The sequence below is a fragment of the Citrobacter sp. wls706 genome, from assembly GCF_005281305.1.
Taxonomy (GTDB): Bacteria; Pseudomonadota; Gammaproteobacteria; order Enterobacterales; family Enterobacteriaceae; genus Citrobacter; species Citrobacter werkmanii.
The window spans coordinates 391237-506579 of the sequence record NZ_SZXG01000037.1 but is presented as its reverse complement, the minus strand read 5'-3'; the positions used below and the strand labels follow the sequence as shown (position 1 = coordinate 506579).

Here is a 115343-nt window from a genome sequence, read left to right as displayed (position 1 = left end):
CACCGGCATGTAATAACGTAAACCGGGTATCTGAATTGTCAATTTCCGTAAATGACATTAACAAAGTCACGCGGAAAGTCAGATGCCTGCCCGTTATGCATTTGCTATAGTAGGGCACTTTTTTTAATTTCATCACGGACGTCGTAGTTCAGACCATGAAGACCACTTTTTCCGCTCGTTTCGTGCAGCGTATGGCGCTCACCGCGGCTCTCTGCGCAGCTACTCTCTCTGCTGCACATGCCGATGACCTGAATATTAAAACCATGATCCCCGGCGTTCCGCAGATCGATGCGGAGTCGTATATCCTGATTGATTACAATTCAGGTAAAGTTCTGGCAGAACAGAATGCTGACACTCGCCGCGACCCCGCCAGCCTGACCAAAATGATGACCAGCTACGTCATCGGCCAGGCGATGAAAGCCGGGAAGTTCAAAGAAACCGATCTGGTCACCGTCGGCAATGACGCATGGGCTACGGGTAACCCGGTCTTTAAAGGTTCATCGCTGATGTTCCTCAAGCCAGGCATGCAGGTTCCTGTCTCTCAGTTGATCCGTGGTATTAACCTGCAGTCCGGGAACGACGCATGTGTGGCGATGGCTGACTTCGCTGCCGGTAGCCAGGACGCTTTCGTCGGCCTGATGAACAGCTATGTGAACGCGCTGGGTCTGAAAAACACCCACTTCCAGACCGTTCATGGTCTTGATGCTGACGGTCAGTACAGTTCAGCCCGCGATATGGCGATGATTGGTCAGGCGCTGATTCGCGATGTGCCTAATGAATACTCTATCTATAAAGAAAAAGAGTTCACCTTTAACGGCATTCGTCAGTTAAACCGTAACGGTCTGCTGTGGGATAACAGCCTGAATGTCGACGGTATCAAAACCGGTCACACCGATAAAGCTGGCTATAACCTTGTTGCATCCGCAACCGAAGGCCAGATGCGTCTGATCTCCGCCGTAATGGGTGGCCGCACCTATAAAGGTCGCGAAACCGAAAGCAAAAAACTGCTGACCTGGGGCTTCCGTTTCTTCGAAACCGTCAACCCGCTGAAAGTGGGTAAAGAATTTGCCTCAGAACCCGCCTGGTTTGGTAACACCGATCGCGCATCGTTAGGTGTCGATAAGGATGTCTACCTGACCATTCCTCGCGGCCGTATGAAAGATCTGAAAGCAAGTTATGTGCTGAACACCACTGAACTGCACGCGCCGCTGCAGAAAAACCAGGTTGTCGGTACTATCAACTTCCAGCTTGATGGCAAAACCATCGAGCAGCGCCCACTGGTCGTGCTGCAGGAAATCCCGGAAGGCAACTTCTTTGGGAAAATCATTGATTACATTAAATTAATGTTCCACCACTGGTTTGGCTAAAAATCGAACACTTGAAAGTGTGATTTACGTCCCCATATACTAGGTATCCAGATAACTCCCACGCGCTGTGGGAGTTATTATTTTTTGATGTAACGCCGGAGCTGACATGAAAACCAAACTTAACGAACTGCTTGAATTCCCTACTCCATTTACTTACAAAGTAATGGGGCAGGCGTTGCCTGAGCTGGTTGATCAGGTGGTTGAAGTGGTACAGCGCCATGCGCCAGGTGATTACTCTCCGACGGTAAAACCGAGCAGCAAAGGCAACTACCACTCGGTCTCTATCACCATCACTGCTACACACATTGAGCAGGTTGAAACGCTGTACGAAGAATTAGGTAATATCGATATCGTACGCATGGTGCTGTAAAACCTGTCGGTTACCCGCTGCATCCCCGCTCGGGTAACCTCTTCCTCCTGTGATATACTTTTCCCCTCTTTAACATTCTCTACTCTGTGTGAGTATCTACGGAGATGCCGTTTTGTATCAGGATAAAATTCTGGTCCGCCAGCTCGGTCTTCAACCTTACGAGCCAGTCTCTCTGGCCATGCACGAATTTACCGATACCCGCGATGAAAACAGTCATGATGAAATCTGGCTGGTAGAGCATTATCCTGTCTTTACTCAGGGTCAGGCAGGTAAAGCCGAGCACGTACTGATGCCGGGAGATATTCCGGTGATTCAGAGCGATCGTGGTGGTCAGGTGACCTACCACGGACCGGGCCAACAGGTCATGTATGTGCTGTTGAACCTGAAACGCCGCAAACTGGGTGTTCGCGAGCTGGTTACGCTGCTGGAGCAAACTGTCGTCAATACCCTTGCGGAAATTGGCATCGACGCCCACCCGCGAGCCGACGCGCCTGGCGTTTATGTCGGTGAGAAGAAAATCTGCTCATTAGGGTTACGTATTCGTAAGGGATGTTCATTTCACGGCTTAGCGCTCAACGTGGATATGGACCTGTCGCCTTTCCTGCGTATCAATCCTTGTGGTTATGCCGGAATGGAGATGGCAAAAGTATCGCAATGGGATAGCGCGGCCACCACTGAGAGCATTCGCCCACGCCTGCTGGCCAACATTCTGGCGCTGTTGGGTAACCCACCGCACGAATACGTTGCGGACTAAAAATGCGGTCATACTTTGCCACGGCATATGTTGTGGCAAATGGCACAAAACAACAACTATTTTACATTTTGCCAGCCTGTCAGGCTGCTTTCTGGCCCGTTTCAATGATATACTGCGTATCACTAATTCAAAAATAGTTGATAAATGCAACATTCCCTTGAATTGAAACGCTTTCCTTCGTAATTCGCAACTGGAACACGCAAGCTATGAGTAAACCCATTGTGATGGAACGCGGTGTTAAATACCGCGATGCCGATAAGATGGCTCTTATCCCGGTTAAAAATGTGGCAACAGAGCGTGAAGCCCTGCTGCGTAAACCGGAATGGATGAAAATAAAACTGCCAGCGGACTCCACTCGCATCCAGGGCATCAAAGCGGCAATGCGCAAAAACGGCCTGCACTCTGTCTGCGAAGAAGCTTCCTGCCCTAACCTGGCTGAATGTTTCAATCACGGAACCGCAACCTTTATGATCCTCGGCGCAATCTGTACACGCCGTTGCCCATTCTGTGACGTTGCCCATGGCCGTCCGGTTGCGCCTGATGCCAACGAGCCGTTGAAACTGGCTCAGACGATTGCGGACATGGCGCTGCGCTATGTCGTCATTACCTCCGTTGACCGTGACGATCTACGTGACGGCGGCGCTCAGCACTTTGCTGACTGCATCACCGCTATTCGCGAGAAAAGTCCGTCGATTAAGATCGAAACTCTGGTGCCTGACTTCCGTGGTCGTATGGATCGCGCGCTGGATATTCTCACGGCCACACCGCCGGACGTATTTAACCACAACCTCGAAAACGTACCGCGTATTTACCGTAACGTACGTCCGGGAGCTGACTACAACTGGTCGCTGAAGCTTCTGGCGCGTTTCAAAGAAGCGCACCCGGAGATCCCGACTAAATCGGGTCTGATGGTAGGTCTGGGTGAAACCAATGCCGAAATCATTGAAGTCATGCGCGATCTGCGCAGCCATGGCGTGACCATGCTGACGCTGGGGCAGTATTTACAGCCGAGCCGCCATCACCTGCCAGTGCAACGCTACGTCAGCCCGGATGAGTTCGACGAGATGAAAGCCGAAGCCATGGCGATGGGCTTTACCCATGCAGCCTGCGGCCCATTCGTTCGTTCTTCATACCACGCTGACATGCAGGCCAAAGGGCTGGAAGTGAAGTAATCGTGTAATACTCACTTACATTTCAGCAATAAAAAAACCGGCAAATTGCCGGTTTTTTTCATACAGAGCACACAGTAAGAGCATCATGCTCCTGACATTACTCTTTATGAGAGAGCTTTTCCGCCTGAACGCTACCATCAGCCTCTTTTCTGGCATCGGCATTATCGTCGTTCATCGCTTTCTTAAAGCCCTTAATTGCCGTTCCCAGGTCTCCACCCAGTGTACGTAACTTCTTGGTACCAAACAGCAGAACGACCAGTGCGGCAACCACCAGCAGTTTGGTAATACTAATCTCACCCATAGATACCTTCTTAACTTAAACCAGGCTGCATAAAGCGCCATATTAACCTGAGAATATTAACGGCCTTTCGACGCGCGCACACAATAGCAATCTGTAACAAGGTGAATCAAGCCTTGTTTAAAAAAACGTCATAATAATTGCGGTGGCGCAAAGCGTCGGTTACTTAATACCGGAAGTTGGGCCCTGACCTGCTTCACCCGCTCTGCTGAAACCTCGGCCATAATCAGCGCCGGCGTTTCTGCCGCGGCGGCAATGGTCACGCCAAAGGGATCGATGACCCGGCTTTGACCAATGTTCTTATTACCACATTCTCCTGCCGCAATAACATAGCAAGTGGCATCCAGGGCTCTTGCCGCCAACAATGTTGCCCAGTGATGCTCTTTTAGTGCTCCCCGCACCCATGCGGCAGGTAAAGCGAGTATGTCTGCCCCCTGCAGAGCGTGCGCTAACGCCAGCTCAGGGAAACGCAGGTCATAGCAGGTCATCAACCCTACCTTTAATCCGTCTACGTCCAGCAGCGGCGCTATGGCGTCTCCAGCATCGACATTCCGCGACTCCTGAATCGCGAACGCGTCGTAAAGATGCAATTTTGCATAATGGGCAACCACCCGGCCTCCCCGTAACGCCACCAACATGTTAAATGCCCGGCCTGGCACAGAAGGAACATGAATCGTCAGGATTGTCGTCATCTCATTTTGCGCGCTTTCCTGGAGTAAACGTGTCAGGAACCCACCCTCCAGCAATTGTGCTGACTTTACTGACAGGTCAGGGTCAATATCGTTACGGGCCAGCAACGCCTCCGGTAATACCAACAACGATACTCCCTCTCCTGCGGCCTGAGACATCAATGATGCACAGGTTTCTGCATTCCTTTCCCACGAAGGTCCCACGGCAAACTGCCCTGCTGCAACGAACATATTCCCTCCAGAAAAGTTTGTCAGGCTCGCCAACAACGATTATTCAGCGTTACACTCACCCTATATACAATCAAATAGCAGGATTTAGCAGTGTTACAACTTCTTTTAGCGGTTTTTATCGGTGGTGGTACAGGTAGCGTAGCAAGATGGATGTTGAGCATGCGCTTCAACCCACTGCATCAGGCTATTCCATTCGGTACACTGGCGGCAAACTTACTTGGCGCGTTTATCATTGGTATGGGTCTGGCGTGGTTTAATCGTATGACAAACATCGATCCAATGTGGAAGGTTCTGATTACTACCGGCTTTTGCGGCGGGCTGACAACGTTCTCCACCTTCTCGGCAGAGGTCGTATTTTTACTTCAGGAAGGACGCTTTGGCTGGGCTATGGTGAATGTGCTGGTTAATCTACTGGGATCATTTGCGATGACCGCTCTGGCATTCTGGCTGGTTTCTGCCTCTCCCGCACATTAGAGCGAAAAAAACCCGCAATTAAGCGGGTTTTGAATGCTTGCTGTCGTATGCTTACAGAGCGATTACGTTTGCAGCAGAAGGGCCTTTGGCACCGTTAGTGATTTCGAACTCTACGCGCTGACCTTCAGCCAGAGTTTTAAAACCATTGGTCTGGATTGCAGAGAAGTGTACGAACACGTCTTTGCTGCCATCTTCCGGAGTAATGAAACCGAATCCTTTGGACTCATTAAACCACTTAACGTTACCTTTAATCTTAGACATCAAAATTACCTTTACATGAAAAATAGACACAAATGCTGTGTCGGGTATCAGTACAACAATTGTGGTGCGCTTTGTCCAGTCGAACTTTATCAAAAAGTGATAAATGTCGCGTTATTTTTCAGTGAGAGTTGCCATCTATCTGTTTTTTAATGATTTTTAATACCTGACTGACACTACAGGCAGCCTATCAAAACTGGAAGCGTAACCACGCAAAGTAGACGTTACCATTGTTATAGGTTCCTGGAATGTAGGTCATCTGGAACGTTGCCGGACCATAACCAATTGACGCCAGCGGTAACAGCACCGGCACGGGTATGTAGTTCCAGTTATCGCGCGCGGTAAAGCCAGCAGTAAAGCCAAGGCCGGTATGGAAGTTTTCATCAGGCAGCGGACGCCATGTTTTCTCCCAGCCGTAGCCGCCAATCGGTTCCCATTTATTGTAGGAATCCTTAAAGGCCATAATATAAAGCCCGTGCCAGTTTCCTTTATCATCCCAGCGGGATTGGCCAAATCCTGCCCCCCAAGGTCGCTCGTTGTAGCGATCCGTTTTTTCTTTATCGTAAGCAAAACGGGCATGCCAGGTAATAGCCGGTACATACAGATCATAATGTTCCGGCTGCTGCCAGGTTTCACTGACATTATCTTTAAACGTGGCAAACCAGCCTTTATCTTCAGCAGCCCCCTGGGGAATGAAAGCTAACTGAATAAAAAGAAATGAAAAAATGAGAAAATATCGTTTAGCGACAATCACAACTTAATTACCATCCTGGGAGTTATTAGCAATTGTAGCAAACTCAACCTTAATGTTAACTTAACAAAAATGCGCAAGTAAAAAATCAGAATATTCTTTGGATAATGCTTATAAGATGATTCCCCTCTATTTACTGGGCTTTATTACAGGAATAAGTTTCTCTTAATTGCTATTAAATTGTTCTTTTCAAACGTGACAAGCAAATAAAGAAACAACAATTTAACATTTTAATATCAAAATACACACAACAGCAATGCGTTTCACAGTTTTTGCCGGGGAGATTCTTTTTTAAACCACGATGTTGAAAAAACAGTCTGGCCATCGGTTGAATCCGTATTTTTATTGATTTCAATCAGCAATAGTTATCGGTTTATTAGGCACATTCTGTCACCACTTTTTACTTTTTTTAGTTTTTTTACTTTCTGGGCAGCAATGCGACAGGGGAAACAATGTTGACATTTATTGAACTCCTTATTGGGGTTGTGGTTATTGTGGGTGTGGCGCGCTACATCATCAAAGGTTATTCCGCCACCGGCGTACTGTTTGTTGGCGGTCTGGTTTTGCTGATTATCAGTGCGGTGATGGGACATAAAGTTCTGCCTTCCAGCGCAGCAACGACGGGCTATACTGCTACAGACATTGTTGAATACATTAAAATTTTGCTGATGAGCCGCGGTGGCGATCTCGGCATGATGATTATGATGCTGTGTGGTTTTGCCGCCTACATGACGCATATTGGCGCGAACGATATGGTCGTTAAGCTGGCCTCCAAACCGCTGCAATATATCAACTCACCTTATCTGTTGATGATTGCCGCCTATTTTGTCGCCTGTCTGATGTCGCTGGCAGTCTCGTCAGCTACCGGCCTGGGCGTATTGCTGATGGCAACGCTGTTCCCGGTTATGGTAAACGTTGGGATCAGCCGTGGAGCCGCGGCGGCCATATGTGCCTCCCCCGCTGCAATCATTCTTTCACCGACGTCCGGTGATGTGGTGCTGGCGGCAAAAGCCGCAGAAATGCCGTTGATTGATTTCGCGTTTAAAACCACGCTGCCAATCTCCATTGCCGCCATCATTGCTATGGCGATCGCACACTTTTTCTGGCAGCGCTACCTGGATAAAAAAGAGAACATTTCTCACGAAATGTTAGACGTGGCAGAAATCACCACTACCGCGCCGTCTTTTTACGCCATCCTGCCGTTTACACCGATCGTAGGCGTCCTGATTTTTGATGGTAAATGGGGTCCACAGCTGCACATCATTACGATTCTGGTACTGTGCATGCTCATCGCCGCCGTTCTGGAATTTATTCGTGGATTCAACACTCAAAAGGTGTTTTCAGGTCTGGAAGTCGCTTACCGTGGCATGGCGGATGCCTTTGCTAACGTAGTTATGCTGCTTGTTGCAGCGGGTGTTTTTGCCCAGGGGTTGAGCACCATCGGCTTTATTCAGAGTCTGATCTCTATCGCCACCTCGTTTGGCTCAGCAAGCATTATTCTGATGATGGTGCTGGTGATCCTGACGATGCTGGCGGCAATGACTACAGGCTCCGGTAACGCCCCGTTCTATGCTTTCGTTGAGATGATCCCTAAGCTGGCACATTCTTCCGGCATTAACCCGGCTTATCTTGTTATCCCGATGCTTCAGGCTTCTAACCTTGGGCGCACAATTTCCCCGGTCTCCGGCGTGGTTGTGGCTGTCGCAGGGATGGCGAAGATTTCTCCGTTCGAAGTGGTGAAACGTACCTCGGTTCCGGTACTGGTCGGACTGCTGGTGGTGATTATCTCCACCGAAGTGATGGTACCAGGCTCTTCTTCAGCCGTTGTTGGCGGCTGACTTTCAGCGAAATGTAGGCCGGATAAGGCATTTACGCCGCATCCGGCATTTCAACCCCGTTGCCGGATGGCGATGCTAAAGCATCTTATCCGGCCTACTTAAGAAATCAGCATTTAGCCGCCGTGATAAATACGCTGCGGCCTGCCTACCTTCCCGTGAATAATCTCCGCGATAATCAAATGGCGGCTGGCACAGTACTCCAGATAGCGTCTGGAGGTCGTACGACTGATGGTGAGCGCCTGGGCGATCGTTTCCGCAGTATGATGTACCGTCGGATCGGCAAATAGCTTCAGCACCGCATTCAGCGTTAACGCATCAATCCCGGTCGGCAAATCGCCTTTCGGCTCGCCGCGCGCGTAGGCGTTAAACATTTCATCAATCTGCTTTTGACTGGCGCTGTCATTGCCTGCCAGCATGCGTCTGCGCTGTTGATACCGCGTAAGCGTCTGCCCCAATCGCTCGTAAGCGATAGGTTTGACCAGATAATCAAACGCGCCGCTGCGCACGGCCTCGGAGACCGTTTCCATATCGCTGGCCGCCGTGGTAAAGACCACACCGCCCGGATAGCGCGCCTGGGTCAACTCATGCAACAAAGTAATACCCTTACCGTCCGGTAAGTAGTTATCAAGAAGAATCAAACCGGGCTTAAAACGCTCAATCATCATTCTTGCCTGCGCAAGATTACCCGCCAGCCATATCTGGCTGAAGCCGGGTATATGGCGGATATATTCAGCATGCATTTCCGCCAGTAGCGTTTCATCCTCAACGATCAGTAGCGTTAATGGTTCCGTCATTATTTTTTTTCACTTTCGGAAGAAATAAAGAAAATAAGGTGCCGCAAGGGGAGTTATCTTCGAGCGTAATCACCCCGTTACAGCGCCTCACATAACTTGCAATCAGATACAAACCGATGCCATGTTCGCCTGGTTCATCGGTACGGGTGCTTACACCCTGTTCAAATATTTTTTCACGCAATGCTTCCGGCACACCGCATCCCTGATCGGCAACTTCGATGACCACATCATCCCCTTCGTCGCTCAAATAGAGTTCGACGACTTTGTTGCCTTGCTGGGTGCGTAAACTCGCTTCAAATGCATTATCAAGCAGATTGCCAACAATTGCTGCAAACTCTGTGCTATCCAGCCCTTCAGGTAGTTGGTGCAGTTGGCTGCCAGGAACAATGGTCATCGTAAGACCCAGTTCCCGTGCACGTTGTACCTTGCCAAATAACAGACCCGCCACCTGACGATCGGCAAAGGCGCCGCGCAGGCTGTCAATCAGTTGCTGCTGTGCCTGCGACTCTCCCTGAACCATAGCCAGCACCCGGTCATACTCTTTCATTTGCAGCAGGCCATTGATGGTCGACATCCAGTTCAGGTGCTCATGACGCAGCGTTCTCAGGCTCTCAACATACTGTTTGATTTGCGTTAATTGCGCATTAAGGGTAGCAATTTCATCTTTACTACGAAAACTGATAATAGCGCCGAGCAGTTCGTCACCGGAGCGAATCGCCTCACGGTTGGCGATAACGCTCAACCCATTAAAATTAACCATCGCATCCTGGCGTTGTTCCGCAATCTGCTGGGTGAAAAAGTCCGCTGGCTGAACGACTTCATTTACCGGTTTTCCCAGCCACTTTCTGCCCGGCGATGACAGCCCCAGCATTTTCCTCGCACTGCGGTTTATCGCAGTGATATATCCGTCAGGATCCACGGCAATCAACCCTTCATACACCGAGCTGAACAGCGCTTCCTGCTGACGCACCACCCGCGCGATTTGTTTAGGCTCCATCCCCAACATCTGCCGACGAATATGGGCAGCAAAAAACCAGGAGAGCAGCATAAGTACCAACAACAGCAGGATAAATACCCCAGCCATTGGCAGTAAGAAATCCGATCGCCAGCTGTCAATTTTACTGATCAGATAGCCAATTGAGACCACGCCAATGATTTTGCCATCGTCATCAAAGATAGGAGTTTTGGCGCGCATTGCCATCCCAATAGATCCTTTACCGGTAATAAAGTAGCTCTCACCTTTTTCCAGCGCGCCAGGCTTGGTGAACTGCATCGGGTAACCAATTTTTTCCGGGTTCGGATGATAAAGACGAATGGAGTGCGTATCTCCAATAACGACATAGTCGAAATCAGTCCCACTCTGTAGTTTGTCGGCAATAGTCGCCAGGCGCTTGTAATCACGATGCTTCACCGCCGCGATGATGCTGTCATTAGAGGCGATGATTTTCGCCTGGTTCATTGCCATATCACGGACGTGTGTCGTCAGATAATCTTCAAAACTGGCGGTAAAGTATTGTGCTAACGCTGCGATAATAAGAACAGAAACGACCAGAATGAGCAGAAAGATGCGTAACGGAAACGCCAGACTGCGAAAAAAAGGAAACCGTGTTTTATTTTTCTGCTCTGCCATAATTTTTCCTCACCGACGTTCCCGAAACTTATTTTCTATTGTAGTTGTAATAAAAATGTTTTATTTAAAAGTCACGGTATAAAACAGGATCGTTGCAGATTCCCCACCTTAAATCAATTAAACAAATTAAAACCGCGCGCTATTTCCGAGTTAAATTAATTAAAAAACTTAAAACCATAAAACACATTAAAACCTTCTAACTTATTGTGAAATAAATCAAAAATTACCTCCAAAATACTCCTTACGATGTATGCAGCAGGGAAAAAAAGAAATACTCCGTAATAAAAAACCATTCCCTTCAATTGCAAACAAAACGTTATCAGGTTGCTAATCAGAGCAACAAAAACAGAAACCCAGTAACAAATATAGCATCGGGGCTCTATTTACTATGTTCGGTAATAATATATTCACGCAAGTTAAACGCTCAGAAAATAAAAAGATGGCGGCTATCGCGCAATTTCTGAAAGAGAACGATCTGAGCGTTGATACCACCGTCGAAGTATTTATCACCGTCACCCGTGACGATCGCCTGATTGCCTGTGGCGGTATCGCCGGAAATATCATTAAGTGCGTCGCGATTTGTGAGTCCGTGCGCGGTGAAGGCCTGGCGCTGACGCTGGCGACAGAACTCATCAACCTCGCCTATGAGCGCCACTGTACGCACCTCTTCATCTATACCAAAACCGAGTACGAATCGCTGTTTAAACAGTGTGGCTTTTCCACGCTCACCAGCGTGCCCGGCATTATGGTATTGATGGAAAACAGCACCACACGGCTGAAACGCTACGCCGAATCGCTGGCAAAACAGCGTCATGAAGGGAAAAAAATTGGCTGTATCGTCATGAACGCCAACCCCTTCACCAACGGTCATCGTTTTCTGATCCAACAGGCGGCCGCGCAATGTGACTGGCTGCATCTGTTTTTGGTGAAAGAAGATACCTCGCGTTTTCCGTATGAAGACCGACTGGATCTGGTACTCAAAGGGACAAAAGACATTCCGCGTTTAACCGTGCATCGCGGTTCGGAATACATCATTTCCCGCGCCACGTTCCCGTGCTACTTCATCAAAGAGCAGAGCGTTATTAACCACTGCTACACCGAAATAGACCTGAAAATCTTCCGCCAGTACCTGGCCCCGGCTCTCGGCGTTACGCACCGTTTCGTGGGTACCGAGCCGTATTGCACCGTCACCTCCCAGTATAACAACGATATGCGTTACTGGCTGGAGACCCCAACGCTTCCCGCCCCACCGATTGAACTGGTGGAAATTGAGCGGCTGTGCTTCCAGGAGATGCCGATTTCCGCCTCCTGGGTGCGCAAGCTGCTGGTTAAAAAAGATCTCACGGCTATCGCATCCCTGGTTCCTGACGCCACGCTGCGCTATCTGCAAAGCATGGTTGAACGAGCCTCATCGGGTGCGGCAGTCCGCCAAAATACCCCCGCATTAGCAACAGGTGAAAAATGAAAATAAACCAGGCAGCCGTCGCAGGCACACTCGAGTCCGGTGATGTGATGATCCGCATCGCCCCACTCGATTCGCAGGATATTGACCTGCAGGTTAACAGTAGCGTCGAAAAGCAGTTCGGTGATGCCATTCGGGCCACCATTCTGGACGTACTGTCCCGCTACAACGTACGCGGCGTGCAATTAAATGTTGATGATAAAGGCGCACTGGACTGCATTTTACGTGCGCGACTGGAAGCACTACTGGCCCGCGCTGGCGGTATTCCGGCACTGCCATGGGAGGATTGCCAGTGATTGCCGAATCTTTACAACAACGTAAAACCCGTACCCGCCGTAGCATGTTGTTCGTACCGGGCGCCAATGCCGCCATGGTCAGCAACTCGTTTATCTACCCGGCTGATGCGCTGATGTTCGACCTGGAAGACTCCGTCGCGCTGCGTGAAAAAGATACCGCTCGCCGCATGGTGTACCACGCGCTGCAGCATCCGCTGTATCACGACGTTGAAACCATCGTGCGCGTGAACGCCCTCGACTCCGAATGGGGCATCAACGACCTCGAAGCCGTTGTGCGCGGCGGCGCTGACATCGTGCGTTTACCGAAAACCGATACCGCACAGGATGTCATCGACATTGAAAACGAAATCCTGCGCATCGAAAACGCCTGCGGTCGCGAACCCGGCAGCACCGGCCTGTTAGCCGCCATCGAGTCGCCGTTAGGCATTACCCGCGCGGTAGAAATCGCCCACGCTTCAGAACGCCTGATCGGCATTGCACTGGGTGCAGAAGATTATGTGCGTAACCTGCGTACTGAACGTTCCCCGGAAGGCACTGAACTGCTGTTTGCCCGCTGCTCTATTTTGCAGGCTGCGCGCTCTGCCGGTATTCAGGCGTTCGATACCGTCTATTCCGATGCCAACAACGAAGCAGGTTTCCTGCACGAAGCCTCACACATCAAGCAGTTGGGTTTTGACGGCAAGTCGCTGATCAACCCTCGCCAGATTGAACTTCTGCATAACCTCTATGCCCCGACGAGCAAAGAGCTGGCTCACGCCCGTCTGGTGGTGGAAGCCGCTGAAGCTGCCGCCCGCGAAGGTCGTGGCGTGGTTTCCCTGAACGGCAAGATGGTCGACAGCCCGGTTATCGAGCGCGCCCTTCTGGTTATCTCCCGGGCAGAACTTTCCGGCATTCGCGAAGAATAAGGCAAAAAAATGACGCAGAAAATCGAACAGTCTCAACGCCAGGATCGCGTGGCGACCTGGAGCCGTCATGCAGAAAGCGAGCTTTCCGCTTATCAGAGCACCGCAAAAGCAGAATTGCAGGCGCAAAAACCGCGCGACAAAAAGCTGTGCGCTAATCTGGAAGACGCTATTCGTCGTTCAGGTTTACAGGATGGTATGACCATCTCTTTCCACCACGCATTTCGCGGTGGCGATCTGACAATTAACCTGGTGATGGACGCCATCGCCAGCATGGGCTTTAAAAATCTGACGCTGGCCTCAAGCTCCCTGAGCGACTGCCACGCGCCGCTGGTTGAGCACATCCGTCAGGGCGTGGTCAGCCGAATTTATACCTCCGGGCTGCGTGGCCCGCTGGCAGAAGAGATTTCTCGTGGTCTGCTGGCTGAGCCAGTGCAAATCCACTCCCACGGCGGTCGTGTACACCTGGTGCAAAGTGGCGAGCTCAACATTGATGTCGCATTCCTCGGCGTACCGTCCTGCGACCAGTTTGGTAACGCTAACGGTTATACCGGTAAAGCGTGCTGCGGTTCACTGGGCTATGCCCGCGTCGATGCCGAAAACGCCAGACAGGTTGTCCTGCTGACAGAACAGCTGCTGACCTATCCGCATAACCCGGCCAGCATTACCCAGGATCAAGTGGATCTGATCGTGCAGATCGACCAGGTCGGCGATGCGGACAAAATTGGTGCGGACGCGACCCGTATGACCACCAATCCGCGTGAATTGTTGATCGCCCGCAGCGCGGCAGACGTCATTGCTAACTCCGGTTACTTCAATGAAGGCTTCTCATTGCAGACAGGAACCGGCGGCGCGTCTCTGGCCGTTACCCGTTTCCTGGAAGACAAAATGCGTAGCCGTGACATCCATGCCGATTTCGCGCTGGGCGGCATCACCGCCACCATCGTTGATCTGCATGAAAAAGGCTTAATCCGCAAACTGCTGGATGTACAAAGCTTCGACAGTGCCGCCGCGAAATCTCTGGCCCGCAATCCAAATCACATTGAGATCAGCGCTAATCAGTACGCTAACTGGGGCTCGAAAGGCGCATCCGTTGACCGTCTGGACGTTGTGGTACTGAGCGCATTAGAAGTAGACACCAGCTTCAACGTTAACGTACTGACCGGCTCCGACGGCGTACTGCGTGGCGCTTCCGGTGGTCACTGCGATACGGCTGTGGCCGCAGCGCTTTCTATCATCGTCGCACCGCTGGTTCGTGGACGCATCCCGACATTGGTAGATAACGTGCTGACCTGCGTAACCCCAGGTTCCAGTGTTGACATTCTGGTTACCGACCACGGTATCGCCGTCAACCCTGCTCGCCCTGAACTGGCGGAACGCCTGCAAGAAGCTGGCATGAAAGTGGTGTCGATTGAATGGCTGCGCGAACGTGCCCAGCAGCTAACCGGTCAACCGCGCGCCATCGAATTTACCGATCGCGTAATTGCCGTTGTGCGCTACCGCGATGGTTCGGTAATTGACGTTGTGCATCAGGTGAAGGAATAAACCATGCACCTGCTCCCTGAACACGCCACTTGCCACGCGGTTTCCATCCCCGAGCTGCTCGCCAGCCGCGATGAGAGACAAGCAAGGCAGCATGCCTGGCTCACGCGTCATCACGCGCCACTGGTCTCGTTTACCGTGGTCGCGCCAGGTCCGATTAAAGACAGCGAATTAACCCGTCGCATCTTTAATCACGGCGTCACCGCCCTGCTCGCGCTGGCGGAAAAATCCGCCTGGATTGTCAGGGAGCAAACTGCGCTGGTCTCTGCCAGCGGACCGGAAGGCCTGCTGGCCATTGAGGCTCCGGCCCGAGACCTCAAGCTCGCCACTATCGGACTTGAGCATTCACATCCGCTGGGACGGTTATGGGACATCGACGTCCTGAACCCTGAAGGGGAAATTCTGTCCCGGCGTCATTTCGCGCTCCCTGCCCGCCGCTGTCTGCTGTGCGAGCAAAGCGCTGCCGAATGCGCGCGGGGTAAAACTCACGCGCTTTCCGACTTACTCATTCAGATGGAGGCACTGCTGCATGATGCCGATTCCCGCAACATCAACTCATAACGCAGTCCTTCCTCTGGATCTGCCTGACGCTTACGCCACGCTGGCGTGGCGCGCCATGCTGACGGAAGTCAACCTGTCGCCCAAACCGGGTCTGGTGGATCGTATTAATAACGGCGCGCATAAAGATATGGCGCTGGAAGATTTTTATCGCAGTGCTGAAGCGATTCAGACATGGCTACCGCGTTTTATCGAATACGGCGCATTTAGCGCACAGCAGTCGCCGGAAGATGTCCTGCAAGGACTGCGTCCTCTGGGCATGGCCTGCGAAGCCGATATGTTTCGCGCCACTGCCGGAGTGAACACCCATAAAGGCAGCATCTTCTCGCTGGGATTACTGTGCGCCGCCATTGGCCGCCTGCTCCAGCTCCGCCTGAGCGTTACCGCTGAAACCCTTTGCTGTACGGCAGCAACATTTTGCCGTGGCCTGACCGAGCGCGAACTGCGCCAGAACAACCAACAACTCACGGCCGGCCAACGTCTTTATCAGCAACTGGGATTAACCGGCGCCCGCGGCGAAGCCGAAGCAGGATATCCCCTCGTTATTCAGCATGCTCTGCCGCACTACCGTGCGCTGCTGGCTGAGGGCCGCGATCCTGAACTGGCGTTACTCGATACGTTACTGCTGCTGATGTCTATCAACGGCGACACCAACGTGGCTTCCCGTGGTGGCGCAGAAGGTTTGCGCTGGTTACAGCAGCAGGCCTCCACGTTGTTGCAACAAGGCGGGATTCGTACCCCTGCCGATCTCGAATACCTACGCCAGTTCGACCAACAGTGCATTGAACGCAACCTCAGTCCTGGAGGCTGCGCCGATCTGCTGATCGTCACATGGTTCTTAGCTCAGATTTCACAAGTTCATCATTATCACAATTAAAGATCCTTTCCGGAGAATCACACACATGTCTTTAGCAAAAGATAAAATTTGGAAGTTACTGGCCCCATTGGTAGTCATGGGCGTCATGTTTCTTATCCCCGTCCCTGATGGCATGCCCCCACAGGCATGGCACTATTTTGCCGTGTTCGTGGCCATGATTGTCGGGATGATTCTGGAGCCAATTCCGGCAACGGCAATCAGCTTTATCGCCGTGACGATCTGCGTTATCGGCAGTAACTATCTGCTGTTTGACGCTTCCGAGCTGGCCGACCCGGCATTCAAAGCGGGTAAGCAAGCGCTGAAATGGGGTCTGGCGGGCTTCTCCAGCACCACCGTGTGGCTGGTGTTTGGCGCGTTTATTTTCGCACTGGGTTATGAAGTTACCGGCCTGGGTCGTCGTATCGCGCTGTTCATGGTGAAATTCATGGGTAAACGTACCCTGACGCTGGGCTATGCGATTGTTATTATCGACATCCTGCTGGCGCCGTTTACACCGTCCAACACCGCGCGTACCGGTGGTACCGTATTCCCGGTTATCAAAAACCTGCCGCCGTTGTTTAAATCATTCCCGAACGATCCTTCCGCGCGCCGTATCGGCGGATATCTGATGTGGATGATGGTCATCAGTACCAGCCTGAGCTCCTCTATGTTCGTGACCGGCGCGGCGCCGAACGTACTGGGTCTGGAATTCGTCAACAAAATTGCTGGCATTCAAATCAGTTGGCTGCAATGGTTCCTCAGCTTCCTGCCGGTCGGTATTATTTTGCTGATCGTTGCGCCGTGGCTGTCCTACGTTCTGTACAAACCAGAAGTCACTCACAGTGCTGAAGTTGCCGCATGGGCCGGTGAAGAACTGAAAACCATGGGTAAACTGACGCGTAAAGAGCTGACCCTGATCGGTCTGGTTCTGCTCAGCCTGGGTCTGTGGGTCTTCGGGGGTAAACTGATTGATGCCACCGCGGTGGGTCTGCTGGCCGTTTCCCTGATGCTGGCGCTGCACGTTGTACCGTGGAAAGATATTACCCGCTATAACAGCGCATGGAACACCCTGGTTAACCTCGCCACGCTGGTTGTTATGGCAAATGGTTTAACCCGTTCAGGCTTCATCGACTGGTTCGCTAATACCATGAGCACGCACCTGGAAGGTTTCTCGCCTAACGCGACCGTGATCGTGCTGGTGCTGGTGTTCTACTTTGCTCACTACCTGTTTGCCAGCCTTTCCGCACACACCGCCACCATGCTGCCGGTTATTCTGGCGGTCGGTAAAGGTATCCCAGGCGTTCCAATGGAACATCTGTGTATCCTGCTGGTGCTGTCCATCGGTATCATGGGCTGCCTGACTCCGTATGCAACAGGCCCTGGCGTTATCATCTACGGTTGTGGTTATGTGAAGTCCAAAGACTACTGGCGTCTGGGAGCTATCTTCGGCGTTATCTACATCGCTATGCTTCTGCTGGTCGGTTGGCCGATTCTGGCAATGTGGAGCTAATCATTCCTGCTCACGCCTGATGAAAATGATGCCAGTCAGCTAAACCTGACTGGCATTTTTTATGATTAAATAGATGATATTCAGAATTTATATAAGTATCCGAAATCATCATGACATCAACATGGCGTTATTCTTCTTTACTGGCAGCGCTTCTGCTGCCAGTTTCTGCGGCTCAGGCCGATGAACTTCAGGCAAAACAGTACGCTGATTTTGACCGCTACGTGCTGGCCCTTTCCTGGCAAACCGGTTTCTGTCAAAGCCAACACGAGCGTAATCGTCAGGAGCCTGACGAATGTCGTCTGCAAAAAGAGAGCGCGGACAAAGCGGATTTCCTGACCGTTCATGGCCTGTGGCCCAGCCTGCCAAAATCGATCGCCGCTCGCGGAGTAGATAACCGCCGCCGGATGCGTTTTGGCTGCGCAACGCGTCCCATTCCTAACCTGCCTGAAGCGCGTGCCAGCCGTAAATGCGCAGCACCTGAAACCGGCCTGTCACTCGAGAGTGCGGCGAAACTGAGCGCGGTGATGCCCGGGGCTGGCGGAACATCCTGCCTGGAACGCTACGAGTATGCCAAACACGGCGCCTGTTTTGGTTTTGATCCCGACGTATACTTTGGCACGATGGTGCGGCTGAATAATGAGGTTAAGAACAGTGAAGCGGGCAAGTTCCTCGCGGATAACTACGGTAAAACCGTCAGCCGCAACGCATTTGACGCCGCCATCGCCAAAAGCTGGGGCAAAGAGAACGTCAAAGCCGTGAAGCTAAGCTGCCACGGCAATCCGGCTTATCTCACAGAGATCCAGCTATCCCTGAAAGCCGACACCATCAACCAACCGCTATCTGCGCAGTCATTCTTACCGCAGCCGCATCCGGGTAACTGCGGTAAACAGTTTATTATCGACAAGGCAGGATATTGAAAATAGCGACCGACGCCGCAGCCTGGCGTCGGTCTGCATGGTTAGCGTTTTGCTCGGGCGTCCGGGCGAACTAAATCAAAGCGATGTGTTTCACTGATCGAATAATACGCCGTTGGCCCACCAGCACGCAGTACCGGTTTCGCTTTCGCCGTCTGATAGATGCCGTCTTCCAGGAGCGTTTCGTCTATGTGAATGCCTACCACTTCCCCCAATACCAGCCAGGTATCAACCGGTGAGCCATCAGCGGTAGTCAGTTGCAGGCTTTGCGATAAGCGGCACTCAAAATTAACCGGGCTTTGCGCCACGCGCGGCACGCCGACAATCCGGCTGTCGGCTTTACTCAGCCCAGCGGCAAAAAACTCGTCCTCACCGTGCGGCAAACTGGCAGACGTTTCATTCATCGCGCCAGCCAGTTCAAGGGTGGTCAGGTTCCAGACAAACTCACCGGTTTCGACAATATTCTGCACGCTATCTTTCCAGCCGCTGCTGGCAAAACCAATAATCGGCGGATGGTAGTTAAAGCAGTTAAAGAAACTGTACGGCGCCAGATTATGTCGCCCGTTGCTATCACGCGACGCAATCCAACCAATGGGGCGCGGTCCAATGATGGCATTTAGCGGGTCGTGCGGTAAGCCGTGCCCCTGTGATGGTTGATAGAAATACATAGCCTTCTCTGGTGTCGTTAACGTCAGCTAAGCACGAATTATGCTTCGCTCATCTCCCTGGAAAAAGAGGATCAGCGTAGAACAATCCGTTAAAGATTACGACTGAATAAAGTTAAGCAGATCGCCATTGATCTGCTGTTTATGGGTGGTGCAAATGCCGTGAGAACCACCGGCATACACCTTCAACTGCGCGTCCGGCAATATTTCTGCCGCGACCTTGCCGCAGGTTTCAAACGGGACAATCTGATCGTCATCGCCGTGGATCACCAGCGTCGGGATGGTCATTTTTTCGAGGTCGCCACGCAGGTCTGTTTCTGAAAACGCATGAATGCAGTCGTACAACGCTTTGATAGACCCTTGTAAGCCCTGTTCAACAAAACTTTCCCGGACAGCTTTCGACTCTTTCGCGCCCGGACGGTTATAACCATAGAATGCCGCGGTCAGTTCATAGAAGAAGGCGGCGCGATCGTTCACTACCCCTTCCCGGATGCCATCAAACACCTCTTTCGGCACGCCATTCGGGTTAAAGTCGGTCTTGATCATGATGGGCGTCACCGCGCCAATTAACACCGCTTTTGCCACCCGCTGCGTCCCATGGCGACCAATGTAACGCGCCACTTCCCCCCCGCCGGTAGAGTGCCCAACGTGCACGGCATCTTTAAGATTGAGATGCGCGGTAAGTTCAGCCAGATCGTCAGCATACTGATCCATATTGTGGCCATCCCACGGTTGGGCCGAGCGGCCATGTCCGCGCCTGTCATGGGCGATCACACGAAATCCTTTCGACCCAAGAAACAGCATCTGATCCTCAAACGCATCTGCCGTCAGCGGCCAACCATGGCTGAACACGATGGGCTGTCCACTTCCCCAGTCTTTAAAATGCAAATAGCTGCCGTCTTTTAAGGTAAGTTTGTCGTACTGGCTCATGAGATCTCCTGTAGCGGAACACTGAGTTGTATTGACGCACCCGCAACGAGCGCTTAAAAAGCATAATGCAAATTGGAGAACGATCACGTTTTTCGGCTAAAATCACAGCATACGCGACAATATTGATGATTTACCTGAATGTGAACTAAATCACTTCAAACATAGGGTAAGTCTCAGTATCATCATAAAAGCTAAACCCTTGCCGCCTGACGGTGAGGGTTTTCTTTTGGGATTATTTACCTGCGCACCCGCAGTATCGACGACATGGAGTAATAAATGTCCAGACCAACTATCATCATTAACGACCTCGATGCGGAACGCATTGACCGCCTGTTGGAGCAACCTGCGTTTGCTGGTTTACCGATTGCCGACGCCCTGAACGCTGAACTGGATCGCGCGCAAATGTGTTCTCCAGAAACCATGCCGCACGATGTCGTGACCATGAACAGCCGCGTGAAATTCCGCAATCTGAGTGATGGCGAAGTCCGTGTGCGTACCCTGGTGTATCCGGCCAACATGACTGACAGCAGCACGCAGCTTTCCGTCATGGCGCCTGTTGGCGCGGCACTTCTGGGTCTTCGCGTTGGCGACACCATTCACTGGGAACTGCCGGGCGGTACCTCAACACACCTCGAAGTCATCGAACTTGAGTACCAACCAGAAGCTGCGGGCGACTACCTGCGCTAACTCTGTCTTATCAAAGCTATTCGCTTTATCTTGCAGGGGATGCATCTGCATCCTCTTTCCGGTTACTCCTCATCTCCCTACCCTCGCGTTATTTCCTGTTCGCAAAACATAAATCTGTGCCGTGACTGACAGAATCATTTTTAATACTATGCTGTTATGTGTTCATGTAATGACAAGGAGAATGTTTATGTACAACACAATCATAATGCCTGTTGATGTATTCGAAATGGAACTGAGTGACAAGGCTATTCGCCATGCAGAATTCCTGGCACAGGAAAACGGCGTTATCCATCTGCTGCATGTGCTGCCAGGCTCAGCGAGCTTAAGCCTGCACCGCTTTGCGGCAGACGTTCGTCGTTTTGAAGAGCATCTGCAGCACGAAGCGGAAACGCGTCTGCAAACAATGGTCGGTCACTTCAGCATCGATCCCTCCCGCATTAAACAACACGTGCGCTTTGGCAGCGTCCGTGACGTGGTCAACGAGTTGGGTGAAGAGTTGAATGCAGATGTGGTGGTCATTGGGTCGCGTAACCCGTCCATCAGTACCCACCTGCTCGGATCAAATGCCTCCAGCGTTGTCCGCCATGCTACTCTGCCGGTATTGGTTGTTCGTTAATAACGTCTGATTTGCTGTAAAAACCCCCTGCCAGGTTAACATCTGACAGGGGGTTTTTATTACCGTGCAATCAATACAAATGACCGATATTCACGATGGTGCTGACCGTATCGCCAAAGAATGTCAGACGACTGAGGATTACGCCAACAAACAGCAGAACAAACAACGCTTTTGCCCGACGTTCGCCCTGACGACTCAACACAAAGGCCAGCGCCAGACAAACCAGGCTCGCCAGATAAAGCGGCGAGGTCAGCCAGGCATGCGCGGTCATCTGCATAATGGTCCCGCCGCTTAACCAGATAATTGGGGCTGCGATCATGACCGCCATACAAACAACAATTCCCTGGCGTAATGCGGCAATGGCAGGTGCGAGATTAAGCAGCGGAATCGCCGCACAACCCATAACCCACACGGTGATGAAGAACAGCAGCATCGTCAGACCGTTGGCGATCGCCACCATCGCCGGTGCGGCATAGGTCATACCCTGTACCGCCACCAGCGCAATCCCAAGGACAGACGCCAGAACAGCCGGAACCTTGTGCCCTTTTGCCAGGAACGTCACGCCCACCGCCGCGCCATATAAGGTTGCGCCAAGAATTTCACGGCTTAGCCAGGCGTGCTGCAGGTTTATCAGGGCGTTGTAGGCACGGTCCGGATGCGCAAGGTGCAGGATCGCTGCCACGGACGCAGCCGACAGAACCAGACCGGTAACCAGCCAGTACAAGCGTTTGCTTTCCAGTTTTCCTTGCAGCTTGCGTAGCGTCAAAATCAGCGTGATCCCAACCGACATCTGACTCAGTACGGTAAAAATGACCAGAGGAAGTTCATACTTTTCCATTACTTGACCTCCGGCTGCTTCGGTTGACGCGCCAGGATAAAACGCGTGCCCGGATTAAGCTGCGGCATGCGTGGGAACCCCGGCGGATACTGGACGGCATTGTTGGGTATCGGGTCGGCATCCAGATCGATTAGCGTCAGCGCCCCCACCGGACAAGCATTTACACATGCCGGTTGCATACCAACGTCAAGGCGTTCGTAGCACATGCTGCATTTTTCCGCCTTTTTCGTCTCTTCATTGAAACGCGGCGCTCCGTATGGGCAATTACGGATACAGTTTTTGCATCCAATACAACGTTCCGGGTTATGCACCACAACACCATCCTCACGTTTGGTGTAAGCCTCGACCGGGCAAGCCGCCAGGCAGGCTGGGTTTTCACAGTGATTGCAAGCCAGCGAGTAGAACGCCCGCTCTTCATGCGGATAAATTTCTTTATCCAGCGGATAGACGTAGCGCCAGAAACGTTCAGGCTCCAACTGGTTAAAACTCTTACACGCCATCGCGCAGCCACGGCAACCGATGCATTTATCGCTATTGACTAAAAACGCGCGTCTCATGCCGCTGCTCCTTTACTTACCAAAATGATATCCGCAAACTGACTGTGGATCGCCGCACCCGGTGCACCGGTTTTCATCAGCCCCATATCGGCCGGGGTATCCGCCACCACGTTTTGTACGTTGTATTTCCGTTTCGGAAACCACGCCTCGTACATCACCAGGAAATCTTCCGGAACGTTAGCGGTCACCTTCGCACGCAGTTCTACTTCACCTACGGTGTTAAACACTTTCACCAGGTCGTTTTCGGCAATGCCTCTTTTTTCTGCAGAAATCGGATGCATATAGACAAACGGCTCCGGATAGAAGACCTGCATCCAGTCAAGGTTGATAAATTGGGAATGGATACCGAACTGCACATGCGGTGTAAACAGGTGGAATGGCAGTGTACTTTTCGCCTCCGATTTATATTCCGGCAGCGCCGTATGGCCATTTTTCTCACATAGCTCAGATTTGAATTCAAACTTTCCAGAGGGGGTTTTAAATTTACGGTCATACCAGGCCGCAGAGCTCGGCAAAATGGCTTTTTTCGGGCCATCCAGCAAATCATCCCAGGAGGAGATGCCAAACATTTTGCCCATCCCGTCGTTAAATTCCTGATCCAGCCAGCGCTTATGATCGAACTCCTGCGGGAATGTACAAGAACCTGGCTCCAACTTATTTATCGTCCGGGAGAGTAAAACGGCAATCTCCAGATCGCATTTCGCCTCATACATCGGCTTAATGGCCGGTTGGTTGATAGAGAGCCAGTAATGCCAGTAGGAGGCATCAACATTCCACTCTTCAAAGGCCGTAGTGACCGGTAAGACGATATCGGCGTGCTGGACGGTTTCATTAAAGAACTGATCGGCGCACACCACCATTTCCAGTTTTTCAAACGCCTTTTCCATCTTGCTGCGATCAAAATCCTGAGCAAATGGGTTCTTACAGGCAACCCAAAGCATACGAACAGGCGGTTCGTTGGCTTCCAGAATTCCTTTGGCGGTCTGGTTGATATTAAGAGAACGATCGGAATATTGCGCCACTGCCCCAGCAGAACCGAACTCACTGGTTGTACCCGCTGCTCCAGGCATACCGATGGAGCCTACCGGTGGCTTTTGCAGCATGGCATTGTAGTTAAAGCCCCAGGTATGCAGATGCCCATAACGAGCGCCGCCGCCTTCAATACCGATATTACCCGTCATGGCGACGAAAGCATCAATGGCACGAACATTCGCGCCACCATTAACATGGCGCTGCATGCCATAACCAATCCACACGGTAGCAGGATTAACCGCCGTAAATTCTTCCGCCAATTGACGAATGACATCCGCAGACAAACCACAGATTTCAGCCGCCCACTCAACGGTCACACTGTTGCGCAGATAGGCTTCGAATTCCGGGTAACCATGAGAATAGTTGTTGACGAAATCCTGGTCCACCAGGCCTTTATCCACCAAATGACGTGCCATACCCAGCGCCAGCGCACCATCAGAACCTGGACGAACGCGTAAATAAAGATCGGCTTTTGCGGCGGTCTGCGTTAACAGCGGATCGATAACGACCACTTTCGCCCCTTTCTCCCGCGCCTGGTAGATATACTTCATGGTGTGCATTGAGCACCATGCCGGATTAGCACCCCAGATGATGATGTATTTTGCTTTCACAAAATCTTCCGGGTCGTTACACCACATATCGCCCATATCGTAGTTCTGGGCATCGATACCGGCAGGCCAACAAGGCGTTCCGGCAAAACGGGTGGTGTAACCCAGCGAAGACATCATCCCTTCAACCGCATAGTTCAATACCCCGAATTTGCCGGAATATTTGGTCATCGCCAGGCCCAGCATTGAACCATCTTTCTTTTTGATCTCCAGCATCTTGGTCGCAATGCGCTGCATTGCTTCGTCCCAGGAAATACGACGCCAGTTACCGCTACCGCGAACATCCTGAACCATTGGATATTTAATGCGATCCGGGCTGTATACCCGACGCGGGTAGCTCAACCCTTTAACACAGGGTGCTCCATGCGTAAACGTTGACTCAGGCGCGCCTTCCACAAAGGTGATGACCTCGTCCTTCACCCATGTTTTCAGGCTACAGGTGTCATAGCAGTTACGCGGACAGGCGTTGCGATAAATTTTGTAGGTTTTCGGGTTAAAAGGAATGGGCGGTTGCGCTAATGCGCAACGTGAAGTCAGCAGTCCCCCTGGTAGGGCAGCCACCGTGCCAAGGGCAATCAACCCTTTCAAAAATGAACGTCTGTTCAGAACTCCCGGTTCATTGCTCATATGATACTCTCGTGTTTAATTCATCAAGCCAAGAAGACAATTTTCCCGCTACGGTTCTCAACGTGGCGGCCTGTGCATTTATCTTTATTTTTTCTATAAAATCGGGAACCCAAACCACTATATACTCATTTACATATCGAGTGAGGACAGTCTGATATTCTGCTGATGCCCGGGCGTTTACCGATAATAAAACGGCCAACTCCAACACATATGAAATATGATCATCAGGAATATTATTCACATGATTTATAGATAGGCCGATATTTGCCATGAATTCCCGAATACTCAGGGTTGATTGACCCATAACAAGAGCATCTTCTTCGAGATAAACTGAAGCAAACGGTGCGGCCTTGAGCGCCTGCGGCCCGATAAAGAGTGCATTGAAGTCATACTCCGCTTGCAGCCACTCGTGCTCTGTCAACGTCGAGGCATTTGTATCCAGCGCGGAATAAGCTTTTTTCAGCGTATTACTATCAGAAGAAATAAAAAAATCACGCAACAATAACCCTGTCGATTCAAAGATCGTCAGGGTTTCATATATTTCACCCATGAATTAACCAACCATTTATTCACACAAGAAATGAAAACATAGTGCAGGTTAATATAATAAAGAAAATGCCTATTCTTTTTTTGGTGAAACTAATGATCAGGCTAATTAAATGAATATTTAATGCAGTTTATTGTTTCAAGAATTGACAATCTGAAAGCGCGGAAATAAAAAACCGCCAGCGGATGACTGGCGGTTTTGGCATGCAGGTGAGTCTTACTTTTTTATGCTACTGTTGTGCGAATCAGATAATCAAAAGAGCTTAACGAGAAAAAAAAACCCGCCAGCGGATGACTGGCGGTTTTGGCATGCAGGTGAGTCTTACTTTTTTATGCTACTGTTGTGCGAATCAGATAATCAAAAGAGCTTAACGAGGCTTTCGCGCCTTCGCCTGTCGCGATGATGATCTGCTTATACGGTACGGTTGTGCAGTCACCCGCAGCGAAAACACCTTTCACGCTGGTTTCGCACTTCGCATCGATGATAATTTCACCCATGCGGTTGCGTTCAACTGCGCCTTCCAGCCAGTTGGTGTTCGGCAGCAGACCAATCTGTACAAAGATACCTGCCAGCTCCACACTGTGAATATCTCCGCTTACGCGGTCACGATACTCAAGACCAGTCACTTTGCTGCCATCGCCTTTTACTTCTGTCGTTTGCGCATTCAAAATGATGTCGACATTTTTCAGACTGCGTAGTTTATTCTGCAGTACCTGATCGGCCTTCATTTCAGGAGCAAACTCCAGCAGCGTCACATGTTCAACGATGCCCGCCAGGTCGATAGCGGCTTCAACACCGGAGTTACCGCCGCCAATCACCGCCACACGCTTGCCTTTAAACAGCGGGCCATCACAGTGCGGGCAATAGGTTACGCCTTTAGTGCGATACTGATCTTCACCCGGAACGTTCATGTTGCGCCACTTCGCGCCGGTCGCGATGATAATGCTGCGCGCTTTCAGCACCGCGCCGGATGCTGTTTCAATCTGATGCAGACCACCTTCCTGCGCCGCAGGAATCAATTTGCTGGCGCTTTGGCTATCGATAACATCAACATCATAGTCATCGACGTGTGCTTTCAGCGCGCCCGCCAGTTTCTGGCCTTCGGTTTTTGGCACCGAGATATAGTTTTCAATATCAACGGTATCCAGGACCTGACCGCCAAAACGTTCGCCCATCAGACCGGTGCGGATACCTTTACGTGCAGAGTACACCGCAGCAGCAGCTCCCGCAGGACCGGAACCAACAATCAGTACGTCATAGGCATCACGCGTGTTCAACTCTTCAGCCGCACGTTTCTCTGCGCCGGTATCCACTTTCGCCACGATCTCAGTCAGCGTCATGCGGCCCTGGCCGAACTCTTTACCGTTCATAAATACCGCCGGAACGCCCATCACGTTGCGATCGGTGATTTCGTTCTGGAAAGTACCGCCATCAATCGCCGTATGCTTGATGCGTGGGTTCAGTACCGACATCAGGTTCAGCGCCTGCACCACGTCCGGACAGTTATGGCAGGAGAGTGAATAATAGGTTTCAAACTCAAAATCGCCGTCGAGATCGCGGATCTGCTCCAGCAAAGCCTGCGCCTCTTTTGACGGATGACCGCCCGTCCACAACAGCGCGAGCACCAGCGAGGTAAACTCATGGCCCAGCGGAGAACCCGCAAAGCGCGGCCCCTGATGAGAGCCAGGATTAGTAATCAGGAACGATGGCTTACGTACCGGCAGAGTATTGTCTTCTTTAAAGGTGACTTTCTCTGACAGTTCAGCAATTTCAGTCAGCAGTTCCTTGATTTCTGCCGATTTAGCGCTGTCATCCAGCGTAGCAATCAGCTCAACAGGTTTGGTCAGTTTCTCAAGGTAAGCCCTGAGCTGGGTTTTCATATTTGTGTCGAGCATTCTTCTTCCCTCTCTGAAAACATCATCATGCAAGCGGCCTCGTTCAGACAGTCTGAATACGTTTGCATCATGGTGTTGGAATAAAACGGGCACGACGCACCCGCTTAAGGATTAATTCGCAAGAATTTCGCGTTACAGGCAGGCGGCAAGCTTATGAATCCCCGGGAGCTTACATAAGTAAGTGACCGGGGTGATTAAGCGTAGCCAACGCACCTGTAGCGCGAAAGGCGTAGCGAATTTTAGATTTTACCAACCAGGTCTAAAGATGGAGCCAGAGTCGCTTCACCTTCTTTCCATTTAGCCGGGCAAACTTCGCCTGGGTGGGATGCAACATACTGTGCGGCTTTAATTTTGCGCAGCAGGTCAGAAGCATCACGACCGATACCTTCAGCGGTAACTTCGATTGCCTGGATGATACCCTGCGGGTCAACAACAAAGGTTGCGCGGTCAGCAAGACCTTCATCTTCACGCATGTTGTCGAAGTTACGGGTCAGGGCGCCAGTCGGGTCGCCGATCATCGCATATTTGATTTTTGCGATGGTGTCAGAGCTGCTGTGCCATGCTTTGTGCGTAAAGTGGGTATCGGTAGAAACAGAGTAAACGTCTACGCCCAGTTTCTGCAGTTCTTCATAATGGTCTGCAACGTCGCCCAGTTCGGTCGGGCAAACGAAGGTGAAGTCAGCCGGGTAGAAGAAGAAGACGCTCCAGCGACCTTCGGTATCTTTCTCGGTTACTTCGATGAACTCACCGTTTTTGAACGCCTGGTTTTTGAAAGGTTTAATTTTGGTATTAATCAAAGACATCTGTACTTCCTCCGTGTTTTCGTTGAGAGATAAGTTAACGAAAATCTCTTCAAAGGGCTAATGCGTTTCCTTTATCAAATCAATAAGCGTTAACTAACAACTTACTCAATCGAACCTAAAAGACAAAAGTAAAAAAGGCCCCCTATGCAGGGAGCCTCATTACCCGAGCTACCCGCAGGTAACGTCAGTACCAGCAGAGCTGGCTATGTGTTGCGCTCTACATTACCTTAACAAAGGTCGTAACAGCGATTGGGATTACATCACCCAACTAAAGAAAGGGCAATCGACAGACTGTCGATCTTACCTATGGCTGTGATAGGTTTTGCAATTCAGTCCCCTTTCCTTCTGATTTTATAAGGAAAATCAATGTTTAAACGTACCTTACTCTTATCCTTGCTTCCCGCTATTGTCCATGCCGAAGAGCTACCGCCCCCTGTTAAAGCCATTGAGAAACAGGGTATTACCATCGTGAAGCCCTTCGACGCGCCAGGTGGAATGAAAGGTTATCTTGGTAAATACCAGGATATGGGAGTAACCATTTATGTCACTCCTGACGGCAAACATGCCATCTCCGGTTATATGTATAACGAAAAAGGAGAAAATCTTAGTAATACGCTGATAGAAAAAGAGATCTATGCCCCAGCAGGGCGCGAGATGTGGCAGCGAATGGAAAAAGCCTCGTGGATTCTGGATGGAAATAAAGAGGCTCCGGTAATTGTCTACGTGTTCGCCGATCCCTTCTGCCCTTATTGCAAGCAGTTTTGGCAGCAGGCGCGTCCGTGGGTCGATTCCGGTAAAGTTCAGCTGCGTACGCTGTTAGTGGGCGTAATCAAACCCGAAAGCCCGGCAACAGCTGTCGCAATCTTGTCGGCAAAAGATCCGGCCAAAACCTGGCATGACTATGAAGCTTCTGGCGGCAAAATGAAGCTGGAAATTCCGGCCTCTCTCCCGCCCGAGCAGATGAAGATACTCAATATCAACCAAAAGTTGATGGATGATTTGGGCGCAAACGTGACGCCAGCCATCTACTACATGAGTAAAGACAATACGTTACAACAGGAAGTCGGGTTACCCGATAAGGAAAAATTAAACATTATCATGGGAAATAAATAAAGGTAACAAAATGAGTGATTGTTATCGTTCTCATCTCAATCACTCATCATCACTGATTTTTTTACTCGTAAAAAATAATCTTGTTGTGCTATTTTAGCTTCAGTACATCATACTTTAAGTATTCAAACATAAACTCATAGAATAATTTTACTTATAACATTCTTAATGCAAATTACACCTGACAGAACTTTACAGGAAGATAACGATGGCTAATCTCTATGACCTCAAAAAATTTGACCTGAATCTACTGGTCATTTTTGAATGTATATACCAACATTTAAGTATAAGCAAAGCTGCCGAAACATTGTATATCACGCCATCAGCGGTTAGCCAGTCATTACAACGACTACGCACACAGTTTAACGACCCCCTGTTTATTCGATCCGGTAAAGGCATTACGCCTACGGTGACGGGGGTCAATCTTCATCATCATCTTGAGCAAAATCTGAATATGCTGGAGCAAACCATTAATATTATGCATGACTCCAGTCTGAAAAAAAAATTCATTATCTACAGTCCGCAAATCACCACCACACTGGGGGTAACGGAATTAATCAATGCCCTAAGAAAAAATCCAGATATCGAAGTTGAACACCACGATATATTAATGTCAGCAGAAACCGCAGAGAATATACTAGCGTATCGGAAGGCAGATATGGTGATAACTACGGTTCCCGTGCATAACCGCTCTATTGTATGTAACTTATTTAAAAAGATTGAATGCACTTTGGTATGCAGTGGTAGTCATCCAAGAATGTCTGCACATAGCACGCTCGAAGAAATCATGCGGGAGCAATTTACATTGCTTAGCACAACGCAACCCGGTATCCACGAGCAACAGTTTGTAACGAATGATCTTTTTCCAGAACGTAAAATTGGTTTTAGCAGTGACTCACTGACTTCCATTACTAATATTATTGCCAGCACAGATCTTATTGGCATCATTCCTACAATCATTTATGAGCAAAATGCCGCTGCACTTAACCTGAAAGAAATCAGCATTAATTTTAAATTACCACCGGTTAAACTTTTTTTAATGTACAATCGTTCCTCGCTTAACAACCAGTCTTTTGCTGATTATATTAAAAGGATTAGCCCATAAAATTAAAAAAAGCCTTCATGACAAATCTGTTATATGTATAACTTAACAAACAGTCATTTAAATCATGAATACATTAAAACATTGCATCTTTGAGAAATTGGCATATCTTATTGCAAGCATTTATTATATCTGTAAATAATAAAATCTGGATATGGACTTGATATGTCTGTTTATAAAATACCACTGAATCAAAACGTTCTCGAAGCCGCGCAGGAACGTATTGCCTGGACGCTTGAGGCTCTGCCACGTATTTGCGTTTCTTTCTCTGGAGGGAAAGATTCAGGGTTGATGTTACATCTGACAGCCATAAGCGCCCGCCAGACGGGTAAAAAATTCGACGTGTTATTTATCGACTGGGAAGCCCAGTTTTCCTGCACTATCGACTATGTACAGGCACTTCGCGAACGTTATTCCGATGTCATCGAACGCTTTTATTGGGTCGCGTTACCTCTGACCACACAAAACTCACTTTCACAATATCAACCTGAATGGCAGTGTTGGGAACCGGGAACGCCGTGGGTTCGCCAGCCTCCGGAAGATGCCATAACCGATCCTGATTATTTCTCTTTTTACCAGCCCGGCATGACGTTTGAACAATTTGTTCGCGAGTTCGCTGATTGGTATTCAGATAAACGACCAGCCGCGATGATGGTCGGCATTCGCGCGGACGAGTCCTATAATCGCTTTGTGGCCATAGCTAATTCGCGCAAGCAACGTTTTGCCGATGACAAGCCGTGGACGACTGCTGCGCCTGGTGGACACACCTGGTATATTTACCCGCTATATGACTGGAAAACAGCCGATATCTGGACATGGTTTGCACAGTCAAAATTGCCGTGTAACCCCCTGTATAATCTGATGTACCAGGCCGGGGTCCCGACAAGATATATGCGTATATGCGAACCCTTTGGACCTGAACAACGCCAGGGGCTGTGGCTGTACCATGTTATTGAGCCTCAGCGATGGGCGGCTATGTGCGCCCGCGTCAGCGGTGTTAAAAGCGGAGGTATTTACGCCGGTCATGACAACCATTTTTATGGCCATAGGAAAATACTCAAGCCTGAACATTTAAGCTGGCAAGAGTACGCCATGCTGCTATTGAATAGCATGCCAGAACAGACCGCAGAGCATTACCGCAACAAAATCGCCGTCTATATACAGTGGTATAAGAAAAAAGGTATGGACAATATCCCGGAAAGTCAGGAAAGTGATATTGGTTCCAGGGATATCCCCTCATGGAGAAGGATCTGCAAAGTACTCCTGAATAATGATTACTGGTGTCGAGCACTTTCGTTCAGTCCCACAAAAACGAAAAACTACCAGCGATACACTGAACGAATGAAAACCAAACGCCAGGAATGGGGGATCTTATGCAGCAACGACTAACTCAGGAACTCACGGACTTTCTTTCTGCGCTGTCTGAAGAAGAGCGTATTGAAGCGATCAATGAATTCCGGAAAGCTATCCATAGCGTCAGCCCTTTTCGTGAAGAGCCGGTAGACTGCGTGCTATGGGTTAAAAGCGACCATATTTATCCCAACGACTACAACCCGAACAATGTTGCTCCGCCAGAGAAAAAATTGCTGCTGAAATCTATTGAAGCGGATGGCTTCACGCAGCCGATTGTCGTCGTTGAATCATTCAGGGAAGAATATGAGATAGTAGACGGTTTTCATCGCCATGAATTAGGTAAAAATAAAGCATCGCTAAAACCGCGCTTAAAAGGCTATCTGCCCGTCACCTGCCTGCAACGCAATCGTCATGAGCGTATGGCGGCGACAATCCGCCACAACCGCGCTCGCGGACGCCACCAAATCCACGCCATGTCGGAAATCGTACGTGAATTATCGCAACTGGGCTGGAGTGAAGAAAAAATCGCTAAAGAACTCGGCATGGATAACGACGAAGTATTGCGACTGAAACAAATCAACGGCCTGCAGGAATTATTTGCCGACCGTCGGTTTTCCAAAGCCTGGACAGTGAAATAATTACAGCGAAACCAGACGCTCTGCGGCTGCTAACAGCGTCGATTCTTGCTTGGCAAAACATAGGCGGATCAGCTTATGCGGGAAAGGATCGGCGCAGAACACCGACAGCGGTATCGCCGCAACGCCCACTTCTTTAGTTAACCACTGACAAAACTCAACGTCATTAAGCGTTGAGACCGCACTGTAATCGACCAGCAGAAAGTACGTCCCCTCACACGGCAGAATTTCCAGTCGACTGTCGCGTAACGCATTCACCAGTACATCACGCTTTTTCTGATAAAACGTGGGCAGCTCGCGGTAGTGTATTGGGTCCTCCCGCAGCATATCCGCCAGCGCCAGCTGAGCCGGCGTGTTGACTGAGAACGTCAGGTACTGATGGATTTTGCGTAGCTCGGCGCTAATGGCGGCGGGTGCAACGCAATAGCCAACTTTCCAGCCGGTCATATGATACGTTTTACCGAATGATGAAACGGCAACAGCGCGTTCCCGTAGCTGCGGATGAGCCAGCACGCTCGCATGTCCATGAGCGGCAAAGCAGATATGCTCATAAACTTCGTCGCTGATAACAAAAATCTCACGCTCTTTAATCGCCTGCCATAACGCATCAAAATCAGTGCGCTGCCAGACGGTCGCAGATGGGTTATGCGGTGTATTGAGGATCACTAACCGGGTACGCTCGCTGAGTAACGTGGCAAATTCCTGCCAGTCCACACGAAATAACGGCGGTTGCAGCGCAATACGTTTCACCACGCCGCCGGATAACGCCACCGCAGGCGCATAGCTGTCGTAGCTCGGATCAAAACAGATCACTTCATCACCAGGCCGCACCAGCGCCGTAATAGCTGCATACAATGCTTCTGTGGCCCCAGCCGTGACGCTGATCTCACTTGTCGCGTCGGGCTTATAGCCGTACAACTCCGCTGTTTTATCGGCAATGGCTTCGCGCAGCGGCTGCACGCCCGTCATCGGCGCATACTGGTTAGCGCCATGCGCAACATGATATGCCAGACGTTCCTGCAAGAAGTGTGGACCGTCAAAATCAGGAAATCCCTGCGAGAGGTTAATGGCCTGATGCTGCTGCGCCAGCGCGCTCATCTGCGTGAAGATTGTGGTGCCCAGATTAGGCAGTTTACTTTGCACAATCAGCGGGTTATTACTCATTATTGTTATCCCAGCGAGTGATGTTGTTGTTGAAGCCACTATAGCACGATGCTAGTATTTGGCAATCAAGACGTTCAGACGTCTATATAAATATAACCTGCCAGGACAGGACAGCCAAAAGGACAACACAACATGAGTAATACCGAGATTCGCGTCGTCACCGGCCCGGCCAACTATTTTTCCCATCCCGGCAGTTTGTCGAGACTCAACGATTTTTTCACAACCGACCAACTCTCACGCGCTGTCTGGGTTTACGGTGAGCGCGCCATCGATGCGGCCCGCCCTTATCTGCCAGAGGCTTTTCATCTTGCCGAGGCTAAGCGCCTACTGTTTACGGGACATTGCAGCGAAACCGATGTTGCTCAACTGGCAAAAGAATCGGGAGATGATCGCAGCATCGTGATTGGCGTGGGCGGCGGTACACTGCTCGATACGGCTAAAGCGCTGGCTCGCCGTCTTGATTTACCTTTCGTGGCGATCCCGACCATTGCCGCCACCTGCGCGGCCTGGACGCCGCTTTCCGTCTGGTACAACGATGCCGGTCAGGCGCTGCATTTCGAAATATTCGACGATGCCAATTTTTTGGTGCTGGTTGAGCCACGAATCATACTCAACGCGCCTGAAGAGTATTTACTGGCCGGTATTGGCGATACGCTGGCGAAATGGTATGAGGCAGTGGTGCTGGCTCCCCAGCCAGAAACGTTACCTTTGACCGTACGTCTGGGCATCAACGGCGCGCTGGCCATCCGCGACGTCCTGCTGGAAAGCAGCGAGCAGGCACTGGCAGATAAGCAGCGTGGTGAACTAACCCAGGCGTTTTGCGACGTGGTGGATGCGATTATAGCCGGCGGCGGCATGGTTGGTGGTCTGGGCGAGCGCTACACCCGTGTGGCGGCGGCACATTCGGTCCATAACGGTCTGACCGTCCTCCCGCAAACGGAGAAGTTTCTCCATGGCACCAAAGTGGCGTATGGCATTCTGGTGCAGAGCGCATTACTTGGGCAAGATGATGTTCTGGCGCAACTTGTCACCGCTTATCAGCGGTTCAATCTCCCCACCAGGCTGGCCCAGTTAGACGTGGATATCGCAAATCGCGCTGAGATCGATAAGGTGATTGCGCATACCCTGCGCCCGGTGGAATCTATTCATGCGCTGCCGGTAACGTTAACGCCAGATACCCTGCGCGCAGCATTTGAGAAAGTAGAATCGTTGACGGTGTGACTATCGTACAGGTTGCCTGATGACGGCTTCGCCTTATCAGGTCAACGACGACTAATTATAACGGCAAATGCTCACAATAATTCGAGGAGTTGTAGGCCGGATAAGCGTCAGCGCATCCGGCAAAAAATTAACAGCACTTCGCGCCGCCTTTCCCCCCATAGCGCGCATCCTGCCGCTCGCGGAAAAACTCTTCGTAGGTCATTGGCGTCTGATCCGGATGCGTGACGCGCATATGCTCAACATAGTTGTCATAATCCGGCACACCGATCATCAAGCGGGCGGTTTGCCCTAAATACTTCCCGGCTTTAGCGAGTGTTTCAAACATAGTGATTCCCTGGCGTACAAATGCCCTCCCCGCTCAGGAAAGGGCTTGTTGGTGAAGAGAATATTAGTGCGCGCCTTTAGCCTGCGCCACGATCTCTTCGACATTCTCCGGCATCGGTTCGTACGGCGTTTCTTTCGACGTCGGTTTGTCCTCTTTCAGTGCTGCCAGCGCAGTTTTAATCGAGAACAGACCCAGCACCACGACGACCACCATGAAGAAGATGGTAAGACCCGCATCCAGACGGTTGTTAAACACCAGTTGCGTCAGTTGCGACTGGGTGTACTGCGCCGGAATATTACCGCTGTCGATCATCGCCTGGAACTTGTTGGCGATAGCCAGGAAGCCAATTTTCGCATCCGGGCTAAACGCTTTCTGCCAGCCCGCAGTCAGAGTACAAATCAGCAGCCAGGCCGTTGGCACCAGCGCTACCCATGCGTAGCGCTGACGTTTCATCTTGAACAGCACCACCGCACAGAGCATCAATGCCATACCGGCCAGCATCTGGTTGGCGATACCAAACAGCGGCCACAGGGTGTTGATACCGCCCAGCGGATCCACCACGCCCTGGTGTAAGAAGTAACCCCAGGCCAGTACGCACAGCGCTGTAGCCAGCAGGTTCGCAGGCAGTGAATCGGTACGTTTCAGGCTCGGTGATACCACGCCCAACAGATCCTGCAGCATAAAGCGTGCGGCGCGTGTACCGGCGTCAACCGCCGTCAGAATAAACAGGGCTTCAAATAGAATGGCGAAGTGATACCAGAACGCCACATCCATCATGCCGCCCAGCGCACCATGCAGAATATACGCCATCCCAACGGCCAGCGTCGGCGCACCGCCTGCGCGGGAAATGATGGATTGTTCGCCGACTTCATTGGCGATTTGATGCAAGGTGTCTGGGGTAATAGCAAAGCCCCAACTGCTGACCACCTGCGCCGCAGAAGCAACGACATCCGCCGTACCCGCCGGAGCCAACACCGCCATCGGGCTGTTCATCGCGAAGTACACGCCCGGATCGATGATGCACGCGGAAACCAGCGCCATAATGGCGACAAAGGATTCCATTAACATTCCGCCATAGCCGATAAAACAGGCCTGCCCTTCGTTCGCCAGCATCTTCGGCGTGGTACCGGAAGAGATCAGCGCGTGGAAGCCAGATACCGCACCACAGGCAATGGTAATAAACAGGAACGGGAACAGGTTACCGGTCCAGACCGGGCCAGTACCGTCAACAAACTTGGTCAGCGCAGGCATGGTCAGCGTCGGACGCATGATCAGAATACCCACCGCCAGACCAACAATGGTGCCGATCTTCAGGAAGGTAGAGAGATAATCACGCGGGGCCAGCAACAGCCATACTGGCAGCACGGCAGCGACAAAGCCGTAACCCACCAGCATCCACGTCAGTTGTACGCCGGTAAAGTCAAAATACGGTGCCCAGGTCGGACTTTCGGCCACCCAACCGCCGGAAATAATGGCAAACACCAGGAATACCAGACCGATGACCGACACTTCGCCAATGCGGCCCGGACGCAAATAACGCAGGTAGATCCCCATAAAGATCGCCAGCGGAATGGTAAACGCGACGGTGTAGGTTCCCCACGGGCTGTGGGTCAGCGCTTTCACGACGATCATCGCCAGTACCGCGAGGATAATCACCATGATCATAAAACAGGCTACCAGCGCAATAACGCCCGCCGTTGGGCCCATTTCTTCTTTCACCAGTTCGCCAAGGGAACGACCATCGCGACGGGTAGAAACAAACAGTACCATGAAGTCCTGCACTGCCCCCGCAAGTACCACCCCGGCAAGCAGCCAGATCATCCCCGGCAAATAACCCATTTGTGCCGCCAGCACCGGTCCGACTAACGGACCCGCCCCGGCAATCGCCGCAAAATGGTGACCGAACAGCACTTTTTTATCGGTAGGAACATAATCCAGACCGTCGTTATGGCGCACGGCTGGCGTCATACGCGTTGGGTCCAGCGCCAGCACATTTTTCGCAATGTACAGGCCATAGAAACGGTAAGCGATAAGGTAGACACAGACCGACGCCACGACTATCCACAACGCGTTGATCTGTTCACCACGGTTTAATGCGATATAGCCGAGGGCAAATGCTCCCATAACGGAGAGCACTGTCCAGACGAGGTACTTCCCTGATTTATTCATATTGATTATCCGTTGTCCAGGTCAGAGAGATGTTACATTTTGTTTCTATAACATCTTTTCTGAATTTAACAACATGACAACCATGCAAACCCGAAGTATCACTGAATTTTTACATTGCAGTGTTAACTAGATCACTTCATTTACCTGTTAACCCTGCAATTTCATTTTACTTTGCCGGGCGACTTCACCCCATCACCGCAGTACCTAATCGGCAGGTACAACAGCGCCGTCCTTGCTCATCAAAGATAACGATTTCCCAGCTTTGGTTCTGCCGTCCAAGATGCAGTGGCTGGCAAACACCGCGCACTTTGCCCTGTGAAACCGCCCGATGGTGCGTGGCGTTCAGTTCTGTACCGACCACACACTGCCCGTCGCGGGTCATCAGATAACCCGCCATTGAACCCAACGTTTCGGCCAGTGCCGCCGACGCGCCGCCGTGCAGCAAACCAAACGGCTGATGCGTGCGGGTATCAACCGGCATTTCGGCCTCCAGCACATCATCGCCCAGCCGGGTATAAAGGATGCCTAAGTGCGCGACCATGGTGTTGCGGCTGGTGGCATTTAATTCGTCCAGCGTGAGATGGCGTTTCCAGATCATCATCATGCTCCCAGCGTTGAGCCGCCATCCACCACGATATCCTGTAGCGTAATGTGGCTGGCAAGGTCGGAGGCGAGGAATAAAATGGTGTTGGCGATCTCCTGTGGACGGGCGATTTTCCCCAACGGGATACCAAGCTTAAACTGCTCGCCAAACCCGCGAATACGCTGCTGTTCCGCGTCATCACTGACCCATAACGTGCGCTGCATGTCAGTATCGGTCGAGCCTGGCGAAACCACATTACAGCGCACACCGCTGCCCGCCAGTTCCAGCCCGACGGCGAGCGCCAGGCTTTTTAGCGCAGCTTTTGACGCTCCATAAGCGCTCATGCCGATACGCGGCGTGTGCGCCGCATCCGACGCCACGGTCACGATCGCCCCGCCCTGCTGACGACGAAACTGCGCCATCGTCTGCTGAAACAGATTGAACGCGCCGCCAACGTTAACGGCAAACGTCTGCTGCCACTCTTCAACGCTCAGAGCGTCAGTGGCCCCCATGCGCAGAATACCGGCGGCATTGACCAACACATCCAGCCGCTCGCACGCTTTAAGGACGCGCTGGCACACCTCAGCCACCTGCCCGGCATCGGCCACATCCAGCACTTCGGTCGCAAACGGATAGTTATCCTGAGGAAATTCGCGATCAAAGCCAGTCACCTGCGCGCCTGCTTTCACAAATGCCAGTGCCGTAGTGTAACCAATGCCTTTTCCCGCGCCGGTTACCCAGACGGTTTTCCCTGCAAACTCAAATCCGGCCATCAGTTCACCTCGCGGGAGAGCAGCTTCCACCAGGCGTCTATGGTCGGATTTTTCGCCAGCATCACGAAATCAATATCGCCATGAACTTTACGCCAGCGTGCCGCCAGCGCCATCATGCGCACGGAATCCAGCCCGTAGTCGATCAGGTTTTCGTCATCCATTGGCTCCTCGGACTCATCAAGCAGCGGCAAAATGATGCTACGCAGCGCCTCTTTACTCGCCGGAACCGGCGTCGGCAAAAGCTCCTGGGTCATTACCACCCGACCGGAGCGTCCCGCCACGTATTTCAGCGACATCAGGTGTTCATCGCGACTAAAATCCGCCAGCGCATCGGCGACCATAAACGGCTTGATATCGCGCATAAAAGCGTCCGTCGCAGTGGTCATGCAGCCAATATGAGCATACACACCGGTAATAATCAGTTGATTACGTCCGGTTTCCTTGAGCATCTGCTCCAGCGGAGAGCGATGAAATGCGCTATAACGCCATTTCACCAGAATAGTATCCGCTTCATCCGGCGCCAGCGCCTCAACGATCTTTTGTTGTTCCGGGGAACGCGTCAGGCCCGGTCCCCACATATCATTCAGCAGAGCGCGATCTTCATCACTCTGTTCTTTCGGCTGAGCGGTGTAATACACCGGAATGTTATGCTCTTTGCAGTACTGGCGCAGCGCGGCGATGTTCGCGATGACCTGCTCCATCATCGGGCAGTTATCGCCCCAAAAGCCGATAAAATAATCCTGCATGTCGTGGATCAGCAGCGCAGCGCGTTCAGGGTCAAATGCCCAGTCGACTTTGTTCACCGGAACATCGAGCGCCGTTGGTAGCGCATAAGCCTGCAGTTTAGGAATTGCCATTTCTATTTCTCCTTCAGGCCAGTGAACGTGATGCCAGCCACTGACGTAATTGTTTTTTATCCACTTTACCGACCGGGGTCAGCGGGAGTGACTCAACGCACTCCACGCGGTCAGGTAATTTGAATTCCGCCACGCCCTGGTCGCGCAGGAAACGGCGCACCTGCACCGCGCGCAGCGGCTCTTTCACCACCAGCCAGGCACAGCTTTTCTCGCCCATCAGTTCGTCATCCATACTGACCAGGGCCGCATGGATCACCAATGGGTGGCGTAACAGCAGATTTTCAATTTCTTCTGCTGCGATCTTCTCGCCACCCCGGTTGATTTGATCCTTTTCACGTCCTTGTACGGTGATATAGCCATCCTGATCGATAGCGATCAGATCGCCGGAGCAGTAAAAACCGTTGGCGTCAAAAGCGCTGGCGTTGTGCTCCGGGCTTTTGAAATAACCGCGGAAAGTGTACGGACCACGCGTCATCAGACGTCCGGTCTCTCCCTGGGCTAAGGGGTTGCCGTCAGCGTCTGCAACCCAGACTTCATCATCCGGACACATCGGACGGCCCTGGGTGTTGATGATGCGCTCAGGGCTGTCGTCCAGACGGGTGTAGTTCACCAGCCCTTCCGCCATGCCAAAGACCTGCTGCAACTGGCAGCCAATCTCCGCTGGAATACGCGCCGCAAGCGAGGCAGAAAGGCGTGCCCCACCAACTTGCAGCAGCGTCAGCGAAGCCAATTGCGCATTACTCCCCCACTCCGCAATCGCCTGCAGCCACAGACTCACCGCCGGCGGCACCAGCGCCGTGACGTTAACCTGATGCTGTTCAATCAGTGGGAAACACAGGGTTGCGCTCGGGTCAGCCGCGAGAACCACCGTGCCGCCAGCCAGGAACACGCCCAGCGCGCCAGGCGAACTCATGGCGTAGTTATGCGCCGCCGGGATCGCGCACAGATAGCGCGTTTCCCCGGTAAAGCGGCAGATCTCATTACTGCGTCGCACGCTGTAGTAGTAATCGTTATGAGTACGAGGAATAAGCTTTGGCGTGCCGGTGGTACCGCCGGAAAGCTGGAAGTACGCCACTTCATCAGCAGGCGATGGCGTCGCGGTAAAATCAGCCGTAGGCTGGTCTATCGCCTTTTGCAGGTTATGTTCGCCTTCATCATTGCGCAGTTGCACCACGCGCACTGAATTGTGTTCAGCCACAAAGGCATTGAGAAAATCTTCCCCGCTAAACAGCGCATGCTGGCGATCAGCAATCAGCAGCGCCGGTTCAATCTGTTTGGCATAGGCGTTGAGTTCGTTACGCTGATGGCTGAACAGGGCCAGCACCGGAGCGACACCCAGCTTGAGTAACGCAAAGAAGGTGATGTACAGCTCAGCCACATTGCCCAGTTGTACCAATGCGGTTTCGCCGGGTTTGATTCCCTGACGACGCAGGCTGCAGGCAAGATTGTCAGCGGCCTGATTCAGCTGGCGATAGCTCAAATGGCGTTCACCATCAATAATCGCCGTATGGTCGCTGTCGGCATGACGGGTCAGAATGTCGGTCAGCGGCAAATCCTGCCAGTAACCTTTTTCACGATAGCGGCGGGCAAACTCCTCCGGCCAACGGGTGAAAGGAATACTCATCATGACTCCTTAATGCAGTCCAAAAACATTCAGCATGGTGGAAAGCTTGGCTCCCGTTTCACGCCATTCCGCAACCGGAGAAGACGCAGGCACAATTCCGGCGCCAGCAAAGAAACGAACCTGATTACGCAGCAGCTTCGCGCAGCGGATCGTCACCACCCATTCGCCGTTGCCTTCGGCATCACACCAGCCGACAATGCCGCCGAACAGTTCGCGATCGAACGGCTCCAGCTCGGCGATCAGCTTGCGCGCAACCTGATGCGGGAAACCGCTCAGCGCAGGCGTCGGATGCAACAGGCACGCCAACGTCAGCGCGTTTTCCTCTGCGTTGGCTTTACCTTCAAACGGCGTACCGAGATGCCAGAGCGTCGGCGTAGTAACCAGTTGCGGAGAGGAAGGCAGTTGCAGTTCACTGCTGCGATCGCGCAATACCGTTTTCATCGCCTGCGTCACCAGATCGTGCTCATGGCGGTCCTTCTCAGATGCCAGCAGGCGGATCCCTGCTTCGCGATCCAGCACATCATCAGGCTGACGACGCGCCGAACCGGCCAGCGGCAGAGAACTGAAACGATCGCCCTCTTTGCGTAACAGCAGTTCCGGGCTGGCGCCAATCAATACGCCACCGTCTTCAATAGGGACATGGAAGTTGTAACTCGCCGGATTTTGCGCCACCAGGCGTTCAAGTAACGCCCCACTGTCAATATTGGCATCGGTGGTGATATCGATCAGGCGTGACAACACCACTTTGTCGACTTCCGGGGTTGCCGTCAGCGCCGCCGCCCGGGCAACCATCTCTTCAAAAAAGTCCTGTTCCGGAATCGATTTACGCTCAACCACGTTTAATGACTGATGCCGGTTAAAGTAACGTGATGATTGCTGCTTTGCCGTGCGAGAGAAGCTCTGCCACGATTGGGGAATAAACAGCGATGATGGCTGGCGGGTATCGAAAGGAATCGCCCCTACCATGATGGGGTTCGCGATGCCCTGCGATTTGGCATCAGCAAACAGTGCGTGCATTTTGTGTTGGAAAGGGCTGTCTGGCGAATCGCCATCAATTGCCGGTTCCGCATAGCGGGTGAAGCATCCTGACGTCGTAAAACTACGATACGGCGACATAAAGAAAAAACTGTCGGGAGCGAGCGTCGGCATAGTCTGCGTTTTTTCCTCGGCCAGTGACATATCCATATCATCCTCCAAAAATGATAAAGGCTCTAATAATGATTATCATTTATATTTTCGGTCGCTAACCTAAAAGCAAAGCGGCTGTATGTCAACTCTTGTGGCAGCACAATGTGCGACTTTGGCTTGCATCCTTGCTCGCTAACAATGAAAATGAGAAGCATTAACTATACTGATAACAGGAAGCTGATTCGTGAGTCTCCCCTCTTTTTGTCGCACCGTGCTTTTACTGACTGGTGTGTTTATTTCAGGAGTTTCTTTAGGTCACGCCGCCGACTGGCCGCGTCAGATCACCGACAGCCGTGGCACGCATACGCTGGAGCATAAGCCGCAGCGCATTGTCTCCACCAGCGTAACCCTCACCGGCTCGCTGCTGGCGATTGATGCCCCTGTCATCGCCAGCGGCGCCACCACGCCGAACAACCGCATTGGCGATGCGCAGGGCTTTTTACGTCAATGGAGCGACGTGGCCAGGGAACGCAAACTCAGCCGTCTGTACATCGGCGAACCGAGCGCTGAGGCCGTAGCGGCACAAATGCCGGATCTGATTCTAATCAGCGCTACCGGCGGCGACTCCGCCCTCGCGCTATACGATCAGCTTTCCACCATCGCACCCACACTTATCATCAACTACGACGACAAAAGCTGGCAGTCGCTGCTGACGCAACTGGGTGAAATTACCGGTCAGGAACAACAGGCAGCGGCACGTATTGCCGAATTTGATAAGCAACTGCAAGCGGTTAAGCAACGTATCACCCTGCCACCACAGCCGGTCAGCGCGCTGGTGTATACCGCCGCGGCGCACAGTGCCAATCTTTGGACGCCTGAGTCGGCGCAGGGCAAGCTGATGGAACAGTTAGGTTTCACGCTGGCCCCGTTGCCTGCTGGTTTGCACACCAGCCAGAGTCAGGGCAAACGCCACGATATCATCCAGCTTGGCGGTGAAAATCTGGCGGCAGGCCTGAACGGCGAAGCGCTGTTCCTGTTTGCTGGCGACAGCAAAGATGCCGACGCCATTTATGCCAATCCGCTTCTGGCGCATCTGCCAGCCGTGCAAAATAAACGTGTTTACGCCCTGGGCACGGAAACCTTCCGTCTCGACTACTACAGCGCGACGCAGCTGTTGCAACGTCTGTCGGCTCTCTTTTAAAAGCCAGCGCCGGATGCGGCTAACGCCCTATCCGGCCTGCAAACCGTAAAGCATAACGCCATCAGGCATTCACTGGCATTTGCCGGAATCGACGTAGTTCCCCCAGCAACAGCAGCAGTAGCAGACCAACAATCACCAGCCCAAATCCACTCACGCTTGCCGAGGCGACGGGCGTCATCATCGCCCCCAAACCGCCTAACAGCGCCGCGCCAATCGCATCCCCGGTGACGTTCTGCGCCGTCCACAAACCGTTAATTCGCCCGAGCATCGCTTCTGGCGTTTGCGTCTGTAACAGGGTGTACTGCAACAAAGAACTAACCGCACTTAACCAACCGAACAGCGCCAGGCAGACTACCCCAAGCTCCCAGACCGGCATCAAGCCAAACAGGCCGATAGCCAGGAACGAAGCCACGGTAGAACCCAGCATGATCAGTCCCGGACGAACGCTGTGCGCTAGCTGTCCGCTGGTCAATGCCCCCACCGCCGCGCCAAGAGGAATAGCCGCATACAGCAAACCTATTTGCGCGCTCGACATCTGCCAGTTAATCGCCAGCGCCGGATACAGCACGCGCACGGCGCTCGCCATGGTCAACAAGCCCCCGAGCAACGCAATGCCGCCAATCAGCGGACTGGCGAGCAAAAAGCGAAATGCTGCCAGCAGCGATTTCAGCGGATGCTCGCGCGGCTGCGGCGGTGGAGGTAACGCGGGAAGGCTCAATAGAGGCAGTAAGGTTATGAACGTGCCTGCCGCCGCCAGCCCGTAGTTCCAGGCCACGCCGCCGGTCGCCAGCAGCACTCCGCCAAGCATCGGCGAAATGACCGAACCCAAACGCACCGTCAGCATGGTAATCGCCCCGGCCTGCATCAGGTTTTCCCGCCCGACCAACGCCGGCGTTGCTGCCAGCAAAGCTGTCACGCCCAGCGAGGCAAAGAAACCGTCCCATAAACCAAGCAGATAAATCGCCAGTAACGACGGTTCGGGCAGCAGCGCATTCAGACACAAACCAATAAAGCCGATGCCACAGGTTCCACGCGCCAACAGGATCACTTTTTTACGCTCATAGCGGTCGGCCAGTACGCCGCCAACCATCAGGCCAATAAACATCGCGCTGCCGGTCAACGTCACCGACAAACCGACTTGCCAGGTCGATTGGGTCATCATCTGGATCTGTACCGGAACCGCCACACCGAGCAGCCCCAAAGAGACAATGGAAATAAAACGAGCGAGGAAGACGGCGCGAAATGCAGGGTGGGTCTTTAACAGGCTGAGATTAAGCAGCCAGGATTGTCGATTCATTACAGAGCCTTACCAGGTACTTTTTCAATATCCATTCGATGGCTGCACATGCTAACATATCCAAATAAGATCGATAACGATAATTACTATCATTATCAGGGAAGTTGATATGTCATGCTCTGTTTCCGCGACACGCGCCTTCGCCGTGCCCGGACTATTGTTATTACTTGTTCTCACCACGGTATTAAGTCTGGTTATTGGCGCAAAATCGCTACCTGCCTCCGTGGTGCTGGACGCACTCTCCGGCAGTTGCCAAAGCGCGGATTGCACCATCGTGCTGGACGCGCGACTGCCACGCACGCTGGCAGGACTGCTCGCCGGCGGCGCGTTGGGTCTGGCGGGCGCATTAATGCAAACGCTCACGCGTAACCCGCTCGCCGATCCGGGGATCCTTGGCGTTAACTCTGGCGCCAGCTTCGCCATCGTGCTGGGCGCGTCGCTGTTCGGTTTCTCTTCGCCACAGGAACAATTGCTGATGGCTTTTGCCGGGGCGCTGGCCGCCTCGCTGATTGTGGCGTTTACCGGTAGCCAGGGCGGTGGGCAACTCAGCCCGGTACGACTGACGCTGGCGGGCGTTGCGCTGGGTGCAGTGCTCGAGGGGCTATCCACCGGCATCGCCCTACTCAACCCGGACGTCTACGATCAGTTGCGTTTCTGGCAGGCCGGTTCCCTGGATATCCGCAGCCTGCAGACGCTGAAGGTAGTACTGTTGCCGGTACTGATTGCCGCGGCTGTCGCATTGTTCCTCAGCCGTGCCCTGAATAGCCTGAGTCTCGGCAGTGACACCGCAACCGCGCTTGGCAGTAAAGTCGCTCGTACGCAGTTTATCGGCCTGCTGGCGATCACTGTCCTGTGCGGCAGCGCGACCGCGATTGTTGGTCCTATCGCCTTTATCGGCCTGATGATGCCGCATATGGCGCGCTGGCTGGTAGGCGCCGATCACCGCTGGTCATTGCCCGTCACTCTGCTGGCAACCCCCTCTCTACTGTTAATTGCCGATATTATCGGTCGTGTGATTGTCCCCGGTGAGCTGCGTGTTTCGGTGGTCAGCGCGTTTATCGGCGCGCCGGTGCTTATCTTTTTGGTACGCCGTAAATCGCGCGGGGGTGGCGCATGATGCATCGCTCACGTCGCCTGATCATCAGCAGCATGCTGCTGGTTGTAGGTTGTCTCGTCGTTGGATTGTGGAGCCTGCGTAGCGGGGTCGTTACGCTGGAAACTCAGCAAATTATTGCCGCTCTGTTCGGCGATGCGCCGCGCAGTATTACGCTGGTGGTAACCGAATGGCGTTTGCCACGCGTGCTCATGGCGCTATTGATTGGCGCGGCACTGGGCGTGAGCGGCGCAATATTTCAGTCGCTGATGCGCAACCCGTTGGGCAGCCCGGATGTGATGGGTTTCAATACCGGTGCCTGGAGCGGTGTACTGGTGGCAATGGTGCTGTTCGGCCAGCATCTCACCGCTATCGCACTGGCGGCTATGCTGGGTGGGATCCTGACTTCACTGGTAGTCTGGGCGCTCGCCTGGCGTAATGGTATCGACACCTTCCGGCTAATTATTATTGGTATTGGCATACGCGCTATGCTGGTGGCGTTCAACACCTGGCTGCTACTGAAAGCATCATTAGAAACCGCGTTAACAGCCGGACTGTGGAACGCCGGATCGCTCAATGGCCTGACCTGGGCCAAGACCTGGCCTTCTGCCCCGCTGATTATTGTGATGCTGGTGTGCGCCACACTGCTGGTGCGCCGGATGCGTTTACTGGAAATGGGTGATGACAGCGCCTGTGCGCTTGGCGTCAGCGTTGAGCGTTCGCGTCTGATGATGATGCTGGTCGCCGTGGTACTGACCGCCGCCGCCACCGCGCTGGCAGGTCCAATTTCCTTTATTGCTCTCGTCGCCCCGCATATTGCGCGTCGACTTAGCGGCACATCCCGCTGGGGATTAACCCTGTCAGCGCTGTGCGGCGCATTGCTGCTGCTGATGGCGGATTTATGCGCCCAACAGCTGTTTATGCCTTATCAGCTTCCGGTGGGCGTTGTCACCGTAAGCCTCGGCGGTGTTTATCTTATCGTCTTGTTAATTCAGGAGTCCCGCAAAAAATGATCGAATCAGTTGCCCGTTTGCGCGGCGACCAGTTAACACTGGGTTATGGCAAGTTTACCGTAGCGGAAAACCTCAATGTGTCGATTCCCGACGGTCACTTTACTGCGATCATTGGGCCAAACGGCTGCGGGAAATCAACGCTACTACGTACACTGAGTCGTCTGATGGCACCCGCACACGGCAAGGTTTGGCTCGACGGTGAGCATATTCAGCACTATGCCAGCAAAGAGGTCGCTCGCAGAATAGGTTTGCTGGCGCAAAACGCCACCACGCCGGGCGATATTACCGTACAGGAGCTGGTTGCTCGCGGGCGTTACCCACATCAGCCGCTGTTTACCCGCTGGCGGCAAGAAGATGAAATCGCGGTAAACACAGCGATGCAGGCCACAGGGATCACGCATCTGGCGGCGCAAAGTGTAGATACTCTTTCCGGCGGGCAACGTCAGCGCGCATGGATTGCAATGGTACTGGCGCAGGAAACATCGATTATGTTGCTCGATGAACCCACCACCTGGCTGGATATCAGCCATCAGATTGATCTGCTGGAGCTGCTCAGTGAACTCAACCGGGAGAAGGGTTACACGCTGGCTGCCGTTCTGCACGACCTCAATCAGGCCTGTCGCTACGCCACGCATCTGATTGCGCTTCGTGACGGAAAAATTATTGCCGAGGGGGCACCGAAGGAGATTGTTACTGCGGAGCTTATCGAAAAAATCTATGGATTACGCTGTATGATTATCGACGATCCAGTTGCCGGCACGCCGTTAGTGGTGCCACTAGGGCGCAACAAATAGCGAGATTTAACGTATGGCGACTGCCCGCCGCCATACGCCAATTAATCACACCAGTTGCTGATCAATAAACGTCATTTTTTGCTTACGCGACACCATGGCGTAGTTCAGCAGAACGCCACCACAGGCCACCATACCACCCAGTAACGCCGCCAGAATAACGATCATCGATTTAGCCGGACCATCTTTATGCACTGGCAGCGAAGGTGAAAGCTGATATTTAAACGGCGTAAATTTTACGTCACTCACATTCATCGCTAACAGTTGATCAACGTGATATTGGCGGTTACGTAATTCTCCGTTAATCTCCGCAACATCTGTTACTGATTTTTCTATTTCTAATTTACGCGAGATACCGTCAGCGCCCAGTGAAATAGAGAAATCAGGGTCATCTTTCACCGCCTGGCCATTACTGTAGACCGGCTTTTTAATCCCGGCGGCATTCGCAATTTCCAGGGAGTAGTTGAGTCGCTGGATATTTGCTTCCATCTGGTTTTTGAGCCTGACGCGATCCATCGCCAATTTTTCTTTCTCATAACTGGTTTTGATGAACAGTTTATTGCGAATATCTTCCAACGTTTCTTTCACTACAATATCAGAAATATATCGGATATATCCCTGTAGCACAGACTGGGCTTCTTCGGCCTGAGGGGCGGTAAAGCTCAGGGTCCACGCGGTATACAGCGAGGTCTCATTCTTCTTACCGACATTGGCGTCAACCGCGGTCATTTTTTCACTGAGCCTGACGATTGCGCGGTGCAGGTCCATTTCGTCAATATCAGCGCCTTTCAATTGATCCATCACATAGGGTGAAGAACGCAGATAATCTTCTAACAATGAGGGTGACTGGAATTTTTTGATAAACAGGTTAAACACATCCCCACGGCTAACGCCAATATCCATATCCAGTACGCGCAATTTGGTCAACGTATTCTCGAGGTTCTGCCACTGAACCGGTTCTGCTGGGGTCACGATGGCCTGACTGGTCCATTTTTGCGGCAGCAGGAAAGAGACCAGGATACCCACGCAGGCAAAGGCGAAAACGGTAGCCACAATTTTCGTCCTGGCGCGCCATAAGATTTCGATCAGGTTAACCAAATCTATTTCGTTGGCGTTTACCGCAGGCTGAGGATAGGCAGTAAATTCCGAAACGTTGTCTTGCTTAATATTTAATGATGACATGTTGCGTGACCTGAAAACTTTCCCATAAGAAAAACACTCCCGTGGGAGAAGTCTACCAGCTAGTCAGAATTATCCGAAACTTTCTTTACGCATCAGCCCCTACCAAAAATTATATTCGGAATTTATTCACTCTCCTTGCCAACCCATCACACAGTAAAGTAACAACCCCACAACATGACGCTGCATTATGGGGTTGTTCGATCGCCGCAATAGCAAAAGTGACTTTGTTACACAGATTGATTAATCAGCGCATTAATTACAGGCCCTATCGTCTCAAAGGCGGTGGTAGAAATGATGTCGACATGCGCGCAGTCCTGACGATAAACATCCAGACTGGATATCCATGGTGACCAGCTACGTTCAGGGCTAACGTCCTGCGGTAATGTGCGTTCAGCAACAAACAACGTAGCGTGGCCCGCAAAAGGTACGCTGTGGGCTGTGGTTAACAGGCGAACCGCATCGGTATAATTACCTTCGATAGCGTTGAATAACGCGTCAGACGCATTGCCCTGCTGTGCGGCCAGAAACGCTTCACGTTCACGCTCGATCTCCGCCAGTACGGCAGGATCCAAGCCATTAGCCTCTTTTTCCTGCCAATTTTGCGTTTCCGGCGGCCAGGTATCCAGCAGCCCCAGAAAGGCAACTTTCTCACCCCGAGCGAGTAAACGCGCGGCAATCCCCTGCGCCAAAGTGCCTCCCAGTGAATAACCTAATAAATAGTATGGGCCGTGAGGCTGCTGGTTAAGCAGCGTTGCCAGATGATGGTCACATACCGCATCGAGGTTTTCCGCCGTTTGCATGGGTCCATCCGGTCGCGGTGACTGAATGCCTATAATCGACCACTGTGGACTGAGGTAACGCGACAGCACGCTAAACTGCCAGGCAAAACCCGACGCCGGATGGAAGCAAAACAGCGTTGGGCCGTGACTTTCACGCAGCGGCAGCAGCGTCTCAAATCCCAGACGCTGCGACTGTTCATCATCCTGACTCTCCAGCAATGCGCTGAGTTGTTCAACAGTAGAAGCCACCATAATCTGACCAGGCGTCACCTGACGCTCAAAAACCCGGCTCAACTGCGCTGCCAGCTTCATCGCCAGCAACGAATGACCACCAAGCGCAAAGAAGTCCGCCTCCACATCATTGACCTCACAATCCAGCAAGGCTGCAAAAGAGCGCGCAATGGTGGTTTCGATCCCTGGGCGCGGCGCACGTCCCGTTGTACGCGACGTTAGCTGAGGCATCGGTAGCGCTTTACGATCCAATTTACCGTTCGCGCTGAGCGGCAGCTCCGCCAGTTGCAACAATACCGTCGGCACCATATGCGCTGGCAGTTTTTCGCGCAGACTCTCCCGCAATCCAGATGTGTCCAGCGGTAAACCCGATTGCGACACCACATACCCCACCAGTTGACGCGCATCGCCGCCGGTCGCCGCTGCCTGATTAAATACGCAGGCATGGGCAACAGCATGCTCGACATCGGGCAGTTGCTGCATCACCCGATCAATTTCCCCCAGTTCAATACGCTGTCCGCGAATTTTAAGCTGGTCATCGCTGCGCCCGAGATATTCCACCGCGCCATTTTCCAGCCAGCGGGCCACATCCCCGGTACGGTACATGCGTTCACCGGCATTAAACGGATCGGCGATAAAGCGGCTTGCCGTCAGATCCGCTCGTCCCAGATAGCCCTGCGCCAGTTGGATCCCCGTCAGGTATAGATCGCCCGCTACGCCGAAGGGCACCGGACGCATCATGGCATCAAGGATCCGCAAACCGGTGTTCCATACCGGATAACCAATCGGCACGCTGTTGCCGGTTACGGCGGCGAGCGCTTCCCCCCAGGCCGGATACCAGCTCACATCGACCGCCGCTTCGGTTGGCCCGTATAAATTGTGCAATGGCGCATGGGTCAACTGTTCCCACTCACGACATAAATCTGCAGGCAAGGCTTCGCCACTGCAGAATACCCGCTTCAGCGAGGCACAACTTTCCTGCGCAGTTTCCGGCGTCAATGACGCAATAAAAGCAGCCAGCATGGAAGGGACAAAGTGAGTGGTCGTCACCCCGTATTGGGCGAAGAATTGCTGCATCGCCAGCGGGTCGCGGTGTGCCTCAGGTTCCGCCATCACCAATTTTGCGCCGGCAATAAACGGCCAGAAAAATTCCCACACCGAGACATCAAAACTGCACGGCGTTTTTTGCGCCACCACATCCTCTGCCGTCAGCGGATAGTGATTTTGCATCCACAGCAAACGGTTAACGATGGCCGTTTGCCCGACCATCACCCCTTTTGGTCTGCCGGTAGAACCGGAAGTAAAAATAATATAGGCCGTATGATTAGGTTGAGAGAGGGCCAACGGCGCGGTATCACCCACAGGAAGCGGCGCGTTGTAGCACAGACTTTCCAGTCCTGGGATATCGCCAAAGCGCGCCAGTTGTTCATCGGTTGCGATCAACAATTTCGGCTTCGCGTCTTCGAGCATCATCCGCAGGCGATCGTCCGGGTATCCGGTATCCAATGGTAGCCAGGCGGCGCCGGCTTCAACAATACCGTGCAGCGCCAGCGTCAGGAACACGGAACGCGGTAATGCTACCGCAACGCTGTCACCTGGCTGTACGCCACGCGCACGCAGTAGCTGCGCCAGCGCCACAACCTGCTGGCGCATTTCGCGATAGCTTAACTGATAGCGAGCATCGGCCAGCGCCAGGGCATCCGGCGTTTTATCGGCCTGCTGTGCCACCAGCGCGCTCAGCGTAGTGGACGGGATCTCCACCGTCGTGTCGTTAATCTTCGCCAGCCGTTCATACTCCGCTGGCAACAGCATCCCGGCCTCACTACAGCGTAGCGCCGGATTGTCGGCAAACTGTTCGATAAGCGCGGTTAAACGCGATGCGTGTTGCGCCAGCGTCGCGGCATCGTAACGCTGTTTATTGGCGAGGATTTCAATACTTAGCCCACCGTTTTCATCCGGGAATAGCGCCAGCTCAAGATCGTTGACCGGGCCTGTCGCCAGGGTATGGGTCTGCGCCTGAACGCCCGGAATATTCAGCTGATAATCGAATATTTTCACGTTCAGCACCGGGCCGAACAGCGGCTCGGCAGCGGCTGCACGCCCGCTATCGCGCACAATTTGTTCAGCGTCATAACGCTGATGTCGCCGCATTTTCTTCAACTGCCCTGCCAACCGCTGTGCCAGCGCAGGCAAGTTTTCTGCCGCATCCAACCTCACACCAAAGGGCAAAACGTTTAAAACCGGTCCGGTGGACGTGAGCGCCGCCGATCCCATACGCCGCATAAAAATAAACCCGGCGGCATAATCCATTCGGCTGCATAAACGCCCCAGCCACAACGCCACCAGCGCCAGGGCAAGATCTGCTCGCTGAACGTCAGGCATCCGTGCCGCAAGCTGACGGAACGCTCCTTCTGGCGCGGTTAGCTTCAGACGAATAATATCGGCACTGGCCGAACGACCCGGCAACGGTTTGTCCGACAACGAGGCCGGGGGCGGTAGTTGCTTGCGTTGCTCGGTCCAGTAAGCACCATCACGTTGCCAGGCATCGCTTTGACGATACTGTTGGTACTCTTCCACGACCTCGGCGAATGGCGTAAAAGGCGAGTCTGGCGTGGATTGTCCACACTGCCATGCGCGGTAAATGGCGGCTATCTGGCGGGTAATGGCCGGGAAACTGAAGCCATCAACCAGCAGATGATGATAACGCTGATACCAGTACCATCGTTTATCTCCCACCTGAATGAGCTGATGGAAAACCAACGGTTTACCGCCATCAGCGCGTAAGTCCTGTTGCAGATCAGCCTGCATCAATGCGCGGGCTGCTTCATGTGGGTTGGCATTTTCACGTAGATCGAGAATTTCAGGTTGCGCAAAAGTGAGCGTAGGATCGACCCATTGCCAGACCTCGCCGTTATCTTCGCTAAACCGCATCCGCAGGGTATCAGCCTGATCCAGACCGGCAACGATTGCCTTTGCCAGCAACGGCGCGTTCAGTTCACCGGTTAATTCTACATAGTGCGCAACGCTCCATGCCGAGGGCAAGGTGGAGAGTTTTTCCGCCATCCAGATCCCCGGCTGAGCCGCGACTAACGGTAAACGCTGAGTCATGGAGCCTCCTGCACATCAACGTAGTTTGCTGGCGTCAGGGTGGTCCAGTTTGCGTCCAGCCATTGCTGGCAGGCTTCCGGCGATTGCGGTTCGCACGCGACTTGCCAGCCAGCAGGAAGGGAGCACTGCTGCGGCCAGAGGCTAAACTGACGCTGTGGGTTTTGCAGAATGTAAAACTGGCCCTGCGGATTATCGAAGGGGTTACTGAATTCCATACTCAACTCCTGTCGTGGAACATCGTCCGGTTAAATCGTCTCGGAAAGCGGCTGCCAGAGCGTCATTAGCCCTTGCATCAGGCCGCCGCGCCAGCAAAGCGCATCGTGTCCGCCATCAACCTGACGCCAGAAAATAGATTGTGGTGCAGAGGGTAATTGGGCATATAGCGCCTGATTGGCACGAAAAATTATCGGCTCGCGGATCCCGGCCTCCAGAACGATACGCAGTCCCTGCACGCTGACCTGGCCGCTCTTCAGTTGCTCAACAATCGCCCCATCCTGATGACCGCCGCGATGCGGCCACCAGTAAGAACCGGACTGGCTAAGCACACAGCCGAAGCGCGCGGGCCAGTTCAGTCCCGCATACAGCGCAGACAACCCGCCAAAACTTTGTCCGGCGACCACCGTGCGCTGCGGATCGTCACTGAACGCAGTGGTCGTCTTTACCAGCGGCAATAGCTCCTGCTGTACCGCCAACCAAAAATCGGCGTTACACGGCAGTTCGCGACTACGATGAGATGTGTCGATCGCGTCAATCAGAAGATATACGGCGGGTGGGAGTTCTCCGCGGTGCGTGAGCGCAGCCAGTGCAGGCCAGACCGGCATACTTTGTGCCCAAAACTGACCGTCCAGCAGGATAGCCAGCGGACGCGCTTCTGGTCGGGCGTCGCCGGTGGTAAATACCCATACGCGACGCGTATTCCCAAGCCTGGTGCTGTGCCATTGCAGGCAAACTGCGGGGCAATCGGGATCTTCAGGCTGATCCCATCCAGGCTGTACGGGAGCGTCTGGCATTTCCAGCGCAGACACCGCATGGCCACGACCTCCCCGCCAGCTCTGAGGATTAAGAGGATCGGCAATCGCCTGCGGTAACAATTGTCGCCAGCCTTCACGCAACACAGTTCGGTCAGGCGCTTCACCCGCCGTCAGCGCGGAAAAAATATCGTCCCGAGCGGTGGGAATGAAACAGTAGCTACCGCGCCAGTGGGCGCTGAGGGAAACACTCCAGCACCAAACATTCGTACCGCTAATACGTTGCATCGACTGAGGGGGGACATTTTGATGGTGGTCGGTGACGCCGGTGATATAGACCCACACACGACGAATGGCTGACTCTTTTTCCGTTCCCTGCGGGTCACGCCACCAGAAGGTTACCCGATAATTTCCGTTCTCTTCACGCTCCCACTCCGGGCCTTTTTTCGACTGCCACCACGCTTCGCTTCCCGTCTTTAACGTCGTCACCGCCATAACCCCATGTTTATTGTGAATTTTTATGATTCAGCGTGAAATATATTGATAATATTATTGATAACTATTTGCATTTGCAATAGCGTATTGTCGCGCTGTGGGAAGCGCGCACAGTTTTTCACCACTTATAAACCGACCTGGCGCTGCGTACTTTTTCTGGAATGGAGGGTTTACGCGGATGCGGGCGACATCAGACCAAATGCCGCACCACGGCACATGGGTTCTCGTGGCTAAAAGAACAGCAGGACATACAATGAACAACAAGATTCATTCACTGGCCTTATTGGTCAATTTAGGGATTTACGGGGTAGCACTGCCAGCAATGGCAGAAGATCAAACTGAAAACGCCGCTGTCTCTCATGAAGACACTATCGTCGTTACCGCCGCTCAGCAGAACCTGCAGGCGCCGGGTGTTTCAACCATCACCGCGGATGAAATCCGTAAAAATCCTCCCGCCCGAGATGTGGCGGAAATCATCCGTACCATGCCTGGCGTTAACCTGACTGGTAACTCAACCAGCGGCCAGCGCGGTAACAACCGTCAGATTGATATTCGTGGTATGGGTCCAGAAAACACCCTGATTCTGATCGACGGTAAACCGGTGACCAGCCGTAACTCCGTGCGTCAGGGCTGGCGCGGCGAGCGTGATACCCGCGGCGATACCGCCTGGGTGCCACCGGAGATGATCGAGCGTATTGAAGTGCTGCGTGGTCCTGCCGCCGCACGTTACGGCAATGGTGCTGCGGGCGGCGTGGTGAATATCATCACCAAAAAAGGCAGCAATGAATGGCACGGTTCGTGGGATACCTATTTCAATGCCCCGGAACACAAAGACGAAGGCTCGACCAAACGTACCAACTTTAGCCTGAACGGCCCATTGGGTGGGGATTTCAGCTTCCGTCTGTACGGTAATCTCGATAAAACTCAGGCCGACGCATGGGACATCAACGACGGTCACCAGTCGGCTCGTACAGGGTCATACGCCGATACGATGCCAGCCGGTCGTGAAGGGGTAAAAAACAAAGATATCAACGGCCAGCTGCGTTGGGATTTTGCTCCGATGCAATCGCTGGAGTTTGAAGCAGGCTACAGCCGCCAGGGCAATCTGTATGCTGGCGACACTCAGAACACCAACAACGATAACAAAACCAATGGGCTGGTAAAAAAATACTACGGTAAAGAAACTAACCGTATGTACCGCCAGAACTATGCGCTGACGTGGAACGGCGGTTGGGACAGCGGCATTACCACCAGCAACTGGGCGCAGTACGAACACACCCGCAACTCTCGCTTAGGTGAAGGTCTGGCAGGAGGTCTTGAAGGATTATTTAACAGTAATCATTTTACTGACACTGACCTGGCGGATGTCACTCTACACAGCGAAATTAGCATTCCATTCGACCTGTTGGTTAATCAGAACCTGACGCTGGGTACCGAGTGGAATCAGCAGCGTATGAAAGACATGAGTTCCAATACCCAGACGTTTATGGGGGGGAACATACCTGGTGCCAGCAGTACAGATCGTAGCCCGTATTCACAAGCTGAAATTTTCTCTCTGTTTGCTGAAAACAACATGGAACTGACCGACAGCACCATGCTGACGCCGGGTCTGCGTTTCGATCACCACAGCATTGTGGGCGATAACTGGAGCCCGTCGCTGAACCTGTCTCAGGGGCTGGGCGACGACTTTACGCTGAAAATGGGCATCGCGCGCGCCTATAAAGCACCTAGCCTGTACCAGACTAACCCGAATTATATTCTGTACAGCAAAGGCCAGGGTTGCTACGCCACCGGTTCTGCCACCGGTATTGGCTGCTATATGATGGGTAACGATGACCTGAAAGCTGAAACCAGCATCAACAAAGAGATTGGTCTGGAGTTCAAACGCGACGGCTGGCTTGCAGGCGTTACCTGGTTCCGTAACGATTACCGCAACAAGATCGAAGCGGGAACCGCACCGCTAAGCAGAACGTCAATTACCCAGAAAAACCCGACTACGGGCAAAGAAACAACAACCTACACCGATATCTATCAGTGGGAAAATGTGCCTAAAGCGGTGGTTGAGGGTCTGGAAGGGACGTTGAACGTGCCGGTTAGCGAAACCGTTACCTGGACCAACAACATCACTTACATGCTGCAAAGTAAGAATAAAGAGACCGGCGAACGCCTGTCGATTATTCCTGAGTACACGCTGAACTCAACGCTGAGCTGGCAGGCACGCGAAGATTTGTCACTGCAATCAACCTTTACCTGGTACGGCAAACAGCAGCCGAAAAAATATGATTACCAGGGCAAACCGGTTACCGGCAGTTCGGCGAGTGAAGTCAGCCCGTACAGCATCGTCGGTCTGAGCGCGACCTGGGATGTGACGAAAAACGTCAGCCTGACCGGCGGCGTGGATAACGTCTTCGACAAACGTCTGTGGCGTGAAGGTAATGCCCAAACCACCAGTGATATCAAAACTGGCGACTATATGGCGGGCGCAGGCGCATACACCTATAACGAACCGGGCCGGACGTGGTTCATGAGCGTGAACACGCACTTCTGATAACGTTTATCCCTCTCCTCGCCTGTGGGGAGAGGGAAATCATCACTAGCATGCACACCACGCACACACCACTCACTTTCGCAGACCACACGCTGCATATTGTCGAGTTTGATCCCGCCAGCTTCCATGAGCAGGAGCTGCTCTGGCTCCCCCACCACGCTCAGCTCCTGTCCAGTGGACGTAAGCGTAACGCTGAACACTTAGCAGGGCGGATCGCTGCAGTATACGCTCTGCGCGAATTTGGCCTCAAAACCGTACCCGGCATCGGCGCACAACGCCAACCGTTATGGCCGCAAAATCTGTTTGGCAGCATCAGCCATAGCGCATCAACTGCGCTGGCGGTGGCGTCGACGCGTCCCGTTGGAGTGGACATCGAAACTATTTTTCCACCACCAACCGCCGTTGAGCTGGCTGACAGCATTGTCGATAACCACGAACGACAGATTATGCATCACGCCAACCTGCCCTTTCCACTCGCCTTAACCCTGGCGTTCAGCGCAAAGGAGAGCCTGTATAAAACGTTTTCGGAACACACTACGGCGTTACCGGGGTTCGCCAGCGCTAAAGTTACCGCCCTCACCCCAACCCAGATAACCTTGCGAATCCAGCCCTTATTTTCGCAAAGCCTCGCCGGGCAGGAAATTAACGTTCGCTGGTTTCAGCGCGATCGCCAGGTCATTACGCTGTGCGACGTTATTTTTTAACAAACTCACCAATCGCCTGATACGTAGCCTGCGCCTCCTGCGGAACTTTATCCTCCAGCATCAAATATGCGTGCGTCATCCCAGGAAAGTGCACATGCTGAACGGATATCCTCTCCGCCTGCAATCTGGCGACAAATGCAAAACCCTCATCCCGTAACGGATCCAGCCCACCACTGAATACCAGGGTAGATGGAAAATTCTGGCTCAGCGGCAGATAAAGCGGAGACGCCTGTTTACGATCTTCTCCATTGCGGAAATATTGCTGAAAATACCAGCGTATTTTGCTTTCATCCAGCAGCTTTCCTGAACCATTCTCCTGTACCGACGGCCAGTTCAGGGTGTAGTCCAGGCTTGGATAAATCAGCACCAGGCGATGAATTAATCCCGGCAGCTCACGGGATAAAGCAGCGGCCAGCGTCGCGCTGAAAGCACCGCCGCCGCTGTCACCAATAAGCGTAAGTTGGCGAGTATAAGGAATATGCTGACTTTCGAGCAGCGACCAGACGTTTTCTATCGCGGCTTTAGCATCGCAAAGACCCGCCGGATAAGGATTTTCTGGCGCACGTCGATAATCAACCGCAACAACGGTATTTTTTGTCGCCATCGCCAGATGTCGGGCGATAGGGTCGTACACCTCCACCGAACCACTCAGATGTCCGCCGCCATGGATAAACACCACCACCTTCGGCTCTGTGGTAAGTGTCGGGCGATAAATCCGTACCGGAATGCGACGCTCCCCGGTATCTACTTCAGTATTGATAATCGCCGCCATCGGCTCCAGGGCGGATACATTCGCTTTTGTCAGCGCCGCTAATCCTGCTCGAGAGCTGAGCGTGTCGTAGACGGGATTGGGATTATGGGGTTGCGCGGCGAGAAAATCAGCCAGCGGCGCGGGCGGTGTTTGCGCCACCGGACCGTGTTCCTGTTGCCAGCATTGTTGATAACCTTGCTGTTGCGTCTGCACTGTCTCAGCGTTGACGACCTCACAGGAAAAGCACTCTGCCATCGACCTGCGTTGCCGCCCATGTTCATCAAAGTTGTCGGCAGCCAGCCAGCGCTGCAATGCGGCATCGCGCTGCGGCCATTCGCTATCAATTATTGATAACCAGTCGCTGTCGCGGTTGCGCCCCTTACGCACAATCTTCTGGCGAAAACGCCCTTCAAAGATAAATCCAAGACGCTCTGCCGCCCGTCGCGACGCCGTATTCAACGAATCGCATTTCCACTCCACACGACGGTACCCTAACGCAAACGCCTGACGCAGCAGCAGCCAGACGCTTTCGGTGCCGAGTACCGTATTTTTCATGCGCGGCGACCAGGTCACATGACCAATTTCGACCGAGCCATGCTCCCGCTCGATCGCCATAAAACACACCAGGCCAACGGCACGCCCGGAACGCTGTTCAATTACCGCATAAGGAACCAGAGAGGCGTCAGTGGATTTTGCCGTGATCCAGCAAGCCGCGGCTTCAACGCTCGTTGGGCGAGAGCTTGCAAGCCAGGTCCAGTCGCGATCGTCGGGTGCCTGCGCATAGGCATCAAACAGGTCGGCGGCATGGCTGTCAGCATCCAGAGGAACCAAACGGCAGTACTGCCCAACAAGCTCTTCCCGTGGCAGCACGGCGGCACCTTTCCAGTCCGGAACAACATCGCCGACTGTCTGTCCATACAGATTTATTTCCGGCACGACTCAACCCCTGTTGCGAAGCAAAAAATAGTTATAGCACCTGCCATTTCGCCTTCAAAGCGTCATGCGATGATTTCTTACGCCGAACAGAAAACCAGCAGCCCTTCTATACTTAATCAAAATCAACGCTGAAGAGAACCCTATGTCACTACCCGATTTTCATGTTTCCGACCCTTTTACGTTAGGCATTGAACTGGAAATGCAGGTGGTTAATCCCCCAGGTTACGACCTGAGCCAGGATTCTTCCCGGCTGATTGACGCCATTAAGCCGCAGCTTACCGCCGGGGAAGTGAAGCACGACATCACCGAAAGTATGCTGGAGATGGCAACCGGAGTTTGTCGCAATATCGACCAGGCTGATGCTGAATTGTCGGCCATGCAGCAGGTAATCATGCGGGTTGCGGCAGAGCATCACCTCGCCATCTGCGGCGGTGGTACGCACCCATTTCAAAAATGGCAACGTCAGGAAGTCTGCGATGACGAACGCTATCGACGTAATCTGGAAAATTTTGGTTATCTTATTCAGCAGGCGACCGTTTTCGGTCAACACGTCCATGTTGGCTGCGCCAACGGTGATGATGCCATTTACCTCCTGCACGGGCTGTCGCGATTTGTTCCTCATTTTATTGCGCTCTCTGCCGCCTCACCTTATATGCAAACATCCGACACGCAATTTGCCTGCTCGCGCCTGAATATATTCTCCGGATTTCCCGATAACGGTCCGATGCCATGGGTGAATAACTGGCCGGAATTTACGGGACTATTTCGTCGCCTGGCTTACACCAGCATGATTGATAGCATTAAAGATTTGCACTGGGATATCCGCCCCAGCCCGCACTTCGGTACGGTTGAGGTTCGGGTAATGGACACTCCGTTGACCCTTAAACACGCGGTCAATATGGCGGGACTGATTCAGTCCACCGCCCACTGGTTACTCACCAAACGTCCATTCAAACACCAGGAGCAGGATTATTTACTGTATAAATTCAACCGTTTTCAGGCCTGCCGTTTTGGTATGGCGGGAATCGTCACCGACGTGAATACGGGCGATGGACATCGCCTGGCGGATGACACGCTACGGCTGCTGGAGAATGTCGCCGCCTCTGCGGACAAAGTGGGTGCGACCAGCGCGATTGAAGCCTTACGCCTACAGGTTAAAAATGGTCATGATGAAGCACAGAATATGCGGGATTTCGTGGCGGAAGGCGGATCGTTGAGTGGTCTGGTGAAAAAACACTGTGAGATTTGGGCAGGGCTTTAGGCGTGGGATTTGCGTTGCCCGCAGAGATCCCGGACAATGGTATTTTAACTCAACTTTAACAATATCATGAAACACCCGCTTGAATCGTTGATGACCGCCGCAGGGATCCTGCTGCTGGCTTTTCTGTCCTGCCTGCTCTTGCCAGCCCCTTCACTGGGCCTGGTGCTGGCGCAAAAACTGGTCGCCACCTTTCATCTGATGGATCTCAACCAGTTTTACACTTTGCTGTTTTGCCTGTGGTTTTTACTACTGGGGATGATTGAGTATTTTGTGCTGCGCTACATTTGGCGGCGCTGGTTCTCGCTGGCGGATTAAGCCCGCGAGAACCCGGTGCCGTTAATGCGTTCGGCTATGATTTTCTTTGCGATAAGCGCCAGGCGGTTGACTAAACGTACGGGTAAAAATACGCGTAAAGGTCTGCTGCGAATCAAATCCGTACTTCAAACAGATGTCGTACACTTTCTGATCGGTATCGCGTAGATCGCGCGCCGCCAGCAGCAGTTTACGCTCGCGGATGTAACGCCCCAGGCTCTCGCCTTTGTACTGCATAAAAAGACGCTGTAGGTGCCATTTTGAATAACCCGCATGGCGGGCAACATCATCAATGCGCAATGGTTGATTCAAATTATCATCAATCCATTCAACAATCGTATCAATTACCTGAGCAGAAATCGTCATCATGCTCTCCCCTGTGTTCATTGATTCGCCTGCTGCCACCAGGCCGCAAATGTTTGGTCCGGTTCGGACAGTATGACCGGTTCACCCAGCATCGGCGTCAGCAGTCGGTAATCTTGTTGGCGGCTTGCAAGCGCCAGTCGTTTGTACGGATCATCCCAGGTATGTTTCGCCAGAACAAAACGACCTGCGTGCCCAGGCAAAACGGCTTTCGCATGCAGATCCGCCGCGGCCTGAGCCGTCTCTTCCGGCATCATGTGAATAAACTTCCAGTCCAGGTCATACTGACCGTTCTCCATAATCGCCAAATCAACCGAGCCAAACTGCTCGCCAATGGCTTTAAAATGCGGTCCATAGCCGGAATCACCGCTGTAATAAATGTTCTGTTCCGGCGTTTCAAACATAAAGCTGGCCCATAGCGTCTGATTACGCTTAATGCCTCGTCCCGAAAAATGGCGGGCTGGCAGAACATGCACAATCAGTGAGTCCGTCACTCTGACGGACTGATTCCAGTCACGTTCGTCGATTATTTCGCTGCGCATTCCCCAATAACGCAGATGCGACCCCACCCCCAGCGGCGTAATCACCCGCTTAATCTTTGGCATTAACGCCTTGATGGTGGCGAGATCCAGATGGTCATAGTGATCGTGCGAGATGATAAGCAGATCGATCTCCGGCATTGTCTGTGCGGTCCACGGATAATCCCCGGCAAAGGCTTTATTTAGAAATGAAAACGGCGCGGCATAGTTGCTGAACACCGGATCAATCAGGATGCGTTGACCCGCCAGTTGCAAATACCATGAAGAGTGACCCAGCCAGACCAGAGTATCCTGCTGCGGCGGTAACCCGGCGAGATCGCTCGCCACCAACGGTAACGGCTGTGCTGGCCGCGCATTTTCACGCTTAGCGACCAGAAACTCCCACCAGGCCGCCAGCATACCTTTGTTACCGGTATAGCCCGGTGTCGGCAGCTGGTTATGAAACTGTCCATCACGATAGTGTGGCGACTGTTCAACCTGACTCAGTTGTGCCCCTTGCGGCGCCTGGCCAAATCCGGCATTGAGTACAAACGGTAAACTTGTAGCAGCGGCAATAAGCATAATAACAACCACACAAACTGTGAGACGCTTCATATCCTGACCTTAAACGCGCCTCCTTTCCGCTGGTTTGCGCGACTGACCCTTGATTATGAGTGAGTAAGCACTCATTATAGAAATCGAAAGTTCGCCGTCAAGATGATTTTCAATCTTTGACATTCGCCGTTGCGGTGCTGCAAAGGCCGTGATTCAATCATGTTTTTTACAGACTTAAGGGTAAAGTGTAGTGGCTCGTCCGAAGAGTGAAGACAAAAAATTGGCATTACTGGAAGCTGCAACCACAGCATTTGCACAATCAGGTATTGCGGCCTCTACCGCCGTAATCGCGCGCAATGCAGGGGTTGCGGAGGGAACGTTGTTTCGCTATTTCGCGACCAAAGATGATTTGATCAACGAACTTTACCTCTTTTTAAAACACGATCTCTGCCAGTCAATGATGGCAAATCTGGATCGCTCAGTGACCGATGCCAAAACCATGACTCACTACATCTGGAATAGCTACATTAGCTGGGGTCTGAATCATACCTGCGGACATCGCACCATTCGCCAGTTGGCCGTCAGCGAGAAAATCAGTAAAGAAACAGAACAGAAGGCTGACGATATGTTCCCGGAACTGCGCGATCTTTGCCATCGCTCCGTGCGACCTGAATTTATGTCGGACGAGTATCGCGCCTTTGGCGACGGGCTTTTTTTAACACTTGCAGAAACAACCATGGAATTCGCTGCCCGCAATCCTGCCCGCGCAACTGAATACATTTCGCTGGGGTTTGAAGCCATGTGGCGCGCCCTGACTCGCGAGGAAAAATAATGGACGGAAAGACACTGCATGCCTGCGCAAAGCGCCTTGCGCTAGAACTGCCTTTCACCGAGCACTGCTGGCCTTTTGGCCCGGAATACGACGTGTTCAAGGTCGGCGGTAAGATTTTCATGCTGGTGTTTGAACATCACGGACGCCCGCTGGTTAACCTGAAATCCGATCCGCAAAAATCATTGTTAAATCAACAGATCTACCCCAGCATTGAACCCGGTTATCACATGAATAAAAAGCACTGGATCTCAGTCTATCCAGGCGACGACATTACCGAGTCATTGCTGACGGACCTGGTGAATGACTCATGGCACCAGGTAGTGGATGGCCTACCCAAACGAGAGCAAAAGCACCTGCGCCCTGTCTGATTTATCGTTAACGTCGATAAGTGTTTTTGCATTTTTCTGTCTTATCTTTTTTCTGCTAACCCTGTACCCTGCTGGAACAAAACGCACCCGCAGGGTAGGAAAATCACCAGGAGTAGTTATGGATATTGTTTCTGTCGCCTTAAAACGTTACTCCACTAAGGCATTCGATCCGAATAAAAAACTGACCGCTGAGCAGGCCGAAAAATTAAAAACGCTGCTGCAGTTTAGTCCGTCCAGCACCAACTCTCAGCCGTGGCACTTTATCGTTGCCAGCACTGACGAAGGTAAAGCGCGGGTGGCGAAATCCGCAGCCGGTGGCTTTGTATTCAACGAGCGTAAAATGCTGGATGCATCCCACGTTGTGGTGTTCTGCGCCAAAACGTCGATGGACGATGCGTGGCTGGAGCGCGTTGTCGATCAAGAAGAGTGCGATGGGCGTTTCGCTACCCCGGAAGCCAAAGCCGCTAACCATAAAGGCCGTACTTTCTTTGCCGACCTGCACCGCAAAGATCTCAAAGATGACAACCACTGGATGGCGAAACAGGTGTACCTGAACGTCGGTAACTTCCTGCTGGGCGTTGCGGCGTTGGGCCTGGACGCGGTGCCAATCGAAGGCTTTGATGCCGCCGTTCTCGACGCAGAGTTTGGCCTGAAAGAAAAAGGTTTCACTAACGTGGTCGTGGTCCCGGTAGGTCATCACAGCGTGGAAGATTTCAACGCCGCGCTGCCGAAATCTCGTCTGCCGTTGGAAACTACGCTGACGGAAGTCTGATTTTTTCCGTCACGCCCGATGAGTATCACTGCCATCGGGCGTATCACTACTGATTCAGCCACGCCAGAGCCTGCTCCCCCGCTTCATCCATCGGTAAATAAACCAGCAGCCGCGAACCGTTACGCGGGGCGGAATACCAGTACATTTGCTGCAAGCTAAAACGCCCTAACTGCGGATGAACAAAGTTTTTGACCTGATTTTCCACACCGCGAACGTCATAACGCTGATGCCATAATGCTTCAAACTCAGACGATGCGGCAAAAAAGCGCGCCAGTTTATTTTCCCAAACAGGATCGCTGCGATGTTCCGCCATTGCCGCACGGAAATAAGAAACAAACGTCGGTAATACATCGCAGTTTGCTATACGGCTACGCCAGGTTTCATTGGTGAGATAGAGGTAAATACAGTTGCGGTCTTCGCTCGGGAGCGTGGAAAAATCAACGCCCATCAACCGGCAAAAACTCTCATTCCAGGCCACGATGTCAAAACTGGGTTTCTGAATACTGGCGGGCTGCGGCATCAGACTGTCGAGCATTTTTCGGGTGCCTGGTGTGATCCCTTCACACACCATCACCGGCGTGGATTCCGGTGGCGTCAATCCGGCCAGCACAAACAGGTGGCGGGTTTCCAGCGGACTGCATTGCAGCGCATTCGCCACATTCAGCAAGACCGCTTGCGACGGATTGACCTCTCGCCCCTGCTCCAGCCAGGTGTACCAGGTGACGCCCACGTTAGCCAGCATCGCGACCTCTTCGCGGCGCAGACCGGGCGTTCTTCGCCGCCCAATACGCGGCAGACCCAGACGCTGCGGATCGAGGCTTTCCCGTCGCGCACGTAAAAACGCGCCAAGCTGCTTGCGGCTATCATCGGGGAGGATAACCGCGGATTCCTGTTGCGCTATTACCGCCATGGACTCTCCAGCATAGTAGTAACAATACCAGTATAATCAGGAACTGGTACCCGTTTAATTTTTCAGTGATGCTACGTCCATCTGCAAAATGATGCAATGGAGTTACTATGAGTACATCAACTGTTTCACCCGGCCGCATAGGGTTGCTCCTGTTATTGACAGGCCAAATGCTCCCGCTCATTGATACATCAATTACCAATGTCGCTCTGGATTCCATTACCCAGTCGCTCCAGGCCACTACCACGCAGCTTGAACTTATTGTCGCTTTGTACGGGGTGACTTTCGCCGTTTGTCTGGCGCTAGGCAGCAAACTTGGTGATAACTATGGTCGCCGCCGCCTGTTTATGGCGGGCGTCGTACTGTTTGGCATCGCCTCCCTTTTTTGCGGGATGGCGAATTCCATTCACATGTTGCTGAGTGCTCGCGTTCTACAAGGTGCGGGTGCGGCGCTGATCGTGCCACAGATCCTTGCCACCCTGCACGTCACGCTGAAAGGTCCTGCACATGCGCGGGCCATCAGTTTGTATGGAGGAATTGGCGGCATCGCGTTTATTGTCGGCCAGATGGGCGGAGGCTGGCTGGTTTCGGCAGATATTGCAGGGCTGGGCTGGCGCAACGCCTTTTTTATTAATGTCCCGATCTGTCTGTTAGTTCTGATGTTCAGCCAACGCTATGTCCCGGAAACCACGCGAGAAACCCGAACCCGCATCGACTGGCTGGGCACCAGCAGTCTGGCTGCGATTCTCTGCTGCTTGTTGTTTCCCATGGCATTAGGCCCGGAAACCGGCTGGCCGTGGCAGACTCAGCTTGCTCTGGTCGCCATCCTGCCTTTGGGATGGTGGATGCGCAGCAATGCGTTACGACAAGAACAGACCGGGCAACATCCTCTCTTACCGCCACGCCTGTTAAAACTCAGCAGCATCCGGTTCGGCGTGCTGATCGCATTACTGTTTTTTAGCGCCTGGTCAGGATTTATGTTCTGTATGGCGCTGACGCTACAGGCCGGTCTGGGGATGGCGCCCTGGGAATCCGGCAATAGCTTTATTGCGCTTGGCGCAGCCTATTTTATTTCCGCCTGTTACGCACCGCGACTCATTGCCCGCTATAGCACGGGACGTATTTTGCTCACCGGGCTGGTTATTCAGATCGTTGGCTTGATAGGGTTAATGTTGACCTTCTGGTATTCCGGTATGCATACCACGGCCATTACGCTCGTTCCGGCTACGGCGTTTATCGGCTACGGTCAGGCGCTGATTGTGAACAGTTTTTATCGCATCGGTATGCGCGATATCGCCACGCACGATGCGGGCGCCGGAACCACTATTCTGAGTACGTTGCAGCAGGCGACATTAGGACTCGGTCCCGCCGTGTTGGGGGCGCTGTTCCTGCATCTGCAACAACATTACCACGGTGATTACACGCGCTCGGTTATCGGGTTTTTAGCCGTCGAAGCCACAATGATGACCGTACTGTTACTAACTACCTTTTTATTTCGCCGCACGCTGAATATTAATCCGGTGTGCGCCAGCATCGCCGCAAAATCGTAGGCAAGACGAGCGTAATTTGCATAAGCTCCCGACAGCGGTCATCATAGGCCGCTGTTTATTAAGGAGACATTATGCAGGAATTGATATCTCAGGTAGAAGAACTCGGCATTGAAATAAACCACACCACCTCGCTGGTGATGATTTTTGGCATTATTTTTCTCACCGCCATTATTGTTCACGTTATTTTGCACTGGGTGGTGCTGCGCGCATTTGAAAAGCGCGCGAACGCCAGCTCCCGTCTGTGGCTACAAATCATCACGCAGAATAAGTTATTTCACCGACTGGCATTCACCCTGCAGGGTATCATTGTCAACATTCAGGCCGCGCTGTGGTTACAAAAAGGCAGTGAAGCCGCAGAGATATTAGTGACCTGCGCACAGCTGTGGATCATGATGTACGCCCTGCTGTCCCTCTTCTCCCTGCTGGACGTTATTCTCAATCTGTCGCAAAAACTCCCTGCCGCATCTCAGCTACCGTTGAAAGGTATATTCCAGGGAATCAAACTGATTGGCGCAATTATCGTTGGGATTTTGATGATTTCCCTGCTGATTGGTCAGTCTCCGGCAATACTGATAAGCGGCCTGGGCGCGATGGCCGCCGTCTTAATGCTGGTATTTAAAGATCCAATCCTCGGTCTGGTGGCTGGGATCCAGCTTTCAGCGAACGATATGCTCAAACTGGGCGACTGGCTGGAAATGCCGAAATACGGCGCAGACGGTGCGGTTATCGATATTGGTTTAACCACCGTAAAAGTGCGCAACTGGGATAACACCATCACCACTATTCCCACCTGGTCACTGGTATCGGACTCTTTTAAAAACTGGAGTGGGATGTCAGCTTCCGGTGGTCGACGCATTAAACGCAGCATCAGCATTGATGCCACCAGCATTCATTTTCTTGACGAAGATGAACGCCAGCGACTGCATAAAGCACACCTGTTAAAGCCGTATTTAACCACGCGTCATCAGGAAATTGACGAGTGGAATCAGCTATTGGATGCGCCTGAATCCGTATTGAATCACCGCCGGATGACCAATATTGGCACTTTCCGTGCCTATCTGAACGAATATTTACGTCACCATCCGCGGATTCGCAAAGATATGACGTTAATGGTACGCCAGCTTGCGCCGGACGATCACGGTTTACCGATCGAAATTTATGCTTTTACTAATACGGTAGTCTGGCTGGAATATGAAAGTATTCAGGCTGATATCTTCGACCATATATTTGCAGTGATCGAAGAGTTTGGCTTACGCATTCATCAGTCGCCTACCGGAAATGATATTCGCGCATTGTCAGGGATCTTTCAGCGTTAATCAGCAATGAGAAGCAGTGACCGATCTCATCACCAGGATGAGATCGGTCAGATATTAGCGGGATTTGCGGCGCAGCAGTTTGAAAGCAACAAACAGGAACAGGATCCATATCGGCAGCAGAATAGCGGACAGGCGCATATCATCCATGGTGCACATCAGCACCAGAATCATGCCGAGGAAGGCAATGCACAGATAGTTTCCGGCCGGATAAAGCAGCGCTTTGAACTGCGTATCACGTCCTTTGCGGCGCATCGCCGCGCGGAATCGCAAATGCGCCAGACAAATCATAATCCAGTTTAGTAGCAGCGTCGCGACAACCAGCGCCATCAACAGACTGAACGCTTTTTGCGGCAGCACATAGTTGATCAATACCACCAGTGACGTAATCGCGCCGGACAGAATCAATGAGTTCACCGGTACGCCACGACGACTGACGCGGGTTAAAAACTTCGGCGCATTTCCCTGAACGGACAAACCAAACAGCATGCGGCTGTTCGAGTAAACCCCGCTGTTATACACCGACAGCGAAGCCACCAGAATGACAAAATTCAGCGCAGAAGCCACCACATTACTGTCAAGATTATGGAAAATCATCACGAACGGGCTGCTATTCGATTTCACTTCCACCCACGGATACAAGGCCAGCAGCACCACCAGAGAACCGATGTAAAACAGCAGAATACGGTACACCACCTGGTTTACCGCTTTCGGAATACTTTTCTGTGGTTCCTGCGCTTCCGCGGCGGTGATCCCTATCAATTCCAGCCCGCCAAATGAGAACATAATCACCGCCAGCGAGAGGATCAATCCATTCCAGCCAGTGGCAAAAAAGCCGTTGTAACGCCAGAGATTATCGATGCTCGCATGTTCCCCGCCGTTACCGGAAAACAGCATCCAGATGCCAAAGCCAATCATGCCGATAATGGCCAGCACTTTAATCAGCGCAAACCAGAATTCCGTTTCGCCATACAGACGTACGTTAACCAGATTGACGGCATTGATGATCACAAAGAAAGCGGCAGCCCAAATCCAGGTGGGGACATCGGGCAGCCAGTACTGCATGTAGATTCCGGCCGCTGTCAGCTCCGCCATGCCAACCAGCACAAACATCACCCAGTAGTTCCAGCCGGACAAAAAGCCAGCAAAAGGTCCCCAGTATTTATAGGCAAAATGGGCAAACGATCCGGAAACGGGTTCTTCCACCACCATTTCGCCCAGTTGACGCATAATCAAAAAAGCGATGATTCCGGCTACGCCGTAACCCAGTAACACCGCAGGCCCCGCCATCTGAATGGCCGGTCCAATGCCCAAAAACAGGCCGGTTCCAATTGCGCCGCCCAGCGCAATTAACTGAATATGGCGGTTTTGCAACCCCCGCTGAAGCGTCGGCTCATTCGTCGACGCGGCATCAGGCACGCTGGTGCCAGATGCAGTTGACGCGTTTTTCACGCCCTTCCCCTGTGTCGTTTTTATTGAAGGGGCTTCTTTTAACATTTCAACCTGGTTGCCGCAAGGCGCAATCGTTTAACATCATGGTTGTCAGCGATGCCTGAGCAGTTGTTATTTTTCATGGGTGGGCTCCTTACCAGAGTTCACGCTTTTCATAATTACAGTGAATTATTCTGGACGAAAAGGTATTGCAGGCCACAGAATGCACCTTACTGTTTTTCTAACATTTTCAAACGGGTGGGCCTGTTGTATTTAAGCCATTCGTTTTTGAGTCAGGCCAGGCAACGACTGTCATGAATAAGATCATCAAACGACTGGAAATCGTCAAAAGCGCTATTGAACTGGAAGATGAGGAGATTATTTTCCAGCAGGTGGCGCATCTGAAAAATGAGCCTTTGTCAGTCGTGCCAGACACCATCGTGCAGGCGATCGAAGCCCGGCGCTTTAGCGATGCTCTGCGTGAAATCACGGCCTGGCTGCAATCTCAGCGAGCGGTCTCTACGTGGCGGGATCCTGCGATTGCGGCGAGTAAACTCGAACTGAAAGCGCTTGAAGCACAATTGCGTGACCTGATTGATAAGCGCAACACGCGCATTCAAATCCTCGATGATTTCAACGATCTATACCATCTTCGTCTTGGGCCGTTGATGAGCCGCATCCTTGAGCTGCGTAAGCAACTGGCCGCCAGCGCGCAACGTAAGCAGGAAGCGGAGCGAAAACGCCGGGAAAAAGACTATCAATCCTGTCAGCACTATATTTCCCAGGCCGTTGAGCAGTTGGCCAGACTCAAGCAGCAATGGATGAACCAGCACTCAGATTCGCGCGAATCTGTCGAAACCCGGCAACGCATTCAGCAACAAACGGAGCTGATCACCGCCCTGCTGGCGGAGATTCGTGAGCTGGAAAACGACTTTTCTCGCCAGGACGACAGCGCGACTCGCCAGGCACAAGAAGAGGCCAGTCATGAATATGATGAATATCAGGAGCAGCAGCAGGACGCACAGCATCGTTTTACTCGCGACCAACGACTTTCTGCCGATGAGCGTAACGAGCTAAAACGCCTGTGGCGGCAGGCCAGTCGTCTTTGCCACCCGGACGTGGTGGCGGATGATCTGAAAGAGAAAGCGCATCAGATGATGGTGCAGCTTAACCAGGCGCGCCAAAATGCCGACCTTGCCGCCGTACGGGCGTTACTGACCCAGTTACAAAGTGGTCTCGAACCGATGATGGCGAGTGACCGATTGAACGATCTGCAGCATTTACGCAGCAAAATACAGCAGCTCAGAGAACAAATTAACGCACTGCTGAAAGAGATTACCGAACTAGAGGCGGAAAACGCCTGGCGCCTTGCTTCCTCCGTGACCGATAAAGAGGCTTACTTCTCTGACCAGCAACGGGCGCTGACGGAAATCCGCAACTCGCTGGAACAACAGGTGCAACAGGTCGAGCAGGAGCTGTTAGCGGGCTGAGCGCTAGCAGCGAAGTAAGCAGATAAAATGACAACGGCAAGCAACATGCTCAAATAAAGCACAAAAAGACCAACTCAGAATAAAAAACTATGAATGTTTATTTAATTGGCTAAATAGTCTTAAATTCAAACATTTTTAGATGCTTAATGTAAATTTGGCGATATTTCCATCTTCAATGTTCCCACCCGTCCCTTCTTCCTAATCTTAATTAAGAATTCTCCTACCCACCAACCAGCCCATCATCACAAGCTGGCATTCCTTTGAAATATAATCATTTTTAAATAAATCGCCGTCAATAAGCCCAGGAATATCCTGCCTTTATGGAAAAGGTTGGCCCATTCTTATGGTGATCCATAAGCGAAATCTATCAATCATCTGCTCAGAGGTGATATAAACGATTTATCTTAAATTTTAACAAAGTGTAATATCTACTTTCAGAATAGTTAATGCTTCAAATAAATACAGAAAATATCTGTTGAATTGGCAATAAATAAGGATGCGTTCAAACCAAAGAACGTTATACGAGATTTAATTAACATTCCACGCGTCGCAAGAAACTCTTTTTTCAGCCAGAAAAAAGAGGCGACCGCTTGCATTAAAATTTCAAGGAGATCGTAATGTCTAAGGCTATTTTTTTGGGTGACTCACTTTATCCCTGGCTAGGCATGCGAGAAATTCTACGTGGCTCATACTTATATATTGATATCACGTACCACTCCTCTCAGACGTTTTCAGCAGTCAAATTTCTGCCAGATGATACAGATTACATCATTATTAATCCTGACAAATCAGATTTTTTAAAATATGCCAGGATTATCCGCAGCATGGCTATCCGCCCTGCCACAAAGATTATTGTTTTGGCAGATGAAGCCACCTTTTCTCTTTTTCAAACCGTTTGCGGGAAGAATATGCAATTACTCGATCAAGATGCCAGTCTTGATCGGCTGCTGCATGCCGTTACACGTATCATACAGAATAAAAAACAAAATAATATCAAAGCACTGCACACAAAAATCACCGCAAACGAATTCAATGTGATGATGATGCTTGCCCGGGGTTGGTCACTGGCACAAATCGCCGGGGCATCACAAAAAAGTGAAAAAACCATCGGGGCGTACAAAAGCAACATTGCCAGAAAGCTCGGTAAAAATAACACCCGGCTCAAGTACACCATTTCCCACTATAGCCAGCCATAACTGACTTATTTAAGGACAATTATCACGGTTATTATTTAAAGCTGTCCTTTCGGCTCATTTTTTAATTCCGCATAGCTCGGAAGGGAACCCTATTTCCCAAAATCACCATACCGGGTAACGCGTCCGCGGGCCAACCATAGCCAACAACTCAACGTATTAACACATACATAACAGGAATGTAGACGAGGGTTATATATGAACAAAGTTTACAGCATTATTTGGAACGCGGCGCTCGGTATCTGGGTGGTCGTTTCTGAATTAACTAAAGGTAAGAAAAAAAGCAGCTCGCGTAAAACTGTCGCCGTACTGGCGGCTGGCGCATTAAGCGGAGCGTCGATGATGGCCTCGGCTGATCCGATTATTGATACCGGCGATCATAATATTTCTACTGACTACCAGCGAGGAATTTCCGCTGGCGTTTATGAGGGAATTCATAACTACGGCTTCTTATATGAAGATAATACCACTGGTCAGGCGCTCAATATCAGCGGCGCGATCCCGACGATTACCCCAGGCCAAAGCGGCGTTGTTGAGTCAACGACTATCCGTGAGCTGCTGCAAACCGGCAAAATCACGCTTAAGGCTACCAGCCCTGACCAGAGCGTAAAAACAATCTCCACGGAGGAAGAGCTGGCAGAATACCTGACTCATACCCAATCAGCGAAACCTTCGCAAAGCACGGATTTTGATATTTTTGATCCGGCGCTTCCTGGAGAACCAAATACCATTAAAGTTTTTGATACCAGCGCGTTAGCCGGGTTTATCACTGAGTCACAAATCGGCGATGCTGTTTTAAATACGTATGATCCGCAACAAACGCAAATCTATAAGCAATTTGGCATCGCGTTGGCAACCAATGGCGCCACGGCCAACCTGAATATTGGCAACGATACGCTTCATGTGCGTGACAAAGCCAATACCATCGAATTACTGGCTAAAGATTCCTCGCTGCTGGAAGCGCAAGGCGCCAACAGCCAGGTGAACTGGCAATCCGATAACTACATCAAATTTAACGCCGCCCCCGTTATTCCGACCAAAACGTTTAACGGTTCCAGGACAACCTCCGTATTTGGCGGCGATGTAACGCTGATGACGTATGGCTACAACGACGCCGGCGAGGTTATCGAAACAGGTGAAAAAACGTTCTCAATTACCACGGCTGCGGAACTGGCCGAGTTCAATAGCTGGCTGTTAGGCGAAAGCGATGATGCCGCGCAAAAACCGGATGGACAAAAAGTCAGTCAGATCCAGTTGTGGCTGGATGTTGAAGACAGTCAAATCACAACCGTCTCCGCCGCGCAAGCGAAGTATGCTGAGCTGATTGATGACTTACTGACTTCAGGTAAGTCATCTGATGTTATCTCCTGGGATTACGACGTCTGGACCGATGGCGAGTCGCATAGCAATAACACGACCGCCGATCGCGGTGAGCTGCACGCTATCTATGCCAACGGCGCAGGTACCGCCGGTACATTGAACAAAGACGCGATGATCGCCGTAGACGGCAGTATTAATGGCGTGATGAAAGCCATTGACGGCGGGATTATCACTAACCTGGGCGAACTGAACGCATTGCGTACCTCTACCGGGCAAAGCCTGGCAATTGGCATGCTGGCGAAAGATGCGACGGCGACCAACCACGGAACCATCAACTCCGGGCTGTTTATTGATAAGGACGGTAACCAAAACGTCAGCAGCTACGGTGCATTTGGCATGCAGGGGCAAGGCGCCAGCGTAATTACTAACGAAGGCACCATCAACCAGGCGATTACTACCGATAACTTCGGTACCGCTTCTGCTGCCGACCCCTGGAGTAAAGACGATCCCGAGACTTCGCTGACGCTGGCCATTGGTATGCAGCTGTCTAACGACGCGCAGGGCACGAATAACGGCGATATCAATATCGTCGACGGACGCAAAAACAAGAAGTCCTTTGGTAATGGCACCGCCTTTGGCGTGGAAGTCGCCGACAACGCCACATTTACCAACGCCAAAGATGCAACGATATACCTTGGCCGCGATGCGAATAATTCCTCCCTGGATGCCGTATTGCCAGGCGGTGCCAGCCCAAGCGCCGGTATCATGACCAAAAGCGCCAAAGAGGTGATTAACAACGGTCTCATCACCCTTGGCGTCGGCATACGTAACGCCGCCGGGATCCTGATCGGCAATGCAACAGGTAATGTGCTGAATACCGGCACTATCACAATCAATGGCGATGATCGTGGAGGCACCAGCAAGAACTACGGCATCACTGTGCGTGACAGTGGCGCAGAGAATGGTCAGATCATTAGAAATGACGGCAAGATTAACGTTAATGGCAACAATAACGTCGGGATCCACGTCAGCGCCAATAAGAAAAACGCCGAAGTCACCACCAGCGCTTCTGGTTCTATCGTAGTAGACGGTGACGGCGGCGTCGGTAACCGAAACTATGCTATTTGGGCGGAAGGCGGCGCCAACGGTCAGGCAACGGTCAATGTCTATTCTGGTATCACCCTGAATCAGGCCGGTAATATCGGCGTACACGTGCGTGATAACGCCATCGCTAACGTCGATAGTCTGAGTAGTCCGGCATTCAACAATACCGATCAGATTGGTTATTACCTGTATGGTAAAGGCGCGACCGCCAATATTGGGCAGGCGGTGATGAATGACAATGGTCAGGATCGCACCACTATTTTCCGTATCGCCAATGGCGCATTGCTGGCCGGTAATACGACTAACCCGAAGGATCAGTCCACTTCTGACCTGAATCTGACGCTCAACGGCAACAATTCTGTTGGCGTCCTCGCCACCGGCGCAGGCAGCAGCGTAGATACCGGGGAAGCGACATTTACTGTTAAGGGCACCAACTCCGCAGCACTGCTCATCGAAGGCGGCGCCAACGGTACCATCAGTGATAAAACCACCATCAATTTAACCGGTGAAAGCACCATTGCCGGGGTGGTGGATGGTCAGGCGCATCAGTTGAATGGCAACACGCAGGGGAATGCCACAAACACGATCCTCACCTCGAACGCGAAGATCACCTCTGAAGCCAGCGGCAACAAGGTTATCGCCTATGTGGCGAGAAATCTGGGCAACCTGCTCCTTGATACCAATTCGATTATCGATCTGGCCAGCGTCGACAGCATCGGCGTTGATGTGCAACAAGGTGGGAGCTTAACCAACAACTCCTCCAGCGCCCTGCATGTCAGCAACGGCATCGGCGTACGTGCCTCAGGCTCTAACGCGCAGATTAATAAGCTGGGCAAAATTCAGGTTGATGATGGTACTGCTGGCGTTCTGCTGACCCAGGGGGCCAGCCTGCTGATTAACGGTAAAACTGGCGACAGCATTACCACCAATGGATCTGCTGACGGTATTCGTCTGGCCGAGGGCGCTGGCGCACTGGCCGCGCAAAGCGTGATGATTCGCGCTGAGGGTACTGGTGCCGGCATTCAAAACGATGCCAACAACACCAATATCACGCTGCGTGATGTCACCATCGATTCCAACGATGGTCCGGGGATCCGCACCAGAGTCGCGCTGACCATGAACGATGGACTGAACAACATCCTCAACGTCAACGGGAAAGGTACCGGTTTCGCCTTTGAGCAACGCAATGGCGACGCGGTGACGGGCGATCTGAAAATCGGCAAAGGCTATACCGTTGAGGTGCTAAACAGCGAAGGCAGCGGTATCCGCGCCAACACGGATGGCCGGGTCACGACCAGTGCCGATATCAACGTACATGACAGCGCGGGCGGTTCTGCGATCATCGCGAAAAACGTCAACGCATTGACCAACAGCGGGAAGATTATTTCTGCCAGCACGACTTCACCAGTGATTGACGCCAGCGGCGACAGCAATAAAAAAATCACCAATACCGGCACCCTTCAGGCCATTAACGACACGGCCGTAGCAATTCAGTCTGGTAAAGGCAATGACACCATAGATATCAGCGGCGGTGTCACCAGCGGCGTAATCAATACCGGCGAAGGCAGGGACACCTTCAACTGGCGCAGCGGTTCCTATGCGGGCGAAGTGAATTTCTCCGGCACTGGCGGCAACAATAAAGCCAACATCGGCAATGTAATACTGGATAAAACACGTCACATCACTACCGCTGCGGGTACGGGCAATGCCCTCACCTTCACCAATACGAAAGATGCGAAGATTGGCACGCTTGCCAGCGACAACCTGAATACCGGCACCAACATTGGCTCCGGCTGGGATTCACTGACCATCAGCGGATCAAACGCGGATGTCCGCGTCGTTGAAAACCTGAGTCTGGCGAGTAAAACCATTGCCGTAAATAATGGCGCAACGCTGCGCACCGGCGATCACGTTGAGCCGACCAGTACTGCCGCCAGCATTGGCGATTACGATGTGACGACCCAGGGCGCAGGCAGTCGGGTTATCTTCGACACCCAGGGAGATGCGTCAGCGGCGCAGATCTATCGTGGCATCATCAGCGGCGACGGGAAATTTGAACGTGCGGCGGGCGGCACCACGGTGTTTACCGCCAACAACACCTACACCGGCTCTACCACCATTGATCAAACCGGTACGCTGCAGTTGGGTAACGGCGGAAATGCAGGCGAAGTCAGCGCCGTGTCTGACATCATCGACAACGGCGTGCTGGCGATCAACCGCGCCAACAACGTCCTGCTCAACGGGGTGATTTCGGGCATCGGCGCGCTGCAACAAATCGGCGGCGGCATTACCCGCCTGAACGGCAATAACACCTATACCGGCGACACCACCGTCACCAACGGTACACTGCTGGTGAATGGCGATCAAAGCGCGGCGCGCGGCGCAACTACCGTCAGCGGCACCTCCACACTTGGCGGGAATGGCATTATCGGCGGCAATGTATTGATGAACGATGCCACCACCCTCAGCGCGGGTGATGGCGGTGCAGGTACGCTCACCATTAACGGTAATCTGCAGCTTGGCAGCAAAACGACCTCCGCTTTCGAACTAGGCAACGCTTATACGCCAGGCGGTGCGTTAAACGATCTGGTCAACGTCGCAGGCGATCTGCAACTTGACGGAACCCTGGATGTTACCACTTCACAGGGCGGTAACTTCGGACCGGGCGTATATCGTATCTATAACTACGGCGGCACGCTGAATAACCAGACGCTGGAGCTGGGCGCAATACCAGACAGCCAGGATAAAAGTAATATTTTTGTCCAGACCTCTATCGACAAACAGGTCAACCTGGTGAATGCCAACGGCGTTACCCTGCAGTTCTGGGACGGCGCAACCGTCAATCAGAGCCATGGCGCGTCGGGAATTGAAGGCAACAGCAAAATTGACGGCGGCGATGGCAAATGGATGGCGATCGGTAGCCAGGGCGATAACAACTGGACCACGGCAACCGGTGAAGGTAATGCTCCCTGGGCGCAAAAATCCTTTGCCGTCTTCACCACCAAAGGCGGAACCGTTACCGTGGATAACGCCGCGGGCGAAGTTAATTTCTCCGGGGCACAGTTTGACGCCGATGGCTATGTGGTTAAAGGTGATGCACTTAACGCGTATGCCACCACAGAAAACGCGACCCATGCAGGCCAGACGCCAGGCACCGGTGAACTGCTGCTGCGCGTTGGTGCCGGTGGCGCGGGTCAAAACTATACCGCGGCCATTGAGTCCGTGATCCGCGAAGCCAGCACGACTGACAAACTGACGCTGGTGAAAACCGACCTTGGTCGTCTGATCCTCAGCGGTGATAACGAGTATCGCGGCGGCACGCGCATTGATGGCGGTACGTTGCAGATTTCCTCTGACAGCAACCTCGGCCAAAGCGGAACCGATCTGGTTATTAACAACGGCTCCACCCTGCAGATGGGCGCAGACCTGACCAGCAATCGCACTATTGAGCTGGGAGCGAGTGATAACGCGGCGGTGTTTGACCTCAATTCGCACCACTTCACGCCAGCCGGTGAGATTACCGGCGACGGTAAACTGAAAGTCACCAGCAGCTCAAGCGATGCGGGCAGCACCTTGTCACTCGATCGCGCCAACAGCTACAAAGGCGATACCGAAATTGCCGGGACGGGTAATGCCAACAATGTCACGGTCAACGTCAGCAAAACCGGAGCCTTTGGTAGCAATGAAAGCAGCACCGTGAACGTCAATAAGGGGGCGACGCTCAATGTCAGCGGGACAGATACCAGTCTGCAATCCCTGACCATGAACATCGCCGACAGCCTGTTAACGCTGGCGGATAACGTCACCGCCGCAAGCGCCAAACTGAACCTGACGGGCGCAGCAAAAGCGCTGTTAACCGACAACGCCACTGCAGGCAACGCGACGGTTAACGTGGCAAAAGACAGTACGTTGGCTCTGGAAGATAATGCCAGCGGCGGCAATGCCAGCGTGAACAATAGTGGACTGATGACCTTTGCCGACCAGGCGATGGCTGAAAATACCGTCGTTAAGAACCTGGCGGGCGGTAAGGTCGATATCAGCGCGGTCGACAGCGCAACGTCTATCGGCTCGTTGTCCGGCGCGGGGAATGTCGAACTGGGCAATAAAACATTGTCGCTGGGGAATCTGCATCTTGATGACACCATCAGCGGCATTATCAGCGGTAACGACGGCAGCCTGGTGAAAATCGGTGACGGTACGTTAACGCTGACAGGCGATAACACTTACACCGGTACCACGGACGTCAATAAAGGCGTGCTGCTGGTCAACGGCAACCAGTCCGCCGCGACCGGTCAGGTAACGGTTAAATCCGGCGCGACGCTCGGCGGTAACGGTATTATCGGCGGCGCGGTTGACGTGCTGGACGACGCTCATATTACAGCTGGTGCTGCCATCAACAGCGTGGGTAAACTGACCACCGGTTCACTGACGCTGAGTGATAACGCCCAACTGGATTACCAGTTTGGTCAGGCTTATACCCCAGGCGGGGCCTTCAACGACCTGATTGATGTGAATGGCGACTTGACGCTCGACGGTAAGCTCAATATCGAGACATCTCCGGGCGGCAGCTTTGACGTGGGCGTTTACCGCGTCATCAACTACACCGGCACCTTGACCAACAATGTGATGGACATTGCCAACGCGCCGGAAGCCGCAGACAGCCTGTACGTGCAAACCTCGGTTAACAACCAGGTTAACCTGGTCAACCATGCCGGACTGACGCTGCGCTTCTGGGACGGCACCGGCGGTGAGAATGGCGAGCTGAAAAACAACGGCGTCATCAACGGCGGCGACGGTATCTGGCAATCCAGCCAGGGTAACGACAACTGGACCACGGATGAATCAACGCCAGAAGGCGCGCTGAACGCACCGTTTACCGATGCCGCCTTCGCTGTCTTCCAGGGTGAAGCTGGCAACGTCACCGTCGATAACAGCAAAGGCGACGTCATCATCAGCGGCGCACAGTTCGCCACCGATGGCTATCGCGTGGGTGGTGAGGCCATTACCACCGACAAGGCGAACACGCTGATTCGCGTCGGCGATGGCACGGTAGACGGCGCAAACTACACCGCAACTATCGACAGCGTGATCCGCGGTACCGGCGGCCTGAATAAAGGCGATCTCGGGACGCTGATCCTCACTGGCGACAACACCTACAGCGGTGGAACCACTATCACCTCAGGTACGTTGCAGGTGGCGGGTGATACCAACCTTGGCGCGCCAGAGACGGGTATTACCTTCAACGGCGGTACGCTGAAGTATGGCGAAGCATTTGATACCGCCCGTCAGGTGACGCTGGAATCCGGCGGCGGGACATTCAATACCAACGGACATAACGTTTCCCTGCTGACGGAAGTCGAAGGTAATGGTCATCTGACCAAAACCGGTAAAGGCTCCCTCACCCTGACGCTGGATAATACCTACACCGGGGGCACTACCATCGAACAAGGTGTTTTACAGTTGGGTAATGGCGGTAACATTGGCAGCATTCAGGGAGATATCGTTGATAACGGCGTACTCAAGGTTGATCGCGCGGATACCCTGGCGTTAGCGGGCAATATCAGCGGTAAAGGCCAGTTGCACCAGACCGGCAGCGGTATTACGGAACTGCAAGGTGAAAACAGCTACAGCGGCGCAACGTTAATTGCCAACGGCGTACTGCGGGCGGGTAACACCAACACCCTGAGTAGTGCGTCACACCACTACGTTGTCGCTGACACCATGTTGAACACGCAGGGATACAACCAGACAGTCGCGGGCCTGAGCAACGGCGGTGATGTCTCGCTCATCGGCCAGCAGACTGGCACAACGTTAACCGTCAAAGGGGATTACATCGGCGAAAAAGGGACCATCAACATGGCGGCCATTCAGAATGGTAGCGGTGCAGGCATTGCCGACCGTCTGATTATTGATGGCGGTAAAGCCAGCGGGAGTACGCTGCTGGACGTTGATGGTTCTGGCCTCGGCGCGCCGACCGTCGGTGATGGTATCGAAGTCGTTACGGCGCTCAATGGCGCAACCACCACCGCGCAAACGTCGCGTGACGCCTTCCATCTTGCCGCCGATCGTATGGCCGCGGGCGCGTTTGAGTACCAACTGCATGCGGGCAATGCTCAGGGTCAGGGGGAAAACTGGTATCTGAGAAGCGAATATCGTCCAGAAACTATGCTGTATTCTGGCCTTGCCAGCGTTGTGCGTCAGGGCGACATCAGCCTGCTAGGTAACATGCACCAACGTATGGGCGACGAGGTTAAACCGGGTATTGACGAAGATAATCGCGCCTGGGCGAGAATGCTTGGTTACTCCGGTAAAACCAAACTGGACGATGCGGCCGGGACACAAACCAGCACCCATACCATGGGTATTCAGGTCGGCGTTGACATGTATGCTAACGAAAACTGGAAAGCCGGGATGTATACCAGCATCCTTGACATCGACAGCAACGTGAAAGGCACGAAGACAGGCAGCGACGGCAAAGGCGGTAACATCGATGACAATGCGTTTTACGTCGGCGGTTACGCCACCTGGTTCTCGGGTAACGGGATGTATGTTGATAATGTCCTGCAGTACGGTAACCATAAATCTCGCCTGGCGGCGACCGGCAACAACGGTTCTTATACCGTCAAAGGCAACACGCTGACGGCGTCAACGGAGATGGGTAAATCGTTCCGTCTGGGTTCAAGCGCCTGGAGTCTGGAACCTCAGGCTCAGTTGATCTACCAATACAGCGATTTTGATAATGGTCGGCTTGACGGTGTGACCCAAACGAAAGTGAAAATGGACACCGCAGATTCCTTTACCGCCCGTCTGGGCGTACGTCTGGTTGCCGACTATGACACCAACCATGGCAAATTCCAGCCGTACGGCAGGGTTAACGTTTGGCAGGGTCTGGGTTCAAAAGACAAAACGCACTTTAGCAATGCGGTCGCCACCACCACGCTGGAATCCTCACAGCAGTACTCCAGCACCGAAGTTGCGGCCGGTCTGTCCTGGTCAATCGACAGAAACGTGCAGGTCTACGGTGAACTGGGTACGCAATTCAGCAACGGTGGCAGTAAGTCGCAAGTTGAAGCCCCGATCAATGCTTCCATTGGCTTTAAGAAATCGTTCTAAGCAGTCATAAACTCACCAGCCCTCTGTTATGCAGGGGGCTTTTTTTTGCTTTGCAGTTTGCAGGGTCGGGAAATATAAAAAGGATAGATTAACGATTATACTGCGTCAGGAGTAACGGGATTTCTTCTGCCAGCACCGGCGGAGAAATGAAAAAGCCCTGAATTTTGTCACAGCCAATCTGCATTAAACGGTCCAGTTGGGACTGGGTTTCCACCCCTTCGGCGAGAACTTCAATACCAAAATTGTGTGCCAGTGAAATAATGCCCTCCACAATCTTTGTCGATCGGGTATCGGGCTCAATGCCAGCAACAAATTCCTTATCAATTTTTAGGGTATCAAAAGGATACTTCAGCAGATAATTAAGATTCGCGTGACCGGTACCAAAATCATCAAGAGCGAGTTTAACCCCGATATCCTTTAGCTCCAGCATATTGTTAACCGCTATTTGGCTGTCGCGCAGTGGTGACGTTTCCGTCACCTCAATTTGGCACCGATAAGGCGGTAGCCCACAGAGGGTGAGATTACGTCTGACGCGTTGGGGTAAGAGAGGGTCACAAAATTCAAGTGCGGAAATATTGATTGATAATACAAGAGGATCGGGCCAGGAAGTCGCCACATCCCAGGGGGTGTGGGTAACCATGTCTTCAATTGAAATGATATTGCCGCTGTCTTCCAATAACGTAATAAAAATATCGGGAGAGATCATCCCCATCTGAGGGCTGTTCCAACGCATTAATGCTTCAAATCCGCTAATTTGCTGAGTGTGCAAATTAAAAATGGGCTGATAAACCATATAAAACTGACTGGTATTCAATGCCTGTTCAAGCGCGGTGAGCACCTCGTTGGAATTAAACATTCCCTCTACCTCTATAAATCATATAATTTAAAACCAGTCAACATCGCTCCCGAATTATATCTACTATGAGATGTTTTACATCAGAAAAGAATCACCAGACTAGGGTAAAAAAGACATACGATGGGTGAATCTGACAATTAATTTATTTAAATCAGAAGTATTGTTCAGTCCCAACTTGGCGACGACTCGCATTTTATGAGCCTGAATGGTTTTATAGTTAAGGTTTACTAACTCAGAAATTTCTTTAGCGGTATAACCACTTACCAGCAAACTCAGGATCTGCTGTTCCCTTTCAGTTAACCTTTTCTGCGAACGATACAGCCGGGGATTCCATTTCCCGACCGACAACGTCGCCAATTGACCGAAATCTCGCAGGGAAGATTTCTCAGTCAACACTATTGCTTTCTCAATATATAATAACTCCACGCATAATTTCGCCACCAAACTGTCAGCCACAATCACTACGACGTTATTATAGAACTTGAATCGATTTTTATTCAGAAACTGTACGACGTCTGAACACGGTTGTTCATTATTAATGATATTAAAAACCATGGTTTGATGCTGACATAATGATGACTGATGCAACATATCCTCAAACTCGAATGTTTGTACGGGTACTTGTTTGCTGGTCAGGTAGGCGAACATACCGTTGCCCACAAAATTATCATTGCCACACATCAACATCCTGTTTACCGCTCCTTATAAGCTTCTGATCTTGTTACTCATTAAAAATTTGATAATAATTTTCTCGACTTCAGCCTCTTCACGACGATTTTTAAAATCGAACTCACACGAGATCTGATGACAGGAGTACAACTGATTATCCTCATCAAACTCATTGATCGTGACGACATCGATCACTTTTAAATCCAGCTGTAAACTGCCAAACGTATCAAACTCCAGCGAGGCATTTTTAATCACCGCATCTTTATAAACAAAGCGGGTATTTACATCTTTAACAATTAACGCACAGCCACCCTGAGAGATGTTTTTAATCCTGAAAGAGTAGTTTTCTCCGTTTTTGTAACGACCAAAGCAGAAAAAGTCATAACCCTTCAGGAAGGAAAAACGCTGATTTTGTCGCTGCTGGGCAAAGAAAATCATATCCGGGATGAGGTAGGATAATCCTGCCTCCGCACCTGCTGGTGGAGTTTGTTCAAATCTGGCACTAAATTTTACAATCCCGCTTTCGCTGTGCAGGATAAAGTATTGGACCTTTTCAGGCACAATCTCTTCATGGCCGGAGATGACAAACCGTTCGAAATCGACCTTATCTAGCTGTGTGATAACGCTACTGTTTTCGCATAAGACTTCCAGTTTCGTTTTCTTGTGCAGCTCTTCACGAAGGATAGCGATGATTTCAAACTTGTTGTCCTTTGCTAATCCAAAGCTCATTCTAAAACCCTTATTTCCATATTTAAGATATGTCCCGCTTTTGGTTACCCAAAAACGCGAGATCAGCATCCGCCCTGGTGCTTAATTACCATAGTGGATTCCATGTCAGACAGTTGGTTAAAAATTAAGTTTTTAACTATCTTTAGCCAATTATTGATACGTAAAAACATTTAATCAGGATAATTCTAGCTTAAGCCGCGCTTAAAACCACGCGAACTTATGGATTAACTATAACAAAAATGAATAATAATTTTATTTAAGATGCTGTTTTGAGATAACAAATAGCAAGAATTGCACAGAAAAAAATAGAGAAAAATGAAGGTATTGGGATGGTTGGGCGATGCGCAGGTTGTCGCGCTTTTGTCATCAGTGCGTATGGTACTCACCTCTTCATATCATTAACTGCCAAAACAGCCCTGACTCGTTATTGTTATAAAGTGAATAGTTACATTTTATATATTAAATAAATTTCCCTTAAGTCAGAAAAAAGCCAGCATCCTGCTGGCCCGGTAAATACCGAATCGAACTAGAGTGGCTTGCTACCTTACAGAGGGCACAACGTTAAAAATTCAATACCGCTGCATAACGATTGAGCTGACTGAATCTGCAACGATCATCACCGCTCCCGCCAGCATTAACGTATCCTTCAACACCAGAGGTCCATCTCCAGACAAGTACGGAAATCCGTGGTGTATATCTTCCCTGCGCTTTTATTATTTAACGAGAGAAAAGAGATCGTTTAATGATTCACTCATACTCGGATGGGTAAATATTTGATCGCGTAAAGTTGTATAGGGTAATCCTGCATCCATAACCGTCTTGATGATATTAATCATCTCATGCGAATCCACACATAATAGCGAAACACCTAATATCTGTTTCGTTTCGCTATCCACCACCGCTTTAAGTACGCCACGGGTGTCATCCATCACTCGCGCACGCGGAATCGCCGCCACCGGTAGCGTGACTACCTGCACAGAAGCACCACTGGCGCGGGCCTGTTCTTCGGTCATCCCCACGCGGGAAAGCGGCGGCGTCATAAAGACGGAATACGGTATATTTTGACGATCGCCGGTGTGACGTACCCCCTCGCCTAACAGGTTGTCACGCACAATACGGAAATCATCCAGTGAGATATAAGTGAACTGCAACCCGCCGGTGACATCGCCCATTGCCCAAATATTATCTGCCGAGGTACGCAGATATTTATTCACGATAATGGCGCCGCGGTCGTTTACATCCACACCCGCTTTCTGCAACTGCAGATTTTCGGTCGCCGGTTTGCGGCCCGATGCCACCAGCAGCGCATCCACAGTCTGGACGCCTCCCGGCATTTTCACCTGTACCGCGCCGTCCACGGACGAAACCGCCTGTACGTTGGCGTTAAGGATAATCTCAACCCCTTTGTCGCGTAAAATCCCGGCGATAGCTTCGGCAATATCCCGATCTTCGCGGGCTAAAAACAGCGGAGCGGCTTCATAAAGGGTGACTTTGCTGCCGAAGTTGGCAAACATTGATGCGAACTCTACACCAATGTAACCGCCGCCCAAAATACCCAAACGCTCAGGTCGTTGCGTCAAATTCAACAGCCCGGTACTGTCGAACACACCCGGTGTGGTGGTTAACCCTTCTACGTTTGGCATCGTTGACTGCGCACCGGTATTAATAAAGATCTTCTCGCCGCTTAGCTCAATCGCGCCAGTTGACTGCACGACCCGCACAGTACGGTTATCGACAAATTCAGCACGACCGTCGATCACATCTACATTTTCCAGATCGGCCAGATTATGGAAGTTTTTATCGCGCAGGAAACTGACAACGGCAGCCTTGCGCTGCATCGCCGCAGCAAAGTCATGCTGGAGTTCAGCGTCGTGTACCAGGGTTTTAGTTGGAATACAGCCGATGTTAATGCATGTCCCGCCATACATGGTGTTCGACTGTTCAACAATCGCTACTCGCCAGCCCGTTTTTGCCAGGGTAGCTGCCAGCGTTTTACCCGCTTTGCCAAATCCAATAATAATCGCCTGATACTGATTCATGCTGTCTCTCCGCCTGATCACTGTTCATTTGTTGAACTGAAGTATAAGGGTAACCATGCAAGGAAAACGTATCCAGAACGCGCTCATTACTGTCAAATCGTCTAAATCACTTTTAATCTCTTTCACGAAACATATAAGCATAATAAATTAACACTTTAAATGTATTACTTTAATTTTGAATTAGCGAGATAATCCCGCCAAAATAACAGCGGTTAAAACTGCTCAGGAGTCTTCATGGATACTCTAAGTCGATTACTCATGCTTAACGATCCGCAAGGCTCGATCGATCAAAACTGTTTACTGAGCAGAGACTGGCAACTGCCGCATGCGGCGGGCGAGCTGTCCGTTATCCGCTGGCATACGGTCACTCAGGGGGCAGCCCAACTTGATATGCCCGATGGGACATCTTTCACCCTGCGACCAGGGACTCTCGTTATCCTGCCGCAGAACTCCGCCCATCGACTTTGCCAGTCAGGGGATGAACAAACGCATATCGTTTGCGGTAGCCTGCGACTGCACGCCACCTCGCGCTATTTTTTAACCGCGCTACCGGAAGCACTGATTCTGGCGCCAGAAGAAAAGAGTCCCGTCAGCCACTGGCTCAAGGCCGTGATTGCGCTATTACAACAGGAATCCATCAGTGGGTTGCCGGGTTCCAGCGCTGTATGCAGCCAACAATGCGCCACGCTGTTCGCCTTAGCCGTTCGTGAGTGGTTAACCAGAGCATCGCCCGCACAAAACGTGTTGAATTTACTGCTGCACCCCAAACTCGGAGCCGTGGTGTTTCTGATGCTCGAATCACCGTCCTTTGCGTGGACCGTCGAAGAGCTGGCGAAACGCGTACACATGTCGCGGGCCAGCTTTGCGCAATTATTCCGTGAAGTCTCAAACGCCACACCGCTGGCGGTGTTAACCACTTTGCGCCTGCAAATCGCCGCTCAGATGTTGTCACGCGGATCTCAACCATTGATTGTGGTAGCTGAATCGGTGGGCTACGCCAGCGAGTCATCGTTTTATAAAGTCTTTCTACGCGAATTCGGCTGTACGCCGGGCGAGTACCGCAAACGCGTGAAAGCGCTGGAAGCATAGAGCTACGCCTGTTTCGGGGTACAAACCGAAGACAGGCGTATGATTGATAAGGTTACTTTTGCTTGCGATGTCTGTGCAGCCACATCAGCTTATAGGCTGCCGGAATAATGAATAGCGACAACAGCGGCGCAGTAATCATGCCGCCAATCATCGGTGCGGCGATGCGGCTCATCACTTCTGACCCGGCTCCTGTCCCCCACAAGATGGGCAACAGCCCGGCGATAATCACCGCCACGGTCATTGCTTTCGGGCGCACGCGCAGTACTGCGCCGTGATATAACGCTTCATCCAGTTTATCTGCCGTAAAGGTTTGCGGATTTTCCAGCGCGGGCTCTGCTTCTATGGCGTGACGTAGATACATCAGCATCACCACGCCAAACTCCGCGGCCACGCCAGCCAGAGCAATAAACCCGGTTCCGGTCGCGACCGACATATGGAACCCCATCCAGTAGAGGAACCAGATCCCCCCTACCAGCGCAAAGGGAACGCTGGTGATAATCAGCAGCGCTTCGCCAAAGCGACGGAAAGCCAGATAAAGCAGGACGAAGATAATCATCAGCGTCATCGGCACCATCAATTTGAGCTTATGACTGGCGCGTTCAAGCAGTTCGAACTGACCGGAGAACGCCACGCTGGTCCCCGGCTTTAACTGTACCTTTTCCGCGATCGCTTTTTGCAGATCGTTCACCACCGAAACCATGTCACGATCGCGGGCATCGATGTAAATCCAACTGGTGGGTCGCGCATCTTCGGTTTTTAACATTGACGGCCCAGAAACGACCGTGACATCCGCCACATCAGCCAAGGTGATTTGCTGTTTCATGGGGGTCAGAATGGGCAAATTACGCAGCGCTTGCGGGCTATCGCGATAGCTCTGCGCATAGCGAAGGTTGATAGGATAACGCGCGATCCCTTCTACCGTTTCGCCCACCATCGCGCCCCCCACAGCGGAGGTCACAAACAGCTGTACATCGCCAACGGTCATGCCATAACGGGCCGCTTTCTCACGATTAATATCCACGTTGAGATAGCGTCCCCCTACCAGACGCTCAGCTAACGCAGAGGCGACGCCTGGCACGGTTCTGGCCACCTCTTCAATTTGTTCCGCCGTGGCATCTATATCAGCCAGCACGTTACCTGACACTTTAATCCCGATAGGGCTTTTTATCCCGGTAGAGAGCATGTCGATGCGGTTACGAATAGGTGGCACCCACAGATTCGCCAGCCCCGGCAAGCGCACGGTTTTGTCCAGCTCGGCGATGATTTTGTCCATCGTCATACCCGGACGCCACTGATCCTGCGGCTTCAGTTGGATCGTCGTTTCAACCATTTCCAGCGGCGCGGAATCTGTTGCGGTTTCCGCCTTGCCGGTTTTACCAAATACGCGCGCCACTTCAGGAACGGTCATGATCAGCTTATCGGTTTTTTGCAGCATGTCCGCCGCCTGCGCCGCCGAAATCCCCGGCAGTGTCGAAGGCATATACAGCAAATCGCCTTCGTTAATCTGCGGCAGGAATTCACCACCGACTTTATTCAGCGGGTAGATAACCGTCAGTATTGACAGCACCGCGACCAGGATAGTGGTTTTGGGCCAGTGCAGCACCTTCAGCAATAGCGGATGGTAAATACGGATCAGGAAGCGGTTAAGCGGGTTGCTGCTTTCCGCTGGTATTTTGCCGCGGATCCAGAACCCCATCAGGATCGGAATAACCACAATGGCCAGAAATGCCGCGCCCGCCATGGCATAGGTTTTGGTGAACGCCAGCGGACCAAACAGCCGCCCTTCCTGCCCTTCAAGGGTGAAAATAGGGATAAATGACAACGTGATAATCAGCAAGCTGATGAACAATGCCGGGCCAACTTCCACCGAGGCGTCGGTAATGACCTTCCAGCGCGTGGCGTTATCTAGCTTTTCACCCGGATGCTGATGCCCCCACTCTTCCAGTCGCTTATGGGCGTTCTCAATCATCACGATTGCCGCATCAACCATCGCCCCAACGGCAATAGCAATTCCCCCGAGCGACATAATATTGGCGTTCAGCCCCTGGAAATGCATCACGATAAACGCGATACACAGCCCCAACGGCAGGGAAATAATCGCCACCAATGCCGAACGCAGATGCCACAGGAACAGCGCGCACACCAGCGCAACGACGATAAACTCCTCCAGTAGCTTGTAGCTCAGGTTATCAATGGCGCGATCGATAAGCTGACTGCGATCGTATGTTGTAACTACCTCAACGCCTTCCGGCAGGCTGCTTTTCAGCGTATCGAGTTTGGCTTTAACGGCAGAGATCACCTCACGCGCATTTTTACCGGATCGTAGAATAACCACGCCACCCGCGACTTCGCCTTCGCCATTGAGTTCGGCGATCCCACGGCGCATTTCCGGCCCAATCTGGACGCGTGCCACATCGCGCAGATAAACCGGTACACCGTCGGCCCCGGTTTTCAGGACGATGTTATTAAAATCATCAAGCGTTTGCAGATAGCCACTGGCACGAACCATATATTCGGCTTCGGCCATCTCCACAGACGAGCCGCCCGCTTCCTGATTTGACGTATCCAGCGCAGATTTCACCTCCGCCAGGCTGATGCCATATTGCGTCAGCTTCATCGGGTCGATAACCACCTGGTACTGTTTAACCACGCCGCCCACCGAGGCCACTTCCGCCACGTTAGGAATCGTTTTTAACTCATATTTTAAGAACCAGTCCTGAAGAGAACGTAATTCCGCGAGGTCATGTTTTCCGCTGCGATCCACCAGCGCATATTCAAAGATCCAGCCGACGCCCGTGGCGTCCGGCCCCATTTCAGCACTAACGCCTGCCGGTAATTTTCCCTGCACCTGGTTGAGATATTCCAGTACGCGCGAGCGCGCCCAGTAAGGATCGGTACCATCCTCGAAAATGACGTAGACGTAGGAATCGCCAAACTGCGAGAAGCCACGCACCGTTTTCGCGCCGGGTACCGACAGCATGGTGGTGGTCAGCGGATAAGTGACCTGATTCTCAACGATTTGCGGGGCCTGTCCGGGGTAGCTGGTTTTGACTATCACCTGGACATCAGAGAGATCGGGCAGCGCATCAACCGGCGTGTTAATGATGGTCCAGGTTCCCCAGATGCTGAGAAACAGCGCCCCCATCATCACCAGGAAACGGTTTGCCACTGAACGGCGGATAATCCATTCAATCATTTATCATATCCTCAATGTGAATGGGTCGCCTGGGCCGGCATCGCGCCTGCGTCTTGCGCACCACTGTTCTGGGCGCGCATACGGTCAAGGGCACCAGAAATATTCGCCTCGGAGTCAATCAGGAACAGACCGCTGGACACCACTTTTTCACCTTCAGTCAGGCCTGAGCGAATAGCCGTCTGCCCCTGAGATTCATGGAAAACAGCCACCTGCTTCGGCACAAATCGACCTTCCTGATCAACGGTAATCACCCGCTGTTCGGTACCCGTATCAATTAACGCTTTAGACGGGATCAGCAGCATCGGCTCGCTTTGCGTTTTCAATTGCAGGTAAGCATTCATTCCAGGCTTGAGCGCTTCGTCGGGGTTATCAACCTGCAAACGCAGCTGGAGGGTACGCGTGGTGGCATCAACGCTTGGCAAAATACTCCACTTACTGATGGTGAATGGCTTATCCGGCCAGGCAGGAACCGTGATGCGAAATTGCGAGGCGTCTTTAATCAGCCAGGCAATAGATTCCGGGACCGACGCGCTGACCCATACCGGATCCATTCCCTGAATTTTCGCGACCACATTGTCTTTGGAAATATTCATGCCGGTACGCAAATCGAATGCGGTGATCACCCCATCAATGGGGGCTTTCAGGGTAAAGCGGGTCTGAATTTTACGCGTCGACTTTAAACGCTGGATATCCGCTTCCGGCATACCGGCAAGGCGTAATCGCTCCAGAATCCCTTCCACCTGCGTCACGCTGCCGCCGGTCTCGCGCAGCAGCAAATATTCGCTCTGCGCCTCAACCCAGTCAGGAATCGTCAGGTCAATGAGCGGAGAACCCTTCTTGATTTTGTCACCCACGGTAAGCGGGTAAACCTTCTCGATAAAGCCAGCGGAGCGTGCCTGGACAATAACAAACTGGTATTCGTTATAGCTCACGTTAGCCGGGAAAGTTTGCGCATAGTGCAGTGGTCCCCGACGCACGGGTTCCGTTTTTAGCCCCAGATTCTGGGTCTGAGTGGGATCGATGCGCACACCAGGTGCTGACGCGCTTGCGGTCTCTTCATCGGCATATTTCGGGATTAAATCCATATCCATGAACGGCGATTTGCCCGGCTTGTCAAAACGCGTATTCGGATACATGGGGTCATACCAGAACAGAACTTTTCTGGCTTCTTTTGGCGAAGCCTGTCCGGTTTCGGTCGATACTTTTGCGGATGAATAATAAGTATAAACACCGACAGAAATAATTCCGCCTGCAATCATGCCAGCGAGAATAAGCGCGGTATTTTTAATATTTAAAGACGCCATAATGATTTCCATTGCGCGATAATCTCACCCGCGCTCGCAAGAACCCGGGCAAGAATTAAAGAGACCAGCGAGAACGTTATTTACTGATGTGAATATCGCGTAAAACAGAGATATTTCCCTGCTGAACAAACGTAAACGCGACCTTATCACCCGGCTTAATATCGTCAGCCCTGGTATCGGCCACCAGCGTAAAACGCATCGTCATGGCCGGCCAGTTCACCGCCGGAATAGGATCATGTTTAATCGTGACTTTTTTACTCTCCATATCAACAGCTTCAATCACCCCGGTAGCGCTAATGCGTTGTTCCTGCTGAGCCGCCGGCTGCATATTCATCATCTCGCTATGTTGATGCTCATTGGCCTGAGCGTTAAATATGACCACAGAGAAAAGGCTTAACAGCACGGCTTTGGCGGTAGTATTCATAATTGATGCTCCTGAAAAGTTAATATTAAGGATTACTCCACCCAACCGCCGCCTAAGGCAGCAAACAGCTTAATTTCATTAACCTGCTGGGAGTAATTAAGATCGAGCAGCGATTGCTGCGTGGCAAATAAAGAACGTTCGGCGTCCAGAACTTCGATATAGCTAACCGCGCCATTCTGATAAAGCGCTCTGGCACGTTGTAGCGTGATTTGCAATGACGCCAGGTAGCGCTGCTGTCCGCTAATTTGATCGGCTATGCTTTGGCGCAACGCCAACGCATCCGCCACCTCTTTAAATGCGCCCTGAATTTTTTGTTCGTAATTCACCACCGACTGCTGTTGGCGAATTTCAGCCAGATCGAGATTGGACTGATTACGTCCGGCGTTAAAAATGGGAATATCTATTTTGGGGACAAAATTCCACATGCCGCTGGCAGCATTAAATAAGCTGGAGAGATCGCTGCTGCTACTGGACACGGAGCTGGTCAGGGTAATCGACGGGAAAAATGCCGCCCGCGCGGCGCCGATATTGGCATTCGCCGCCATTAATCCGTGCTCAGCTTCCATAATATCCGGGCGCTGCAACAGTATCTGCGACGAGAGTGATGGCGGCAGCGTAACCGGTTTAATATCTCCGCGACTGAGCGCCCGATCCTCGGGTAATTTTCCGTAGGTACCCAGCAACAGTTGCAGCGCGTTGTTCGCCTGCGCCAGTTCACCTTTACGCTTCGCGATTTCGCTGCGCGTACTTTCAATCACGCCCCGCGCCTGTTCCAGCGCCAGTACGTTAGTGCTACCGGTGACCAGTTGTTTTTCAACAAAGGCGTAGGAACGCTGATAGTTTTGCAGCGTTTCTTCGGCAATTTGCAGTTGTGCATAAGCCAGACGTTGATTGAAATAACTTTGCGACACGTTAGAGATTAATGAGATATGTACCGCCCGACGCGCCTCTTCACTGGCAAAGAAATTCTGTCGATCGGCTTCACTCATATTTTTCAGCCGACCAAAAAAATCCAAATCGAAACTGAGATTCAGCCCGGCCTCGAATTCGCGATCGGTGCCGCTGTCGCCTTTTAATTTACCGCTGTAGGTACCGCTGGAGCCTGCCGTAATTTGCGGATAGCGGTCAGCGTCCGTGACGCCATATTGCGCTCGCGCCTCCTGAACCTTCAGCACTGCCATACGCAAATCGCGGTTATTGACCAGCGCCTCACCAATCAGCATCTTAACCTGGTCGTCAACGAAGAAGGTCCGCCAACCGGTGTCCTGATAATTCCCAGAGGCTGACACCAGCGCATTCTGGCTTAAGGAGAATTGCTGTGGCACCGGTAAAGCCGGGCGCTGATAGTCCGGCGCTAATGAACAACCGGCGAGAACGAATATCGCGCTGAGGGTAAGAAGCTTAAATTTGCTCATAGTTCTTCTCGTCCTGACCGGACTGATGACCCTAAAATATGCAGGAATTTATAGGGTTGTACTTTAACGAAGTGACTCTGTTTAACCGGTGACAGGAAAATGACAAAACTGTCATTTTCCCAATAACCGATTGCTATCCGATCCCGCTTCCCTAGAATTGAAAGTCCGCACAAGCAGTGCGAGAAGGAGAATGCGATGAAGATTTTGATAGTCGAAGATGAGAAAAAAACCGGTGAATATCTGACAAAAGGCCTGACGGAAGCAGGTTTTGTCGTGGATTTGGCGGACAACGGCCTGAACGGGTACCACCTGGCGATGACCGGCGATTACGATCTGCTCATACTCGACATCATGCTGCCGGATGTAAACGGCTGGGATATCGTACGCATGCTGCGTAGCGCCAACAAAGGCATGCCCATTCTTCTCCTCACCGCGCTGGGTACTATTGAACATCGGGTTAAAGGTCTGGAATTAGGCGCTGACGATTATCTGGTCAAACCGTTTGCCTTTGCCGAACTGTTGGCGCGGGTCAGAACGCTATTACGCCGGGGCGCGGCGGTGATTGTTGAAAGTCAGTTTCAGGTCGCAGATTTAATGGTTGATCTGGTGAGTAGAAAAGTCACCCGCAGCGGGGCGCGCATCACCCTGACCAGCAAAGAGTTTACGCTGCTTGAGTTTTTCCTGCGCCACCAGGGAGAAGTTTTACCCCGCTCGCTGATTGCCTCTCAGGTCTGGGATATGAATTTTGACAGCGATACCAACGCCATCGACGTCGCCGTTAAGCGTCTGCGCGCCAAAATCGATAATGACTTTGAGCCGAAACTGATTCAGACCGTGCGCGGTGTGGGATATATGCTTGAGGTTCCTGATGGCCAGTAAACGATGGCAACGCCCTTTTTCCCTGGCGACGCGACTGACCTTTTTTATCAGTCTGGCGACTATCGCTTCATTTTTCGCCTTCGCATGGATAATGATCCACTCAGTAAAAGTGCATTTCGCCGAGCAGGACATCAATGATTTACAAGAGATCAGCGCCACGCTGGAGCGTATTCTTAATCAACCGAACGAACCTGAATCACGCCGACTGGAAACGCTAAAAAACGTCGTGGCGGGTTACTCGAACGTCATTATTTCTCTGGAAGATAGCAATCAGAAGGCTATTTTTCATTCACCTGGCACCCCGGATCTCCGGCAATTTATTGCCAGTGCAAGGCCGGATAAAAATGCCCATGCCCGCGATGTCTTTATTATATCTGGTCCCATGCTGCAAACGCCCAAACATACGCACGGGCAGATGACATCATCAAACTGGCGCATGATTCGTTTGCCTGTCGGACAGCTTGCCAATGGAAAACCGGCATATACGCTGTACCTGGCGTTATCGATCGATTTTCATCTGCACTATATTAATGACCTGAAAAACAAACTGATTATGACAGCATCGCTGATTAGTATGATGATTGTTTTTATCGTGCTGTTCGCCGTTTATAAAGGCCATGAGCCTATCCGTAATGTCAGTCGCCGCATCCAAAATATCACCTCGAAAGATCTCGACGTACGCCTCGACCCGCAAGCCGTGCCTATTGAACTGGAACAGCTGGTAAGTTCGTTTAATCACATGATCGAACGCATCGAGGATGTTTTTAAACGTCAGTCGAATTTCTCAGCGGATATTGCCCATGAGATCCGCACCCCAATTACCAACCTGGTCACGCAAACAGAAATTGCGCTGAGCCAGACCCGTAGCCAAAAAGAGCTGGAGGACGTGCTGTATTCCAATCTCGAAGAATTTGGCCGGATGTCGAAGATGGTGAGTGACATGCTGTTTCTGGCGCAAGCGGACAACAATCAACTGATCCCGGAAAAAACCGCGCTCAATCTGGCTGATGAGGTCAGTAAAGTGTTCGACTTTTTCGAAGCCTGGGCAGAAGAGCGTGAGGTTAGTTTACGCTTTGAGGGGCGCGAATGCTGGGTATCTGGCGATCCGTTAATGTTACGCAGGGCAATGAGTAATCTGCTTTCAAACGCCATGCGCTACACGCCAAAAGGCGAGTCAGTGACCGTGCGGGTGAAAGAGGCCGATGAACAGGTGCAGATAGTCGTTGAGAACCCCGGCCCGCCAATTCCTCCGCAACATCTTCCGCGGCTATTTGACCGCTTCTATCGGGTAGATCCTTCCCGGCAACGTAAGGGAGAAGGCAGCGGTATTGGCCTTGCGATCGTGAAATCGATAGTCATTGCCCATCAGGGAAAAGTTGCAGTGACATCTGATTCACATGCCACCCGCTTTATTCTGACGCTGCCCCGGCATGCAATTTAATCTCCGGTAATAACGGTTAAGTCATTCCTGTTCTCTGACTTAACCGTCATATTCCTGTCACGTCACTGACAGCGTGCGCTAATTATAATTTCTTCCGTAAACCCACACAGGAGAAATATGATGAATAAGATGTCCTCTTTTTTAGCTATCGCGTTTTTTATCTCAGCAGGCGTTAATGCAGCCGAAACGTCACCACATGCACAATCATTTTCACAAATGAATGAACATGAAAAAGCGATGGTAGTACATCAGTCGACAAATAATGCTCATTCCTATGCCCATGAGCAGCAGGCGGAAAAACACCGTGCGCAGGCAAACAGTTCGCGATAACGGATAACGCCAAAGGGCGCTGCGATCACAGCGCTCTCAAAAGCAGTGCGTTACAGTATGCCATTTTAAGACTGGAGTCAGGCATGGCTTTAACCCTCACGGTATTGCTTGAAAACCGGCGCGCTGCTGGTGCAGATAAAACATTACGGGCAAAGCCTGGATTAAGTCTGTTAATTCAGGATGAAACCACCACCATACTGTTTGATACCGGGCCGGATGACAGCTTCATACTAAACGCTGCGCAAATGGGGATCGACCTGACGCAATTAACCGCCGTGGTGCTGTCACACGGTCATTACGATCATTGTGGCGGCGTCCCGTGGCTTGCCGATAACAGCCGTATTATTTGCCATCCTCAAATAGCCTGCGAGCGTTACGCGTCGATAACGCTTGCGGGAAAGCCGCGACAAATTAAAAAACTCTCCCGCGATAACGACTACTCTCGTCTGAATATGGAATACACCCGCGAACCGTTGGCGATAAGCGATCGTTTTTTGTGGTCCGGGGAAATTAACGTACCCACACCGCAGACCTATGGTGTTATTCGCGAGAAAACACCTCAGCCAGATTACATCAGCGATGAAGGCGTATTGATCTATAAATCTGACCGTGGGCTGGTGATCATTACCGGCTGTGGGCACCGGGGAATAGAAAATATCGTCCGCCATTGCCAGAACATCACCGGCATTCGCAAAATTCACGCCCTCATCGGTGGGTTCCATTTACGCGCCGCCTCCCCCGCTAAGCTGTGGCGGACGCGGAAATTTATTAAGCAGCAGCAACCGGAAAAACTGCTCGGCTGTCATTGTACCGGTTCGTGGGGACGGTTGTGGCTACCGGGAACAAAAGCCCCGGCAACGGGGGATGTCATCGTGCTGGCGAACTAAAGGCGGTAAAACGTGACCCACATCTGCATTAGAAAACGGGAACTTACGTTCCCCGTTTATCATTAACGACAATTATGCACGTAACCTTGATCTGGTCACTTATTATACAGAGACAACCTTGGATACACTCAGGATAGAGGTAAACAAACAGGAGGTAGTGAATATGTATCGCTCAATTCTGGTGCCCATTGATATCTCTGAAGCCGATTTAACCCGCCATGTTGTGCCGCAGGTTCAGGCGCATGCCAAAACCGCCAAGGTCCATTTTCTGGCCGTTATTCCTACCGTTCCGTTCTATGCCTCGCTGGGACTGGCCTACTCTAGCGAATTCCCGGACCGCAGTGGTCTACAGGCCAAGGCCAGCGAAAAACTCGAAGAGATTGTTAAGCAATTCAACATTCCTGCTGGCAGGAGTCAAATCCACGTCGTTTACGGCCCGCCGAAGGATCAGATCCTCAAACTGGCGGAAGCGGTTGACGCCGAACTTATCGTCATCGCCTCGCATAAGCCCGGTTTTAGCACCTACCTGCTGGGTTCAACGGCTTCTGCCGTAGTTCGCCATGCAAAATGTCCGGTGCTGGTTGTGCGTTGACACTGGCTAACACAATAAAAACGGGCGTAAATTTTCGCCCGTTTTTATTCCGACTGAGGTCAGCACTCAGTGCTGATTATCCAGCCTGACCAATGCCAGCAACAGCTGGCTCAGTGCGCCATAAAACCCAAAATCATCATAACGACAGCATTTAGCGGTGAATTCCGGTAACCAGCGTAACAACCCCGCCAGCGTTTCTCTGCGCAGCGCGTCAATTTGCCGATGACGCAAGCCAGCTTCAGCCAGTGAAAAATGCAGATGGCTCAGCAGTTCGACGAAAATCGCCAGGTGATCGGCTGACTCGCTAAACGTATTGCTGACCTGCATGCCCGCATCAGATAACAGTTGTTTAATGACGCCGTAGTTCGGTCCCTCTTCAAGATGAGCCGACGCATAGGGTAATGCCGCATGTTCATCCGACATCAGAAACAGGCTGCAAAAATCAGCTGCCAGTTCCAGAGTGACGTCTTCACGCATCTTAAGCGCCGCAATTTTTTCCTCCAGCAGAAGTACTTCCGCCTCAAGCGATGGCTCACTTTTTAGCAATGCAAACCACTCCGCCATTTCGCTGGACTGCAACTGCTCCAGGCTTTCGTCATCTCGCTCACGGGAAAATAACTGCGCCAGCCAGGCGTAAACGCAGGCCACCTGCTCGGATGTCAGGGAAGAGTCTTTCATTATGACCTCCCCTGCTCTGCCGGAACATATTCGCACTGCGCCACCATTTTAATCGGGCCGCTGAATGCCGTCACATTCGCCAGCTTGCCAGTATATTTCTCGATTTCCACCAGCGCAGTATGGGCACTGGTGGCTTGTGCCAATTGAGACGTGCCGATATCTATCGTTAACACGTTCGGGTTGCCGTATTTGCACAGTGCCCCGATTTCTCCGCCGTTCTCCGGGTCGTACCAGGCACCTTCATGAATACGCACGACGCCAGGCGAGTAGAGATCAGAGACAACTGCCCCGGCGAGCACTTGTCCACGCGCATTAAATACACGGACGATATCACCATTGCAAATCCCTCTTGCACTGGCATCCTGCGGGTTGATAAACACCGGTTCTTTGCCACTTACCGCATAATGCTTACGTAGCGCTTCAGATTCACAAAGCTGCGAATGCAGACGGAAGTCCGGGTGGACGGATTGCAGATGCAGCGGCCAACGCTGCGACCCCGGCCCGCCGTGTGATCGTTCGATTTTCTCAAACCACATCGGATGCCCCTGGCAGTCGTCATACTGCATATCGGCAATAGTTTTCGAGAAAATTTCGATCAAACCGCTTGGTGTCCCCAGCGGCTCAAGATCGGGATCTTCGCGGAATGCCTGATGTCGAACAAACATCTGCGGATGCTCGAACTCAACGTACTCCTGCTGATTCCAGAAGACGTCAAATGCCGGGAGATGAACGCCGCGCCCTTTCCCCTGCTGGCTTCCTTCCTGCCAGATCCGCTTCAACCACCCCATCTCATCCAATCCTTCGGTGAAGGCTTCTTCACGATTAAAGCGGCGGCAAAGATCGCGGAAAATATCGAAATCATTACGCGCTTCAAATTGCGGCTGTACCAGCTGTTTCATGGCGATAATGCCGCGGTTGGAGTGGTTGCCATACTGGTCGAGATCGTTACGTTCAAATTGCGTCGTCGCAGGCAATACAATGTCGGCAAAGCGACAGGTCGAGGTCCACTGATTATCAATAGCGATAACGGTTTCCAGCTTCCGCCAGCCCTCAATAATGCGGTTGATCTGCTGGTGACGATGGAACGGATTGGTCCCGGCGAAAACGCACATCTTCAACGGCGGCAGTTTCACCGTTTTACCGTTCCAGTTAATTTTCTTGCCCGGCTCCAGTATCGCATCAATAAAACGTGCAATAGGGATGGTGCTGCTATAGCCCTTATAATCGGTGCTGTCATGTATCGGAGGAACGGTGGTAGAGCCAGAAAAACCACTCAGAATTACACCCTTACGGCCTGGCGTACCCGCGCCGTTATAGTGCCAGCCAAAACCAAAACCCCCGCCGGGTAAACCGATTTGTCCGAGCATTGAAGCCAGCACCACAATCATCCACGCCCATTGCTCCCCATGCTGCATGCGCTGGACGCACCAGCCGGCAATAATTTGCGTTCTACCACCCGCCATCTGCCGTGCCAGTTCACGAATCGTGTCGGCATCGATCCCACATATTTTTTCCGCCCACAAGGCATCTTTAGGCTGTCCGTCACTTTCTCCCAGCAGATAAGGCAGAAACTGTTCAAACCCCACGCAGTAGTTATCGAGAAAATGCGGATCATAGAGCTTCTCGGTATAGAGCGTGTGCGCCAACGCCAACTGTAGCGGCACATCAGCCTGCGGATTTACGGCAATGTGTTTAACCTTATCACGACCCAGATAGTCATGAGTCGAGGTGATGACCGGGTCAATACTGATGACAGAGATCTCGCCACGCGCCACTTTTTCCTTCAACTGCTCGTAGTATTCATAGACATCATGATCCGGACACCACCAGTTCGCCTGCTGGTTTTTGATCAGATCGGAGCCCCACAGCACAATGGTTTTGCTGTTCTTCAACACCAATGGCCAAGAGGTTTGTTGCTCATACACCTCCATTGAACCCACCACCCGCGGCAGGATCACCTGAGCGGCGCCGGTGGAATAGTCTCCCCCGGTGCCCACGCTGTTGCCGTGCAGCGCAATGGCGCGCGCCAGCATGCCGGAAGCATTATGGAACATGCCGGTTGATTGCCAGCCGCTGGCCGTGAGCAGCGCACTTGGACCATAGGTCTTCTGAATGCGCTCCAGCTCCTGATAGAAGAAGTCCAGCGCTTCATCCCAGGAAACGCGCACAAAGCGGTTATCGCCGCGCTGTGTGGTATCGCTCTGGTGTCGTTTACGTAACCAGTCAACGCGCACCATCGGATAACGGATACGCGCGCTACCGTGCACATGATCCGGCAGTCCGGCGATCATTTTGGACGGGTACTTATCACGCTCAAACGGCTTCGCCTCGATAAAACGTCCATCAACCACGGTGGCACGGATTGCTCCCCAGTGAGAACCGGTCAAAATTCCTTCTCTAACACCTGTTCCCTGTACCTCGGCGGCATTGGCGCTACGCGGTGTGAGTAGAGAGGGTCCTACCATACCGGCTACGGTCAAACCGCCCAATTGCAGCAGAAAACGTCGGCGAGATGCCTGAAAGAGATCGTTATTTTTCATTGCTTTCTCCCGTAGCGCTATGTGGCTTGTCCGTGGTGTCAGAGGCATTCATCTGCAGATATTTCAGCAAGGTACGTTCTTCGCGTTTATCCAGACTGGTAAACCCAATCATGCCGTTCAACGTGCCAATCCAGCCGTTGGCGTCAAAGTGTTCTTTCTCTGGGGCGCCGTGGCACTGGTTACAGGTTCCGTTATAGAGTGAGTCGGCATACGCCCAAATCGGCTTGATGTCGTTAACCATATCGCCCTTGTGCATCCAGGCGGTGGCTTGCAACTTACTCCACGGCGTATTCGTTTCTGCGACGGTGGTTTGTTCCAGCGTTTTCACGTGCTGCTGGATATCACCGCGAATAGAAGCCACAAAAATGCGCTTACCCGGCAGTTGCGCCAACACTCGCTGACGTCCGTTACTCTCGGTCCAGCCCACAATTTCGATTTGCAGCCAGTCGCCGTCACGCTTTAATACTTTGACTTCAGAGGCGGGCAGCAGTGATCCTGCGGGTTCTTTATCACCTTTCGCGGCATACAGAGGTTTGATGTCAAGGGAGTAGAGCGTATCGCCATCATCATTCGCACTGGCGCGAAGCGCATCAAACTGCTTGCGGAAACCGCTGCTCATGTCGGGAAGTTGGTGCGCAATGCCTTTATGGCAGTCAATACAGGACTGGTTATCCTTCGCCGCAATTTTCATCTGGCGCGCGGCTTCAGGATGCTGTTTAGCGTGATCCATCGCATCATAGTTATGACAGGAACGACAGGTTGCGGAGTTGTTCTCTTTCATTCGCGCCCATTCGCGCTCCGCCAGCTCGGCGCGTTTGGCTTCGAATTTCTCAGGCGTATCGATAGAGTGGGCAACAAAGGTCTGGTAGATATCGTTGCTGGCCTCCAGCTTACGTTTCACCATACCAGGGATATCTGATGGAATGTGGCAGTCGTGACACTCTGCGCGCACCCCGGAGGCATTCTGAAAATGCACCGACTGTTTATATTCTTCATAAACCGGCTGCATGCTGTGACAACTCACGCAAAACTCGGTTGAACTGGTTAATTTAATGCCAACGTGCGGTAAGACGATCAGCGCGATGCCGACCACAATCCCGATAACGACCAGCGCCAACACTGACCAACGTGCGCTCGGTCTGAGCAGAGCCCTCCATAGTTTCCGCATAATAGCCCCTGTAATTATATGGTTTAGTTACAGAGGATCTTATTTCCCAAATGTGAACAGCAACACTGGTCAGGATGAATGGCTTACGGCACAATGTGAACAGATATGAACAGAAAGAGACAGCACCCAGGATGTCGCATCACATTGTCATTGTTGAAGATGAGCCGGTCACCCAGGCGCGGTTACAGGCTTACTTCGAACAGGAAGGTTATCACGTCTCAGTCACCGCCAGCGGAGCCGGCCTGCGTGAAATCATGTTGCAACACCCTGCCGATTTGATTCTGTTAGACATCAATCTCCCGGACGAAAATGGCTTAATGCTGACGCGCGCCCTGCGCGAACGCTCAACGGTGGGCATCATTCTGGTGACGGGTCGCAGCGACCAAATCGACCGTATCGTTGGCCTGGAAATGGGAGCAGATGATTATGTCACTAAACCGTTAGAGCTACGTGAACTGGTGGTTCGGGTGAAAAATTTGCTCTGGCGGATCGATCTTGCCCGCCAGGCGCAGCCGGAGACCAAAGACAACTGCTATCAGTTTGCCGGATATTGTCTGAATGTCTCCCGCCATACCCTGGAGCTTGGCGATGAGGCCATCAAACTTACCCGCGCCGAATATGAAATGCTGGTCGCCTTTGTCACTAATCCGGGGGAGATTCTCAGTCGGGAACGCTTATTACGCATGCTTTCCGCACGACGGGTAGATAATCCTGACTTACGCACCGTGGACGTTCTGATCCGCCGTTTGCGCCACAAGCTGCGGGCCGATTTGCTGGTGACACAGCATGGAGAAGGCTATTTTTTAGCAGCCGATGTGTACTGATACAGATAAACAGGTCGAAATCCGCCGGGAGACAATGAGCGCTGAACATGCCGGCTGTCGGCATTTTTCGACGTAAGCACGAGGATCGGCGGACTGATATTTTCCGGCACCGACTGTCCTTGTAACACCCTGATAGCCTGCTGAATCGCCAGTTCGCCTTGCCAGACCATTTGATCGCTGGCAGCCATAATAATTCTTTCGCGTTTAAGCCCGCGATACACCTGATGCGACAAATAAAAAGAGACCACGGTCAATGGCGTTCCCTGATTACGCCTCTCCCCCATCGCCGCTTCTGCCGCAATTGCCGTACCGGCAACCACATCGGCATCCGGGTGACGCTCAAGCATCTCCTGCAGCAGGTTACGCTGTATTTCAATATCATTATCACCCAACGCCATATCCACAATCTGTACCTGACTACCAGCAATCGCCTGGCGGAATCCATCCACCATTTCGCGGCTGCCGCCCGCGTCGTCAGGGCCTGGCAATAATAAAACTTTTAGTGGTCTGCTACCGCTCCATTTAACCAGATAGCGACCTGGCTGATACCCCATCTGGAACCACGGCACACCAACCCGGGCTTTCACCGTTGCGTCATGTATCGCATTCACCACCTCAATAACCGGCAGCGTGCCCACCTGCGCCTGCAAATCCGGAAAAGTCGTCGTGCTACTGCCTAACAAAATGGCATCCGCGCCCCATTGCTGACACTGGGCGATTTGCGATTTTTGCGTGCTAAACTGTCGATACCCTCCCGCTTCAAACACCTTCAGGCTTACCCCATATTTTTTCGCGGCCTCAAGCATGCCGTAATTGACTGAAAGCCAATAGGAATCCTTCAGACTCGGATACAGCGCGCACAGTTTCCATGCCTTGTTTGCCGTCACGGTCAATTGCGATTGCGGTACAGCCTGTCGCGGACCCTGCCAGCGCAGCAATAGGGACTCGGTCGCGTGACCCAGACCGGGAAAAAGTGTGATCAGCAGGAAAAGCAATACGCGCATGATAGCCTCATCATTGATAAGGCTTTATCCTAGTTGCTTTCCTCTTTTGGACTCAACCTTTTTAATCTGTGGCGACCAGACAGTGAATTTATCTCTGACCAAACGACTGTGGATTGGCTTTGCGCTGATGGCGACACTGACCCTCATCAGCACGCTGGTAGGCTGGTATAACCTGCGTTTTGTCAGCCAGGTTGAGCAGGCCAATACTCAGGCGCTTATCCCGACCATGGATATGGCGCGTCAGCTCAGCGAAGCCAGCGCCTGGGAACTGTTTGCCGCGCAGAATCTGACCACCGCAGATAATGAAAACATGTGGCTGGCTCAGGGACGGATGTTAACCGCCCAAAGCCTGAAAATAACTGCATTACTGAAAACCCTTCGTGAGCAGGGCTTTGACACCTCGGCCATTGAACAACAGGAAAAAGAGATCGCCCAGTCGTTAAGCCATCAGGGGGAGATGGTTGGCGAGCGTTTGAAGCTACGCGATCAACAGCAGCAACTCAGCCAGCAAATTGTTGAGGCCACCACAGACGTAGCCGAAATGGCGCGCGGACAGGCCAATAATGCCGCCACGTCTGCGGGGGCAACTCAGGCAAGCATTTATGATCTGATCGAGGGCCGTCAGGGCCAGGCCGCTGAACAAGCGCTGGACAGGCTCATTGATATCGATCTGGAATATTACAATCAGATGAACGAACTGCGTCTGAGCGCGTTACGGATGCAGCAAATGGTGATGAATCTGGGGAATAACCAGGCGCAGAATAATCTGGCGGCGCTGGAAACCCAGCTCAATGCCGCCGTGAGAGTGCTTCACCGCCGACAAATTCGTATTGAGGATCCGGTGGTACGCGATCAGGTTGCCAATACCGTCGATACGATTGGCCGCTATGTTGATCTGCTGGCCCTGTATCGTCAGGATAATGACATCACCACCCGGTTACAGATCTTATCGCAGAACAATATCGAGCAATTCACCCGTTTCAGTAGCGAAGTCAGTCAGTTGGTGGAAATCATCGGCCAACGCAACCAGACCGGACTGGCGCATCTCAAACAAGCCAGCCAGCGCGGGCAAAACCTGTTGTTGCTGTTGAGCGGCGTCTCATTGTGTCTGTTGATTCTCATTCTTTGGCGTGTGGTTTATCGCTCAGTCACCCGTCCGCTGGCACAGCAGACGCAGGCGTTACAGCGCCTTCTGGAAGGCGATATTGATTCCCCCTTCCCGGAAACCGCGGGGGTTCGCGAACTGGATACCATTGGTCGTTTGATGGATGCCTTTCGTACCAGCGTTCATACGCTCAATAGCCATCGTGAGCATCTGGCTGCTCAGGTTAAAGCTCGCACCGCAGAGCTTCGTTCTCTGGTATATGAACACCGACAAGCGCGCGCTGAGGCCGAAAAAGCCAACCAGGCAAAATCGGCGTTTCTTGCCGCCATGAGCCATGAAATACGCACTCCGCTGTATGGGATCCTTGGCACCGCGCAATTGCTCTCAGACAATCCCGCTCTGGCGCAACATCGGGACAATTTACGCGCCATCACCGACTCGGGCGAGTCTCTACTGACCATCCTTAACGATATTCTGGACTATTCCGCCATCGAAGCAGGTGGTAAAAATGTAGCGATCGGCGATGAACCTTTTGAACACAAACCCTTGTTGGAAAGTTCGCTTCAGCTAATGCATGGCCGCGTCGCGGGTAGCCCCGTCGAGTTGGTAGCGGAATTTGCCGATGACGTACCCATTGCCCTACGCGGCGATCCGCGGCGTATCCGACAAATTATTACTAACTTATTAAACAACGCACTACGCTTTACCGATCATGGACACATCATCCTGCGTAGCCGGCGTGAAAACAAAGACTGGTATATCGAGGTTGAAGATACCGGATGTGGGATTGACCCCTCCCGTCAGCGCGATATTTTTCAGCCGTTTGTACAAGTCAGCGGCAAACGTGGGGGAACCGGGCTGGGACTCACCATCAGCGCAAGTCTGGCTCAGGCGATGCAGGGAGAATTGAGCGTTACCAGTACACCCGGTGTCGGAAGCTGTTTTCGACTGCGTTTACCATTACGCGCGGCCGCAATGCCCATGGTTAAATCCATCCAACACAGGGTATCGTTACAAGGTTTGCGTTTATTACTTATTGAGGATAATCCCCTCACGCAGCGCATCAGCACGGAAATGCTCACTCTCAATGGTGCGCAGGTCACCGCTGCCGACAGCGCTGCTAACGCACTAAAAATATTGCAGAAAGATGCTCGTTATGACGCTGCCCTGGTTGATTTCGATCTGCCGGATATCGACGGTATCACGCTGGCACAACAGTTAATCCGCGCGTATCCAGGGCTTAACCTGATTGGCTTTAGCGCGCACGTTATCGACGAAACGCTTAGCCAAAGAACCAGCGCCTTGTTTCTCGGCATTATTCAAAAACCGGTCCCCCGGGATGAACTCAGTCGGCTGATTACCCATTATCTGCATCTGCGCGATAACGAAGCCACTTCGCAAATCCCTGGGGGTAAAAGCGCACGGTTGGACACCCAGCAATTGACCGACGATATCCAGGCCATGGGAGTGCAAAAAGTACATGAATGGTTAGCACTCTTTAAGCAACATACCCTGCCTTTATTAGATGACATTGACGCTGCACGCGCAGAAGGCGAATACGAGCGGCTAAAGCGCCTGGCGCATCAGCTCAAAAGCAGTTGTGCCAGCATGGGAATGCGCTCAGCCAGCAAGATGTGTGCAGCGCTAGAACAACAGCCGTTTGCGGACTTTTCACTCAGAGAGGAAGTGCAACGCAGTCTTAATGAAGTAGAAATATGGCTGGAGAAGGAAGGTTCGTAGCGATACGCAGAAGCTAAGAATTGGGGCTTACTTTGAAATGGTACGCCCTGTAGGATTCGAACCTACGACCTACGGCTTAGAAGGCCGTTGCTCTATCCAACTGAGCTAAGGGCGCATTGTGAAGTGATAACTTCATGCAGAGAAACGCGTGAATTATACGGTCAGCGCTTGCTGAGTCAATGCCTTTTGTTTCAGTTGCTGGCGAAGTGTACGAATGTTGATTTTTTCTGGTCGTTCAAGGGTATCCAGGAAATCACCTGGTAACAACTCAGCCCACATAGCGCCAGATTTAAGGATACATGTATTTAGAATATTTATGATTTTGCTTAACATTCCCCTACCCTCTTTCCAGCGGTTCAGGAATTCTTCAATGTTAAGTATCGCCATCAAGGAAGAAAATAGTCACTTTGAACACGGGCTGAAAATCATTATTTCCCATCTGGCAAATCAGTGGCATCAGGAGATTAGTTTTTTGCCTGTCGAGGAGATCGATCGCGCCGACATCGCGTTTATCTCACTGGATGAAGATTGGCTCAGCGCTGAATGCTATCAGGTTCCGGTTCACACCAGGCACCAACACCGGGTGGTGATCTGCAACAGAAACGATAAAGATAAGCTGATGTTCCGGCCCTGCCTGTACATGTTGCCGCTGATCTATCGGGAAGATGACGTTGACGAGATCACCAAAAAATTAGTCCTCATCTTGCAAAAACGCGCGTTACGCAACAGCGTACCGGCGACTATCTGCCATTACTGCACCACCCGCAACTTTTCTATCGCAGAGCGCCAGTTCTTAATGTTTCTTGCCAGCGGATATACGTTAGCCGAAACCGCTCACCTGCTCTCAATCAGCGATATCCATGCCAAAGCAACCCGTCGCAGCATTATGAAAAAGCTGCACGTGAAAAACGATCAGCAATTCTTAAGATACATCCGGGCGCATCTGAACTTTCTACAAAATTAGGTGGAACCTCTCCGCCTAATTTTTTATTGAGAAATATCTCACCATCAATTAAGTATCGGCTCCTACTGTACCTGGCAACTGACTGCCAGAATAATCCAGTCATACTATTCATGAGGTAACCGAAAGGCACACCCGGTAATATTTTAACTAATCCCAGAGAGAGGTTGCACTGGATAAAACGATCTTTTGGGCATTGAGTAAGACATCAGAAAACTTCCGGCAGATTATTCTGATGGGATACTCAATTGCCAGTCTGGTGATTGTTGAAGACATTGAAACCCAACGGCACAAGGGAACTCACCGTCGCGCTGGAAAAATTTGGGTCAGGGATGTTTGTTGTCAGCAATTTATCCAGACCTGCCGCAACAGAAATGGAATGGAAACGGATGCACAGCGCAAAACGCCGGGAACGACATCGCCGTATACGAAACGCTAACTGTACCCATCAATATCCCCACTGTACCTCACAAGTATTCGACCAAATCGAGTATCTGGCGCAAAAAATCGAATACACCATACCGGGCGATACTATATCTCAGGCGATTATTACAGTGGACTATTATCTTGCCTATACACTGAGCCGCCATTTATTCTCAGGCACGCGCACCGCGATCTTCCGGTCCATTGAATCGGCGCTGGTCTGCCTGCAAAAGTCGGTCATTAGTCAGTTAGTGGTTGATATAGAAGGCTTAACAAGCTCTTACTTCGATATTCTTCAGTGCCTGCGCCAACTACTTAAACAGCGGAATGATATCCAAATCTTCATATTGCTTTCCAGTCATGATGAAGATCTTAAAACCTTTATATCACTGTCTGGCCCCTTTTATATCTTATCACGCAGTCTACACCTCCCAGAGATGCGTCAGGCGTTATTATCCCCGGTGCTAAATTATATTCATTCGAGGCGCATAAAGCAGGTCGATTGGGATATGGTGACCTTACTTTTACAAGGTAACTCCTTAAAAAAGATTGCGCAGTTACAGACACAACCCTACCACCGCATCATCTATCGCCTGAACCAGTTGATTACCCGCCTGGGATTACCAAACCGGCAGCGCTTTTTGCATCTGATACATCGTCTCAACGTTACCTCTCATCATTTAATTTAACACCATAACTCCATGTACAGTAAGATTTTTTAAGAAATTACTTATTTTTACATGGGAAAATTGATCCAATTTTCACAAATATTTAATATTTACAACTATTCCTGGTATTATAGATACCACCTCTTCCACACTTAACCTTACTGTTTCTGCGTACATCGCTCGAAAATAGTGTTCCCGCTGACTTAACAAAACCTAAACAATTAGCTTATTGTATCGTTTTTACTATTTAAAATAAATTTTCAATCTGCCATAATTCGAACCACAGATAAATAATGCCAATAGTCATTAACACATCTGGATCTTTCAGAACATCCTAACTGCCATTAACAATCGGGATGTTGTAAGTCTTTTCCGAAAGAGCGGAGCAGGTATAATCCTCACTGTTTCCTGATTAATTGTTAGTTTTTCCAGTGTGAAATGGATGTTCCACAAATTCATTGTTCTGTAGAAGAACAACCGAATAAACAAGGACGAAATAGTATTTATTCGGTTCTCCTCAGAACAACTCTTGGCTATTTGACAATATTATAACGCCTGATGTTTTATCAAATTCGCAAGATACGCAAACAGTTTGAGGCATACAACAATGAAACCAGCATCCGTTATCATTATGGACGAACACCCTATTGTCAGAATGTCGATAGAAGTACTCCTCGAAAAAAACAGTAATATTCAGGTTGTGCTGAAAACCGATGACAGCCGCGCGGCAATAGAACATCTACGCACGTACCCTGTCGATCTTGTCATCCTGGATATTGAACTGCCTGGCTCTGATGGCTTTACATTACTCAAGAGAATAAAATCATTGCAGGAGAATACTCGGGTGCTATTTCTGTCTTCAAAATCTGAGTCTTTTTATGCCGGGCGCGCTATTCGCGCCGGGGCAAATGGTTTTGTCAGTAAACGAAAGGATCTAAATGATATCTACAATGCGGTAAAAATGATTTTATCAGGATATTCTTTTTTCCCTTCTGATACACTGAACTTTATTAACAATGTAAATGTGCAAAAAGGTGTATTAAATGATATGCCGCTCTCTAACCGCGAGGTGACGGTTTTGCGTTATCTGGCAAACGGGCTATCCAACAAGGAAATTGCTGAACAGTTGCTACTCAGTAATAAAACGATTAGCGCTCATAAGGCTAATATCTACTCCAAGCTCGGTTTACATACCATCGTTGAACTGATCGACTACGCTAAAATGCATGAATTAATGTAACAACACTCCCGGCGAGATGTCGTTCGGGAGTGTTTTGTCAGCGCAATGATTAGTTATAGTTAATCATAAACGTGGCATCAGCTCTGGCGACACCGGGCTGCACCCCATCAGCCAGCGCGATATAGTTGGCAAAAAAAGTCAGCGTGGCATTGCCATTCTCATCAATACCGACGGTCTGGCTGGCCTGCTCAAGCGGCAATCGCGTCCGGTCGCTATCGCGCAGCTCAATAGCCACCTTTTGCGCCATAAGCGCGTTATCGAGCGCCAGTAGCGTAGTGCCTGGGGCCGGGGTCCCGGAAAACGTTATCGACGCGGATCCCGGCGGGCAGCCTTCAAGCTTCAGCGTAAACGAGACCGGTTGAGTGGTGTCGCCGCTGGTCTGTAACTGCTTTGTCGGCCAGGTGCCTAAATCAACCGACTTATTGCTGTCGCTGGCAATCACCGCGCAGGTAAAATCCACCACGTTACCGCGCAGTTCAATATTGATTTCCCCCAGCGACGAGGCGGCCTGGCATAACGCGCTGAATGCCAGCATCGGCATAATCGCCAGAAATACCCATGCGGAGGGCGTTTGCTTATTAGTCATAGTCCACTCGCAGATAGCCACGGGCAGTAAAAGGCCCTTCCGTAGGTTTATTGCCCGTCACGCTGACCGGCCATGTCCGGATCCCAACACTCGCCGCGGCGTTGTCATCCAGTTGAAATGGAATAGTACTGGACAGATTGTTGGGCGTGAGTGGATTACCGCGGCTGTCAGCGACAATGAAACCTAAATCCGGGTTGTTTGAAACCATCATTTGCCCGGAGGCTTTCTCCGCTTCTACCCGCATGGTTAAGTAGGCCTGAGCGGCAACGTTGGTGCATTTTATGGCCACCGTTTTAGTCTGCGGATTAATACCTTCGGGCTTGTTGCCCGCGCCCGCCTTGCTAAACAGCGATGCGCCAATATCGCCAAAATCAAACTCGACAATCTGCCCGGCGTTCACTTCGCAGTTTTGTGGAACCTCCACCTTACCGCTGTAACTAATGGTGTAAACCGGCGTACTCAGCGCATCTCCGGTACTGGTGGTGACATAGACTCTGAACATTGTCTGCCGGGGAATGGGCACCATGTTAATAAATGAGCGGATCACTTTGAGTTTAAACACCAGCTTTGAATCCATTACGCCAAAAGGTTGCTGCTTAGGCACGTTAGGGTGAGTCCCCATGCGGATATAGTTACGCGGGGGATAAAACAACCCGGCGTAACTGTCGGTGATGCTCATAGCCCCCAGCAGGTAGTCATTAAGTTTCAGGTACTGAAAACCGCCCTCGGTGCTTTGAACCGGAAGTTCAGTGACATAGCTTCGATAGGTGTAATCCACCGTCGTCCCTGCCGGACAGGTGGCATTGACGCCAATCCAGCCTGATTTTTCCGGCAACGTCACCACCTGTCCCGGTTGGTTGTTGCTGCTGTTAAAGACATTCGACAGATCGTAAAAAACATCCGTTGGTGTGCCATTCGAATTTTGGCAGACCGTTGCCCAGGACGGTTGTGCCATAAGCAGTAACGCGCTTGCCAGTAACAAACCTGTTTGTCGTTTCATCGTATTATTCCTGTCGTGCCGCTGGCGATTCGCACGTCACATTCGTGAGCGTCACCGCCTGTTTCAGGCTCTCTTCAGGCAAGGCATAATGCGCCACGCAACGAGCGTTTGCGCCTTCCCCCCATTGGATCAGCAACTCGCCTTTAAGCGGTAGGCCGCTCAGGTAAATTTGCCCGTCTTCACCCACCATACTGGTCACGCCGCTGGTGTTTTCACGCACAACGGAGCCAAATGGCACAGCTTTACCGGCATATTTCGCCGTCATCAACGCCCGCACCCCGATACGTGTATCAAACGCCGCTCGCACCAATGCCCCTTGCGTTGGCACGACGCTGCTGACGTTGTTTTCCACATCGGTATTGTTATTCATTGAATTGGTGTCTAACGCGACGCGGTTATAGCGATAGACGGTGGCATACGGCATCACCGCGTATCCACGCCAGTCGGTCTGCACGCCGGTCTGGTTTTCTATCCGCACGCCCTGAGCGCCTGGCGCTTTGATCAACACATTGGTATCGCCGAGCGGCTGACTAAGCGTAATGCCATCCGCATGTCCTACCACGCCGCCGGAAAGCTGCCAGTTGTAGTCATGCTGGTCGCGGTCGTAGTTGTATCCCACGCCAAGCGTGCCATAGGCCGCCTGCCAGTTAGCGCTGGCGTTTCCGCTGTAACCATTAGTACTGCTGTGACCCTGATTCACGCTATAGCTCAGGTTACGGCCATCCAGCAACGTACCGCCGATCCCGCTCTGCCAGCTATTTTGTCCGTTGCTATTGCGGTTGGCATTAAAGGTGGCGTAGGTGCGATCGAAGGCATTATCACGCGAGTACCGCCGCCCGCTCAGCAAGCTGAACGGGATTGACATATTGAATGCCAAGATGCGGTCAGTATCGGAGATGCCGACCGATTCATTCCACGACCAGGATAGTGAATAGCTAATCCCCTGCCAACCGCTGGCATAGCCCAGTTGATACCAGGTATTGGTGTCAGAAGTATTCCAGTACGTTTGCTGGCTACCCGAAATATACAGCGATCCGTAATCCCCCAGATTCTGCGAAATGTTGATCTGGAAACGGCCTTTCTTGCTGTAGCTCAGATTGTGGTAACTCTTCACATCTGGCACGTCGTGGCGATTGCCTTCACTGTCGTATTCGTACTCATAGCCTTCCATACTGCGATACGCGACATCGTCGAGGGTATAGAAGCCACGGGTAGAGTAGCGATAGCCCAGAAGCTGAAAGTTAGTGCCAAAATTGTTCAATGACTTCGCATACAGGAAACGCAAAGACTGCCCCTGGTGCGTACTGTCATCCGCCAGTTGGCTGCGCGCATGGGTTAAATCGACGGAAACGGCCCCCCAATCCCCCAGATTTCGCCCGGTACCTAAAACCAGCGCGGTGTAACGTGAGGCTAACTGTGTACCACCATAAGCGGTATAACCCGCTGGTAACCCGGCGATTAATGTTCCCTGGAAAAAGAACGGTGAGGATTGCTGGCTATTGCCGCTGCGAAAATCCCCGGCAACCACGTCATACTTGAAACGCCCTTCTCGCTGTAACAACGGAACCGTGGAGTACGGCACCGTATAGCGCTGCTGGCTACCGTCTTTCTCATCCACCGTCACCTCAAGGTCACCGCTGGAGGAGGTCGGGTTAAGATCGGTTATTGCAAAAGCGCCAGGTGAAACATAGCTTTGATAAATCACGTAGCCATTCTGACGAATAGTCAGTTTCGCTGCGGTACGCGCAATGCCCCGCACGGTAGGCGCATAGCCTTGCAAGCTGTCGGGATACATGCTGTCTGAGGAATAAAGTCGCGCGCCACGAAAACCGACGCTGTCAAAAACGTCATTTCCGGTATTGCTGTCGCCCATCACCAGTTCACCCTTCAGCGGGATAACCGCGCGCTGAAGCCATGTACCGATGTTTTTCCAGCTTTGTGAATGGTATCCGTCGCCTTTGGAATAGCTCCACGCGCCGTTGTTCCTCAGTCTCCAGGGACCATAGTTCAGGCCACTCAACATGCTCAGGAAATAGCTGTCAGTATCGCTCCCACGGCTACCGGTAAAGTTATAGTTAACCAGCGCGGCCGGGATCCCTTCATCCCACTCGTCCGGTGGAATGTAGCCGCGCGCGCTGTTTAACATCGACGCCTGCGGCAGACTGATGTTTAAGCGCAAAGTAGAAAAATCAAAAGCAATTTCACTGCCAGGAATCGCCTCAGGCAAATTGATACAGGTCGCGTTCGGATCCTTACTGAGTGCCGGAAACGCGGCAATATTAACGCCCAGGCGCTTCACCCAGTCGAGTCCAAAGCACGGCATCAGTCCGCCAGACTTCTCCCCGGCTTTTCCCGCACTGCTGACAAAACGAATGTCCTGGGTAGCAACGAATTCATCATTGCGCCAGATATCCACACGATAAACGCCTTCAGGCTGATGATTACCTTTTTCAAAACGTGATAAATCCGCCACGGTTGCGGTATCCGCAGATAAAAATGCCGGATTAAAATAGCTTTCCCCATGGCTTAAAGAGGGAAAGAGCGCCGCCAGCGTGGACAACGCCACCCCCGCCAGCGGTGGCGTAACCCCCGGTAACAGGTCAGGAAAATACGTTGTCTTATTCATCGTTATCTCAACGCACGCTTACCGTTTTGGCGGTGGTCACCGCGCCATAATCATTGACCGTCTGGAAGGTAACGTTGCCCTGTACGCCCGTTGGCAGCAGTACCTGCGTATCGCTTTTCGGTGCAACCATGACGTTATCGATCTTCGTTTTCCCCACATTAAGGTTGACCAACGTGACGTAATACGCAGACGGATTGTTGATTTTCAGGTGGTTGCCGGAACGGGAAAACTGCAGAATGCCGGGAGCATCTTCCGGGATGTGCGGCAGATTATTTGGGCGGACAAAAAGTTTAATGCGCGACAAAATCGCCAGTTGCAAAACGTTTTTACCCTCAAGGCTGTTCTTATTGACTGACGGAATGGCTTTCACGTTCATCCAGAACAGCGACTCACGATCTTTGGGCAGTGGCGCACCTGCGTAGATGATACGCAATGTGTTTTCGCTTTTAGCCTCACTGACAAACAACGGAGGCGTCACGACAAACGATTTTTCTTTAACCCCTGCGCTATTCTCGATCCATGAATTTACCAGGTAACGTTCTTTGGTATCGCTATTGCTAATAGACAGCGAAGTTTGTTTGGCATCAGCTGGATAAATAACACGGGTAGCGCCTAATGCAATGCCTCCGGCTGCCTGCACACTGGCAGCAGAAAATAAGGCCAGTAAAAGGATAAAACCTGATTTTAGATTATTAAACATAGCTACAAATACCTTTGATGCGATTATCGTTGGGAAATAAATCAGGGATAAACCAACGTAAACCACACGTCTGAACGAAGTATTCCCGGTGTGATATTTTCCGAGACGGCCCGATAGCGAGCAGTGAAATGAAACGTCATCTCTTGGGTGATAATCGGCGCGTAATGAAGCGGTAGAGCATTCGGAATTATTTGCTGTTGTCGCTCGTCAAATAGC

Annotated in this window: 98 protein-coding genes, 1 tRNA gene and 3 pseudogenes (2 of these 102 only partly in view); 49 read left to right on the top strand and 53 right to left on the bottom strand. The window is 51.9% G+C overall.

The window, feature by feature from the left end:
- The 5 genes from rlpA to lipA form a co-directional block, all read left to right on the top strand.
- Positions 1–13 carry the 3' portion of an endolytic peptidoglycan transglycosylase RlpA gene (gene rlpA / locus FDW92_RS18935; protein ID WP_042309813.1) on the top strand. Its footprint begins 1082 nt before the window's first position, so the window shows 13 of its 1095 coding nt (coding positions 1083–1095); its start codon lies beyond the left edge, outside the window; it ends in the stop codon at positions 11–13.
- 142 nt (positions 14–155) lie between these two features.
- Positions 156–1367 carry a D-alanyl-D-alanine carboxypeptidase DacA gene (dacA, locus tag FDW92_RS18930; protein ID WP_038638745.1) on the top strand — a complete coding sequence of 404 codons (1212 nt, stop codon included), beginning with the start codon at positions 156–158 and terminating at the stop codon, positions 1365–1367.
- Between the two features lie 106 nt (positions 1368–1473).
- Positions 1474–1737, top strand: coding sequence for a DUF493 family protein YbeD (gene ybeD, locus FDW92_RS18925; RefSeq protein WP_003022706.1), 264 nt, complete (start codon positions 1474–1476; stop codon positions 1735–1737).
- Positions 1738–1849: 112 nt separating this feature from the next.
- On the top strand, positions 1850–2491 hold the full coding sequence (lipB, locus tag FDW92_RS18920) for a lipoyl(octanoyl) transferase LipB (protein WP_042309816.1): 642 nt from the start codon (positions 1850–1852) through the stop codon (positions 2489–2491).
- Between the two features lie 206 nt (positions 2492–2697).
- Positions 2698–3663, top strand: coding sequence for a lipoyl synthase (gene lipA / locus FDW92_RS18915; protein ID WP_042309819.1), 966 nt, complete (start codon positions 2698–2700; stop codon positions 3661–3663).
- A gap of 97 nt (positions 3664–3760) precedes the next feature.
- Here lipA and tatE read toward each other — a convergent pair whose 3' ends face one another.
- Both tatE and FDW92_RS18905 read right to left on the bottom strand, forming a co-directional pair.
- Positions 3761–3964, bottom strand: a complete 204-nt coding sequence (gene tatE, locus FDW92_RS18910; protein WP_042309820.1) for a twin-arginine translocase subunit TatE — start codon at positions 3962–3964, stop codon at positions 3761–3763.
- A gap of 128 nt (positions 3965–4092) precedes the next feature.
- The gene (locus FDW92_RS18905) at positions 4093–4881 is read right to left on the bottom strand and encodes a deaminated glutathione amidase (protein ID WP_042309822.1); all 789 of its coding nucleotides are present in this window, start codon (positions 4879–4881) and stop codon (positions 4093–4095) included.
- 90 nt (positions 4882–4971) lie between these two features.
- On the opposite strand from FDW92_RS18905, the gene crcB reads away from it, so the two are divergent.
- Positions 4972–5355, top strand: coding sequence for a fluoride efflux transporter CrcB (gene crcB / locus FDW92_RS18900; protein ID WP_003831281.1), 384 nt, complete (start codon positions 4972–4974; stop codon positions 5353–5355).
- Between the two features lie 51 nt (positions 5356–5406).
- On the opposite strand, the gene cspE is transcribed toward crcB, so the two are convergent.
- Both cspE and pagP read right to left on the bottom strand, forming a co-directional pair.
- Positions 5407–5616: a transcription antiterminator/RNA stability regulator CspE gene (gene cspE, locus FDW92_RS18895; RefSeq protein WP_000034825.1), complete on the bottom strand. Its 210-nt coding sequence runs from the start codon at positions 5614–5616 to the stop codon at positions 5407–5409.
- Between the two features lie 187 nt (positions 5617–5803).
- Entirely contained in the window at positions 5804–6367 is a 564-nt protein-coding gene (pagP, locus tag FDW92_RS18890) for a lipid IV(A) palmitoyltransferase PagP (protein WP_038638726.1), read from the bottom strand.
- A 449-nt stretch (positions 6368–6816) separates the two neighbouring features.
- Here pagP and dcuC point away from each other — a divergent pair, with 449 nt between their 5' ends.
- Positions 6817–8202: an anaerobic C4-dicarboxylate transporter DcuC gene (dcuC, locus tag FDW92_RS18885; RefSeq protein WP_042309823.1), complete on the top strand. Its 1386-nt coding sequence runs from the start codon at positions 6817–6819 to the stop codon at positions 8200–8202.
- A 113-nt stretch (positions 8203–8315) separates the two neighbouring features.
- On the opposite strand, the gene dpiA is transcribed toward dcuC, so the two are convergent.
- Both dpiA and dpiB read right to left on the bottom strand, forming a co-directional pair.
- Entirely contained in the window at positions 8316–8996 is a 681-nt protein-coding gene (gene dpiA, locus FDW92_RS18880; protein WP_003831279.1) for a two-component response regulator DpiA, read from the bottom strand.
- Positions 8965–10626, bottom strand: coding sequence for a sensor histidine kinase DpiB (gene dpiB / locus FDW92_RS18875; RefSeq protein WP_042309825.1), 1662 nt, complete (start codon positions 10624–10626; stop codon positions 8965–8967). Before dpiB ends, dpiA begins: the two co-directional genes overlap by 32 nt.
- A 388-nt stretch (positions 10627–11014) precedes the next feature.
- On the opposite strand from dpiB, the gene citC reads away from it, so the two are divergent.
- From citC to rna, 8 genes are all read left to right on the top strand, one after another.
- Positions 11015–12091: a [citrate (pro-3S)-lyase] ligase gene (citC, locus tag FDW92_RS18870; RefSeq protein ID WP_038638718.1), complete on the top strand. Its 1077-nt coding sequence runs from the start codon at positions 11015–11017 to the stop codon at positions 12089–12091.
- Positions 12088–12384 (top strand): citrate lyase acyl carrier protein, encoded by a 297-nt coding sequence (gene citD / locus FDW92_RS18865; RefSeq protein WP_003831276.1) that lies wholly within the window; start codon positions 12088–12090, stop codon positions 12382–12384. Before citC ends, citD begins: the two co-directional genes overlap by 4 nt.
- Complete coding sequence (locus FDW92_RS18860) at positions 12381–13289, top strand: aldolase/citrate lyase family protein (RefSeq protein ID WP_042309827.1); 909 nt, start codon at positions 12381–12383, stop codon at positions 13287–13289. The genes citD and FDW92_RS18860 overlap by 4 nt, the downstream gene beginning before the upstream one ends.
- A gap of 9 nt (positions 13290–13298) precedes the next feature.
- A complete protein-coding gene (gene citF, locus FDW92_RS18855; protein WP_042309829.1) occupies positions 13299–14831 on the top strand; it encodes a citrate lyase subunit alpha in 1533 nt (510 codons plus the stop codon).
- A 3-nt stretch (positions 14832–14834) separates the two neighbouring features.
- Positions 14835–15389, top strand: a complete 555-nt coding sequence (gene citX / locus FDW92_RS18850) for a citrate lyase holo-[acyl-carrier protein] synthase (RefSeq protein ID WP_042309831.1) — start codon at positions 14835–14837, stop codon at positions 15387–15389.
- On the top strand, positions 15358–16263 hold the full coding sequence (gene citG, locus FDW92_RS18845; protein ID WP_042309834.1) for a triphosphoribosyl-dephospho-CoA synthase CitG: 906 nt from the start codon (positions 15358–15360) through the stop codon (positions 16261–16263). The genes citX and citG overlap by 32 nt, the downstream gene beginning before the upstream one ends.
- A 25-nt stretch (positions 16264–16288) precedes the next feature.
- Positions 16289–17752, top strand: a complete 1464-nt coding sequence (gene citT, locus FDW92_RS18840; protein WP_038638704.1) for a citrate/succinate antiporter CitT — start codon at positions 16289–16291, stop codon at positions 17750–17752.
- Positions 17753–17862: 110 nt separating this feature from the next.
- Positions 17863–18669: a ribonuclease I gene (gene rna, locus FDW92_RS18835; RefSeq protein WP_137400678.1), complete on the top strand. Its 807-nt coding sequence runs from the start codon at positions 17863–17865 to the stop codon at positions 18667–18669.
- Between the two features lie 41 nt (positions 18670–18710).
- On the opposite strand, the gene FDW92_RS18830 is transcribed toward rna, so the two are convergent.
- Both FDW92_RS18830 and FDW92_RS18825 read right to left on the bottom strand, forming a co-directional pair.
- The gene (locus FDW92_RS18830) at positions 18711–19334 is read right to left on the bottom strand and encodes a flavin reductase family protein (RefSeq protein ID WP_042309838.1); all 624 of its coding nucleotides are present in this window, start codon (positions 19332–19334) and stop codon (positions 18711–18713) included.
- A gap of 96 nt (positions 19335–19430) precedes the next feature.
- Positions 19431–20261, bottom strand: a complete 831-nt coding sequence (locus FDW92_RS18825) for an alpha/beta hydrolase (RefSeq protein WP_038638697.1) — start codon at positions 20259–20261, stop codon at positions 19431–19433.
- A 276-nt stretch (positions 20262–20537) separates the two neighbouring features.
- Here FDW92_RS18825 and rnk point away from each other — a divergent pair, with 276 nt between their 5' ends.
- Together rnk and uspG are read left to right on the top strand one after the other, a co-directional pair.
- On the top strand, positions 20538–20948 hold the full coding sequence (gene rnk / locus FDW92_RS18820; RefSeq protein ID WP_005120853.1) for a nucleoside diphosphate kinase regulator: 411 nt from the start codon (positions 20538–20540) through the stop codon (positions 20946–20948).
- Positions 20949–21135: 187 nt separating this feature from the next.
- The gene (gene uspG / locus FDW92_RS18815; RefSeq protein ID WP_016152215.1) at positions 21136–21564 is read left to right on the top strand and encodes a universal stress protein UspG; all 429 of its coding nucleotides are present in this window, start codon (positions 21136–21138) and stop codon (positions 21562–21564) included.
- A gap of 70 nt (positions 21565–21634) precedes the next feature.
- Here uspG and FDW92_RS18810 read toward each other — a convergent pair whose 3' ends face one another.
- The 6 genes from FDW92_RS18810 to ahpC form a co-directional block, all read right to left on the bottom strand.
- On the bottom strand, positions 21635–22402 hold the full coding sequence (locus tag FDW92_RS18810) for a DmsC/YnfH family molybdoenzyme membrane anchor subunit (protein ID WP_042309841.1): 768 nt from the start codon (positions 22400–22402) through the stop codon (positions 21635–21637).
- Positions 22402–22959, bottom strand: coding sequence for a 4Fe-4S dicluster domain-containing protein (locus tag FDW92_RS18805; protein ID WP_042309843.1), 558 nt, complete (start codon positions 22957–22959; stop codon positions 22402–22404). Before FDW92_RS18805 ends, FDW92_RS18810 begins: the two co-directional genes overlap by 1 nt.
- Positions 22956–25226, bottom strand: a complete 2271-nt coding sequence (locus FDW92_RS18800) for a molybdopterin-dependent oxidoreductase (protein ID WP_042309845.1) — start codon at positions 25224–25226, stop codon at positions 22956–22958. The genes FDW92_RS18805 and FDW92_RS18800 overlap by 4 nt, the downstream gene beginning before the upstream one ends.
- Positions 25216–25776 (bottom strand): molecular chaperone TorD family protein, encoded by a 561-nt coding sequence (locus FDW92_RS18795; protein WP_042309847.1) that lies wholly within the window; start codon positions 25774–25776, stop codon positions 25216–25218. Before FDW92_RS18795 ends, FDW92_RS18800 begins: the two co-directional genes overlap by 11 nt.
- Positions 25777–26102: 326 nt before the next feature.
- Positions 26103–27668: an alkyl hydroperoxide reductase subunit F gene (ahpF, locus tag FDW92_RS18790; RefSeq protein ID WP_042309848.1), complete on the bottom strand. Its 1566-nt coding sequence runs from the start codon at positions 27666–27668 to the stop codon at positions 26103–26105.
- 239 nt (positions 27669–27907) lie between these two features.
- On the bottom strand, positions 27908–28471 hold the full coding sequence (ahpC, locus tag FDW92_RS18785; RefSeq protein WP_004859485.1) for an alkyl hydroperoxide reductase subunit C: 564 nt from the start codon (positions 28469–28471) through the stop codon (positions 27908–27910).
- A gap of 366 nt (positions 28472–28837) precedes the next feature.
- On the opposite strand from ahpC, the gene dsbG reads away from it, so the two are divergent.
- The 4 genes from dsbG to FDW92_RS18765 all read left to right on the top strand — a co-directional run bounded on the left by dsbG (position 28838) and on the right by FDW92_RS18765 (position 32674).
- Positions 28838–29584 carry a thiol:disulfide interchange protein DsbG gene (gene dsbG / locus FDW92_RS18780; protein ID WP_042309850.1) on the top strand — a complete coding sequence of 249 codons (747 nt, stop codon included), beginning with the start codon at positions 28838–28840 and terminating at the stop codon, positions 29582–29584.
- Positions 29585–29789: 205 nt separating this feature from the next.
- Positions 29790–30686, top strand: a complete 897-nt coding sequence (locus FDW92_RS18775; RefSeq protein ID WP_042309852.1) for a LysR family transcriptional regulator — start codon at positions 29790–29792, stop codon at positions 30684–30686.
- Positions 30687–30848: 162 nt separating this feature from the next.
- Complete coding sequence (locus tag FDW92_RS18770; protein ID WP_042309854.1) at positions 30849–32072, top strand: phosphoadenosine phosphosulfate reductase; 1224 nt, start codon at positions 30849–30851, stop codon at positions 32070–32072.
- The gene (locus FDW92_RS18765) at positions 32057–32674 is read left to right on the top strand and encodes a ParB/RepB/Spo0J family partition protein (protein ID WP_042309856.1); all 618 of its coding nucleotides are present in this window, start codon (positions 32057–32059) and stop codon (positions 32672–32674) included. The genes FDW92_RS18770 and FDW92_RS18765 overlap by 16 nt, the downstream gene beginning before the upstream one ends.
- Here FDW92_RS18765 and FDW92_RS18760 read toward each other — a convergent pair whose 3' ends face one another.
- The gene (locus FDW92_RS18760) at positions 32675–33835 is read right to left on the bottom strand and encodes a pyridoxal phosphate-dependent aminotransferase (protein ID WP_042309858.1); all 1161 of its coding nucleotides are present in this window, start codon (positions 33833–33835) and stop codon (positions 32675–32677) included.
- 132 nt (positions 33836–33967) lie between these two features.
- On the opposite strand from FDW92_RS18760, the gene FDW92_RS18755 reads away from it, so the two are divergent.
- Positions 33968–35056, top strand: coding sequence for an oxidoreductase (locus FDW92_RS18755; protein WP_042309859.1), 1089 nt, complete (start codon positions 33968–33970; stop codon positions 35054–35056).
- 127 nt (positions 35057–35183) lie between these two features.
- Here FDW92_RS18755 and FDW92_RS18750 read toward each other — a convergent pair whose 3' ends face one another.
- The 7 genes from FDW92_RS18750 to entC form a co-directional block, all read right to left on the bottom strand.
- Positions 35184–35381 (bottom strand): YbdD/YjiX family protein, encoded by a 198-nt coding sequence (locus FDW92_RS18750; RefSeq protein WP_003022064.1) that lies wholly within the window; start codon positions 35379–35381, stop codon positions 35184–35186.
- Positions 35382–35444: 63 nt separating this feature from the next.
- Complete coding sequence (cstA, locus tag FDW92_RS18745; protein ID WP_006685575.1) at positions 35445–37550, bottom strand: pyruvate/proton symporter CstA; 2106 nt, start codon at positions 37548–37550, stop codon at positions 35445–35447.
- A gap of 184 nt (positions 37551–37734) precedes the next feature.
- Positions 37735–38148 (bottom strand): proofreading thioesterase EntH, encoded by a 414-nt coding sequence (entH, locus tag FDW92_RS18740; RefSeq protein ID WP_042310169.1) that lies wholly within the window; start codon positions 38146–38148, stop codon positions 37735–37737.
- Between the two features lie 2 nt (positions 38149–38150).
- Entirely contained in the window at positions 38151–38906 is a 756-nt protein-coding gene (gene entA, locus FDW92_RS18735) for a 2,3-dihydro-2,3-dihydroxybenzoate dehydrogenase EntA (RefSeq protein ID WP_042309862.1), read from the bottom strand.
- Entirely contained in the window at positions 38906–39763 is an 858-nt protein-coding gene (locus FDW92_RS18730; RefSeq protein ID WP_042309864.1) for an isochorismatase, read from the bottom strand. The genes entA and FDW92_RS18730 overlap by 1 nt, the downstream gene beginning before the upstream one ends.
- A gap of 13 nt (positions 39764–39776) precedes the next feature.
- Positions 39777–41387, bottom strand: a complete 1611-nt coding sequence (entE, locus tag FDW92_RS18725; RefSeq protein ID WP_137400685.1) for a (2,3-dihydroxybenzoyl)adenylate synthase EntE — start codon at positions 41385–41387, stop codon at positions 39777–39779.
- A gap of 9 nt (positions 41388–41396) precedes the next feature.
- Complete coding sequence (gene entC / locus FDW92_RS18720; RefSeq protein WP_042309868.1) at positions 41397–42572, bottom strand: isochorismate synthase EntC; 1176 nt, start codon at positions 42570–42572, stop codon at positions 41397–41399.
- Positions 42573–42759: 187 nt separating this feature from the next.
- Here entC and fepB point away from each other — a divergent pair, with 187 nt between their 5' ends.
- Entirely contained in the window at positions 42760–43716 is a 957-nt protein-coding gene (gene fepB / locus FDW92_RS18715) for a Fe2+-enterobactin ABC transporter substrate-binding protein (protein ID WP_042309871.1), read from the top strand.
- A 61-nt stretch (positions 43717–43777) separates the two neighbouring features.
- Here fepB and entS read toward each other — a convergent pair whose 3' ends face one another.
- A complete protein-coding gene (gene entS, locus FDW92_RS18710) occupies positions 43778–45013 on the bottom strand; it encodes an enterobactin transporter EntS (protein ID WP_042309873.1) in 1236 nt (411 codons plus the stop codon).
- 109 nt (positions 45014–45122) lie between these two features.
- On the opposite strand from entS, the gene fepD reads away from it, so the two are divergent.
- The 3 genes from fepD to fepC are packed head-to-tail and all read left to right on the top strand — an operon-like array spanning position 45123 to position 47913.
- Complete coding sequence (gene fepD / locus FDW92_RS18705; RefSeq protein ID WP_042309875.1) at positions 45123–46130, top strand: Fe(3+)-siderophore ABC transporter permease; 1008 nt, start codon at positions 45123–45125, stop codon at positions 46128–46130.
- A complete protein-coding gene (gene fepG, locus FDW92_RS18700) occupies positions 46127–47119 on the top strand; it encodes an iron-enterobactin ABC transporter permease (protein WP_042309877.1) in 993 nt (330 codons plus the stop codon). The genes fepD and fepG overlap by 4 nt, the downstream gene beginning before the upstream one ends.
- A complete protein-coding gene (gene fepC, locus FDW92_RS18695; protein WP_042309879.1) occupies positions 47116–47913 on the top strand; it encodes an iron-enterobactin ABC transporter ATP-binding protein in 798 nt (265 codons plus the stop codon). Before fepG ends, fepC begins: the two co-directional genes overlap by 4 nt.
- 45 nt (positions 47914–47958) lie before the next feature.
- On the opposite strand, the gene wzz(fepE) is transcribed toward fepC, so the two are convergent.
- The 4 genes from wzz(fepE) to fes form a co-directional block, all read right to left on the bottom strand.
- The gene (gene wzz(fepE), locus FDW92_RS18690; protein WP_042309880.1) at positions 47959–49092 is read right to left on the bottom strand and encodes an LPS O-antigen length regulator Wzz(fepE); all 1134 of its coding nucleotides are present in this window, start codon (positions 49090–49092) and stop codon (positions 47959–47961) included.
- A 227-nt stretch (positions 49093–49319) separates the two neighbouring features.
- Complete coding sequence (gene entF, locus FDW92_RS18685; RefSeq protein ID WP_042309881.1) at positions 49320–53210, bottom strand: enterobactin non-ribosomal peptide synthetase EntF; 3891 nt, start codon at positions 53208–53210, stop codon at positions 49320–49322.
- Positions 53207–53425: an MbtH family protein gene (locus FDW92_RS18680; RefSeq protein WP_079225062.1), complete on the bottom strand. Its 219-nt coding sequence runs from the start codon at positions 53423–53425 to the stop codon at positions 53207–53209. The genes entF and FDW92_RS18680 overlap by 4 nt, the downstream gene beginning before the upstream one ends.
- A gap of 30 nt (positions 53426–53455) precedes the next feature.
- Positions 53456–54673 carry an enterochelin esterase gene (gene fes, locus FDW92_RS18675; RefSeq protein ID WP_079225065.1) on the bottom strand — a complete coding sequence of 406 codons (1218 nt, stop codon included), beginning with the start codon at positions 54671–54673 and terminating at the stop codon, positions 53456–53458.
- Positions 54674–54926: 253 nt separating this feature from the next.
- Here fes and FDW92_RS18670 point away from each other — a divergent pair, with 253 nt between their 5' ends.
- On the top strand, positions 54927–57221 hold the full coding sequence (locus FDW92_RS18670) for a TonB-dependent siderophore receptor (RefSeq protein WP_042309884.1): 2295 nt from the start codon (positions 54927–54929) through the stop codon (positions 57219–57221).
- A 50-nt stretch (positions 57222–57271) separates the two neighbouring features.
- Positions 57272–57925: an enterobactin synthase subunit EntD gene (gene entD, locus FDW92_RS18665; protein WP_042309885.1), complete on the top strand. Its 654-nt coding sequence runs from the start codon at positions 57272–57274 to the stop codon at positions 57923–57925.
- Here the strand turns inward: entD and FDW92_RS23280 are convergent.
- Together FDW92_RS23280 and FDW92_RS23275 are read right to left on the bottom strand one after the other, a co-directional pair.
- A pseudogene (locus FDW92_RS23280) lies at positions 57915–58628 on the bottom strand (alpha/beta hydrolase); the annotation flags it as partial. The gene entD and the pseudogene FDW92_RS23280 overlap by 11 nt on opposite strands.
- Positions 58629–58907: 279 nt before the next feature.
- Positions 58908–59612, bottom strand: a pseudogene (locus FDW92_RS23275) (GNAT family protein); the annotation flags it as partial.
- 142 nt (positions 59613–59754) lie between these two features.
- Here FDW92_RS23275 and FDW92_RS18655 point away from each other — a divergent pair.
- Both FDW92_RS18655 and FDW92_RS18650 read left to right on the top strand, forming a co-directional pair.
- Positions 59755–60873: a YbdK family carboxylate-amine ligase gene (locus FDW92_RS18655; protein WP_042309886.1), complete on the top strand. Its 1119-nt coding sequence runs from the start codon at positions 59755–59757 to the stop codon at positions 60871–60873.
- A gap of 66 nt (positions 60874–60939) precedes the next feature.
- On the top strand, positions 60940–61188 hold the full coding sequence (locus tag FDW92_RS18650; protein ID WP_042309887.1) for a DUF1158 domain-containing protein: 249 nt from the start codon (positions 60940–60942) through the stop codon (positions 61186–61188).
- Positions 61189–61209: 21 nt separating this feature from the next.
- On the opposite strand, the gene FDW92_RS18645 is transcribed toward FDW92_RS18650, so the two are convergent.
- Positions 61210–61551: a RamA family antibiotic efflux transcriptional regulator gene (locus tag FDW92_RS18645; protein ID WP_042310172.1), complete on the bottom strand. Its 342-nt coding sequence runs from the start codon at positions 61549–61551 to the stop codon at positions 61210–61212.
- A gap of 17 nt (positions 61552–61568) precedes the next feature.
- On the bottom strand, positions 61569–62681 hold the full coding sequence (locus FDW92_RS18640) for an MBL fold metallo-hydrolase (RefSeq protein WP_042309889.1): 1113 nt from the start codon (positions 62679–62681) through the stop codon (positions 61569–61571).
- A 190-nt stretch (positions 62682–62871) separates the two neighbouring features.
- Here FDW92_RS18640 and FDW92_RS18635 point away from each other — a divergent pair, with 190 nt between their 5' ends.
- The 3 genes from FDW92_RS18635 (at position 62872) to nfsB (ending at position 64593) form a co-directional block, all read left to right on the top strand.
- Positions 62872–63453, top strand: a complete 582-nt coding sequence (locus tag FDW92_RS18635) for a TetR/AcrR family transcriptional regulator (protein ID WP_042309890.1) — start codon at positions 62872–62874, stop codon at positions 63451–63453.
- Complete coding sequence (locus FDW92_RS18630) at positions 63453–63821, top strand: MmcQ/YjbR family DNA-binding protein (RefSeq protein WP_042309892.1); 369 nt, start codon at positions 63453–63455, stop codon at positions 63819–63821. The genes FDW92_RS18635 and FDW92_RS18630 overlap by 1 nt, the downstream gene beginning before the upstream one ends.
- A gap of 118 nt (positions 63822–63939) precedes the next feature.
- Complete coding sequence (gene nfsB / locus FDW92_RS18625; protein WP_137400677.1) at positions 63940–64593, top strand: oxygen-insensitive NAD(P)H nitroreductase; 654 nt, start codon at positions 63940–63942, stop codon at positions 64591–64593.
- 46 nt (positions 64594–64639) lie between these two features.
- Here nfsB and FDW92_RS18620 read toward each other — a convergent pair whose 3' ends face one another.
- Positions 64640–65503 carry a helix-turn-helix transcriptional regulator gene (locus FDW92_RS18620; RefSeq protein WP_079225085.1) on the bottom strand — a complete coding sequence of 288 codons (864 nt, stop codon included), beginning with the start codon at positions 65501–65503 and terminating at the stop codon, positions 64640–64642.
- A 107-nt stretch (positions 65504–65610) separates the two neighbouring features.
- Here FDW92_RS18620 and FDW92_RS18615 point away from each other — a divergent pair, with 107 nt between their 5' ends.
- Both FDW92_RS18615 and FDW92_RS18610 read left to right on the top strand, forming a co-directional pair.
- On the top strand, positions 65611–67050 hold the full coding sequence (locus FDW92_RS18615) for an MFS transporter (RefSeq protein ID WP_042309898.1): 1440 nt from the start codon (positions 65611–65613) through the stop codon (positions 67048–67050).
- 71 nt (positions 67051–67121) lie between these two features.
- On the top strand, positions 67122–68366 hold the full coding sequence (locus tag FDW92_RS18610; protein ID WP_042309900.1) for a mechanosensitive ion channel family protein: 1245 nt from the start codon (positions 67122–67124) through the stop codon (positions 68364–68366).
- Positions 68367–68420: 54 nt separating this feature from the next.
- On the opposite strand, the gene pheP is transcribed toward FDW92_RS18610, so the two are convergent.
- A complete protein-coding gene (gene pheP, locus FDW92_RS18605) occupies positions 68421–69815 on the bottom strand; it encodes a phenylalanine transporter (RefSeq protein ID WP_137400676.1) in 1395 nt (464 codons plus the stop codon).
- A gap of 293 nt (positions 69816–70108) precedes the next feature.
- On the opposite strand from pheP, the gene FDW92_RS18600 reads away from it, so the two are divergent.
- The 3 genes from FDW92_RS18600 to FDW92_RS18590 all read left to right on the top strand — a co-directional run bounded on the left by FDW92_RS18600 (position 70109) and on the right by FDW92_RS18590 (position 82014).
- Positions 70109–71284, top strand: a complete 1176-nt coding sequence (locus FDW92_RS18600) for a DNA repair protein (RefSeq protein ID WP_042309904.1) — start codon at positions 70109–70111, stop codon at positions 71282–71284.
- A 617-nt stretch (positions 71285–71901) separates the two neighbouring features.
- Positions 71902–72480 carry a LuxR C-terminal-related transcriptional regulator gene (locus FDW92_RS18595; protein WP_042309906.1) on the top strand — a complete coding sequence of 193 codons (579 nt, stop codon included), beginning with the start codon at positions 71902–71904 and terminating at the stop codon, positions 72478–72480.
- Between the two features lie 195 nt (positions 72481–72675).
- Entirely contained in the window at positions 72676–82014 is a 9339-nt protein-coding gene (locus tag FDW92_RS18590) for an autotransporter outer membrane beta-barrel domain-containing protein (RefSeq protein ID WP_042309907.1), read from the top strand.
- A gap of 88 nt (positions 82015–82102) precedes the next feature.
- Here the strand turns inward: FDW92_RS18590 and FDW92_RS18585 are convergent, their stop codons facing one another.
- From FDW92_RS18585 to rclA, 5 genes and pseudogenes are all read right to left on the bottom strand, one after another.
- Positions 82103–82870 (bottom strand): EAL domain-containing protein, encoded by a 768-nt coding sequence (locus FDW92_RS18585; protein WP_042309909.1) that lies wholly within the window; start codon positions 82868–82870, stop codon positions 82103–82105.
- A gap of 99 nt (positions 82871–82969) precedes the next feature.
- Positions 82970–83551, bottom strand: coding sequence for a LuxR family transcriptional regulator (locus FDW92_RS18580; protein WP_170976161.1), 582 nt, complete (start codon positions 83549–83551; stop codon positions 82970–82972).
- 21 nt (positions 83552–83572) lie between these two features.
- Positions 83573–84268, bottom strand: a complete 696-nt coding sequence (locus FDW92_RS18575; protein ID WP_042309913.1) for a pilus assembly protein PilZ — start codon at positions 84266–84268, stop codon at positions 83573–83575.
- A gap of 569 nt (positions 84269–84837) precedes the next feature.
- Positions 84838–84966, bottom strand: a pseudogene (locus FDW92_RS18570) (DUF417 family protein); the annotation flags it as partial.
- A 15-nt stretch (positions 84967–84981) separates the two neighbouring features.
- Positions 84982–86307, bottom strand: coding sequence for a reactive chlorine resistance oxidoreductase RclA (gene rclA, locus FDW92_RS18565; RefSeq protein ID WP_042309915.1), 1326 nt, complete (start codon positions 86305–86307; stop codon positions 84982–84984).
- A 234-nt stretch (positions 86308–86541) separates the two neighbouring features.
- Between rclA and rclR the strand changes: the two genes are divergently transcribed.
- Positions 86542–87396, top strand: a complete 855-nt coding sequence (rclR, locus tag FDW92_RS18560) for a reactive chlorine-specific transcriptional regulator RclR (protein WP_042309916.1) — start codon at positions 86542–86544, stop codon at positions 87394–87396.
- Between the two features lie 52 nt (positions 87397–87448).
- Here rclR and FDW92_RS18555 read toward each other — a convergent pair whose 3' ends face one another.
- From FDW92_RS18555 to FDW92_RS18540, 4 genes are all read right to left on the bottom strand, one after another.
- Positions 87449–90592 (bottom strand): CusA/CzcA family heavy metal efflux RND transporter, encoded by a 3144-nt coding sequence (locus tag FDW92_RS18555; RefSeq protein ID WP_042309917.1) that lies wholly within the window; start codon positions 90590–90592, stop codon positions 87449–87451.
- Positions 90593–90603: 11 nt separating this feature from the next.
- On the bottom strand, positions 90604–91896 hold the full coding sequence (locus FDW92_RS18550; RefSeq protein ID WP_042309918.1) for an efflux RND transporter periplasmic adaptor subunit: 1293 nt from the start codon (positions 91894–91896) through the stop codon (positions 90604–90606).
- 76 nt (positions 91897–91972) lie between these two features.
- Positions 91973–92320: a cation efflux system protein CusF gene (gene cusF / locus FDW92_RS18545; RefSeq protein ID WP_042309919.1), complete on the bottom strand. Its 348-nt coding sequence runs from the start codon at positions 92318–92320 to the stop codon at positions 91973–91975.
- 32 nt (positions 92321–92352) lie between these two features.
- The gene (locus FDW92_RS18540; RefSeq protein WP_042309921.1) at positions 92353–93735 is read right to left on the bottom strand and encodes an efflux transporter outer membrane subunit; all 1383 of its coding nucleotides are present in this window, start codon (positions 93733–93735) and stop codon (positions 92353–92355) included.
- Between the two features lie 195 nt (positions 93736–93930).
- Between FDW92_RS18540 and cusR the strand changes: the two genes are divergently transcribed.
- From cusR to uspF, 5 genes are all read left to right on the top strand, one after another.
- The gene (gene cusR, locus FDW92_RS18535) at positions 93931–94614 is read left to right on the top strand and encodes a copper response regulator transcription factor CusR (RefSeq protein WP_038638530.1); all 684 of its coding nucleotides are present in this window, start codon (positions 93931–93933) and stop codon (positions 94612–94614) included.
- The gene (locus FDW92_RS18530; protein ID WP_042309923.1) at positions 94604–96055 is read left to right on the top strand and encodes a Cu(+)/Ag(+) sensor histidine kinase; all 1452 of its coding nucleotides are present in this window, start codon (positions 94604–94606) and stop codon (positions 96053–96055) included. Before cusR ends, FDW92_RS18530 begins: the two co-directional genes overlap by 11 nt.
- Positions 96056–96175: 120 nt before the next feature.
- Positions 96176–96385: a hypothetical protein gene (locus FDW92_RS18525; RefSeq protein WP_042309925.1), complete on the top strand. Its 210-nt coding sequence runs from the start codon at positions 96176–96178 to the stop codon at positions 96383–96385.
- An 83-nt stretch (positions 96386–96468) separates the two neighbouring features.
- Complete coding sequence (locus FDW92_RS18520; RefSeq protein WP_137400675.1) at positions 96469–97272, top strand: MBL fold metallo-hydrolase; 804 nt, start codon at positions 96469–96471, stop codon at positions 97270–97272.
- A 163-nt stretch (positions 97273–97435) separates the two neighbouring features.
- Positions 97436–97864 (top strand): universal stress protein UspF, encoded by a 429-nt coding sequence (gene uspF, locus FDW92_RS18515; protein WP_038638520.1) that lies wholly within the window; start codon positions 97436–97438, stop codon positions 97862–97864.
- A gap of 66 nt (positions 97865–97930) precedes the next feature.
- On the opposite strand, the gene torD is transcribed toward uspF, so the two are convergent.
- The 3 genes from torD to torC are packed head-to-tail and all read right to left on the bottom strand — an operon-like array spanning position 97931 to position 102250.
- Positions 97931–98545, bottom strand: a complete 615-nt coding sequence (gene torD / locus FDW92_RS18510; protein ID WP_042310173.1) for a molecular chaperone TorD — start codon at positions 98543–98545, stop codon at positions 97931–97933.
- Complete coding sequence (torA, locus tag FDW92_RS18505) at positions 98542–101082, bottom strand: trimethylamine-N-oxide reductase TorA (RefSeq protein WP_042309928.1); 2541 nt, start codon at positions 101080–101082, stop codon at positions 98542–98544. The genes torD and torA overlap by 4 nt, the downstream gene beginning before the upstream one ends.
- On the bottom strand, positions 101072–102250 hold the full coding sequence (gene torC / locus FDW92_RS18500; RefSeq protein WP_042309930.1) for a pentaheme c-type cytochrome TorC: 1179 nt from the start codon (positions 102248–102250) through the stop codon (positions 101072–101074). Before torC ends, torA begins: the two co-directional genes overlap by 11 nt.
- A 131-nt stretch (positions 102251–102381) precedes the next feature.
- On the opposite strand from torC, the gene torR reads away from it, so the two are divergent.
- A complete protein-coding gene (torR, locus tag FDW92_RS18495) occupies positions 102382–103074 on the top strand; it encodes a two-component system response regulator TorR (protein ID WP_042309932.1) in 693 nt (230 codons plus the stop codon).
- Here torR and torT read toward each other — a convergent pair.
- Positions 103047–104078, bottom strand: coding sequence for a TMAO reductase system periplasmic protein TorT (gene torT, locus FDW92_RS18490; protein ID WP_042309933.1), 1032 nt, complete (start codon positions 104076–104078; stop codon positions 103047–103049). The genes torR and torT overlap by 28 nt on opposite strands.
- A gap of 82 nt (positions 104079–104160) precedes the next feature.
- Here torT and torS point away from each other — a divergent pair, with 82 nt between their 5' ends.
- Complete coding sequence (gene torS, locus FDW92_RS18485; RefSeq protein WP_072014767.1) at positions 104161–106923, top strand: TMAO reductase system sensor histidine kinase/response regulator TorS; 2763 nt, start codon at positions 104161–104163, stop codon at positions 106921–106923.
- A 38-nt stretch (positions 106924–106961) separates the two neighbouring features.
- On the opposite strand, the gene FDW92_RS18480 is transcribed toward torS, so the two are convergent.
- Positions 106962–107038: transfer RNA gene (locus tag FDW92_RS18480), tRNA-Arg, on the bottom strand.
- 38 nt (positions 107039–107076) lie between these two features.
- The gene (locus FDW92_RS18475; RefSeq protein ID WP_042309935.1) at positions 107077–107256 is read right to left on the bottom strand and encodes a hypothetical protein; all 180 of its coding nucleotides are present in this window, start codon (positions 107254–107256) and stop codon (positions 107077–107079) included.
- A gap of 37 nt (positions 107257–107293) precedes the next feature.
- Between FDW92_RS18475 and fimW the strand changes: the two genes are divergently transcribed.
- The 3 genes from fimW (at position 107294) to fimZ (ending at position 110215) form a co-directional block, all read left to right on the top strand.
- Entirely contained in the window at positions 107294–107887 is a 594-nt protein-coding gene (gene fimW, locus FDW92_RS18470; protein ID WP_042309936.1) for a fimbria biosynthesis transcriptional regulator FimW, read from the top strand.
- Between the two features lie 386 nt (positions 107888–108273).
- Positions 108274–108996, top strand: a complete 723-nt coding sequence (locus FDW92_RS18465; RefSeq protein WP_042309938.1) for a hypothetical protein — start codon at positions 108274–108276, stop codon at positions 108994–108996.
- A 586-nt stretch (positions 108997–109582) separates the two neighbouring features.
- A complete protein-coding gene (gene fimZ / locus FDW92_RS18460) occupies positions 109583–110215 on the top strand; it encodes a fimbria biosynthesis transcriptional regulator FimZ (RefSeq protein WP_038638509.1) in 633 nt (210 codons plus the stop codon).
- A 49-nt stretch (positions 110216–110264) separates the two neighbouring features.
- On the opposite strand, the gene sfmF is transcribed toward fimZ, so the two are convergent.
- The 5 genes in view from sfmF to fimI are tightly spaced (at most 41 nt apart) and all read right to left on the bottom strand, a layout consistent with a single transcriptional unit that may run on beyond the window.
- Complete coding sequence (sfmF, locus tag FDW92_RS18455) at positions 110265–110801, bottom strand: fimbria assembly protein (protein WP_042309940.1); 537 nt, start codon at positions 110799–110801, stop codon at positions 110265–110267.
- A complete protein-coding gene (gene fimH, locus FDW92_RS18450) occupies positions 110794–111801 on the bottom strand; it encodes a type 1 fimbria D-mannose specific adhesin FimH (protein WP_042309941.1) in 1008 nt (335 codons plus the stop codon). The genes sfmF and fimH overlap by 8 nt, the downstream gene beginning before the upstream one ends.
- 4 nt (positions 111802–111805) lie before the next feature.
- Positions 111806–114427 carry a fimbrial biogenesis usher protein gene (locus FDW92_RS18445; protein ID WP_042309942.1) on the bottom strand — a complete coding sequence of 874 codons (2622 nt, stop codon included), beginning with the start codon at positions 114425–114427 and terminating at the stop codon, positions 111806–111808.
- 7 nt (positions 114428–114434) lie between these two features.
- On the bottom strand, positions 114435–115127 hold the full coding sequence (gene fimC, locus FDW92_RS18440) for a type 1 fimbria chaperone FimC (RefSeq protein ID WP_042309945.1): 693 nt from the start codon (positions 115125–115127) through the stop codon (positions 114435–114437).
- A 41-nt stretch (positions 115128–115168) separates the two neighbouring features.
- A protein-coding gene (fimI, locus tag FDW92_RS18435; protein ID WP_042309947.1) for a type 1 fimbrial protein subunit FimI crosses the window boundary here: on the bottom strand, positions 115169–115343 show its end. 359 nt of this gene lie beyond the right edge of the window; 175 of the gene's 534 nt are visible here — the last part of the coding sequence; the start codon falls outside the window, past its right edge; the stop codon is at positions 115169–115171.

Excerpts from the sequence above, each read along its gene's own strand:
- dacA (WP_038638745.1), top strand. The coding sequence starts at position 156 with ATGAAGACCACTTTTTCCGCTCGTTTCGTGCAGCGTATGGCGCTCACC.
- ybeD (WP_003022706.1), top strand. The coding sequence starts at position 1,474 with ATGAAAACCAAACTTAACGAACTGCTTGAATTCCCTACTCCATTTACT.
- lipA (WP_042309819.1), top strand. The coding sequence starts at position 2,698 with ATGAGTAAACCCATTGTGATGGAACGCGGTGTTAAATACCGCGATGCC.
- tatE (WP_042309820.1), bottom strand. The coding sequence starts at position 3,964 with ATGGGTGAGATTAGTATTACCAAACTGCTGGTGGTTGCCGCACTGGTC.
- FDW92_RS18905 (WP_042309822.1), bottom strand. The coding sequence starts at position 4,881 with ATGTTCGTTGCAGCAGGGCAGTTTGCCGTGGGACCTTCGTGGGAAAGG.
- cspE (WP_000034825.1), bottom strand. The coding sequence starts at position 5,616 with ATGTCTAAGATTAAAGGTAACGTTAAGTGGTTTAATGAGTCCAAAGGA.
- dcuC (WP_042309823.1), top strand. The coding sequence starts at position 6,817 with ATGTTGACATTTATTGAACTCCTTATTGGGGTTGTGGTTATTGTGGGT.
- dpiA (WP_003831279.1), bottom strand. The coding sequence starts at position 8,996 with ATGACGGAACCATTAACGCTACTGATCGTTGAGGATGAAACGCTACTG.
- dpiB (WP_042309825.1), bottom strand. The coding sequence starts at position 10,626 with ATGGCAGAGCAGAAAAATAAAACACGGTTTCCTTTTTTTCGCAGTCTG.
- citC (WP_038638718.1), top strand. The coding sequence starts at position 11,015 with ATGTTCGGTAATAATATATTCACGCAAGTTAAACGCTCAGAAAATAAA.
- citD (WP_003831276.1), top strand. The coding sequence starts at position 12,088 with ATGAAAATAAACCAGGCAGCCGTCGCAGGCACACTCGAGTCCGGTGAT.
- citF (WP_042309829.1), top strand. The coding sequence starts at position 13,299 with ATGACGCAGAAAATCGAACAGTCTCAACGCCAGGATCGCGTGGCGACC.
- citX (WP_042309831.1), top strand. The coding sequence starts at position 14,835 with ATGCACCTGCTCCCTGAACACGCCACTTGCCACGCGGTTTCCATCCCC.
- citG (WP_042309834.1), top strand. The coding sequence starts at position 15,358 with ATGATGCCGATTCCCGCAACATCAACTCATAACGCAGTCCTTCCTCTG.
- citT (WP_038638704.1), top strand. The coding sequence starts at position 16,289 with ATGTCTTTAGCAAAAGATAAAATTTGGAAGTTACTGGCCCCATTGGTA.
- rna (WP_137400678.1), top strand. The coding sequence starts at position 17,863 with ATGACATCAACATGGCGTTATTCTTCTTTACTGGCAGCGCTTCTGCTG.
- FDW92_RS18830 (WP_042309838.1), bottom strand. The coding sequence starts at position 19,334 with ATGTATTTCTATCAACCATCACAGGGGCACGGCTTACCGCACGACCCG.
- FDW92_RS18825 (WP_038638697.1), bottom strand. The coding sequence starts at position 20,261 with ATGAGCCAGTACGACAAACTTACCTTAAAAGACGGCAGCTATTTGCAT.
- rnk (WP_005120853.1), top strand. The coding sequence starts at position 20,538 with ATGTCCAGACCAACTATCATCATTAACGACCTCGATGCGGAACGCATT.
- uspG (WP_016152215.1), top strand. The coding sequence starts at position 21,136 with ATGTACAACACAATCATAATGCCTGTTGATGTATTCGAAATGGAACTG.
- FDW92_RS18810 (WP_042309841.1), bottom strand. The coding sequence starts at position 22,402 with ATGGAAAAGTATGAACTTCCTCTGGTCATTTTTACCGTACTGAGTCAG.
- FDW92_RS18805 (WP_042309843.1), bottom strand. The coding sequence starts at position 22,959 with ATGAGACGCGCGTTTTTAGTCAATAGCGATAAATGCATCGGTTGCCGT.
- FDW92_RS18800 (WP_042309845.1), bottom strand. The coding sequence starts at position 25,226 with ATGAGCAATGAACCGGGAGTTCTGAACAGACGTTCATTTTTGAAAGGG.
- FDW92_RS18795 (WP_042309847.1), bottom strand. The coding sequence starts at position 25,776 with ATGGGTGAAATATATGAAACCCTGACGATCTTTGAATCGACAGGGTTA.
- ahpF (WP_042309848.1), bottom strand. The coding sequence starts at position 27,668 with ATGCTCGACACAAATATGAAAACCCAGCTCAGGGCTTACCTTGAGAAA.
- ahpC (WP_004859485.1), bottom strand. The coding sequence starts at position 28,471 with ATGTCTTTGATTAATACCAAAATTAAACCTTTCAAAAACCAGGCGTTC.
- dsbG (WP_042309850.1), top strand. The coding sequence starts at position 28,838 with ATGTTTAAACGTACCTTACTCTTATCCTTGCTTCCCGCTATTGTCCAT.
- FDW92_RS18775 (WP_042309852.1), top strand. The coding sequence starts at position 29,790 with ATGGCTAATCTCTATGACCTCAAAAAATTTGACCTGAATCTACTGGTC.
- FDW92_RS18770 (WP_042309854.1), top strand. The coding sequence starts at position 30,849 with ATGTCTGTTTATAAAATACCACTGAATCAAAACGTTCTCGAAGCCGCG.
- FDW92_RS18765 (WP_042309856.1), top strand. The coding sequence starts at position 32,057 with ATGCAGCAACGACTAACTCAGGAACTCACGGACTTTCTTTCTGCGCTG.
- FDW92_RS18760 (WP_042309858.1), bottom strand. The coding sequence starts at position 33,835 with ATGAGTAATAACCCGCTGATTGTGCAAAGTAAACTGCCTAATCTGGGC.
- FDW92_RS18755 (WP_042309859.1), top strand. The coding sequence starts at position 33,968 with ATGAGTAATACCGAGATTCGCGTCGTCACCGGCCCGGCCAACTATTTT.
- FDW92_RS18750 (WP_003022064.1), bottom strand. The coding sequence starts at position 35,381 with ATGTTTGAAACACTCGCTAAAGCCGGGAAGTATTTAGGGCAAACCGCC.
- cstA (WP_006685575.1), bottom strand. The coding sequence starts at position 37,550 with ATGAATAAATCAGGGAAGTACCTCGTCTGGACAGTGCTCTCCGTTATG.
- entH (WP_042310169.1), bottom strand. The coding sequence starts at position 38,148 with ATGATCTGGAAACGCCATCTCACGCTGGACGAATTAAATGCCACCAGC.
- entA (WP_042309862.1), bottom strand. The coding sequence starts at position 38,906 with ATGGCCGGATTTGAGTTTGCAGGGAAAACCGTCTGGGTAACCGGCGCG.
- FDW92_RS18730 (WP_042309864.1), bottom strand. The coding sequence starts at position 39,763 with ATGGCAATTCCTAAACTGCAGGCTTATGCGCTACCAACGGCGCTCGAT.
- entE (WP_137400685.1), bottom strand. The coding sequence starts at position 41,387 with ATGAGTATTCCTTTCACCCGTTGGCCGGAGGAGTTTGCCCGCCGCTAT.
- entC (WP_042309868.1), bottom strand. The coding sequence starts at position 42,572 with ATGGATATGTCACTGGCCGAGGAAAAAACGCAGACTATGCCGACGCTC.
- entS (WP_042309873.1), bottom strand. The coding sequence starts at position 45,013 with ATGAATCGACAATCCTGGCTGCTTAATCTCAGCCTGTTAAAGACCCAC.
- fepD (WP_042309875.1), top strand. The coding sequence starts at position 45,123 with ATGTCATGCTCTGTTTCCGCGACACGCGCCTTCGCCGTGCCCGGACTA.
- fepG (WP_042309877.1), top strand. The coding sequence starts at position 46,127 with ATGATGCATCGCTCACGTCGCCTGATCATCAGCAGCATGCTGCTGGTT.
- fepC (WP_042309879.1), top strand. The coding sequence starts at position 47,116 with ATGATCGAATCAGTTGCCCGTTTGCGCGGCGACCAGTTAACACTGGGT.
- entF (WP_042309881.1), bottom strand. The coding sequence starts at position 53,210 with ATGACTCAGCGTTTACCGTTAGTCGCGGCTCAGCCGGGGATCTGGATG.
- FDW92_RS18680 (WP_079225062.1), bottom strand. The coding sequence starts at position 53,425 with ATGGAATTCAGTAACCCCTTCGATAATCCGCAGGGCCAGTTTTACATT.
- fes (WP_079225065.1), bottom strand. The coding sequence starts at position 54,673 with ATGGCGGTGACGACGTTAAAGACGGGAAGCGAAGCGTGGTGGCAGTCG.
- FDW92_RS18670 (WP_042309884.1), top strand. The coding sequence starts at position 54,927 with ATGAACAACAAGATTCATTCACTGGCCTTATTGGTCAATTTAGGGATT.
- entD (WP_042309885.1), top strand. The coding sequence starts at position 57,272 with ATGCACACCACGCACACACCACTCACTTTCGCAGACCACACGCTGCAT.
- FDW92_RS18655 (WP_042309886.1), top strand. The coding sequence starts at position 59,755 with ATGTCACTACCCGATTTTCATGTTTCCGACCCTTTTACGTTAGGCATT.
- FDW92_RS18650 (WP_042309887.1), top strand. The coding sequence starts at position 60,940 with ATGAAACACCCGCTTGAATCGTTGATGACCGCCGCAGGGATCCTGCTG.
- FDW92_RS18645 (WP_042310172.1), bottom strand. The coding sequence starts at position 61,551 with ATGACGATTTCTGCTCAGGTAATTGATACGATTGTTGAATGGATTGAT.
- FDW92_RS18640 (WP_042309889.1), bottom strand. The coding sequence starts at position 62,681 with ATGAAGCGTCTCACAGTTTGTGTGGTTGTTATTATGCTTATTGCCGCT.
- FDW92_RS18630 (WP_042309892.1), top strand. The coding sequence starts at position 63,453 with ATGGACGGAAAGACACTGCATGCCTGCGCAAAGCGCCTTGCGCTAGAA.
- nfsB (WP_137400677.1), top strand. The coding sequence starts at position 63,940 with ATGGATATTGTTTCTGTCGCCTTAAAACGTTACTCCACTAAGGCATTC.
- FDW92_RS18620 (WP_079225085.1), bottom strand. The coding sequence starts at position 65,503 with ATGGCGGTAATAGCGCAACAGGAATCCGCGGTTATCCTCCCCGATGAT.
- FDW92_RS18615 (WP_042309898.1), top strand. The coding sequence starts at position 65,611 with ATGAGTACATCAACTGTTTCACCCGGCCGCATAGGGTTGCTCCTGTTA.
- FDW92_RS18610 (WP_042309900.1), top strand. The coding sequence starts at position 67,122 with ATGCAGGAATTGATATCTCAGGTAGAAGAACTCGGCATTGAAATAAAC.
- FDW92_RS18600 (WP_042309904.1), top strand. The coding sequence starts at position 70,109 with ATGAATAAGATCATCAAACGACTGGAAATCGTCAAAAGCGCTATTGAA.
- FDW92_RS18595 (WP_042309906.1), top strand. The coding sequence starts at position 71,902 with ATGTCTAAGGCTATTTTTTTGGGTGACTCACTTTATCCCTGGCTAGGC.
- FDW92_RS18590 (WP_042309907.1), top strand. The coding sequence starts at position 72,676 with ATGAACAAAGTTTACAGCATTATTTGGAACGCGGCGCTCGGTATCTGG.
- FDW92_RS18585 (WP_042309909.1), bottom strand. The coding sequence starts at position 82,870 with ATGTTTAATTCCAACGAGGTGCTCACCGCGCTTGAACAGGCATTGAAT.
- FDW92_RS18580 (WP_170976161.1), bottom strand. The coding sequence starts at position 83,551 with ATGTGTGGCAATGATAATTTTGTGGGCAACGGTATGTTCGCCTACCTG.
- FDW92_RS18575 (WP_042309913.1), bottom strand. The coding sequence starts at position 84,268 with ATGAGCTTTGGATTAGCAAAGGACAACAAGTTTGAAATCATCGCTATC.
- rclA (WP_042309915.1), bottom strand. The coding sequence starts at position 86,307 with ATGAATCAGTATCAGGCGATTATTATTGGATTTGGCAAAGCGGGTAAA.
- rclR (WP_042309916.1), top strand. The coding sequence starts at position 86,542 with ATGGATACTCTAAGTCGATTACTCATGCTTAACGATCCGCAAGGCTCG.
- FDW92_RS18555 (WP_042309917.1), bottom strand. The coding sequence starts at position 90,592 with ATGATTGAATGGATTATCCGCCGTTCAGTGGCAAACCGTTTCCTGGTG.
- FDW92_RS18550 (WP_042309918.1), bottom strand. The coding sequence starts at position 91,896 with ATGGCGTCTTTAAATATTAAAAATACCGCGCTTATTCTCGCTGGCATG.
- cusF (WP_042309919.1), bottom strand. The coding sequence starts at position 92,320 with ATGAATACTACCGCCAAAGCCGTGCTGTTAAGCCTTTTCTCTGTGGTC.
- FDW92_RS18540 (WP_042309921.1), bottom strand. The coding sequence starts at position 93,735 with ATGAGCAAATTTAAGCTTCTTACCCTCAGCGCGATATTCGTTCTCGCC.
- cusR (WP_038638530.1), top strand. The coding sequence starts at position 93,931 with ATGAAGATTTTGATAGTCGAAGATGAGAAAAAAACCGGTGAATATCTG.
- FDW92_RS18530 (WP_042309923.1), top strand. The coding sequence starts at position 94,604 with ATGGCCAGTAAACGATGGCAACGCCCTTTTTCCCTGGCGACGCGACTG.
- FDW92_RS18525 (WP_042309925.1), top strand. The coding sequence starts at position 96,176 with ATGAATAAGATGTCCTCTTTTTTAGCTATCGCGTTTTTTATCTCAGCA.
- FDW92_RS18520 (WP_137400675.1), top strand. The coding sequence starts at position 96,469 with ATGGCTTTAACCCTCACGGTATTGCTTGAAAACCGGCGCGCTGCTGGT.
- uspF (WP_038638520.1), top strand. The coding sequence starts at position 97,436 with ATGTATCGCTCAATTCTGGTGCCCATTGATATCTCTGAAGCCGATTTA.
- torA (WP_042309928.1), bottom strand. The coding sequence starts at position 101,082 with ATGAAAAATAACGATCTCTTTCAGGCATCTCGCCGACGTTTTCTGCTG.
- torC (WP_042309930.1), bottom strand. The coding sequence starts at position 102,250 with ATGCGGAAACTATGGAGGGCTCTGCTCAGACCGAGCGCACGTTGGTCA.
- torR (WP_042309932.1), top strand. The coding sequence starts at position 102,382 with ATGTCGCATCACATTGTCATTGTTGAAGATGAGCCGGTCACCCAGGCG.
- torT (WP_042309933.1), bottom strand. The coding sequence starts at position 104,078 with ATGCGCGTATTGCTTTTCCTGCTGATCACACTTTTTCCCGGTCTGGGT.
- FDW92_RS18475 (WP_042309935.1), bottom strand. The coding sequence starts at position 107,256 with ATGTTAAGCAAAATCATAAATATTCTAAATACATGTATCCTTAAATCT.
- fimW (WP_042309936.1), top strand. The coding sequence starts at position 107,294 with ATGTTAAGTATCGCCATCAAGGAAGAAAATAGTCACTTTGAACACGGG.
- FDW92_RS18465 (WP_042309938.1), top strand. The coding sequence starts at position 108,274 with ATGCACAGCGCAAAACGCCGGGAACGACATCGCCGTATACGAAACGCT.
- fimZ (WP_038638509.1), top strand. The coding sequence starts at position 109,583 with ATGAAACCAGCATCCGTTATCATTATGGACGAACACCCTATTGTCAGA.
- sfmF (WP_042309940.1), bottom strand. The coding sequence starts at position 110,801 with ATGACTAATAAGCAAACGCCCTCCGCATGGGTATTTCTGGCGATTATG.
- fimH (WP_042309941.1), bottom strand. The coding sequence starts at position 111,801 with ATGAAACGACAAACAGGTTTGTTACTGGCAAGCGCGTTACTGCTTATG.
- FDW92_RS18445 (WP_042309942.1), bottom strand. The coding sequence starts at position 114,427 with ATGAATAAGACAACGTATTTTCCTGACCTGTTACCGGGGGTTACGCCA.
- fimC (WP_042309945.1), bottom strand. The coding sequence starts at position 115,127 with ATGTTTAATAATCTAAAATCAGGTTTTATCCTTTTACTGGCCTTATTT.